The organism is Brachyspira innocens ATCC 29796 (assembly GCF_000384655.1).
GTDB classification, from domain to species: Bacteria; Spirochaetota; Brachyspiria; order Brachyspirales; family Brachyspiraceae; genus Brachyspira; species Brachyspira innocens.
This window is the reverse complement of record NZ_ARQI01000124.1, coordinates 1-87,693: the sequence shown is the minus strand read 5'-3', so window position 1 is coordinate 87,693 and position 87,693 is coordinate 1. Positions and strand designations below refer to the sequence as shown.

65 protein-coding genes and 2 pseudogenes are annotated in these 87,693 nt (G+C 29.5%); 42 read left to right on the top strand and 25 right to left on the bottom strand.

Features of this window, described 5'->3' with window-relative positions; translation table 11 throughout:
• Nucleotides 1-40: 40 nt before the first annotated feature.
• A complete protein-coding gene (locus tag F811_RS0112165) occupies nucleotides 41-1,243 on the bottom strand; it encodes a hypothetical protein (RefSeq protein ID WP_020005511.1) in 1,203 nt (400 codons plus the stop codon).
• Nucleotides 1,244-1,430: 187 nt separating this feature from the next.
• Here F811_RS0112165 and F811_RS0112160 point away from each other — a divergent pair, with 187 nt between their 5' ends.
• Nucleotides 1,431-3,680, top strand: a complete 2,250-nt coding sequence (locus F811_RS0112160; RefSeq protein ID WP_026364444.1) for a methyl-accepting chemotaxis protein — start codon at nucleotides 1,431-1,433, stop codon at nucleotides 3,678-3,680.
• Nucleotides 3,681-3,874: 194 nt separating this feature from the next.
• Complete coding sequence (locus F811_RS0112155; protein WP_020005509.1) at nucleotides 3,875-6,136, top strand: methyl-accepting chemotaxis protein; 2,262 nt, start codon at nucleotides 3,875-3,877, stop codon at nucleotides 6,134-6,136.
• Nucleotides 6,137-6,139: 3 nt separating this feature from the next.
• Here F811_RS0112155 and F811_RS0112150 read toward each other — a convergent pair whose 3' ends face one another.
• The gene (locus tag F811_RS0112150; RefSeq protein WP_026364443.1) at nucleotides 6,140-6,697 is read right to left on the bottom strand and encodes a DUF4416 family protein; all 558 of its coding nucleotides are present in this window, start codon (nucleotides 6,695-6,697) and stop codon (nucleotides 6,140-6,142) included.
• Nucleotides 6,698-6,834: 137 nt separating this feature from the next.
• On the opposite strand from F811_RS0112150, the gene deoD reads away from it, so the two are divergent.
• From deoD to F811_RS0112130, 4 genes are all read left to right on the top strand, one after another.
• Nucleotides 6,835-7,533: a purine-nucleoside phosphorylase gene (gene deoD, locus F811_RS0112145; protein ID WP_020005507.1), complete on the top strand. Its 699-nt coding sequence runs from the start codon at nucleotides 6,835-6,837 to the stop codon at nucleotides 7,531-7,533.
• Between the two features lie 307 nt (nucleotides 7,534-7,840).
• Nucleotides 7,841-8,884 carry a 3-deoxy-7-phosphoheptulonate synthase gene (gene aroF / locus F811_RS0112140; protein ID WP_020005506.1) on the top strand — a complete coding sequence of 348 codons (1,044 nt, stop codon included), beginning with the start codon at nucleotides 7,841-7,843 and terminating at the stop codon, nucleotides 8,882-8,884.
• A gap of 137 nt (nucleotides 8,885-9,021) precedes the next feature.
• Nucleotides 9,022-10,023 (top strand): NADP-dependent oxidoreductase, encoded by a 1,002-nt coding sequence (locus F811_RS0112135; protein WP_020005505.1) that lies wholly within the window; start codon nucleotides 9,022-9,024, stop codon nucleotides 10,021-10,023.
• 184 nt (nucleotides 10,024-10,207) lie between these two features.
• Nucleotides 10,208-11,314, top strand: a complete 1,107-nt coding sequence (locus tag F811_RS0112130; protein WP_211216982.1) for a SpoIID/LytB domain-containing protein — start codon at nucleotides 10,208-10,210, stop codon at nucleotides 11,312-11,314.
• A gap of 84 nt (nucleotides 11,315-11,398) precedes the next feature.
• On the opposite strand, the gene F811_RS0112125 is transcribed toward F811_RS0112130, so the two are convergent.
• Nucleotides 11,399-12,769: an aldehyde dehydrogenase family protein gene (locus tag F811_RS0112125; protein WP_020005503.1), complete on the bottom strand. Its 1,371-nt coding sequence runs from the start codon at nucleotides 12,767-12,769 to the stop codon at nucleotides 11,399-11,401.
• A 190-nt stretch (nucleotides 12,770-12,959) separates the two neighbouring features.
• Here F811_RS0112125 and F811_RS0112120 point away from each other — a divergent pair, with 190 nt between their 5' ends.
• Nucleotides 12,960-15,218 (top strand): transglycosylase SLT domain-containing protein, encoded by a 2,259-nt coding sequence (locus tag F811_RS0112120; RefSeq protein ID WP_020005502.1) that lies wholly within the window; start codon nucleotides 12,960-12,962, stop codon nucleotides 15,216-15,218.
• Between the two features lie 166 nt (nucleotides 15,219-15,384).
• Here F811_RS0112120 and F811_RS0112115 read toward each other — a convergent pair whose 3' ends face one another.
• From F811_RS0112115 to F811_RS15810, 3 genes are all read right to left on the bottom strand, one after another.
• Entirely contained in the window at nucleotides 15,385-15,810 is a 426-nt protein-coding gene (locus F811_RS0112115; protein WP_020005501.1) for a PepSY-like domain-containing protein, read from the bottom strand.
• A gap of 288 nt (nucleotides 15,811-16,098) precedes the next feature.
• Nucleotides 16,099-18,669, bottom strand: coding sequence for a YfhO family protein (locus F811_RS0112110; RefSeq protein WP_020005500.1), 2,571 nt, complete (start codon nucleotides 18,667-18,669; stop codon nucleotides 16,099-16,101).
• Between the two features lie 186 nt (nucleotides 18,670-18,855).
• A complete protein-coding gene (locus F811_RS15810; RefSeq protein ID WP_020005499.1) occupies nucleotides 18,856-19,488 on the bottom strand; it encodes a hypothetical protein in 633 nt (210 codons plus the stop codon).
• Nucleotides 19,489-19,731: 243 nt separating this feature from the next.
• Here F811_RS15810 and F811_RS0112100 point away from each other — a divergent pair, with 243 nt between their 5' ends.
• The 3 genes from F811_RS0112100 to serB all read left to right on the top strand — a co-directional run bounded on the left by F811_RS0112100 (nucleotide 19,732) and on the right by serB (nucleotide 23,354).
• Nucleotides 19,732-20,877 carry an aminotransferase class V-fold PLP-dependent enzyme gene (locus tag F811_RS0112100; RefSeq protein WP_026364442.1) on the top strand — a complete coding sequence of 382 codons (1,146 nt, stop codon included), beginning with the start codon at nucleotides 19,732-19,734 and terminating at the stop codon, nucleotides 20,875-20,877.
• 231 nt (nucleotides 20,878-21,108) lie between these two features.
• Complete coding sequence (gene serA / locus F811_RS0112095) at nucleotides 21,109-22,713, top strand: phosphoglycerate dehydrogenase (protein WP_020005497.1); 1,605 nt, start codon at nucleotides 21,109-21,111, stop codon at nucleotides 22,711-22,713.
• A gap of 20 nt (nucleotides 22,714-22,733) precedes the next feature.
• Nucleotides 22,734-23,354, top strand: a complete 621-nt coding sequence (gene serB, locus F811_RS0112090; protein ID WP_020005496.1) for a phosphoserine phosphatase SerB — start codon at nucleotides 22,734-22,736, stop codon at nucleotides 23,352-23,354.
• 214 nt (nucleotides 23,355-23,568) lie between these two features.
• Here serB and F811_RS0112085 read toward each other — a convergent pair whose 3' ends face one another.
• The 6 genes from F811_RS0112085 to F811_RS0112060 all read right to left on the bottom strand — a co-directional run bounded on the left by F811_RS0112085 (nucleotide 23,569) and on the right by F811_RS0112060 (nucleotide 32,476).
• The gene (locus F811_RS0112085; RefSeq protein WP_020005495.1) at nucleotides 23,569-24,912 is read right to left on the bottom strand and encodes a citrate/2-methylcitrate synthase; all 1,344 of its coding nucleotides are present in this window, start codon (nucleotides 24,910-24,912) and stop codon (nucleotides 23,569-23,571) included.
• Nucleotides 24,913-24,988: 76 nt separating this feature from the next.
• On the bottom strand, nucleotides 24,989-26,248 hold the full coding sequence (icd, locus tag F811_RS0112080) for an NADP-dependent isocitrate dehydrogenase (protein ID WP_020005494.1): 1,260 nt from the start codon (nucleotides 26,246-26,248) through the stop codon (nucleotides 24,989-24,991).
• Between the two features lie 97 nt (nucleotides 26,249-26,345).
• Nucleotides 26,346-27,275: an Rpn family recombination-promoting nuclease/putative transposase gene (locus F811_RS0112075; RefSeq protein WP_020005493.1), complete on the bottom strand. Its 930-nt coding sequence runs from the start codon at nucleotides 27,273-27,275 to the stop codon at nucleotides 26,346-26,348.
• A gap of 107 nt (nucleotides 27,276-27,382) precedes the next feature.
• Complete coding sequence (locus F811_RS0112070; protein ID WP_020005492.1) at nucleotides 27,383-28,480, bottom strand: ankyrin repeat domain-containing protein; 1,098 nt, start codon at nucleotides 28,478-28,480, stop codon at nucleotides 27,383-27,385.
• A gap of 275 nt (nucleotides 28,481-28,755) precedes the next feature.
• Nucleotides 28,756-29,841, bottom strand: a complete 1,086-nt coding sequence (locus tag F811_RS0112065; RefSeq protein ID WP_020005491.1) for an ankyrin repeat domain-containing protein — start codon at nucleotides 29,839-29,841, stop codon at nucleotides 28,756-28,758.
• Nucleotides 29,842-30,220: 379 nt separating this feature from the next.
• Entirely contained in the window at nucleotides 30,221-32,476 is a 2,256-nt protein-coding gene (locus tag F811_RS0112060) for an aconitate hydratase (protein ID WP_020005490.1), read from the bottom strand.
• 174 nt (nucleotides 32,477-32,650) lie between these two features.
• Between F811_RS0112060 and F811_RS0112055 the strand changes: the two genes are divergently transcribed.
• Nucleotides 32,651-33,184, top strand: coding sequence for a Spy/CpxP family protein refolding chaperone (locus F811_RS0112055; RefSeq protein WP_020005489.1), 534 nt, complete (start codon nucleotides 32,651-32,653; stop codon nucleotides 33,182-33,184).
• A gap of 94 nt (nucleotides 33,185-33,278) precedes the next feature.
• On the opposite strand, the gene F811_RS0112050 is transcribed toward F811_RS0112055, so the two are convergent.
• Both F811_RS0112050 and F811_RS0112045 read right to left on the bottom strand, forming a co-directional pair.
• Nucleotides 33,279-35,594 (bottom strand): ribonucleoside-diphosphate reductase subunit alpha, encoded by a 2,316-nt coding sequence (locus F811_RS0112050; RefSeq protein WP_020005488.1) that lies wholly within the window; start codon nucleotides 35,592-35,594, stop codon nucleotides 33,279-33,281.
• A gap of 42 nt (nucleotides 35,595-35,636) precedes the next feature.
• The gene (locus tag F811_RS0112045) at nucleotides 35,637-36,710 is read right to left on the bottom strand and encodes a ribonucleotide-diphosphate reductase subunit beta (protein WP_020005487.1); all 1,074 of its coding nucleotides are present in this window, start codon (nucleotides 36,708-36,710) and stop codon (nucleotides 35,637-35,639) included.
• A 401-nt stretch (nucleotides 36,711-37,111) separates the two neighbouring features.
• Here F811_RS0112045 and F811_RS0112040 point away from each other — a divergent pair, with 401 nt between their 5' ends.
• The 5 genes from F811_RS0112040 to epsC all read left to right on the top strand — a co-directional run bounded on the left by F811_RS0112040 (nucleotide 37,112) and on the right by epsC (nucleotide 43,154).
• Entirely contained in the window at nucleotides 37,112-38,551 is a 1,440-nt protein-coding gene (locus tag F811_RS0112040; protein ID WP_020005486.1) for an aminoacyl-histidine dipeptidase, read from the top strand.
• Nucleotides 38,552-38,627: 76 nt separating this feature from the next.
• Nucleotides 38,628-40,562 (top strand): OPT family oligopeptide transporter, encoded by a 1,935-nt coding sequence (locus tag F811_RS0112035; RefSeq protein ID WP_020005485.1) that lies wholly within the window; start codon nucleotides 38,628-38,630, stop codon nucleotides 40,560-40,562.
• A gap of 462 nt (nucleotides 40,563-41,024) precedes the next feature.
• A complete protein-coding gene (locus F811_RS0112030; RefSeq protein ID WP_020005484.1) occupies nucleotides 41,025-41,438 on the top strand; it encodes a hypothetical protein in 414 nt (137 codons plus the stop codon).
• Nucleotides 41,439-41,505: 67 nt separating this feature from the next.
• Nucleotides 41,506-42,420, top strand: coding sequence for a PLP-dependent cysteine synthase family protein (locus F811_RS0112025; protein ID WP_020005483.1), 915 nt, complete (start codon nucleotides 41,506-41,508; stop codon nucleotides 42,418-42,420).
• 11 nt (nucleotides 42,421-42,431) lie between these two features.
• Entirely contained in the window at nucleotides 42,432-43,154 is a 723-nt protein-coding gene (epsC, locus tag F811_RS0112020) for a serine O-acetyltransferase EpsC (protein WP_020005482.1), read from the top strand.
• A 76-nt stretch (nucleotides 43,155-43,230) separates the two neighbouring features.
• On the opposite strand, the gene F811_RS0112015 is transcribed toward epsC, so the two are convergent.
• A complete protein-coding gene (locus F811_RS0112015) occupies nucleotides 43,231-43,902 on the bottom strand; it encodes a hypothetical protein (RefSeq protein ID WP_020005481.1) in 672 nt (223 codons plus the stop codon).
• Nucleotides 43,903-44,075: 173 nt separating this feature from the next.
• Here F811_RS0112015 and F811_RS0112010 point away from each other — a divergent pair, with 173 nt between their 5' ends.
• The 3 genes from F811_RS0112010 (at nucleotide 44,076) to F811_RS0112000 (ending at nucleotide 47,752) form a co-directional block, all read left to right on the top strand.
• Entirely contained in the window at nucleotides 44,076-45,542 is a 1,467-nt protein-coding gene (locus F811_RS0112010; RefSeq protein ID WP_245555865.1) for a sialidase family protein, read from the top strand.
• 157 nt (nucleotides 45,543-45,699) lie between these two features.
• Complete coding sequence (locus F811_RS0112005) at nucleotides 45,700-46,722, top strand: sugar kinase (RefSeq protein ID WP_020005479.1); 1,023 nt, start codon at nucleotides 45,700-45,702, stop codon at nucleotides 46,720-46,722.
• A gap of 73 nt (nucleotides 46,723-46,795) precedes the next feature.
• Nucleotides 46,796-47,752, top strand: a complete 957-nt coding sequence (locus F811_RS0112000; RefSeq protein WP_020005478.1) for an ROK family protein — start codon at nucleotides 46,796-46,798, stop codon at nucleotides 47,750-47,752.
• Nucleotides 47,753-47,848: 96 nt separating this feature from the next.
• On the opposite strand, the gene clpB is transcribed toward F811_RS0112000, so the two are convergent.
• On the bottom strand, nucleotides 47,849-50,428 hold the full coding sequence (gene clpB / locus F811_RS0111995; protein WP_020005477.1) for an ATP-dependent chaperone ClpB: 2,580 nt from the start codon (nucleotides 50,426-50,428) through the stop codon (nucleotides 47,849-47,851).
• Between the two features lie 1,265 nt (nucleotides 50,429-51,693).
• Here clpB and F811_RS0111990 point away from each other — a divergent pair.
• The 15 genes and pseudogenes from F811_RS0111990 to F811_RS0111910 all read left to right on the top strand — a co-directional run bounded on the left by F811_RS0111990 (nucleotide 51,694) and on the right by F811_RS0111910 (nucleotide 69,434).
• Nucleotides 51,694-52,422 (top strand): gamma-glutamyl-gamma-aminobutyrate hydrolase family protein, encoded by a 729-nt coding sequence (locus F811_RS0111990; protein ID WP_020005476.1) that lies wholly within the window; start codon nucleotides 51,694-51,696, stop codon nucleotides 52,420-52,422.
• A gap of 21 nt (nucleotides 52,423-52,443) precedes the next feature.
• On the top strand, nucleotides 52,444-53,487 hold the full coding sequence (locus F811_RS16120) for an APC family permease (RefSeq protein ID WP_245555864.1): 1,044 nt from the start codon (nucleotides 52,444-52,446) through the stop codon (nucleotides 53,485-53,487).
• A gap of 47 nt (nucleotides 53,488-53,534) precedes the next feature.
• Nucleotides 53,535-53,729 (top strand): hypothetical protein, encoded by a 195-nt coding sequence (locus tag F811_RS17025; RefSeq protein ID WP_245555863.1) that lies wholly within the window; start codon nucleotides 53,535-53,537, stop codon nucleotides 53,727-53,729.
• Between the two features lie 175 nt (nucleotides 53,730-53,904).
• Complete coding sequence (locus F811_RS0111980; RefSeq protein ID WP_020005475.1) at nucleotides 53,905-54,300, top strand: GrdX family protein; 396 nt, start codon at nucleotides 53,905-53,907, stop codon at nucleotides 54,298-54,300.
• A 23-nt stretch (nucleotides 54,301-54,323) separates the two neighbouring features.
• Nucleotides 54,324-55,283, top strand: coding sequence for an NAD(P)/FAD-dependent oxidoreductase (locus F811_RS0111975; protein ID WP_020005474.1), 960 nt, complete (start codon nucleotides 54,324-54,326; stop codon nucleotides 55,281-55,283).
• A gap of 334 nt (nucleotides 55,284-55,617) precedes the next feature.
• Complete coding sequence (locus tag F811_RS0111970; RefSeq protein WP_020005473.1) at nucleotides 55,618-56,904, top strand: glycine/sarcosine/betaine reductase component B subunit; 1,287 nt, start codon at nucleotides 55,618-55,620, stop codon at nucleotides 56,902-56,904.
• Nucleotides 56,905-56,957: 53 nt separating this feature from the next.
• On the top strand, nucleotides 56,958-57,434 hold the full coding sequence (grdA, locus tag F811_RS0111960; RefSeq protein WP_083921320.1) for a glycine/sarcosine/betaine reductase complex selenoprotein A: 477 nt from the start codon (nucleotides 56,958-56,960) through the stop codon (nucleotides 57,432-57,434).
• A 151-nt stretch (nucleotides 57,435-57,585) separates the two neighbouring features.
• Complete coding sequence (gene grdB / locus F811_RS0111955) at nucleotides 57,586-58,884, top strand: glycine reductase complex selenoprotein B (RefSeq protein ID WP_083921319.1); 1,299 nt, start codon at nucleotides 57,586-57,588, stop codon at nucleotides 58,882-58,884.
• Between the two features lie 148 nt (nucleotides 58,885-59,032).
• Complete coding sequence (gene grdC / locus F811_RS0111945) at nucleotides 59,033-60,619, top strand: glycine/sarcosine/betaine reductase complex component C subunit beta (protein ID WP_020005470.1); 1,587 nt, start codon at nucleotides 59,033-59,035, stop codon at nucleotides 60,617-60,619.
• Between the two features lie 11 nt (nucleotides 60,620-60,630).
• Nucleotides 60,631-61,806 (top strand): glycine/sarcosine/betaine reductase complex component C subunit alpha, encoded by a 1,176-nt coding sequence (gene grdD, locus F811_RS0111940; RefSeq protein ID WP_020005469.1) that lies wholly within the window; start codon nucleotides 60,631-60,633, stop codon nucleotides 61,804-61,806.
• A 149-nt stretch (nucleotides 61,807-61,955) separates the two neighbouring features.
• The gene (locus F811_RS0111935) at nucleotides 61,956-63,356 is read left to right on the top strand and encodes an alanine/glycine:cation symporter family protein (RefSeq protein ID WP_020005468.1); all 1,401 of its coding nucleotides are present in this window, start codon (nucleotides 61,956-61,958) and stop codon (nucleotides 63,354-63,356) included.
• Nucleotides 63,357-63,555: 199 nt separating this feature from the next.
• Nucleotides 63,556-64,965, top strand: a complete 1,410-nt coding sequence (locus F811_RS0111930; protein ID WP_020005467.1) for an alanine/glycine:cation symporter family protein — start codon at nucleotides 63,556-63,558, stop codon at nucleotides 64,963-64,965.
• 239 nt (nucleotides 64,966-65,204) lie between these two features.
• Nucleotides 65,205-66,526: pseudogene (locus tag F811_RS16115) on the top strand (glycine/sarcosine/betaine reductase component B subunit).
• Between the two features lie 11 nt (nucleotides 66,527-66,537).
• Nucleotides 66,538-67,860: a betaine reductase selenoprotein B gene (gene grdH, locus F811_RS0111920; RefSeq protein ID WP_083921318.1), complete on the top strand. Its 1,323-nt coding sequence runs from the start codon at nucleotides 66,538-66,540 to the stop codon at nucleotides 67,858-67,860.
• Nucleotides 67,861-67,949: 89 nt separating this feature from the next.
• Nucleotides 67,950-69,434: a BCCT family transporter gene (locus F811_RS0111910; protein ID WP_020005464.1), complete on the top strand. Its 1,485-nt coding sequence runs from the start codon at nucleotides 67,950-67,952 to the stop codon at nucleotides 69,432-69,434.
• Between the two features lie 64 nt (nucleotides 69,435-69,498).
• On the opposite strand, the gene F811_RS0111905 is transcribed toward F811_RS0111910, so the two are convergent.
• The 3 genes from F811_RS0111905 to F811_RS0111895 are packed head-to-tail and all read right to left on the bottom strand — an operon-like array spanning nucleotide 69,499 to nucleotide 71,268.
• The gene (locus tag F811_RS0111905; RefSeq protein WP_020005463.1) at nucleotides 69,499-70,266 is read right to left on the bottom strand and encodes an ankyrin repeat domain-containing protein; all 768 of its coding nucleotides are present in this window, start codon (nucleotides 70,264-70,266) and stop codon (nucleotides 69,499-69,501) included.
• A 32-nt stretch (nucleotides 70,267-70,298) separates the two neighbouring features.
• Complete coding sequence (locus tag F811_RS0111900; protein WP_020005462.1) at nucleotides 70,299-70,661, bottom strand: methionine-R-sulfoxide reductase; 363 nt, start codon at nucleotides 70,659-70,661, stop codon at nucleotides 70,299-70,301.
• Nucleotides 70,662-70,695: 34 nt separating this feature from the next.
• The gene (locus F811_RS0111895) at nucleotides 70,696-71,268 is read right to left on the bottom strand and encodes a GNAT family N-acetyltransferase (RefSeq protein ID WP_020005461.1); all 573 of its coding nucleotides are present in this window, start codon (nucleotides 71,266-71,268) and stop codon (nucleotides 70,696-70,698) included.
• A gap of 351 nt (nucleotides 71,269-71,619) precedes the next feature.
• Between F811_RS0111895 and rpsB the strand changes: the two genes are divergently transcribed.
• Together rpsB and tsf are read left to right on the top strand one after the other, a co-directional pair.
• Complete coding sequence (gene rpsB, locus F811_RS0111890) at nucleotides 71,620-72,435, top strand: 30S ribosomal protein S2 (protein WP_013115136.1); 816 nt, start codon at nucleotides 71,620-71,622, stop codon at nucleotides 72,433-72,435.
• 44 nt (nucleotides 72,436-72,479) lie between these two features.
• The gene (gene tsf / locus F811_RS0111885) at nucleotides 72,480-73,334 is read left to right on the top strand and encodes a translation elongation factor Ts (RefSeq protein ID WP_020005460.1); all 855 of its coding nucleotides are present in this window, start codon (nucleotides 72,480-72,482) and stop codon (nucleotides 73,332-73,334) included.
• Nucleotides 73,335-73,495: 161 nt separating this feature from the next.
• Here tsf and F811_RS0111880 read toward each other — a convergent pair whose 3' ends face one another.
• Genes F811_RS0111880 through F811_RS0111870 form a run of 3 tightly spaced genes read right to left on the bottom strand, consistent with a single transcriptional unit; the run spans nucleotide 73,496 to nucleotide 78,089 of the window.
• Nucleotides 73,496-74,857: a tetratricopeptide repeat protein gene (locus F811_RS0111880; RefSeq protein WP_020005459.1), complete on the bottom strand. Its 1,362-nt coding sequence runs from the start codon at nucleotides 74,855-74,857 to the stop codon at nucleotides 73,496-73,498.
• Nucleotides 74,858-74,871: 14 nt separating this feature from the next.
• Nucleotides 74,872-75,909, bottom strand: coding sequence for a hypothetical protein (locus F811_RS0111875; RefSeq protein WP_020005458.1), 1,038 nt, complete (start codon nucleotides 75,907-75,909; stop codon nucleotides 74,872-74,874).
• An 8-nt stretch (nucleotides 75,910-75,917) separates the two neighbouring features.
• Nucleotides 75,918-78,089 carry an ATP-grasp domain-containing protein gene (locus tag F811_RS0111870; RefSeq protein WP_020005457.1) on the bottom strand — a complete coding sequence of 724 codons (2,172 nt, stop codon included), beginning with the start codon at nucleotides 78,087-78,089 and terminating at the stop codon, nucleotides 75,918-75,920.
• A gap of 199 nt (nucleotides 78,090-78,288) precedes the next feature.
• Between F811_RS0111870 and F811_RS0111865 the strand changes: the two genes are divergently transcribed.
• Together F811_RS0111865 and F811_RS0111860 are read left to right on the top strand one after the other, a co-directional pair.
• Nucleotides 78,289-78,639, top strand: a complete 351-nt coding sequence (locus F811_RS0111865; protein ID WP_020005456.1) for a tRNA-binding protein — start codon at nucleotides 78,289-78,291, stop codon at nucleotides 78,637-78,639.
• A 128-nt stretch (nucleotides 78,640-78,767) separates the two neighbouring features.
• On the top strand, nucleotides 78,768-79,025 hold the full coding sequence (locus tag F811_RS0111860; protein WP_020005455.1) for a PTS transporter subunit EIIB: 258 nt from the start codon (nucleotides 78,768-78,770) through the stop codon (nucleotides 79,023-79,025).
• Nucleotides 79,026-79,085: 60 nt separating this feature from the next.
• On the opposite strand, the gene F811_RS0111855 is transcribed toward F811_RS0111860, so the two are convergent.
• Nucleotides 79,086-80,780 (bottom strand): DNA repair helicase XPB, encoded by a 1,695-nt coding sequence (locus F811_RS0111855; protein ID WP_020005454.1) that lies wholly within the window; start codon nucleotides 80,778-80,780, stop codon nucleotides 79,086-79,088.
• A 71-nt stretch (nucleotides 80,781-80,851) separates the two neighbouring features.
• Nucleotides 80,852-81,544 (bottom strand): tetratricopeptide repeat protein, encoded by a 693-nt coding sequence (locus tag F811_RS0111850; protein ID WP_020005453.1) that lies wholly within the window; start codon nucleotides 81,542-81,544, stop codon nucleotides 80,852-80,854.
• A 187-nt stretch (nucleotides 81,545-81,731) separates the two neighbouring features.
• Here F811_RS0111850 and F811_RS0111845 point away from each other — a divergent pair, with 187 nt between their 5' ends.
• The 4 genes and pseudogenes from F811_RS0111845 (at nucleotide 81,732) to F811_RS0111830 (ending at nucleotide 87,316) form a co-directional block, all read left to right on the top strand.
• Nucleotides 81,732-82,757 (top strand): hypothetical protein, encoded by a 1,026-nt coding sequence (locus F811_RS0111845; RefSeq protein WP_020005452.1) that lies wholly within the window; start codon nucleotides 81,732-81,734, stop codon nucleotides 82,755-82,757.
• 130 nt (nucleotides 82,758-82,887) lie between these two features.
• The gene (locus tag F811_RS0111840; protein WP_020005451.1) at nucleotides 82,888-83,883 is read left to right on the top strand and encodes an NAD(P)-dependent oxidoreductase; all 996 of its coding nucleotides are present in this window, start codon (nucleotides 82,888-82,890) and stop codon (nucleotides 83,881-83,883) included.
• A 138-nt stretch (nucleotides 83,884-84,021) separates the two neighbouring features.
• Nucleotides 84,022-85,649 (top strand): annotated as a pseudogene (locus tag F811_RS16110) (peptide ABC transporter substrate-binding protein).
• Between the two features lie 323 nt (nucleotides 85,650-85,972).
• Complete coding sequence (locus F811_RS0111830; RefSeq protein WP_020005450.1) at nucleotides 85,973-87,316, top strand: LysM peptidoglycan-binding domain-containing protein; 1,344 nt, start codon at nucleotides 85,973-85,975, stop codon at nucleotides 87,314-87,316.
• Nucleotides 87,317-87,331: 15 nt separating this feature from the next.
• Here the strand turns inward: F811_RS0111830 and F811_RS0111825 are convergent.
• A partial coding sequence (locus tag F811_RS0111825) for a glycosyltransferase family 10 domain-containing protein (protein WP_020005449.1) occupies nucleotides 87,332-87,693 on the bottom strand: 362 nt, incomplete at its 5' end.

The window sequence follows — 87,693 nt, the reverse complement described above, 5'->3', positions numbered from 1 at the left end:
CTTTTTCATAATTCATAAACCTCTTTAAATTATTAAACTTTTATTTATTTTTTAAAAATACCATTACAATAGGAGCTATAAAAGAAAAAATAAATGAGTAAATACCATAAATATAAATGAAGTTATATATTTTATTATTTCCAATCACTGCCTCATTTATATTAATATTATTTTTAAATATCTTTATTATAGACTTTATATTTTGTACTATTATGTATATTAAATTAATAGCTATTATAGCATTAAGAACTGCAATAGAAATTTCATTTATTTTATTTTCAGAAATAATTACTCTGTATATGCTCGAACTTAATACTAATATATTAAATAAAAATGCTAGTATTGGAAATATTATATACATTGCCTTTGTTATAATCCCAGCCTTATAGTCCGCTCTTATAAAGTATAAAGTAAAAACAGATAAAATTAATAATACATTATAAATTATAAAAGACTTGGTATTGTAAAAAGGTCTTATAGGTTCATATAGTAATGCAAAAAATAAAGCAAATATTAAAAATGAATATAAAAATAATAACACTCTTGAAATATATATTGATAAAACAGTTTTAAATCTATTTTGCACAAAGAAAAATATAAAAGGTATTAGAGAAAGAACGAATACAATAGACATAAAAATAAGTTTTTCTATTAACGGTTCTAAATCACTTACTATATCAGCTCTAAAAATAAATTTATCATATAAAAAAACAATGAATACCCAAAATACAAATGCAATAATTGCTGCTATTGTAGAAAAGAAAATTATATCTCCTAGCTTAGTAAAACTATTATATGTGTTATTCTTTATATTAAAATTGTTATCAGCTAAAAGTATTATAATAAAAAACATTATATAAAATAATATACTTTTATTAATCATTATATTAGACATAAAAAATTCAAGCATATTAGGTACTTCATCTTTTAGTGGTGCTGAAGTAAATATGCTAAGCAAAAATACAAGTAGAAATGATAAAAATGTTATGAGTATTGTCTTTTTATTAACATTTTCAAAATTGCTGTTTATACTAAATAAAAATGAATAACAAAAAAAGTAAAACACTTGAAAATAAAAACTATTAAAAATCATATTATAAATTAATTTTTCAGCATCGTATTCAGTATCAAAGAATAATATATATACATTTGCAGGAATAGAAGAAATTATCATTAATACAAATACTAATACAAAATATATTATTTTTTTGCTGCTTGAATTCATTAACTTATTTTCAGACATTTTTTATAACCCCTTATAGGTATTTTGAAGATAGATTATAACTTAATAATTATAAATTGTAAAGTATATGAACAATATATTAATTTTATTGATAATTAAGTGTGAAATAATGTATTATAATTTCATATTTGATTTAATTATTTATATATGTTATAATGTAAGAAAATTTTATAATAAGGGTTTAAGAATGAAACTTCATAGTTTAACATTTAAAATACCGCTTATTATGGGACTTTCTATTACATTATCAATATTTGTAATAACTGTTATAATGTTTTTAATATCATTGAAGTCTGTTGATATAGCGGCTCAAAATGGATTTGAAACTACAGCCATTGCTTATGAAAGTACGGCTAATCTATGGATAGAACAACAACAATCAATAGTAGATGCCTTTTCTACAAATGATAGTATAGTCAATTACTTATTAAATAGAACAGAAGAAAATGCTTCAATTGCAGAGAATAGTTTGACTGCTTTCAAAAATTATAGAAAATCTTCTCTTCATTTTGTAATTTTAGATACTGAAGGTAATATTTTACTTGATTCTGAGGAAGGAAATTTAATACGTATTAACCAAGGTGTGGATCCAGATTTTAATCTTTATAAAAATAATGTAAAAGATGAAAAAATGTGGATTTCAAAGTCATCTATAACTGGAAAGCCTGTATTTAAAATGTATTCAGATATAAATGCTCCTGATGGAACTAAAATAGGGGTATTATCATATCATATTGACTGGGAAGACTTTATGAGACATTCTATATCTAATTATAAATTTGGTGATACAGGCAGTATTATGATAATTGATGAAGATAAAAATATAGTAGCCCATAAAGATGAAAGTAAAGTATTGACAAATATGAAAGATTCTGAAGTTTTAAAAGATATCACAGATTTAAAAACTGGAATAAAGCATTTTAAAAACGATGACGGCAAACTTTGTATGCTTTATTTCAATACTATAATTTATCCTCATTGGTATATAATAGTAACTATAACAGAAAGTGAGCTTTATAATCCAGTAAAATTTATGCTTATATTACCTATAGTAGTAGGAGTAATTTTAACCATATTATCTATTATAATAATTTGGTGTTTTTCTAAACATGTAATATCTCCTATAAATGAGGCTGTTAAAGAGGCTGAAAACATTGCAAACGGAGATTTAACTGCTGTTATATCAGAAAAATATTTGAATAGAAAAGATGAAATAGGAGAGATATTAAACAGTTTTAATAAGATGAAAAGAGTAATAAAAGATATTATTAAGGTTGTAAACTCAAATATATCTCAAACTAAAAGAACGGCTTATAGTTTATATTATTCTAATAAGGATTTGTCAGACAGAACAGTATCTCAGGCAGCAGATATAAATCAGACAAGTATTTTTATGAAAAATATTTCTTCAGCTATAGAAGAGTCTACTACTAATATAAGGTCTATAAGCGATAGTATGATTGATGCAAGAAATGATATATTGGATGCAGGCTCTATAATAGATGATACAGCAAGAAATACATCTTTAGTTTTTGAATCCAGTAAAAAAATTGGAGATATCATAAAGATAATAGAAGATATAGCCTTTCAAACTAATATACTGGCTTTAAATGCTTCAGTTGAGGCTGCACGTGCAGGAGATCATGGAAGAGGTTTTGCCGTTGTAGCTAGTGAAGTTAGAAATCTTGCACAGAGTACTTCAGAATCTGCTAAAAATATCACTGTTTTAATAGAAGATAGTAATGATAAAATAAAAAAAGCTACAGAATCAGCTACTATGTCTCAAAAGCTGTTTTCTAATATAGAGAAAAAAATTGATAATACTACTACAATTATGGAAAATATGGTTAATACTATGCATAAGCAGGAAGAAGATGTACGTAAAATCAATACTTCTATGCTTAATATAGATTCTAAAACCAAAGAAAATTCAAATCTTGTTGATATTATGAAAACTTCTTCTTCCGAATTAGAAAAACAGACTAATGATTTTTTTAGTGCTATGAGTTTCTTTAAAACAGGAGTTCATCGTTTGGAATGGATGGATAATTATAATACTAATAATTCTCATATAGATGAACAGCATATGAACCTTATTAATTTCATAAATGATATATATTCGGCTATATATGAAGATGATTTGGATAGGGTTAAAAATATTTTTAATATGACTTTAGATTATACCAAGTATCATTTTTCTGATGAAGAGAAATTTCAGAAAGAAAATGCCGATAAATATAAAAAGATAAAAGAACATTTTGAACAGCATAGAAATTTTGAGGCTTTGGTTGGCAGAAAAATTGAAGAATTAAATGCTTCTAGTGATTGGAAAAAAACAGCGTCTGATATGGCTGATATTTTGAGTAAATGGCTTATTCAGCATATTGGAGTATGGGATAAAGAATTTGTAAAAATTGCTGGAATATCTGATCATTAAAACATTTTTTCTTTAAAAACTTATAAATTTGAAAAAATATTACAATATGTTGTAAAAAATTCTTATATTTTAATAGATAATTTATAATATATTATTAAGAATAGTTACTTATAAGATTTTATTCTATATTGAATTTATTTCTTATAAATGTTATTATTTAATAAGTAATATATGATATGAATGGGGATAAAATGATGAAAATATATAGTTTAAGATTTAAAATACCTGTACTATTTATAACAGCTATAGTTCTGTCAATGTTTTTAAGTATAGGTACTGTATTATTTTTGAGTATGAAAGCTATAGATGAAACTATTGAGAGCGGTTTTGAATCAACATCTATTTCATATAAGAATCTTATTAATTTATGGCTAGATGACAATAATAGCTCTATGGCAAATTTTGTTACTACTGAAGCTCTGGTTAGCTTCCTTCAGAATAAAGAAGATCCAAATTTAAGACTTAGAGCGGAAGATGCATTAAAATATTTTAAAAGCTCAAGAAGTTCATTTATTAATTTTATTTTACTAGATTTAAATGGAAGAGCTATAATAGATTCTGAGAATGGAATATTAAATAATGTTTCTATGAATGTAAATGATGAAGGCTGGAAAAAGTTTGTATCTGGAGGGTATAATTCAGGCGGAGAGACAACTATTACTAAATCAGTAGCTACAGGCAATCCAACTTATAGAATATGGAGAGGTATTAAGGATAATACTGGAAGGGTAATTGGAATATTAGCTGGCAATGTTGATTGGGGTGATTTGATGGATAGATACATTTTAAATGCTAGAATAGGTGAAAGCGGAAGAATATCTATTATAGACAGCAATAAGATGGTATTAGCTCATCAGGATAAAAATAGAATATTGACTGTAGAAAATAATGCTCCTTATTATGATGAAGTTATCAAAAATGGTAATGGAATGCTTCATTATAAAGATACTAATAAACAGGGATATTTAATGTCTTATTATAATATAGACAATACTAACTGGTATATTATTATAAGCATATTAGAAAGCGAATTATACGCTTCATTGGGCAGAACAGTATTATTCGCTATATTATTCTCACTTGTTATAATTATAATTGTTGCTGTAATGATAACAGGATTTACAAGAAGATTAACTTCACCTTTAAAAGAAGCTTTAAGACTTGCTAATTTAATTTCTACAGGTGATTTAACTTTTGATATCAAGGAAAAATACCTTGCAAGAAAAGATGAAACAGCTGAACTTATAATGAGTTTTGACCATATGAAGACATCTATAAAAAATATTATTAATATAGCTAATTCTAATGTTGCTTTAACAAAAAGAACAGCATATTCACTATCTTATTCCAATAAAGACTTGGCTTCAAGAACATTAAGTCAGGCAGCTGATTTGGAAAAGACTGCTGAAGCTACAGAAGAGATTTCAAGCACTATAAAGAAAACAGCAGAAAATGCCGCTATAATTAATGATATGATGATAAATGCTAGAAATGCAGTTGAAGAAGCTGGAAGTATTATTGCTGAAACAGCTCAGAATACTAGTCAGGCATTTGAATATAGTCAAAAAATTAGCGGTTTGGTTAAATTTATTGAAGATATTGCTTTTCAGACTAATATATTAGCTCTTAATGCTTCAGTAGAGGCAGCAAGAGCTGGAGATCAAGGAAGAGGTTTTGCTGTTGTTGCTTCTGAAGTTAGAAACTTAGCACAAACTACTCAAAGTTCTGTTAATAATATTACTTCTTTCATTGGTGAAAGTAATGAAAAAGTTAAAAAGGCTACAGATTCTGCTAATATGTCAAGAACTCTATTTGAGGATATTGAAAGCAAGATAGAAGAGACTACTAAAGTTATTGCTGATATGGCCAATACTACTAAAGAGCAGTTAATAGGTATAGACAGTATTAATAATGCTATGTCTAATATGGATGCTCAAACTCAGGGAAATAGTTCATTAGTATCATCTATGAATGAGTCATCAAAAGAGCTTGAACAGCAGATGGAAGAATTAGCAGATGCTATGAGTTTCTTTAAAGTTGGTGCTATGAAATTGGAATGGCTTGATCAGTATTATACACATAATAAAACTATAGACAGTCAGCATGTTCAGATTATTGAATATGCCAACAAAGTTCATTCTGCTTTATATAATGGTGTGAAAGCAGATGTTGATGAGGCATTTAAAGGTGCTATTAATTATACTAAATACCATTTTGCAGAAGAACAGAAAATACAGGTGGCAAATAAAGATAAATACCATAAAATTAAAGAACATTTTGAAGAACATAGAAGATTTGAAAAGGCTATTGATGATCAGTATAAAGAATTTAAATCCAGCAGCGATTGGAAAAAGGTTGCAACTGATTTTTCAGAGCTTTTAGCAAAACTTTTAATAGAACATATTGGTGTATGGGATAAAGAGTTTGTAAGAATTGCTGGAATAAAAGATTCTTAAAAATTATTTCCAATTAGAACCAAAAGGAGAGCTTTCTATAAGTCTGTTATAGAATAGCTCTCTTATTTTATTTAAAAACTTTTTTGTTTCATCGCTTGAATAATCTGCATAAGTCCAAGGGAGTTCTGTGTATCCTTTTTTCTTTTTGTAGATAAGTGTCAAATCAGCAAATACACCGTCTTTTAAATATATTCTATGCGTGAAGTTTTTATTTGTAACTAAAATAAAGTTTTCTAATGTTAGTATAGCAGGATCTATATTTATTTTACGGTTGTTTTTATCATCAACATATTCTTTCTCTATATTGTCTGTAATTCTCTTTACATCGCTTATATAATCTCTTTCTATCATATTCTTAAATACTATAAATCTTTTACTTAAAGAATCTCCCATCTCTTCTTTATAATAAATAGAATGAGAAAATAAATACTTATCACTTATAACTTCAATTTCTCCAAAATTATTTATAAGTTTTTCTAATGTAAAATTATATATATTAATATCATTATACATTAATGCCGTAATGAGAACAGCCTTTGATTGTTTTAATACTTTACTCATAATAATTATATTACATTATTTTTATTTATATTTCTATAATCTATAATAAAAAATTGGACATCATTTTTACTTGATATAAAAAAGATTAATATTTATAATAAAAATAAATAATATAAAAATAAAAGGAGTAAAATACTATGGCTACACCTCATATAGGAGCAAATAAAGGCGATATAGCAGAAACTATACTTTTACCTGGAGATCCATTAAGGGCAAAATTTATAGCTGAAAATTTTTTGGAAAATGTTGTTCAGTATAACTCTATAAGAAATATGTTTGGTTTTACTGGTACTTATAAAGGAAAAAAAGTTTCTGTTCAAGGCACAGGTATGGGAATGCCTTCCTGCAGTATATATTCTTATGAGCTTATTCATTTTTACGGCTGTAAGAACTTAATACGTATTGGTACAGCTGGAGCTTTATCCGATAAACTTCATATAGGCGATTTGGTTATAGGAATGGGGGCATGCACTGATTCTAATTATGCTTCTCAGTATGAACTTCCGGGAACTTTTGCTCCTATAGCTAGTTATGAATTACTTAGAAAAGCTGTTAATAAAGCTGATGAAATGAAGATTAATTATCAGGTTGGAAATATAGTTTCATCTGATCTATTTTACGGAGCTAATAATGCAACTCCGAAATGGGCTAAAATGGGAGTATTGGCTGTTGAGATGGAAGCTGCTGCTTTATATATGAATGCTGCTTATGCTGGAGTGAATGCTCTTTGTATGGTTACTATTTCGGATTCTCTTGTTACAGGTGAAGCTACAACTGCTGAACAAAGAGAGAAAACTTTTACTAATATGATGGAAGTTGCCTTATCTTTAGCATAATATTAAATTAATAAGCATCTGTATTTTTGCAGATGCTTATTGTATATTTTATAAGTTCTAAAATTTATAAATGCTTGACTTTTTATGTTTTTTGTATATAATTTATTACTATGAAAGGTAATTTATTTTCACTTAATTTCAAAAGTATCTACACTTATTGCTTCTTCTATTATGGCGTTTAAGACGCCAGAGTATCTATTTTTCTAACCAAAACAAATTTATATATTTAAACTTTTTTATTAATACTTAATTTTTATATTTAAGTTCATCAATTTTTAATTAATTTTTTATTTAAGGAGAATTTATTATGATAGTGGTAATGAAACCAAATGCCAAAGAAGAACATATTAATAACATTATAGAAAGACTTAAAGAAGCAGGTCTTGGGATTAATAAAAGTGTAGGAGTAGACTATACAGTAATAGGAATGGTTGGGGACACTTCAAAGATAGACAGAGATTTAATTTCATCTTTGCCCGGTGTATCCAAAGTATTGAAAGTGCAGGAACCATTTAAAAGAGCAAACAGAGCATTCAAAAAAGAAGATACTATAGTTGATGTAAGCGGTGTAAAAATAGGGGAGGGAAAGCCTACGATTATTGCAGGACCTTGTTCTGTTGAAAGTGAAGAGCAAGTTATTAATATAGCTAAGAGTGTAAAGGCCTCTGGTGCTTCTATACTTAGAGGCGGTGCTTTCAAACCCAGAACTTCTCCTTATGCATTTCAGGGTTTAGCTTTGGACGGACTTAAAATATTAAAACTTGCTAAGGAAGAGGTTGGAATACCTATTGTAAGTGAGATTGTATCTATAAGGCATTTAGAAGATTTTGATAATACTGTTGACATGATTCAGATTGGTGCAAGAAACATGCAGAACTTTGAACTTTTAAAAGAAGTGGGAAAATTAAAAAAGCCTATACTTTTAAAAAGAGGTTTGTCAAGCACTATAGAAGAATGGCTTATGAGTGCAGAATATATACTCAATCAAGGTAATGAAAATGTTGTGTTATGCGAAAGAGGTATAAGAACATTTGAAACTTATACTAGAAATACATTTGATGTAAGTGCAATACCTGCAATAAAGCGTTTAAGTCATTTGCCTGTTATAGGAGATCCTTCGCATGCAAGCGGAAAATCATGGATGGCACTTCCTCTCACATTAGCTGCCATTTCTGCAGGTGCTGACGGTATGATTATAGAAGTGCATAATGATCCAGAGCATGCTTTATGCGATGGGGCACAATCTATAAAGCCTGATGTATTTGCTGATATTATGGAATCTGTTAATATGATATCTGATACTGTTCAAAAAATAAAAGAAAAACATAACGGCAAAATTTATACTAAATAATTACTTATAAATTATTATTATATTTTTTAAAAGATGAATGGATTTTATTCTGTTCATCTTTTTTATTGCATAATATTTTATATTGATTTATATAAAAAATATTATATAATCTTTCAAATTAAAATTTAGGAGATATTATGAGAGCAGCACAGATTGACAGATATTCAAAAGATATTGATATAAAGATTAGAGATATACCAATGCCAGAAATATCTGATGATGAAGTATTGGTTAATATAAAGGCAGCTGCAGTAAACCCTCTTGAAATATTAATATTAACAGGCAGTGTAAGACTTATACAGGATTATAAAATGCCTCTTACATTAGGAAATGAGTTTGCTGGTGTGGTTGAAAAAATAGGTAAGAATGTAAAAGATTTTAATATTGGAGATAAAGTTTATACACGTATGCCTATACAAAAAATAGGTGCTTTTGCTGATTATGCTGCAGTAGATAGTAAGTTTTTATCCTCTATGCCTAATAATTGCAGTTTTATTGAAGCGGCAGCAATACCTCTTACAGCACTTACAGCTTATCAGGCACTTAAAGAAGAATTAGAAGCTAAAACTGGTGAAACTGTTTTAATAACTGGAGGATCTGGAAGTTTCGGAGAGATGGCAGTTCCTATTTTTAAATATTTCGGGCTTAATGTTATTGTTTCTGGTAATGAGAGGTCAAAAGAGCATTTTATAATTTTGGGTGCTGATAAATATATTGATTACCGTAAAGAAAATTATTGGGAGTTAGTTTCAGAAGCTGATTATGTTATCGATACACTTGGTGCAAAAGAGTTTGACAAAGAGTTATCAGTATTAAAGAAAGGCGGACGTATTTTGAGTTTAAGAACTAGTCCTAATAAAAAATTTGCTGAAGTTAATCAATTTCCTTTCTTAAAAAGAACTTTATTTTCTTTGGCAGGCTCTAAATATGATAAAAAAGCTATGAAAGAAGGAAAAGAGTATAGATTTATGTTTGTAAGAGCTGATGGTAGAGAGCTTAAAGAAATTACAAAAATAGTAGAAGAGAAAAATATAAAGCCTAAAATATTTTCTAAAGTATTTAATATTGAAGATACAAAAGAAGCTATTAAAACTATGTCTAAAGGCGGTATAGAAGGTAAGATAATCATATCTATGTGATTGTTTTTAATAAAAATTAAATAGACTTGCATACGGTATAATTTAATAAAACTATGTAAAATTATATTGTAAAGCAAGTTTTTAAATATCCGATAATTTTAGCGAATAATTTTATTTACAGCAAGGAGGCGTTAAAATTATGGGAGTCAAAAAGTATTTCTTTTTATTGCTAGTATTATTGGCAATGAATAGTATATATGCATTTGCAAATCAAAATATTATCAGAGTACAATTAACAGATGTAAAAGCTCCATATACTATTAATATCAAAGGTCCTTATAAAGCGTACAATTACAAATATGAAAGTGAAATTATATCGGCTCTAACTAATGAAACTGTAATGGTTGTAGAAAACAGATTAGGTTTAAAAGTTAATGAAGTAGGAGTTTATAAAGAAGGTATAGTCTTTGAAACACAAGACGGATTTACTTTAAATGGAAAAGAATATTATGGTTCTTTAATGTTTATTCCATATAATGATACTATGATAGTGGTTAATGAGCTTAATATTGAAGACTATGTTAAAGGTGTTTTACCTCATGAGATGTCTCCAGATTGGCCTATGGAAGCATTAAAAGCTCAGGCAGTTGCAGCCCGTACTTATGCAATGTATCATATATTAAAAAATGCTAATAAACTTCCTTTTGATGTTGATAATACTACAAAATATCAGGTTTATAACGGCAAAGAAAAAATGAATTGGTCTGTTGAACAGGCTGTTGACAGAACAAGATATGAGATTGCTGTTTATAAAGGTAAAGTTATAGCTACATACTTTAGTGCTTTATGCGGCGGACATACTGACAGTGCTGAAAATGTATTCGGTGTAGCTGTGCCTTATTTGGAAGGTGTTTCTTGCCCTTATTGTAATGCTCAGATTAAACCTTGGACTAATGCTTTAAGCTATAATGAACTTAATAATGATTTAGCTAATTATTCTGTACATGCAAGTGAAAAATCTTCTATTGGTATTAGCACTGATCCTAAATCTGGAAAAGCTACTAATATAAAAATAGATGACAGTGATATTACTTCAAGAGATTTCAGAACTACACTTTCTCCTAAACTAGTACCATCACTTAATTTTACTATTAAAAAAGTAGACAATGGTATAATAATCACTGGTAAAGGAAGCGGACATGGTGTAGGTATGTGCCAATGGGGTGCTTACGGTATGGCTCAGGTTAAAAAAGACTACAAAGAAATTTTGAAATTCTATTATAATGGTATTGATATTGTTGATTATAATAGAGTTAATAAACAATTTGAACCTGATGTTTGGGGAAAATAAAATTTATAACTATATAAAATTAAAGGCTTGTATTAATTGATTTTAATGCAAGCCTTTTTTATTTTTATGAGTTATATAATAAAATTATTTCTTTACCAAATTATATAATAAATTAACTTCCTTAATTTTTGTAGAATAAGGAGGATATTTAGTTTTTACTTCAAAACCATATCCCTTAGTTAAAACGGTAGTTTCTTTTGAAAAGCATTTAAAACTATAATATCCATGATAATTACCCATTCCGCTGTTTCCAACTCCTCCAAATGGAGCATTAGAATTCAGTATATGACTTATAGTATCATTTACAGAACAGCCTCCATAACTTATTTTCTCTATAAAATAATAATTAAAATCAATATCTTCAGAGAATATATACATAGCAAGAGGATTAGGACATACTTTTTCTATTATATCTCTAGCTTCTTCTTTTGTTTTATAATAAAGTATTGGGAAAATGCTTCCGAATATTTCATCTTTTATAATATTAGTTTCTAAATCTTTAGGTTCTACTAATGTTATAGAAATAGACAAATTATTATCATCATATTCCCCGCCGTAAATAATTTTGCCGTCATTTAAATATGATTTTAATCTTTTATAGTGATTTTCATTTATTATTCTATGGAGCTTTTTTTCATCATTGAATAATTTTATTTCATCATTAAATGCTTTTAAAAATCTTTCTTTTAAGTCTTCTCTTATGAGAATATAATCTGGAGATACGCAAGTTTGTCCAGAGTTTATAAACTTACCCCATATAATTCTTTTTACAGCCTTATTAAAATTATCTCCTTTTATATCATCAATTATAACAGGTGATTTTCCTCCAAGCTCTAATGTTACAGGTGTAAGAAACTCTGAAGCATTAGACATAATAATCTTTCCAACTCTTGGAGAACCTGTAAAAAATATTTTATCATATTCTATTTTGCTTACATTTTCTGGGGGTATACTTTTATCTACAACAGCAATGTACTCTTCATCAAATGTATCTTTTATAGAATTATATATTACATCATAAACAGTAGGTGTTAATTGAGAAGGTGCTATTATAGCGGTATTCCCAGCTCCTATTGCTCCCACAAGCGGAAGAAAGGTTAATTGTATAGGATAATTCCAAGGCGATATTATTAATGATACTCCGAATGGTTTATTTATTATAGTGGTTTTGGAGTCTATAGTAACCATATTTCTTTTTGCGTTTTTATTATGCATCCATTTTTTTAGATTTTTTATGAATGTTTTAATCTCTTCCATTACAAAAAATAATTCTGTACCTATAGCCTCAAATTCTGACTTCTGCATATCTTTATACAGAGCATCTATAAAATCTCTTTCATATTTTATAAGCATTGATTGTAATTTTTTTAACTGTTTTATTCTAAAATCATATGATAAAGTTTTTGAACTTTTAAAAAATTGTTTTTGTTTATCTCTTAATTCTGTTAAATTCATTTTCCCTCCGTTTTTTGTTTGAATATATAAAAATATATAAAAAATAATAAGAAAATTACATACTTTTTTATAAAATTTTAATTAAATATATAATCATCATAGTAAGTCAAAATGTAAAATTTGTTTGCAAAAAATGAAAAAAATAATAAAATAATAATTACTATATAAAAACTATTTTTGATGAGGTTCAATGAAAAATCAAATTCTTCATATATTTAATAAAAGAGTATTATTATTTGCCGTTTTTTTTGAAGTTATTATTATAATAATGACTTCTATGTTAGATGCTAAGGCTATATCGTTAAAAGAAAATATTATATCAAAAAATAAGATTAATTATGGAACTGCTTTAGAACTCTATAATAGAGAGAAATATTTAGAGGCATACAGTCAATTTACAAATATAATGAATACAGAAGAAGATTTGCTTATAAAAGATTATATTATATATTACGGGGCTAAAAGTGCATTATATACTAATATGTATAATGAAGCTATAGATTTGTATTCATTACTTATGAAAGAGTATCCGCGTTCATCTTTGTATCCCTATGCAGAGCAGTATAAAGCATTGGCAGAGTTTTACAGAGATGATTATCCAGTAAGTAATTTTTTTAACAGCAAAGCACAAAAATGGATTAAAGAGTTTGTAGGTATAAGAGCATTAAGAGATACTGATGATACCAATAAGGCTAAGATGATAGCCTATGAGCTTTTAAGCAGATTTTTAAATAGAGAAGCTATTATATATTATAATAATAATTATGAAGATGATATAATGTCATTTGATAATGATTTGAAATATAAGGTTTCTACAGAGCTTTATGAGGCTGGGTATAGAAAAGCGTCTTTACGATATTTTGAATATTTTTATGATAATAATTTATATAAAGCCAATTCAACATACTATATGGCTAGAATAAAGCAGCAGGCAGGAGAGAGAGAAGATGCTGCAAAACTTTTTGATGAGTATTTGTCAAATGCCAATAATAAAACTCATAGAAGGTTAGGACTTTATTATTCCGCTGACAATTACAATAAATTAAAAAACTATGATAAATCGATTGAACTTTATAATACTTTTTTGAAAGAATATCCAAGAGATGATTATGTGCCTAGAATATATAATAATTTTGTGAATGTAAGTTTAAATAGAAATAATCTTGTTCAGGCAAAAACTTATTTAACAAATGTTATGAAAAAATTTCCTAAAAGCTGGCAGACAGAACTTGCTTTAAAATCATATTTAAGAAAATCATTTAAGCTAAAAAACAAAACAGAAACTTATTTTGCAACTAAAGCATTGGAGGATAGATATCCTAGTTTCAGGCATGATTTTGCTTTATCTTGGAATATGTGGACTGCTGAAGAGTTTGGAGATGATGAGAAAAGAGATGACTATATAATGAAAAGTCTTTTAAGCAGTAAAAGCCATTATTTTATTAAAGGAGCATTAAGCCTTGCAAGCGATGAAATGATTAGTAATGTAAAACTTAGCAATACTTATTATTTAAACGAAGCTAAAAAGTATTATACTGATTCTAATTTTACTAAATCTATGGAAATGCTTAATAAAGTGCAGTTTTTAACTTATGCTTCTACAGGGAAGGAAGATAAAACAGAAAAAGAAGCTAGAAGTATAGCTAAAAATATACTTATGCAAAGCAGATTTGTAAAAGAAATGTATTCTAAAATGAGCGAGAATGATTTGTTTAATGAACTTTCTCTTCAAACTAGAAGGGAAGTTAATAAGGCTATAGTTCTTTATTATTACGGAGATTATGATAATGCATATACAGAGTTTGATAAAGTATTTAAAAAAACTCAGATAACATATCCTTTATATTATTTTGCTGAAAAAATATTCATAAGCTCTGAAAATACAAAAAGGCTTATGCAGATATCGGCAAATATAGGCAAATATTTTGGATATCCATATTCAGATAATACAGATTTGCTCCCAGATGAGCTTAGAAGAAAAGTTTATCCTAGATATTTTGATGAGTATGTAGTACCAGAGGCTAAATATTATAAAATAGAGCCTGCATTTGTATACGGCATAATGAGAGAGGAGAGTTTATTTGATCCTAAGGCTAGGTCTTGGGTTGGTGCTATGGGGCTTATGCAGCTTATGCCTACAACAGCAGCAGCTGAGAACAAAAAAGCAAGATACAGATATGATCCTTTAGATTTAACAGACCCTAAACAAAATATTAATCTTGGAGTTTCGCATTTGGGCTGGCTTTTCAGCAGTCAGAAAGCAAGCAATTATATACTTGTAGCAGCGAGTTATAATGCAGGTTCTGGACGCGGAAGAAGATGGAAAGCTGAATATGGAACTAATAATATGTATCGTACTGGAAGATTTATTGATATAGAAGAAACTGAGTATTATGTAGAGCGTGTTATAAAAAGTTATGAGTTTTATAGTAAGTATTATAAGGATTAGAGTTATAATATTAATTATTGTATTATTTATATTATAAAAAACTTTAATCAAATAACAAAGCTATGTTATAAATATTAAAGTAGTTTGGCATCAAGTAGTTATATAAAATTACAGGGTATTAGCATTAAAACTAATACCCTGCATTGTATATGGGATGGAAAGTAAATCAATCGTCAAATTTTTGTCCTATAAGCTGACCGTCTGAAGATATATAAAGCTCCATCATATTATTAAGCTTTATTTCATAAGTTCCCCATTTTTTTTCAGCACTAATGATTACAGTATTTGGATATGTATTTCGTATTGTGTTTGCCACATTAGCAGGAAAAACATTATATGGTATTCCTACATATTCAGCTTCTATCTCCACCCAATCACCGTTATATAAGAAGTCTATTTTTATTCCATTTGATAGTTCTGTTTCATATTTACCATCATCATTTTCTACATACCATATCTGAGCATCTGGAAATGCCTGAGATATGAACTGCTTGGCCTTATTAGGAAGCGATTCAGGAGGAATAATCCAGTCAGCGAATAAACTACTAGAGGAGATTATTATAACTGTTAATATGATTTTTAGTATTTTCATAAATAACCTCCTCTTTTTATTTATACTTATATTATAACATATTTATAAATTTTGTCAATATTTTTTACAAATAATTTACTTCTTATTTACAAGCATTTTTATTTTTTAATAATTTATTACATGATTATCGTATATATTTGTAATAAATTAAAAAAATACCCCTAATATAAAATTATTAGAGGTATTTTTTATTATTGCTAATAAAAATTGTTCGCTAAAAATATATAGCAAATGAATTTGCTATATGCTCACAACTTTTATATTTTGCTTTCTAATATTTAAAAATTATTATTCTTGATTATTATATCTTTTTATATACAAAACTGTACTTATAATAGATATTACTATAAATATTATCCAGCATATTATTGTACTGTAGGCATATTTCATTGAAGGAGTAAATTCAAATACTATGTTGTTATCTCCAGCTTCTACATAAACCCCTCTAAATAGTAAATTAGCATTTAATAACTCTTTTTTCTCTCCATTAACAGTAACAGACCAATCATTATTATAACGTTCCTTTGATACAAGTACACCAGCATCTGGAGTTTTTACATTAAATACTATTTTATTGTCAGTTTCTTCAAGCATTTCCACACTATGAATAGAGTTGGGATTATTTAATGTTATATTGTTATTTGAATTATTTAATAATATTACTTCATTTGCCAAATTAAAATTAGGCATAGTTAATCTTCCCAAACCGTCATTAAAATCTTTTGCATTATAAGCATTATTAACAAATTCATATTTATTTCTGTATCCTTTAAGTTCATACAATACAGCAGCAGAGAATTGATCCTGATACTCTGTTATCTTTGTCAGATCATTTGAAAGCACAGACTGATCCAAATATGTAGGGCTTAAAATATATCTTACACCAAGCAAATCCATAAGTCTTGGCTGATATCCCACATAATCATTTATTCTGAAAGAGGCAAAAGTATCTGTTATATCTTTTGAAAGTCTGCTTGCAGCAGGAGGTTCTGTTAATGGGATATTGTAGTAAGGCATTGTATGAGTAGTGTATCTGTATAAATAGGGTATTAATATGGGCATTGTAGTTTTATTGCCGCCTTCTCTTAATATATGGTCAACTATTGGAGTAGATTTATACATTTGATTGTAATTAGATTTTACTATAAACATATTTCCGCTTTGAGTTAAATCCAAAAATAAAACAGCTATAAACATATAAGGCAGATATTTATAAAATAGATCTTCTTTATTAGCAATAATAACATATAAAAATACTATAATACTTCCTATTATAAGAAAACCTATATGTCCTAGATCATATACAGAAAATAGTATAAAACATATTAGAGGAACTATTACAGCAAATTTATCTTTTATAGTTATTTCTTTTAATGATATAGAAGTATTAACTAGTAAAAGTGCAGTTGTAGATATAAGTGCCAATCTTATAAAAGACATAAATATATTTTTTGAGATTAATGCTGCATTAGCCTCTTTCCAATCAGCAACAAAACTATTATATATTAATCCGTTAGTGAGTATGGTTATTAATGCCAATACTATAGAAAGAATTGCTATTATATACATTATTTTTTGAGCTATATTTATGTATTTGTAGTCATCTTCCAAATATTTAATGAGTTTATCTTCTTTTTTAGCCTCTATCGCTTTGAATATATAGTCGGCTGCAAATGATGCTATTATGGCAAATGGTATTGGTATAATTTCTATAAATTTATTTGGGTTTCTAGCATCTTGGAATATTGGTATTTGAAATAATGCTCCGTATATTATAGGAAAATATCTTCCGAAACTTGCTATTAAGAAAAATAATGCTGCTGCAATCCAGAAATATTTTTCTTTATATTTTTTCTTGCTTATAAAAACTGCAAATATTATAAATAGGAAAGTAATATATCCAATATTAGCAGCTGTAAGTGAGAAGTTAGAAGTTTTAGGCTCGCCTTCCATATTAGCTATTCTTCCCCAATAAGGGTGAGTTTCGCTTCCAGAATAGTATCCGAAGAATCCGGGCATGAAAAATCCTAATACTTCTTCAGGCGGGTATGACCATCTTGTAGCCCACTCCCATAATTGTTTTTTGTCAGTAACTCCAGCAGCTCCCATATCTTGAGTGTTTCTTGTAATCATTATTATTTGTATAGACATTAAAAAAGAAAATACTGCTACTAATGCAAACTTTATACATAAGAGAATTATTTTTTTTAAATCTTCTTTTAAAAAAACTATTAATTTTTTATCATTCTTTTTGTTATAAAGCAGGTATAAAAAATAACATGATAAAAATAAAGCGAAATACATAGCAACATCCAAAGCACCGCCCAAAAATGCTATACCTAAAAATGCACCTGTAAAAAAGAAGTGAATCCACTTTTCAGTGTTCATAGCCTTTGATAAAAAATATAATACAAAAGGAAAATAACAGTATGTTTCAAATTTACCTAAATGACCTGGAAGTATTAAAGTTATAATGGCATTAGAAAACATTAAAGCAACAGCACCGAATATCGCTGCTTTAATAGATAATTTTTTTTCTCTCAAAAATAAAAATAATCCGTATCCCATTATAGTTATATGAAATATAATTGTAACCTGCGGATATATTTCCATTGGAAGAAGTGCCATAAGTAAAGATTTTGGGTGTATTGGTACTGTATAAGAAGAAGCTATTGTAAAATAAGCATTGTTCCAAAAATATAAATTGCCGCTTAATATAGCATCTTTAATATTTTTTATATCCCAAAGAATAACATCTCCCATTTGAAGATAGGAAAAAGTTAAATTGCTGTAAAAAAATAGTATAGATAGTAATAAAAATATAATAGGGTATATAATTTCTTTTTTTAATGATTTCATTATTTATATATTCCTTATTTTGATGATGATTTTATTGAAAGTATTTTATAAATAATATATAAAAGATGATGTATTGTCAAGGAGTTTTGTATTAAAATATTTTTTATAAAAGTGAGTATTAAGAAATTAAAAAAGGTATTAACCTAAAAATTAAGCTAATACCTTTTGAGTTTTTTATTAAATAAATTATCCTACTATATTTGCTCCAAAATATCCCCAATCAGTCCATCTCTGATCTTTAATATCTATAGTAGTATTTATATCATTTTCATTCATATGCGGAAAATCACTCCAATTTGGCTCGTCATTATTTTCAGCAACAAAAGAAGTTATTTTTTGAGCATATTGTTCTGTGCAATTTTGAGGCTGTATTCCATCTAAAAAATATATATTATTTCCATTTGCAGGTATTTTTACAAGACAGTACACTTTTGCTTTAAGACCTGATGGAGAGTTTGGGTCACCTATATCATATAAATCTGTAGGATCACCTTCATAATAATATATTGCAGTATTATTTCCCAAATATTTATCAAATGTATATATTTTATTTCCATCTCCATTGTTAATTATGTCCCCATTAGAATCAAAGTAATAATTCATTTTTGATATTTTTTGATTTGCTGTTTTATCCAACCACTCTTTGTTATTATCTGTTGATGAAGTTCCGCCTTGTCCTGTACCGCTGTTATTTCCCTCTTCGTTGCTTCCCTGTTCTGTATTATTATTTGAGTTATTATAACTTGATCCTGTTTTATTTGCATTATTACATGATACAGCTGCTATTAATATAAATATAAAAATTAGTAATTTTTTCATTTATTTATCCTTTATCATATTAGTACCTTAAATGTAAAAAATACATGAGAAAAAGCAATTATTTTTTATTCTATTAATGTAAATTATCTAAAAATCTTCTTAATTTTTGGAATTAAATATAAAAAAATTTCGCTAATATTACTAGATGTAGTATTGTAAAAAAAAATATATACATTATAATGGTATAAATATTTTTCATACCATTATAATGTATTTTTAATTTTAAGGAGAAGTTTCACTATGATGAAGGATAAAACTTTTTTGATGATACCAGGTCCTACACCAGTACCTGAATCAGCATTAGTAGAAATGGGAAAACACCCTATGGCACACAGAAGCAAAGAATTTTCAAACATACTCAAAGAAGTGTATGAAGATTTAAAATATGTGTTCCAAACAAAGAATGATGTATTTTTATTTACAGCAAGCGGAACAGGTGCAATGTGTGCTGCTTTGGAAAACCTTATTAATGAAGGCGATAAAGTATTGTGTTTGTCTATTGGTAATTTTGGTTCAAGATGGGCTAAAATTGCATCAAGTAGGGGAGCTGTTGTAACAAAGATTGAAGTTGAGGCTGGTCAGGTTATAAAACCAGAAATGCTTGAAGAGGCTTTAAATAAAGATAAAGATATAAAAATAGTAACACTTACTCATAGCGAAACTTCAACTGGTGCTGCTAATGATGTTAAGACATTATGTTCTATAATAAAGAAACATGGTGCCGTATCTGTAGTTGACGGTATAACTAGTTTATGTGCTATGGAGTTTAAAACAGATGAATGGAATATTGATGTAGCTATATCAGGTTCTCAAAAAGGATTTATGGTAGCTCCTGGTCTTTCATTTTTAACAGCAAGCGAAGATGCTTTTAAAATGCATGAGAAATGTAAATATCCTAGTTTTTATTTTAATTGGTCAGAGCATAAAAAATCTTTAGCTAAAGATACTACTCCTTTTACACCTGCTGTTAATTTGATAGCTTCTCTTCATAGAGCTTTAAAAATGATAAAAGAAGAGGGTATTGAAAATGTTAATAAAAGACATAAAAAACTTTCACTTGCTTTAAGGGCTGCTGTTAAAACTATAGGGTTAAAACTTCTTGTTGAAGATGACAATAATGCAAGCTATGCTATAACTTCAATACTTCCTCCAGAAGGTATAAGTGTTCCAGATATAAGAAAAACTCTAAAAGAGGATTATGATATTATAGTAGCAAATGGACAGGGTGCTTTGGAAAATAAAATATTTAGAATAGGCAGTTTAGGATATGTATGCGAACGTGATTTGATAATGGCGGTTGGTGCTTTGGAGGCTAGTTTGCTTAAACTTGGTTATAAGTTTGAATTAGGAAGCGGAGTTAAAAAATTGATAGAAGAATTAAATAAATAAATATTTTGGATTGTTTTATATATTCTAATATAGTTAGGAATAATTATATTAGAATATTTTATTTTTTAGTAATAATAAAAAGCTAGTAAGTCTGTATTGATAATTTATTATCAAGTAGCTTATAGTCTTTTTCGAGCATAACAATAACAAAGAGAGCTGAAGCCATCTGACAAACTTGTTTGGCAGATAATTATAGGCGAAGGCGAGCATAACAACAATAGGAGACTATATATGAAGGTTTTAATAACTGATAAGGTAAATGAATGTGTAAAGGATATAATAGCTGATGTTTCTGAGGCTGTGTTTCTTCCTACAATGAGTGAAGATGAACTTGTAAGCATTATAGGTGAGTATGATGCTTTAATGGTGAGAAGTCAGACTAAAGTTACAAAAAAAATTATAGAAGCTGGAAAAAATTTAAAGATTATAGGACGTGCTGGAGTAGGGGTGGATAATATAGATGTAGAAGCTGCTACAGAGAAGGGTATAATAGTAGTAAACTCTCCAGATGGAAATACTATTGCTGCATCAGAACACACTATAGCTTTAATGCTTGCCGTATCAAGAAATATAGTTCCAGCTGCCGTATCAACTAAAGAAGCTAAATGGGAAAGAGACAAGTTTACAGGTAATGAGCTTTTCGGTAAAACTTTAGGGGTTATGGGATTTGGAAGAATTGGAAGAAAGGTTGTTCATATTGCTTTGGCTATTGGAATGAAAGTACTAGTTTATGATCCTTTTGCTACTGAAGAGATTGTACAAAAGACTGGAGCTATTTATGAGACTTCTTTAGATGATTTTTTACCTAAACTTGATTATTTATCACTTCATATACCTAAAACACCAGAAACTAATAATATAATAAATAAAGATAATATTAGTAAAATGAAAAATACTGCTATAATTATTAACTGTTCAAGAGGCGGACTTGTTAATGAAGAAGATTTGAAACAGGCATTGGAAAACGGAACTATAGCAGCAGCAGCAGTAGATGTTTTTGTAAATGAACCTAAAATAGAAACATGCCCTTTAACACAGTATAAAAATAATAATTTAATACTTACTCCTCATCTTGGTGCAAGTACAAAAGAGGCACAAATAAATGTAGCTTTGGATGTTGCCAAACAGATAAAACAGGTACTTTCTGGAGGATATACTGAATCAGCAGTTAATATACCTTCTCTTAATCCTGAAAAATTAGAACCAGTTAAAGATTATATGAAAATAGCAGAAAATGCAGGCGAGATGATAATGCAGCTTGCTAATGGCAAAATAAAATCATTAGAAATAACTGCTCAGGGTGATTTAATTAATTTAGATATTCAGCCTCTTGAAGTAGCTATACTAAAAGGTGCATTATCTTATATGTTCCAAGATGTTAACTATGTTAATGCTCCTTATCTTGCTAAGCAAAGAGGAATTGAAGTAAAAACTGTTAAATCAGAAGCTCCTTCTACATTTACAGGTATATTAAAAGTAAAATTAATTACTGATAAAGATGTAACAAGCGTATCAGTTTCATTAATAGCAAAAAATATTGCTAGAATAGTTAAACTTAATGATTATGATGTTATAATTAAGCCTCAGCCTCATATATTAGTTGTTCCTCATATAAACCAGCCTGCTATGATAGCGAAAGTTGCAACTGTACTTTCAGCTGATGGTATTAATATTGGTTCGATGAGCGTATCAGAAAATATCAAAGGAAGCAATATGTCCATAATGGCTATAAATGTTGATAGAAGTATAGGAAATGATGTTATAACAAAAATTTCTAATATAGAAGGCGTTCATGAGCCAAAATATGTAAGACTTACAGCAGAGTATACTTTATAAAATTATAAGGATAAATAAAAATGAAATTAGCAGTTTTTGATTTTGATTCTACTTTAATGGACGGGGAAACTTTAGATATTATTGCAAGAGAAACTAATTTTGCTGATAAAATTTCCGATATCACAGCAAAAGGAATGAGAGGTGAGATTGATTTTTTTGAAAGTCTTCAGATGAGAGTATCTTTGCTTAAAGGAATAAAATTAGAAACTGTTAATGAAATTTGCAGTTCTCTTCCTATAATGAACGGAGCTAAAGAAACTATTGATGAACTTCATAAAAAAGGGTATAAATGTGTATGCTTTTCTGGCGGGTTTAAAAATGCTACTGTTTTATTTGCTCAAAAACTTAATTTGGATGCTGAGTTTGCAAATATTTTTCATGTGAAAGACAATGTGCTTACAGGTAAAGTAGGCGGAGAGATGATGTTTTCTGACAGTAAAGGAAATATGCTTTTAACTCTTCAAAAACTTCTTGATGTTTCTTATGATGATACTTTAGTAGTTGGGGACGGAGCTAATGATTTGAGTATGTTTAAGTATGCTAAAAATAGGGCAGCTTTCTGTGCCAAAGAAGTTCTTAAAAAAGAAGCTAATATCATAATAGATAAAAAAGATTTAAGGCTTATATTAGATAATGTTTAATTAAAAATTAATTATCATATAAAAAGTTTATTAATAAAAGAGGCTTAAATATTTTAAGTCTCTTTTTTATTATTTTTTAATTATTTATAATACAGTGAATTAATTTGTTTTATTTATTGTGATTTTTATAATAAAAAATTAAAAGGAGCTCTATATAAAATAAAACTCCTTTTAATTTTTTATTATAAATTTTTTGTTATCTATATTTTATTAATTATCTTTTATCCATAGTAATAAACTCTTGAGGTTCTATAACATTTTTATATGCAGGTCTTATTATTCTTCTGTCATCAAAATTAAGCTCTTCTATTCGGTGTGCACACCAGCCTACTATTCTTGACATAGCGAATAATGGAGTGTAAATCTCTTTAGGTATTCCAAGCATATCGTATATAAAACCAGAATAAAGGTCTACATTGGCACAAACTCTCTTTTTATCTCCTTTTACTTTTATAAAACATTCAACAGCCCTTTCTTCTATTAATTCTAAAAATTGAAGTTCGCATTCTTTTTTCTTTTCTTTAGCAAGCTGACGTGCTAAATCTTTTAATATAACTGCCCTAGGATCTGATAAAGTATAAACAGCATGTCCCATACCGTATATAAGACCGCTTTTATCGTATGCTTCTTTATTAAGCATTTTTGTAAGATAATCATCTATTTCATTTATGTCTTCCCAATTATCTATAGCCTCTTTCAAATGAATAAACATATCCATAACTTTAGCATTAGCCCCTCCATGCAAATCTCCTTTAAGAGAGCCTATTCCTGCGGATATGCTTGAATAGGTATCGGTTCTTGATGAGCTTGTAACGCGTACTGTAAATGTAGAGTTGTTACCGCCGCCATGATCTGCATGAAGTATTAATAATAAATCAAGCATTCTTGCTTCTAAAGGTGTGAACTCTTGTTTAAGCATATATAAAAAGTTCTCAGCTATAGAGTATTTAGGTTTAGGAAGCGTAATATTCAAATATTTTTGGTTGACACTATATTTATACATATTGTAAGCATAAGCAATAACTGCTGGAAATCTTGCTATTAATTGTATAGATTGAAGCATTAAATTATCTAATGATAAATCTTCTGGATTAGGATCATGAATATACATTTCAAGAACACTTCTTGATAATATATTCATAATATTCTGACCTTCCAAATCTATTATATTCATAATAGTTTTTTTATCCAAATACATATTTTCCGCTATGAGTTCTCTAAAAGATTGAAGTCTTTCAGCATCTGGAAGTTTTCCAGAAAGAAGCAGATAACAAACTTCTTCATAACCGAAACGTTTATTTTTTAATATATCTTCGGCTATATCATTTATACTGTATCCCCTGTAATATAGTTTGCCGTCTATAGGATATACATTTCCATTTTCGTCTTTTTCATATCCTACAACATCGCCTACATTTGTAAGACCTACAAGTACACCCGTACCATCTTCATTTCTAAGCCCCTTTTTTACATTATATTTTTGAAAAAGTTCGCTATCAATTTTTATACGTTTGCTTGAATGGTCGTATAGTTTGTATAGTAGGTATTCTTTTTTCATAATAAACTCCTTTTATTATTAATTTTTAGTTTATAAAATATAATGTTTGTTCTTAATAAAAATAAAATTATAAAAATTATAATAGAGAAAGTATTTTTTCTCCAAACTCTTTAGTACCAAGCGATACTCCATCATTCATAAAGCTAGCCAAATCTTCAGTAGCATATCCGCTTTCAAAAGATCTTTCTAATGCATTTATTATTAACTCTGCTGCCTTATTCATATTAAGATACTCTAATGCCATAACAGAAGATAGTATCAATGAACAAGGATTGGCTTTATTTTTTCCAGCTATGTCAGGGGCTGTGCCATGAGTTGCTTCAAAAATAGCATGACCTGTTTTATAATTAATATTTCCGCCCGGTGCTATGCCAATTCCTCCAACCATTGCTGCTAATTGATCCGAAATATAATCACCGTTTAAGTTTAATGTAGCTATTACAGAAAAATCTTCAGGTTTTAATAATGTGTTTTGTAGAAAAGCGTCTGTAATATTATCTTTTATTATAATTTTTCCATTTTCTTTAGCTTCTTTTAATTTTGCTTTTGCTTTATCTTCGCCTAACTCTTTTTTTATCTCGGCATATTCTTCCATAGTGAAAGTCTCATTAGCAAATTCTTTTCTTGCAAGTTCGTATCCATATTTTTTGAATCCGCCTTCGGTAAACTTCATTATATTTCCTTTATGAACTAATGTTACAGAAGGAAGTTTGTTTTCAATAGCGTATTCTATAGCAGAGCGTATAAGTCTTTTTGAACCTTCTTCTGATACTGGTTTTACTCCGAAAGATGAAGTTTCTGGAAATCTTACCTTTGTTACTCCCATTTCATTTTTTAGGAAGTTATAAAATTTTTTAGCTTCTTCTGTGCCTGTTTTCCATTCTATACCCGCATATATATCTTCTGTATTTTCTCTGAATACCACCATATTAACTTTATTAGGCTCTTTTATAGGAGAAGAAGTGCCTTTAAACCATCTTACAGGTCTTAAACATACATATAAATCTAAAGTCTGTCTAAGTGTTACATTTAAAGAACGCATGCCCTCTCCAACAGGAGTAGTTAAAGGTCCTTTTATACCTATAAGATATTCTTTAAAAATATTTATAGTGTCATTAGGAAGAGGAGTGCCTAATTCTCTTTGTGCCTTATCTCCTGCAAGAACTTCCTTCCATTCAATAGATTTTTCTCCGTTATATGCTTTTTTCACAGCTTCATTTACTATCATTTGCGAAACAGGTGTGATTTCTGCTCCTACTCCGTCACCCTCTATAAAAGGTATTGTTACTTGATTTGGTACTATTAATTTACCGTTTTTCATTTCTAATTTGCTCATATAAAAATCCTATTACTTTTAATTAATTTGTTGTTATCAATGAAATTGATTTTATTATTTTATAACAACTAAGTATTTATATTTATTAATAAAAAATTTACAATTTTTCTATTTCTTCTACACTTAATCCTGTATATTTTGAAATAGTATTGAAATCTATTTTATCATTTTTCATATTTCTTGCTGTTGTTATTTGATTTTCTTTGATTCCTTCTTTTATACCTTCTTTTATACCTTCTTCTTTTCCCAATCTTCGTTCTTCTTCAAGCATTATTTGATTTCCGTATAGATATGCCTGTCTTTTATCATATTCATTCATCATTAGCCTGTCTTTTATGAAGTTGTTATATCTTTTTTGTACTTCTTCCATTATAGGTTTTTCTTTAACTAATTCAGACATAATTTCCTCCCTATTATCTTTCATAGTAAAAAATTTAAGCCAGCAATTCAAATCAGGCTTGAGTAAATTATATTTAAACTTTTTTAATTCTATTATATGTATCTGCAAATGATCTGTAAGAAGTCTTTTATTATTGGTATCATAAATCATATAGCAGGAATGTATATTATCATAATCATCTAAATTGAAATCAAGTAAATTAATACTTATTACTGGGGTAAGAGCATCATATTTTTCACCATGTTTTAATAATTTACTGTAATTAGAAGCCCAATAATATAGTATGCGTTCTGGAAACCTTGAATTGCCTTGTAATTGTATTTCTATAATAACAACAGTTCCATTCTGGGTGATGCATTTAACATCTGGGCGTCTGCGACATCTGTCCACCTTGCGTGCCACCTTCGGTGCTATACTTTCTTTGTCTTCAAAATTTTCTTTATAGTTAAGGCGACTGCCCGCCTTTGGCGACGGAGTTAAAATCTCAACACTTCTAAAAGTTTTCATACCAGAATCAAGCATTGTTGAATTAATAAAATCTAGTAGTATAAGGTTACTATCTTTAGATGAGAATAGATATCTCACAAAATAATCGTTTAATACATTAATATTTTTTGTTTCGCTCATAATTTCATTATTTCTCTAAAGCCTTTTATTGTTGTTATGCTCGCAATGAATAAATAAATTTATTTGCTGGCTACCCAAAGGGTACCTACTCGGTAGGCTCGCTTATATTATTTTTCTAAAGCTACAATATCATCATAGCCTTTTTCTCTAGCTATATCAAATACTGTCTTCTTTTCCTTATTTACAACTGTAGTGTCTGCTCCATTCTCTATTAAAAGTTTTACGAGTGATGTATTTCCATTGTCAATAGCCTGAAGCAGTAAAGGATAACCATCTTCTGAAGGTATAGGAGTATTTACATCGGCACCTTGCTCTATTAAATACTTTGCCATTTCTGTATCACTATTATAAAGAGTTCCAGCCAATAATGAGATATTTACATTTGGATAGTATTCTTCAAGTTCATATTTCATAGCAGGGTCAGTGCCTTTTGAAACTAAGTATTTTACTATATCTAAACAGCCTGACTGAACAGCATAATGAATTAAAGGATATCCGCCATAATTATCAACATAATTTATATCAGCTCCATATTCAGCAAGCATTTTAAATTTTTCTAAATAACATTTTGATTCTCCAACATATCCAATTGTTTCAAATAATATAGGAACAGGTTCTTCCCAGCCGTACTCAATATCTACTTTAGCACCTGCATCTAATAATTCTTTCATTATTTTTAAACTATTTTCATTTGTAGACATTACTGCTAAATGTAAAGCATCAATATTTCCTTCTCCTCTAAAATTAACATTTGCCCCTCTTTTTATAAACTCTTTTACAAGTTCTAAATCTCCCTTTGCAGAAGCTGTTTTTAATGGACTATCATTATCAACATAAGTCTGATCAGCATTAGCACCATAAGAAAGTAATTCAGTAACCATTTTTTTATCACCGTATTTTACTGCCATTATTAAACTTCTTTCCCCATGTTTTTCTTCCCAGCTTTTTAGAGACTCTGCATCTTTTACATTTTTAAGATCATTAAAAGCCTCCAAATCCCATTCTGGTACTTCACTAATTTCTTCAGTATCAGTATTAATTTCCTCAGTATTATTATCTTCAGCATATTCATCATTATTAGATATTTCTGTATTATTGGTATTAACGGCATTAGTGTTTGCAGTTACTTCTGTACTATCAGTTTTTTTAGAATTACAGCTTATTATACTGATTAATATTAAAGCCGTTATAATTATTTTTTTCATTTAATTACCCCTTAATCATTATTTTTTATTATAATATCACAACTAAATATAAAAGTAAATAAAATACTAATTTTGATAAACTTATTATTATATATAAAAAATCTAGCTTTAAAATCTCTATCAGCTTTTAGCTGATAGACGCTCAATTTTTTATTTTTAATATAGCTGACAACTAAAGTTATCAGCTGCTCGATTTTTTATTTATTGTTGTTATGCTCGAAAAAGCCTATGATCCCCTCGATAATGACTTATCGAGGCGGCTTTTTCTCACTTTATTATTTCTCTAAAGCTGCAATCTCATCATAGCCTTGTTCTTTAGCTAAATCAAAAATTGTTTTTCCGTCTTTATCAACAACAGAAGTATCTGCACCTTTCTCTATCAAAAGTTTAGTTAGTTCAATATTTTTAGCTCTAAGAGCAATAAATATTAAAGGTAAATCAGAAACACTATCAGTTTGAGTATTAATATCAGCACCTTGTTCTATTAAATATTCTGCTATTTCTGTAGTTTTATTTCCTACTGCAGCATTAAGTAATGAATAACTTTTACCTGAATATGAATAACCATTGGTATATGTCATAGCAGGGTCAGCACCTTGAGAAACTAAATATTTTACTATATCAATACATTCTTGAGAAATAGCATAAGCAATTACAGGACCGTACTCAAAATTTGAATAATTTATATCAGCTCCATGTTCAGTAAGAAGTTTAACTTTTTCTAAATTGCATCTTTTTATAGCAGGATATAATATATTATCTTCATTTTCTTCTTTAGTCCCATAAATAATATCAGTGTCTGCTCCTGCATTTAATAATTCATTCACTACTTCCAAATGATAATTTTTTTCAGACTCTACTGCATAATATAAAGCGTCTATATCTCCTTCATCTTCTCTAAAATTTACATCAGCACCTTGTTTGATAAGTTCTTTTACAAGTTTCAAATATCCATTTTCTGAAGCTAATTCTAAAGGAGTCCTACTGTCATTATCATCTTTCATATTTACATCAGCACCATAATATATTAATTCGATAGCTTTTTCTTCTGTAGGAAATTTATCAATGGCAAATACTAAAGAAGATTTACTCGGATTTTTTAATTGCCATTCATCGAAAGATTTTTTATCCTTTATAGAATCAATTTCATTAAATAATTTTTCTTCATCTTCTAACATTGTAGTTTTATATATACTCCACATATCATTAGAAGCATATCCCTGATAGATTTCTTCATTATTATTTAATTTATTTTCATTATTTACTTCTGAATTATTTGTTTTTTCGCTTTTACCAGAACCGCAGCTTATTATATTTATTATACCAATTAATATTAAAGCCGTTATAATTATTTTTTTCATAAAATGATCCCCAATTTTTATATTACTAATTATAGTAAAACATTTTTGCTTTGTCAATTTTTTAAATTAATAGATATGTTACAATTTTATACATACATATAATGATATGTTTATACAATAAATTTAAAATAATGTTTACAGTTTTAATGATTGGGGCTTTGCCCCAAACCCCACTTCTTTTGGACGCTGTCCGCCTGTGGCGTGACACAAAGAAGCAAAAAGACTGCATTTTTATATATTATTTATTTAGATAAAATCATATTATATATTTTATAATTAGATGTATACATTTATAAAATTTCAACAGCTCTAATATACAAATAACTTAAATCTTACATTTAAGATATGCCGTACATTTAATTAACTTTATAACTTAAACTTAATTTTTCATTAAAGTGTTCAAAGCCCCGCCGTTTTTAAACCATTCAATCTGTGCTTCATTATATGTATGCATAACCTCAAATGTATCTTCTCTTCCATCTTCATGAATAAGTTTAACAGTTAAGTTTTGTTTAGGCTTAAAATTATCAAGTCCTAATATAGTTATTTTGTCTTTTTCCTGTATTTTATTATAATCATCTTTATCTTTAAAAGTTATGGCAAGCATACCTTGTTTTTTTAAGTTTGTTTCATGTATCCTAGCAAAACTTTTAGCAAGAACTGCTTTAACATTCAAAAATCTAGGCTCCATTGCAGCATGTTCCCTGCTTGAACCTTCTCCGTAATTTTCTTCTGCTACTACTACAGATGATATATTTTTTTGTTTGTATTCTTTAGCTGTTTTTGAAACTTCTTCATAATCATTATTTAATTGATTGAATACAGAGTTTGTTTTATCATTAAAGAAATTAACGGCTCCCATTAACATATTGTCTGATATATTTTCTAAATGTCCTCTGAATTTTAGCCAAGGTCCAGCCATTGATATATGATCTGTAGTGCATTTACCTTTAACTTTTATTAAGAGAGGCATATTATTAAAATCATTAATATTGAATTTATCAAAAGGCTTTAATAATTGTAAGCGTTTAGAATCTTCATCTATTACAATTTCAATTTTTTGGTCTGGATTATTCTGTCTTTTTTTATTTTCTGTGTTTAATCCGTTTTTTGGTAAAGCTATTCCTATAGGGGCATCGAGTTTAACTTCTTTTCCTTCTTCATTTGTAAGTGTATCTTTAAGTGGATTAAATCTCAAATCGCCTGCTATACTCAAAGCCATTACAGTTTCTGGAGAAGCAACAAATGCATGAGTATTAGGATTACCGTCTGCACGTTTTGCAAAGTTTCTATTAAAAGATGTTACTATAGAGTTTGCTCTTGTGTTGTCTTTCTCCTGTCTGTTCCATTGTCCTATACAAGGTCCGCAGGCATTAGTCATTATAACAGCACCAATTTTTTTGAAGTCATCTATTATACCGTCTCTTAATGCAGCATTATATGACGCTTCAGAACCGGGATTAATAATTATTTTTGATTTTACTTTTAATTTTTTATCTATAACCTGACGTGCAATAGAAGCAGCTTTACTTAAATCATGATAAGAAGAATTAGTACAAGAACCTATTAATCCGACTTCCATAGCAGTAGGGTATTTATTTTCTTCTACCTTTTTAGCGAACTCACTTATTGTGCATGCAGCATCTGGGGTAAATGGTCCGTTTAAGTACGGTTCTAATTCGGATAAATTGATTTCTATTATTTTATCATAATATTTTTCTGGATTATCATATACTTCTTTATCAGCTTTTAAGTTGTCAATATTTTCTTCTGCTAATTTTGCCACCTCTTCACGTCCTGTAGCAATTAAATATTCTTTTATATTATTATCATAAGGAAATATTGAAGTAGTAGCTCCCACTTCCGCACCCATATTGCATATAGAAGCCTTTCCAGCAGCGGATAGGGTAGAAGCACCTTCTCCGAAATATTCTATAATAGAATTAGTGCCTCCCTTTACTGTTAAAATGCCTGCCAATTTTAATATAACATCTTTAGCACTAGCCCAGCCGTTTAAAGAACCTGTTAATTTTACGCCTATTATATTAGGTATTTTTAATTCCCATTCCATTCCAGTCATAACGTCCACAGCATCAGCTCCGCCAACACCTATAGCAAGCATTCCTAGTCCACCCGCATTAGGAGTATGAGAGTCTGTACCTATCATCATGCCTGCAGGAAAAGCGTAATTTTCTAATACTATTTGATGTATTATACCAGAACCTGCTTCCCAAAAACCAAGTCCGTATTTTTTTGCAACACTTTCCAAAAAATTATAAACTTCTTTATTTATATTAAGTGCATTTTTCAAATCTTCTTCAGCACCTTTGCATGCTTCTATCAAGTGATCGCAGTGTATTGTAGCAGGTACGGCAGAAGATGTTTTTCCAGCATTCATAAATTGAAGTAATGCCATTTGAGCTGTAGCGTCCTGCATTGCCACTCTGTCTGGTCTAAAATCTGCGTAATCTTCTCCCCTTTTAAAATCTTTTATATTTTTTTCATCGTATAGGTGAGCGTATAATATTTTTTCTGATAATGTTAATGCTCTGTTTAATTTTTGTTTTACATTATTAACTTTGTTAGAATAGTTTGAATAAAAATTTCTTATCATTTCAATATCGTAAATTTCCATGATTAATACCTTTTATAATAATATTGCTATAGAGTATTACTATATAACAATATTCATTTTTTATCAATAGCATTATAATTTTTTTATTTTTTTAGGAACTTTTATTTATACTGTTCGTCTAATAAAGCAAATAGAAACAATCAAATAAAAAAATTAAAAGTAGGAGATTAATCAATGAAAACAAAAATATTATTAACAACACTTATTATAACTTTAATGTCATCTATGGTTTTTGCTCAAGTGCCTCCTCCAGATCCTGCTGCTGGTGATAGGAGAAGATATGAAGCAGAACCAAGAGATAGAAGAGAAGCTGCACCAAGAGAGAGAGAAACTAGAGTTAGAGAACCAGCTCCAAGACCTAGAGCAGGAGGACCTAAAGGCGATATATACAGAATGTGCAGAAATGCTGGTATATATTTGTCAGATGAACAGCTTAACGAAATGAGTTCTATTGCTTATGAATATGAACTAAAAATTAATGATCTAGAATATCAAAAAAGAAATATAGATTATAAATTTAAAATTGAAAGAGAAAAAATAGATATAGACTTAAATGTAGTAAAAGATTTAATAAGTCAAAAGAAAGATCTAGAAAAAGAAATAGACTATCTTAGAATAGAAAAAGATGTTTCTATGCTTGATGTTCTAACAGATGAACAATTACAGCAATTAAACACATATAGAATGAGATATTACTATTATAGATAATTTTTATATAATTCCATAAAATATAATATACGAGGTTAAAAAAGAGGCGGTATTAACCGCCTCTCATTTTTTTAAATTTATATGATAAATATAATTATGTACATGACTCACAAACTTCTTCTAGCTCAAAGTTGGATTTAGGCGTTTTCATATAGTATAATGTTTTAAGCCCCAAATCCATAGCATATTGAATATCGTCCCAAAGCTCTTTGGCAGAATCAGGCTTTACATAATAAAGATTTAATGACTGAGACTGATCTATATATCTTTGTCTTACAGCAGCAAGCTCTATAATAGTTTTAGCAGGTATAGACCAGCATCTCTGATAATATTCTCTGTTCTTTTTTATATTAGGCACTAAACTAGGAAGAGTTTGTATACCTTCTTCTACAAAGAATAAATCTACTATAGGCTCTATTGATTCTGTAGCAGATACACTTTTACCTGATGTAGCAGTTGGTGCTATAGCCCCATGGAATGAAAAACGTACTCCGCTTGTTTTTATTTCTTCTGCAAGTTTATCCCATTTATCTTTATCTAAAGATACATTTAGTTTGTTGCTTTTATTTAATAATGACATATGAAAAGGAGTAAGTCCGTCTTTCCATTTTGATTCATTAAATGTTTTATAAGGTCCTCTTTCTTTTGCGAGTATATTTGAAGCTTGATATATATGATAGTATAAATCATCAAATACCTTATTTGTAAACTCCAAAGCCTCTCTGTCAGTGTATTTTAATTTATTAGAAGCAAGAAGATTTGCGTAGTTTATAACTCCTATACCAATAGGTCTGTTTTTCTTATTTGCTATTTCTCCCTCTTTAACTGGATAAAACTGTGTATCTATTATATTATCGCAGCCTCTTAAAAGAGTATAGCAGAATGATTTTTTCTTTTCTTCATCAAAGTTTACCCAAGACATTAAATTTATAGACACCAAATTACATATGCCTATTTCACCGCTCTTTTTTCTTTGTATAATTTCATATTCTCCTTCTTCATTTATAACATATTTTTCATCTATAAGTTTTGAAGGATATGATGGTATAACAATTTCCTGACAAAGGTTAGAAGCCCCTACAAATTTATTAACCATATTCTGTTCATTGATATTGTCTACAAAAGTAAGATATAAATTTCCTGTTTCCTGTCTTACTTTTAATATTTGAAAGAGTAAATCTTTAGCTTTAATTTTCTTTTTTCTTATAGAAGATTTACTTTCATAATACATATAAGCAACATTAAATTTTTCTCCATATTCTTCATTAAGAAGCGGAGTTTCTTTAGGGTCAAATAATGTTACATAGCCATCTTTATTAACACGTTCTCTGAATATATTACTTATTCTAATAGAGTAAACCAATTTTCTGGCTCTAGTGTCTTCAGTTCCTCCGCCATCTTTAAGCATAATAAGGTCTAATACATCTAAATGCCACCAAGGAAAAGTAATAACGCAAGCTCCCTTACGTACTCCTCCCTGATTAAATGATGATATAGTTTGTTCTACTCTTTTTATAAAAGGTATCGGTCCGTCAGAACGTCCCCTGTTAGTTTGTATAGTAGACCCTGAAGCACGTATATATGAAGCATCATAAGCAATACCGCCTGAAAACTTTGAGTATAATGCCATATTTCCGTCAGTCTGATTCAAACTCCAAGTATCATCATCTGGGGTATTTAATATACAGCTTGCCAACTGTGCTTTTATAGTCATACTGTTTGCTATTCTTGGTGTTGCAAATGTAACTTCATGTCTTGAAAGCATATCATAAGTTTTTTTTATGTATTTTAATCTTTCAGCTTTGCTTATTTCAAGTTTATCTTTATTTTCACCTTTATAATAATCATTATAAAAAGAAAACATAGCAGCAGCCATATATGTTATTTGAGGAAGTTCTAATTTTTTATTACCTATATTTTTACAGTATTTTTTATAAAATATTGCCAAACCTTTATATGTGAAAAGCAAATCTCTATTAGGATCTATCATAGAGTTAATTTTATCTAACTCTTTATCAGAAAATAGTTTTACTATATCTTTATCGTATATTTTGTATTTTATTCCTTTTTTTAGGAAATTTTTTATATGAGGGTATGATCCAATTTTTTTAAGCCCGCATGTTTCTTTATATATTTTCATTAAATATAGTTTTTCTGCTATAGTATCATATACAGGATAAAGCGGACTTATCATATTAACAGCAGTATTAATGAGTTCATCATACAATACTTCTATTTTCATTTTATCATTAATTTTAATATTCAGTCCTTCCAAAAGCTGATTGGTAAAAGCATCTATTCCTCCAGTAGCCCAATTAATAACTTTTCTTAATTTTTCTTCATTAAAGGGTTCTTCTCTTCCATCCCTTTTTATAATTATATGCTTCTTATCTTTTGTAAGTTCTATCATAATTTTTATCCCATTAGTTTTGCTTTTAACTATAAATTTATATTATAAATCGTTTTTTAATGCACCTTTTTGATACGATGTATTAGTAGTTTCCTGCAAAGCTGCATTTTGTTTGTTTATATCTCTATAGCTGTTAAACCAGTCTATTATATCAGATTTCTTCTCAGATAAATATTCGGTTTCTACATCTATATCTTTTAATCTTATACCAGCCCAATATTTAATAAAATGCTCACTTATAGATGAGTTAATTCCAGAAACTTCTTTGCCGTCAAATAGGTATTTAGCCCATTTTATCTCTTCATTAACTGTATACTCTGTTATTGCTCTTGCTGTATCATTAAACCAGCCATTTTTAAATAGGTGGGAAAATCCCTGATTAGCTTCTTTTCTTAATATTGTCATTAGATTTTTACCAGTAGGTACATGGACATTAAGCTCATCATGTGCTATTAGTTTAATAGTTTTTGTAAATCCTGCTATAGCATTATCATAACTGTTATTTATTGTAAAAGTTACAAGAAAAGAGAATGGGAATTTTATACCTTCAAGTAAATATATTCCTATTAATAGTTTTAATATAGCTTGTTTTTTTTCATCTAATGAGGCATTAGAGTTTTCAATATTACATAATTCATCAACATTTCCGAATAATTCAACTTCTTTTTCCATTCTATGCTTTACAAACTCATCATTATATACCAAATCTAATGTTTCGCTGGCCTGATGACCAAAAACTTCAGAAAGTCCGTATGAATAACTTTCTGCATGTATATTTTCTTCTATGGCTATTCTTGCATATAGTATAGACCATATTGAACTTGTAACTATTCTGTTTAATATAGATGAAAATCCGCTTGTAACACCGCTGTCCATTAAAGTCTGATATGCTATATTGAGTTTGAAAGCCCTTTGAGCATCTTCGGGAAGTGAAGAAAATCTAGTTTTATCAGATTTGTAGTCAACTTCTTTAGAAAACCAAGTATTACCTTCGCTTGCCTCTTTTAATTTTCTTGCTATTTCATGACTTACAGAATCAATTCTTATATAATGTCCGAAATCTCCAAAAAATATTTTCTCATTTTCTGGTTTTTTATCTATATCTACTACTTTCATAATTCCCTCATAACTTTTTATACATATTTAAAATTCGATGAGTTATTCTAATTTTCTTTTTTATATTTGTCAAGGAATTTTGACTGCTGTAAATATAAATTTATTTAACTTTTCATATATATTTATACAATTGTAATTATAATATTCATCATTATTATTGACTGCATATCTATATTGTTATAAAATAGAACAATTAAGTATTATTTATGAAGTATTTATATAATATAGGACTTTGAATAGTTTTATTAAAAGTATTAATAATATAAATTCGTAGTATAAGTAAATAAAAATATTTGTTATGATATATGGCTTTATGTATCATAATTTAACAATGGTATAAAATTATTGTTTTATACCATATATTAGATGTTAAAAATTATTAATAATTTTAAGGAGTTTTTATGTGTTTAAGTAATTTTGACAGTCTTGATTCTAAAGAGGTTTTCAGGTGGTTTTCTGAACTTAGTAAAATTCCTAGAGAATCTGGACATGAAAAAGAAGTAAGTGATTTTTTAGTAAAGTTTGCTAAGGACAGAGGACTTGAAGTTTATCAGGATAAAGAAAATAATGTAATTATGAAAAAGAAAGCTTCAAGCGGATTTGAAAATATTAAACCTGTTATAATACAGGGACATATGGATATGGTTTGTGAAAAAACAAAAGAATCCAAACATGATTTTAGAAAAGACCCTATAGAACTTATAGTTGAAGGTGATATTTTAAGAGCTAATGATACCACTTTGGGAGGCGATGACGGTATTGCTGTGGCTATGGGACTTGCTTTGTTCGATTCTAAAGATATACCGCATCCTGCTTTAGAATTATTGATTACAACTGCTGAAGAAACAGGTATGGATGGAGCTTCTGCTGTTACTGCTGAACATTTAGACGGTAAAACATTAATTAACATAGATGGAGAAGAAGAAGGTATATTTTTGGTAAGCTGTGCTGGAGGACTTAATACATTAGTATCTTTTGATATAAAAAAGGAAGCAAATAATAATGATGCATTAAAAATTGAAGTTTCTGGTCTTAAAGGCGGACATTCTGGTATAGAAATTAATAATCAAAGAGCTAATGCCATTAAAGTTTTGGGAAGACTTTTATATGCTGTGAAAGATGATATAAATATAGCCTGCATAGAAGGAGGTGCTAAACATAATGCTATAGCAAAACATGCTGATGCTGTTATTACTGCTAAAGATACTGGAAAAGTACAAAAAATTATAGAAGACCTTTCAAATAATATAAAAGCTGAATACAGAGTAGAAGATCCAGATATAAAAATAACAGTTTCAAAAGCTGATAATGTAAAAGAATGTTATAGTAAAGAATTGAGCAGCAATGTTATAGATTTTATTATGCTTTCCCCAGATGGTGTACTTTATATGAGCAGAGATATTGAAGGTTTAGTTCAGACAAGTGCTAATAATGGTATATTAAAAGAAGAAAATAATAAATTAACTTTTACAATATCAATAAGAAGTTCAATATCAAGTTCATCAAATGAAATAGCTTTAAGAGTAGAGGCAGCTGCCAAAAGAACAAATGCCAATTATCAAAGAGCAAGCGAATATCCTGCTTGGGAATATGATGCTAATTCTAAAGTAAAAGATATAGCTCTTAATGCATATAAAAAAATTACTGGAAAAGATGCAAAAATAGAGGCTATACATGCAGGTTTGGAATGCGGAATATTAAAAAAACCTTTAGCTGATGTTGATATGATTAGTATGGGACCTAATATATATGATGTTCATACTCCGAAAGAGCATTTAAGTATATCTTCAGTTGATAGAATGTGGAAAGTTTTAAAAGAGTTAATTATAAATATAAAATAATTATTTTTTATTTTAATTTATCTCCAAAATGATTATTTATGAAAATGACCGAAAAAATAATTTTTAAGGAAATATTATGTCAGACTTAAACAAAGAAGCTAGAAAATTATCAAAAGATGCTTATGGAGGTATAAAAGGGGAGGATTATATTCCATTTATTCCATCAACAGTAGTTATGCCAGAGATGACAGGCTATTCAATAATACTGGGTATTTTGTTTGCTATACTTTTTGCAGCAGCCAATACTTATTTGGGGCTTAAAGTAGGGCTTACAATATCTGCTGGTATACCTGGTGCTATACTTGCAACAGGATTATTTAAAGCCATTTTCAAAAGAAATAATATTCTTGAAGCAAACTTTACTGCATCATTGGCTGCTGTAGGAGAGTCTATAGCGGGAGGTATTATATTCATACTTCCAGCTTTAATATTATTTGGAATGGGTCTTTCTATGCTTACTGTTATTATAGTTACTATAATAGGCGGTTTTATGGGCTGTTATTTTATTACTCCTGTTAGAAAATATTTGATAGTAGAAGAGCATGGAAGTTTGATTTATCCTGAATCTATGGCACAGTCAGAAGTATTGGTTATAGGAAGCGAGGGTGGTAAAGGTTTTAAATATATGATAACAGGTATAGCAACTGGAATGCTTTATAAACTATTTTCAGGCGGATTTGGATTTTGGAAAGAGAGTGCTACCTATATAATAAAACCTTATGAAAAGACTATGCTTGGTATAGATACATTAGCCTCTCTTTTGGGAGTAGGTTTTATTATAGGGCTTGAAACATCATCTCTTATGTTTGCAGGAGGTATTGTGGCATGGCTTGGGCTTATACCCTTGATTAAATACTTTGGAAATTTTATCCCTACAGCAGTTTTTCCTTCATCTGTACCTATAACTGATATGTCAGCTCAGGAAGTTTGGGGAAGTTATATAAGATATATTGGGGCAGGTGCTGTTGCTATGGGAGGATTTATCTCTTTGGCTAGATCTATGCCTACAATTATTAGTTCTTTTAGAAAATCTTTAGCAGGTATGTTGGAAGGCGAACATGGTTCTTCTAAAAAAACAGATAGAATAAATCAGGATGCTCCTATTATATGGCTTATAGCGGCAGCTGTATTTGGATTTTTGGCTACTTGGCTTATACCTAGCATTGGAGGCGGAATAATAGGCGGTATATTGGCTGTAATATTTTGTTTTTTCTTTGCCGTTGTATCTGCAAGAATGGTTGGAGTTATAGGGGCTAGTAATAATCCAGTTTCTGGTATGACTATAGCTACGCTTTTAATAGTGGCAACAATATTTAAATTAACAGGTAATGTAGGTGATGACGGTATAAGAATGTCTCTTTTAGTATGCGGTATAGTATGTGTTTCTACTGCTGTTGCTGGCGGTGTTGCTCAGTCGTTAAAGGCTACATACATTATAGGCGGAACACCTAAAAAAATTCAATTTGGTATGTTTATAGCATTAGGTATTGCTTCTATAGGTGCTGGTGCCACTGTTATACTTATGCAAAACGCTTATGGTATAGGTTCTGATGCAGTTCCAGCTCCTCAGGCTACTTTAATGAAACTTATAGTTGAAGGTATAATGACAGCCCAGCTTCCTTGGACTTTGGTTATAATAGGGGCTGCTATTGCAATATTTTGTGCCATAGCAAAACTTCCTATACTTGCAGTTGCTTTAGGACTTTATTTGCCTATCACATTAAGTACTGCTATATTTATAGGCGGAATTGTAAGAAAGTTAGTAGAAATAAAATTTAAAGGCAATGAAGAAGATAAAAATGAGGCTTCAGAAAAAGGTATATTACTTGCTTCTGGATTGGTAGCTGGAGATGCTATAGTAGGTATATTTATAGGTATAATGGCAGCATTGAATATTTCTATAAATTTTGGAGCAAAAATAGTACCTCAAAGCAATTTAATAACATTTATTATATTTGCTTTATTCTGTGCTTGGGTATACAAATATACTACTTCTAAAGATAAAAAATAATTATAATACATAATTTATAAAAGTCATAATGCTTTACTTTTTGGTATTGCATTATGATTTTTTTATATATTTTTAATATTGTTAATAGTAATTTATTAGACTTGTTTCAAAAGTACTTGACAAGATTATGTATAAAATTTAATAATTTATAAATTATTAAAATAATGTTTTATATGTTTTATAATTTATTATTTTAATATATAAATATGCAGTCCTTCGCTGCCGAAGGCACGCAGAGCGGCGGGCTGTGCCTGCTTCTCGCCGCAGGCGTACTTCGTATGGGTCACCACCGAGTAGGTGCCTAGGCGGCAAAAGAAGTGGGGTGTGGGGCAAAGCCCCACTTGTAAAATAAAAACACTAAAAAATATAATAGTGTAATTATATATTGGTTTAGTTTTGAAACAAGTCTATAGTAATTTATTGTTTTTTTGATATAATATATATCATTAGAGAGAAAATTATATGGCTGAAAAAAAAGATAATATATTAGAAAGTTTTTTAAAAGAAAAAGATGAGCATAATTTTGTACTTTATGTTCCAGAAATAATTCATAATAATTGGAAAATTAATGATAATGGTAATGTCCTTCTTATATTGGAAACTAATAACCCTATAACCAAAATTTCTGCTTGGCTTTTAAAAAAGAAGATTAATAAAGATATAGAATTTGATGCTCTTTCAACCTCTGCTTGGCTTAGTATAGATGGAGAGAGATGTATATTTGAGATAGCAAGACTTCAGAAGGCAAAAACTGATGACAGTTTTAAAGATGCTCTTATAAGACTTATACGCTTTATGCATTATATACAAAATAGAGGTTGGATAAAGTATAAAAAAGTAAAAAGTAAAGAAGATGTTGATATAAGTAAAGTTTAGTTTATAGGTATTGTTTTTATTAAGATATTAATATATATTAGATGTATATGTTATTTTGGAGAGTAATATGGTATATAAAAGCATACTTGATTTAATAGGAAATACCCCTATATTGAGACTAAGTAATATAGAATCAAAATTTAATTTAAATAAAAATGTGGAATTATATGGAAAGGTTGAGAAGAGTAATCCAGCTGGTTCAATAAAGGATAGAGCTGTAAAGCAAATAATATTGGATTTATTTAAAGATGGAAAATTAAAAGAAGGTTCTACGATAATAGAGCCTACATCTGGTAATACTGGAATTGCGATGGCAGCAATTGGCAGGTATTTAAAACTTAATGTTATAATAGTTATGCCTTCGTCTATGTCGGAAGAGAGAAGAAAATTGATAAGAGATTATGGTGCTAAACTTGAATTGGTTGACGGCGGAATGGATGCAGCAGTTGAAAGGGCTAATCAATTAAATAAAAAAATACCAGATTCTGTTATACCAGGTCAGTTTGTTAATGAGTCTAATGTTATGGCACATTATTTAACTACAGCTCCTGAAATATTCAGAGATATGCTTGACGTTGATTATATTTTTGCAGGTATTGGTACTGGAGGCACTATAACTGGAATTGGGCAGTATGTGAGAGATAATAAAAAAGATACAAAAGTTATTGGAGTAGAGCCTGAATCTTCACCTCTTTTAACTAAAGGTCGTGCAGCACCTCATAAGATACAGGGTATAGGTGCTAATTTTGTACCTGAAATTTTGGATTTAACTGTGATATCAAGGATAATAGATGTATCAAATGATAATGCTATAAATACAGCTAGAGAAATTTGTTTTAATGAGGGATTATATGTAGGAATATCATCTGGAGCTAGTGTTTATGCCGCTATAGATTTATCTAAAGAATTAAAGGAAACGGATAAAAAAATAAAAATGCTTTGTATTTTGCCTGACACTGGTGAGAGATACTCTTGGAATTAAAGGATATATTTATGAAACTCAAAACTTTTAATGAACTTCCTAATCAAAAAGATATAAAAGAGATTGTTAAACTTATTAGAGATTATGCTTTTCCTAATTTTTTTAGAGAGAGTCCTAATAAAGATATTGTAAAAAAAAATATAGCAAAACTTTATATGAATATAGTTACTAATGATTCTTACTTGCTTGATTTTATAGAGCAGCTTGATGATATTACATTAAGTCTGCAGAAAGATTTAGAGTTTTTCTATCAGTCTGATCCTGCTTCAAAATCTTATGATGAAATAGTATTAACTTATCCCGGATTTAGGGCTATTTTTCATTATAGAATAGCACATATATTTTATAATCAAAATGAGTACTTAATAGCTAGAACAATATCAGAATTTGCACATTCAAAAACTGGCATAGATATTCACCCTGGAGCGACTATAGGCGATTACTTCTTTATAGATCATGGTACTGGAATTGTTATAGGAGAGACCACTGTTATAGGTCATCATGTTAAAATATATCAGGGCGTAACTTTGGGGGCATTATCTTTAACTAATGGCAGGAGTTTGGAAGGACTAAAAAGACACCCCACAGTTTGTGATTATGTTACAATATATGCTAATGCTTCTATATTTGGAGGCAATACCGTTATAGGAGAAAATGCTATAATTGGTGCTAACTGTATAGTATTAGAATCAGTTGAGGAAAATAAAAGGTTAACACTTAATAATGATATGTGAATATAAAAGTGTATTATAGTTTAATAAAGCCTGAATTTTAATAGAATTCGGGCTTTATTAGTATTAAATTTTATTGCTAGAATTTAGGCCCGTATCTGTATCCTAATTGAATACCTATATCTGCATTGCCGAATGTTTCATCTTTAACCACATTTAAATATTCACTTGTTTGTGCCCAGTAGCTTCCAAAGTCATATCCTACATAAAATCCTAGATTTATTGCTGAGTCTATACCTGCAAAAAAAGAATAATCAAAAGTTCCTCTAATATAAAGTCTGGCATAATGATCATGTTTTATTTCTATATTTCCAGCTTCTGGACTATAATATAAAGAGTTTGGGGTAAGTGTTATTTTATACCCTATATTTAATCCTATTGAACATGAATAAAAATCAAATTTAGGCATTATACCAAAATATATATCATTATCAGTAAATTGATAGTGCACTTTATTATCATATTTGGAATATCTAGTTTCAGTATAACTATATCCCATCACCCCTAATAAACTAATTCCCATTCTTTCTTTTATTTGAAACATATATCCTAGATTTAGCTCAATGCCGCCTTGAAAATTCACTTTGCCTTTAGGATTTCCTTTAACTTCTACATTATTATGAATTATGGTAATACCCATACCTATAGGAACATTAACTATTGCTTCAAACCCGCCTTTAACTTGTGTAAATGTTGTTTTACATATCATTATAAGCAATATTATTAATGTAAATATTCTTTTCTTTATCATATAAACTCCATTAAAATTATTAATATTAACTATATAATACTAATAATTTTAAAATTATAGTCAATAAAAAAATATTTTTAAAAAAAATACTTTACTTATTGTTCTTTTTTGTTATGTTTAAATCACTTATTTATGAAAAATACATGCTATATTTTATACAGGGCGGATTAAAAATGAAAAAGAAATATCTTATCTTATTGATTAGTATTGTTATTGGTATGTTAATATTCGGTGCAGTTTCATGTTCTAAAAGGTTAAATCCTTTTTTCCCAAATAATGTAAATAGTTCTGGCGGGAATTCTCAGGAAAATGATGGAGGTAATGATGTATTGCCTCCTACTGTACCTCCTGTTGCACCGCCCGTTATACCTCCTGTTGTACCGCCGGATATTGTTGAAGAAGATGAACCAGAATGGTTTTTAGCTCCTGAAGAACAAGTTAAGCCTTTTATGGAGCAAACTATAATTTTTAGAAGTGAGATAGAAAATAATAAACCTAATAAACCAAAAAAAATATATAGGATACCGGGAATAACAGTTTCAGAAAAAAATACAATAATAGCAGTTGCTGATTATAGAAAGGATAGTTATGAAGATGTTGGTTTTGCTGGTTCAAAAGCAATAGATATTGTTGTAAGGAGAAGTACAGACGGAGGTATAAATTGGGGAACAGAAATAACTATACCTCCTATAGCTTCTGATAATAAAACTGCTCATGGGGATTCTTTATTTTTTTCATGTGCTAATGGCGATTTAGTTGTTTTATGTGCTGCAGGTGGAGGTTATGCAAGGGAAATAGGCGGTCAATCTAAAATTATGATATCAAGGAGTACAGATGATGGTCTTAATTGGAGCGATTGGGAACTTGCTGAAGGAAATATTAATAATTTCGGACAGGGACTTTTAAAAGATTATGACAGAGGTTTTGCTGCTTCAGGTACTGGAGCAAGACTTGCTAATGGTACTTTAATGGGTGCCATGCTTGTAAATAAAGGAACTAAAAATAATACTGCCGCTGCTGCTGTTATAGTTTCTACTGATAATGGACATAGTTGGACAGTTAGAAGTATAGCTAAAAGAAAATTAGGTACACAAGATGAACCTAAAGTAGTTACTCAATTAAATGACGGAAGAATTTTATTATCTGTACGTTCTGGGAATTGGAAAGCTGCTGTAAAAAATAGGGTATGGTTTAGATCTATGGGAGATATAGGATCTTCTTGGGAAGAGATTACTCCTAATGGCAATTTTTATGACGGAGCTTGCAATGCTGAGGGTATTTTATTCACTTCTACAAAAGAAGGATATAATAAAAACAGACTTATACATTTGGCATTAGATTCAAATTCAGATAGGAGAAATTTAACAGCTTTCATAAGCTACGATGAGGGAGAGTCTTGGAAAAAATTAAGAGTATTAAATTCTGGAAGAGCTGGGTACTCTGCTTTGGCAAGATTAAGGGACGGAACAATAGTATCATTAGCTGAAGAACAGGGTGGACAAGGATTGCCAGAAACTAGTAAAGAGCTTTATAATATTGTATTTAGAAGGTTCAATTTAAGATGGCTTACTGATAATTTACCAGAAAGTGATAAAGATTTTTATACTGTTCCTGATAAAACTGTTTTTAGAAAATGGTAATTTATACTATATGAAACTATAAAAAGAAAGGAAGTTATTTCCTTTCTTTTTTATTTGCAGATTTTATTTATATAATTTCATTGAAATAATTATAAATATAATGTACTATTATGTTAATTAAATTATGTTAATTATGTGATTTATTAAAGGATTTTCTATGGCTTCAGTTATAACGTTCGGGGAAATAATGCTAAGGCTTTCACCTCCTTCTAATTTGAGATTTGTACAGACTGATTCTTATGATGCAAGATTTGGAGGAGGAGAGGCTAATGTATCTTTTGCTTTATCAAATTTTGGAGTTGATACTTCATTTGTAACCAAACTTCCTAAAAATGATATTTCTCAGGCTTGTATTAATGAATTAAGACGATATGGGGTTGATGTTTCAAATATAGTTTTCGGCGGAGATAGAATAGGTATATATTTTTTAGAGAAAGGTGCTAGTCAAAGAGGCTCTAAAGTTATATATGATAGGGCTAATTCTTCTATGTCAAAATGTACTAAAGATGATTTTGATTGGGATAAAATTTTTGAAAATGCAAAATGGTTTCATATTACAGGAATCACGCCTGCACTTGGTAAGAATGTTGCTGAAGTTTGTATTGAAGCCTGCAAAAAGGCTAAAGAAAAAAATTTGACTGTAAGTTTAGATTTGAATTTCAGAAAGAAATTATGGACATCAAAAGAGGCTAATGAGACTATGAGCAAATTAATGCCTTATGCTGATATATGTATAGCTAATGAAGAAGATGCTGAAAAAGTATTCGGTATAAAGGCAAAAGATAGTAACATAATAGAAGGCAAACTCTCTCATGAAGGATATAAAGAAGTAGCCAAAGAAATAGCAGATAGATTTAATATAAAAAAAGTTGGTATAACTTTAAGAGGCTCAATTTCTGCTAGTGAGAATCTATGGTCTTGTATGCTTTATAATGGCAGTGAATATTTTTTCTCAAAAGAGTATCTTATAAAAATAGTAGATAGGGTAGGGGGAGGAGATAGTTTTGCTGCTGGACTTATATATTCATTTTTAAATGCTAGAGATGACAGAGAAGCACTTGAGTTTGCAGCGGCTTCCAGCTGTTTAAAACATTCTATAGAGGGTGATTTTAATGTTGTAACTGTTGATGAGGTTATGACAGTTTATAATGGGGACGCTTCAGGACGAATACAGAGATAATTTTAATTTATTGTTGACAATTCGTATTATTGTACTAAAATAGTATAATAAATATAAATTAGGAGTATTAAACATGAAAGATGTAGTTATAGCCATAGATATAGGCGGCACTTCTATGAAAGGTGCTGTTATAGAAGAAAACGGAAATATCTTATATAAAGATAATTTTGACGTTGATCCAAAACATACTACAGAAGAGCATAAAAAAGTTATTTCTGAGTTTGTAGAAAAATTAAAAAGTAATATTCCTAATGATTATAAAGCTGTTGGTTTAGGAATAGATTGCCCAGGTGTTATGAACAGAGAAACTCTTCATATGGGAGGAGCAGAAAATATACCTGGTCTTAAAGGATTAAAGTTTGCAGACATAGGAGATAAATTTAATTTACCTACAAAAACAGCTAATGACGCTAGTATGGCTGCTTTAGGAGAGGCTAAATATGGAAGCGGTAAAGAAAAAGCGTATCAGTCTGTAATGTTTATTACTCTTGGTACAGGTGTAGGAGGCGGATTTGTACTTAATGGACAATTATTTACAGGTGCTTTGGGCGGAGCTGGAGAGATTGGACATGTATTTGTAGTTCCAGATGGTGATAAATGCAACTGCGGTTCAAGCGGCTGTATAGAGCGTTATGCTTCTGCTACAGGTTTTATTGCTATGGCTAAGCAAAAGATTCATAAAGGTGTTATTCCTACATCGCTTACTTATGAAGAATTAGATAAAGGTAAGGCGAAAGCTTTATTTGATGCTGCCAAAAAAGGCGATGAACTTGCTAAAGAAACTATTGCTGAGTGTTCTTATTATTTGGGTATGTCTATAGCACAGGCTTTGAATATGCTTGATTTGGATTTAGTTCTTATAGGCGGAGGGCTTTGTAAGGATTTTGATATGATGATAGAGCATATTAACAGAGGAGTAAGAAATTACGGACTTAGAATGATGGTTAATAATGTTGAAATTAAACCTGCTTCTTTGGGTAATGATGCGGGTGTTTTAGGCTGTGCTGCTTTATTTTTTAGAAATAATTAAATTTTGAGTAAAAATATTTAATAAAAAATATTTAAAATAAATTAAGGCTTACTAATTATTATTAGTAAGCCTTTTATTAAATTAAATAATTAAAAGTTATTTTTCAAATACTAAACTATCGCCTGATTTTACAACTTTTATAGTATCTCCTTCTAAATATTTGCCTGCAAGCATTTCTTTAGCTAGAGGATTTTCTATATAGTTTTGTATAGCTCTTTTCAATGGTCTTGCTCCAAATTGAGGATCATAACCAATATCAGCAATATAATCTATAGCTTCATCGCTTACATCTAAAGTTATTCTTCTGTCTTTAAGTCTGTTTGCAACTCTTGCTATTTGATTTCTTACTATCTCAGCAATGTATTTTTTGTCAAGTCTAGTAAATGTTATTATCTCATCTATTCTGTTTAAGAACTCTGGTCTAAATGACATTTTAAGTAGTTCCTGAATTTTTTCTTTTATGTCTTTTATATCATTAGCTTCAAGAATTAAATCAGAACCTAAATTACTAGTCATTATTATAATAGTATTTTTAAAATCTACTATTCTTCCTTGTCCGTCAGTAAGTCTTCCGTCATCTAATACCTGAAGAAGTACATTAAATACATCAGGGTGAGCTTTTTCTATCTCATCAAAAAGTATAACAGAATAAGGTCTTCTTCTTACAGCCTCTGTTAATTGTCCGCCTTCATCATAACCAACATATCCCGGAGGAGCTCCTATAAGTCTAGTAACAGAGAATTTCTCCATATACTCACTCATATCTATTCTTGTGAGTGCTTTCTCATCACTAAACAAGAAATCCGCAAGAGTTTTAGCAAGCTCAGTTTTACCAACTCCAGTAGGTCCTATGAATAAGAAACTTCCAAGAGGTTTATTTTCATCAGAAAGTCCAGCCCTATTTCTTCTAATAGCATCAGCAACAGAAGTTATAGCCTCATCTTGTCCTACAACTCTCTTATGTAATACTTCTTCAAGCTGTAAGTATTTTTGTTTTTCGCTAGCAAGCATTTTACTTACAGGTATTCCAGTCCATACGGATATAACTCTTGCTATATCATCTTCAGAAATCTCTTCTCTTAATAATCTTTTTTTATCTGAGTTTTTAGCATCTTCCATTGCTTTAGAAGCCTCATCAAGTTTTTTCTGAAGTTCTGGAATTTTACCGTATTTTATTTCGGCAGCTTTTGCTAGATTTCCTTCTCTCGTATACTGAGTTTCTTTTATATTAAGCTCTTCAAGTTCTTCTTTTAATTTTCTAGTTTCTTCAATTCTTCCTTTTTCATTATCCCACTGAAGCTTCATAGCATTACGCTCTTCAGAAAGCTCGGATAATTCTTTTTCAAGTTTTTGTAATCTTTCTTTAGAAGCAGGATCATTTTCTTTTGAAAGAGCCTGTTTTTCTATATTAAGCTGTAATATTTTTCTTTCCAATTTATCGAGTTCAGTAGGCTGACTGTCTATTTCTATTTTTAATTGGCTTGCAGCTTCATCTACCAAGTCAATAGCTTTGTCTGGCAGGTATCTGTTAGTTATGTATCTGTTTGACAATACAGCAGCAGCAACTAATGCATCATCTTTTATTCTTACACCATGATGAACTTCGTATTTATCTTTTAAGCCTCTAAGTATTGAAATAGTATCTTCAACGCTAGGTTCTTTACAATAAACTTGCTGGAATCTTCTTTCAAGTGCTTTATCTTTTTCTATATATTTTCTGTATTCATCTAAAGTAGTAGCACCTATTGCTCTTAATTCGCCTCTTGCTAATGCAGGTTTTAATAAATTAGAAGCGTCCATTGCTCCTTCAGTGGCACCTGCGCCTACTAAAGTATGAAGCTCATCTATAAACAATATTATGTTACCTTCTGATTTTTCTATTTCAGTAATAACAGCTTTTAATCTCTCTTCAAACTCTCCTCTGAATTTAGCACCAGCTACTAAAGCACCCAAATCCAAAGCTAATAATCTTTTATTTTTAAGTCCTTCAGGAACATCTTGAGAAACTATTCTTCTAGCAAGTCCTTCAACAATAGCTGTCTTACCAACACCAGGCTCACCTATAAGTACTGGATTATTTTTTGTTCTTCTTGATAATACCTGCATAACACGCCTTATCTCTTCATCACGTCCTATAACAGGGTCTATTTTTCCTTCTTTGGCTAATTCTGTTAAATCGCGGCAGTATTTATCTAGTGCCTGCATTTTTGCTTCTGGGTCTTGGCTATTAACTCTTTGACCGTTTCTTAATACTTTTAATGCACTCAAAACTTCTTTTTTAGATATTCCGCTTTTTCTTAGCATGTCTCCTGCTTTATTGTCAGCTTCAACAAGTGCTAAAAATATATGCTCTGTAGATACATACTGATCTTTTAAAGCATTGGCTTCTTTTTCTGCTTTTGCTAAGATTTTACCAGCATTAGATGATAAATGCAGCTGTACATTTTCACCAGTTACTTTTACATTTTCATCAACTAATCTCTGAGTTTTATCTATTAATGTATTTATAGGAACACCTATTCTTTCTACTAAAGGCTGAATAAGTCCGTCCTCTTGTTTTAATAATGCTAGAAGTAAATGTTCGCTTTTTATTTCATTATGATCTTCACCGTTAGCTATATTTGCAGCTTCATTTATAGCTTCTTGGGCTTTTATTGTATATTTATTATAATCCATATTCTAATTAATAGACGGCTTTTTTAATACCGCCTTACTCCTTTATAAATTAATTATTTAAGTTTTAATTAAATAATTTGTTTTTAGCATTTAACTGCTATGCTTATATGTATGCAAAAAATGTGCCAAATAAATACTGTACTATGTATTATTTTTATACTGTTTATTTTATTTTTATATATTCAATTTTGTATCAAAATAAATATGATTGTATAAAATTTATATATGTAAAAATCTATTACTGTATATAAATAATACATGTTTTTTTATGTTTTTTATTAATATTAAACTTATTTTAAAACCTGCCTACATACAATTTTTATAATTATATTATTTTAATAAATAATTTTTGAGGTTTTTATTGTTCTTTATCTTTATAAACTGCTTAAATATTGTTAAAATAATTCTTAAACAGCACCATTATATGTTTCAAATATATTGGTATATACCTAAACAAATATATTTTGTCAAAAATAAATTTGTTTTGAATATTTGCATGGATTTGAAGTTACAGAGTTACAGAGTTACCATTCTTATGATACACACCTCTTATTTTGGATAAGCCCGCAGAGCGAATGCTGTAAAAAGTGCATCAAAAATAATTATTAAAAAAATTATTTAAGTATATTATTAATTTTATATTTTATATAAATAATGAAAATTTAATATATCTCTTTTATAATAGCAGTTTTTGTTAATACCATACCTTACTTTATATTAACTATCATAATAATATTAACTACCATATCTTTATTATAGGGGGTATTTCCTATTTATTATTATTGTTATATATGAGAGGCAGTATTTTTAGAGTATATAAAAAATCGTAAAAAGTATTAATAAATATAATTAAATATAATTCTTGTTAACAAATAAAGATAAAATATAAGCTGATATTTTTACTATAAATAATATTTATTGAAATTAAAAAATAGATTTATTTCTTCTATTATATATTTATATATTATGAATATATGTAAAAACATGTAAAAAATAGAAGAAATATAAAAAGGATATTAAGTAAAATTATATTTAATAATATTTTGTGATATGTAATTTATTTTTTGGTATATTATAATTGTTTATTTGTAGTAATATCATTAAAAGTAATACTTTATAATGTTTTATAAGTAAATATATTTTACCTATAAAATATTATAAAATTATAAAAAATAAATAAAAAAGTATTATTTATGTTATTATTGCTTGAATATGAATAATATATTTATTATAATTAAACTATATATAAAAATATTGGAGTTAATATGAAACCTATAATAGGAATAAGCGGAAGTATTTTAAGTAATGATAATGATGGGGTATTTTCTGGATATGAGAGAGCTTATGTTAATGATGACTATGTTCTTTCGGTGTCTAAAGCAGGCGGAATTCCTTATATTGTACCTATGATAGACAATGATGAGGATATAAAGGAGCAAGTGTCGCATGTTGATGGGGTTTTGTTATCGGGTGGGTATGATGTTGATCCTATTTATTGGGGCGAAGAAATTCATTCCAAATTAGGTAGAATATTTCCAAGAAGAGATAATCATGAATTAAAGATAGTTAAATATGCTTTAGAAATGAATAAACCTATACTCGGTATATGTAGGGGCTGTCAGATTATTAATGTTGCTTTTGGAGGAAGTTTGTATCAGGATTTATCGCTTATAGATAATTGCTATATCAAACATTCTCAAAGTGCCAAACCTTATGAAGCTACACATAGTATGACAACTAAAGAGGGAAGCATTATCAGAGAGATAGTAGGTGAGAGTGTAAGGGTTAATTCTTTTCACCATTTGGCTATAAAAGATTTGGGTAAAGGATTAATTGCTACTGGATATTCCAAAGATGGTATAGTTGAAAGCATAGAATATATGGAAGACGGTAAATTTGTGCTTGGGGTGCAGTTTCATCCAGAGATGATGCATGCCCATCATGATTTTGCTTTAGATATTTTTAAAAAATTGGTTTCAAAGGCCAAGAAATAGTGTTAAATAAGGAGTTTTTATATGTCATCAAATAAATTAGGATTGTTTAGTATAGTATTATTAGGTATAAATGCAATAGTAGGTACTGGTATATTTTTGCTTCCAAATCAGGCATATGCTGAAGTTGGAGTAACTAGTATAGGTGTAATAGTTTTTGATGCTTTTTTGGTTATCAGTATAGCATTATGTTTTGCTGAAATGGGTGGAATGTATAAAAGCAATGGAGGTCCTTACGTTTATGCCAAAGATGCATTTGGAGATTTTGTAGGTTTTGAAGTTGGTATAATGAAATGGGCTATAATGATTATTGCTTGGGCAGCTATGGCTATGGGGTTCCCTACTGCTTTAGGTGCTGTTTGGACTCCTGCACAAAATCCAGTAGTTCAAAAAATTATAGCTATAAGTATACTTGTACTTCTTGGTATAATGAATATAATGGGTGTAAAAATATCAAAAATAATGAACAATATAGTAACTACTGGTAAATTAATACCTTTAATATTGTTTGTTACTATAGGTATTTTCTTTATAAAAGGCGAAAACTTTGTTAATCCAGTTTCTGAAAGCGGAGAAGTGGTATTAAAAGGTACTTTTGGAAGTGCGGCACTACTTATATTTTATGCTTTTACAGGCTTTGAATCAATAGGTGTTGCGGCAGGAGATATGGATAATGCCAAAAAGAATGTACCATTAGCTATATGTATAGTTTTAATATTGGTGGCTATAATATATATACTTATACAGGTAAATAGTATAGGTATATTGGGAGCTTCTCTTGCTACAACAAGCACTCCAGTTGCAACAGCAGCAGAAAAGTTTTTAGGAAAATGGGCTGGTGCTATGGTAACAGCAGGTACTTTAATATCTATAGGCGGTATAAATATAGCTTCTTCATTTTTAACTCCTCGTGCTGGCGTTGCTATGTCAGATGAACATCAGCTTCCAAGTATAATTTCAAAAAGAAACTCAAAAGATGTTCCTTATGTAGCAGTAATAATATCAGTAGTATTGACAGCTTTAGTAACATTAACAGGAAGTTTTACTACATTAGCAGCTATAAGGTAGTATCACGTTTTGCTCAATATATACCAACATGTTTGGCAGTTCCAGTAATGAGAAAAAAAGCACCTAATATGGAAAGAGGTTTTGTGCTTCCTTTTGGACCAGTTATTCCAATAGTTGCTACAGTTGTTAGTTTGTGGCTATTATCACAGTCAGACTTGAAAAAAATAATATTTGGTTTGGGTGGTTTGGTTATAGGAGCTATAGTATATTTTATAATGAAAATGTCAAATAAAAAATCATAAAAAATGTACTATTTACGGTATATAATATTGTTTTTAAGTGTTTAAAAACAGTTATGTACCGTAATATTATATATAGTAATATGTTGTTTTATTTTAATATTTTTTAAATAAAATTAAATATTGTTTAAATAATATCTTGACAAATATTTAAAATAATATAACATACGCATGTAATATGGACGTGAATATCAATAAAAAAAATATTTTGATAACAAATAATCCTAAATTTAATGAGGTAAATAGTAATAATATACAGATAATCTATTTGCCAGATTTGGATTTTATGGGTATACTTTATAAGGCTAGAGATTATATACATTTATGCTATAAGCTTTTAACTCACCCAATAGTGAGCAGTATAAAGCCTTATGAGACTCCGTATAAAAGTATAGCACTTTCTAATAATAACGGCGAACTTGATTTGGAGTCATTAGAATTGATAGAAAATTCTATAGCATTAACTATGAATTTTTTGGATAAGCCTAGAAGAAAACTTACTGAAACCATAGATGAGGATTTTAAGTTAATAGATTACAAACTTGTTTCGGGAGCTATAGAAAGTATTTTATAGTACGAATTTTAAGGAGATTATATATGAGTAATTTATATGATTGTATTATAATAGGCGGCGGTCCTTCTGGTTTGGCCGCTGGTATATATTCTGCTAGAGCCAGATTAAAAACAGTTCTTTTTGAAAAAGGAAGTTTCGGAGGTCAGATTAGCATAACTGATGAAATAGCTAATTACCCTGGTTTTTATGAAGAGTCAGAAGAGGGAAGACACCCTAAACATCTTATTAATAAAATGATAGAACAGGCTAAAAAATTTGGTGCTGAGATAGAACATAAAGAAGTTGCAGATGTTAAACTTGATGGAAAGATTAAAGAAGTAACTCTATCTGATGGAACTGTTTATCAATCAAAAGTAGTTATAATAGCTACAGGTGCTCAGCCTAGAAAATTAGGCTGTAAAGGTGAATTGGAATACACAGGTAAAGGAGTTTCTTACTGTGCTACTTGTGATGCTAATTTCTTTGAAGGTATGGAAGTTTTCTGCGTTGGAGGAGGCGATACAGCTGTAGAAGAAGCTATGTATTTATCTAAATTTGCTAGAAAAGTAACACTTATAGTAAGAAAAGATTATGTACGCTGTGCTAATTCTATCGAAGAAAAAGCTAAAGCAAATCCAAAAATTGAAATAAAATTCAGAACAGAACTTTTGGAACTTAAAGGTGACGGAATAGTTGAATCTGCTATATTCTTGAACAATGAAACAGGCGAGAAATATGAATATAAGGCAGATGAAGAAGACGGAACATTTGGAGTATTTATATTTGTTGGCTATGTTCCTTTGACAAAATTGTTTGAAGGTAAAGTTGCTATGCAGGACGGATATATCCTTACAGATGAAGAAATGAAAACAAATGTTGAGGGTGTATTTGCTTGCGGAGATTTAAGACCAAAAATGCTTAAACAGGTTATTACTGCAGCAGCAGACGGAGCAATAGCGGGTATTTCAGCAAACAAGTATATAGAAGAAAAATTTACTGAATAAATAAAAAAATAATTAAAAAATGTTGACAATAATAAAAAAATTGTTATATTTATATAGTGTAAATAAAAATATTAAAAAGGATATATGTTAATGAAATTTAATAGCTGAGTAAATAATTTATCTTGCGGTGCAATGAGTAATGTATTTTATAATTCTATTTCAGAATTACATAATTTGCGAACATTAAATTTCTCAGGGATTAAAATTCATGTATATCAGTTATTGTGTAATTTTAAGAGCGGAATATATTTTAAAAATATGTTTCTGCTCTTTTTTGTTGATATAATTTAATTTATATAAATTATATAAAAATAAAAAATATAAAGGAGACTATATGAAGTTAGAGATAGGCGAGATTTATATTAAAGATATAAAGCTTGACAAAATTTCAAAAGTCGAGAACGGAGTACTCTATGTAAATGAGGAAGAAGTTACAAAAATTGTGCTTGAGGACGATAAGTTAAAAAGCGTAAAAATTGATGTAGCTCGTCCTGGAGAATCAGTACGTATTACTCCAGTAAAAGATGTAATTGAACCTAGAGTAAAAGTTGACGGCAGAGGCGGTATATTTCCAGGTATGATATCTAAAGTAGATACAGTTGGAGAAGGTAAAACTCATGTTTTAAAAGGTGCAGCTGTTGTTACTTGCGGTAAAATAGTAGGTTTCCAAGAAGGTATTATAGATATGACAGGACCTGGAGCTGATTATACTCCATTCTCTAAACTTAATAATTTATGTTTGCTTATAGAGCCAATAGAGCCTATAGAAAAACATGATTATGAAGCAGCAGTAAGAGGAGCAGGTTTAAGAGTAGCATCTTATTTGGGAAAATTAGCTAAAGATTTAAAACCAGATAATACTTACAGCTATGAAACTAAACCTATATTTGAACAAGCTGCAATGTATCCTAATTTACCAAAAGTTGGCTATATATATATGCTTCAAACTCAAGGTTTATTACATGATACTTATGTTTATGGTGTAGACGCTAAAAAAATAGTTCCTACATTTATTTATCCAACAGAAGTAATGGACGGTGCTATAGTAAGCGGTAACTGTGTATCAGCTTGTGATAAAAATACAACTTATCACCACTTGAATAACCCAGTAATTAAAGCTTTATATGAAAAACATGGTAAAGATATTAACTTTATGGGTGTTATAATAACAAATGAAAATGTATTTTTAGCAGATAAAATGCGTTCATCAGATTGGTCATCAAAATTAGCTAAATACTTCGGATTAGATGCGGTAATTATCTCTGAAGAAGGATTCGGTAATCCAGATGCAGATTTAATAATGAACTGTAAAAAAGCAGAAGCATTCGGCATAAAAACTTGTATCATAACAGATGAGTATGCTGGAAGAGACGGAGCTTCACAGTCTTTGGCAGATTCTGATGTATCAGCAAATGCAGTAGTAACAGCAGGTAATGCTAATGTAGTTATTAATTTACCAAAAATGGATAAAGTAATAGGTATGTTAGATTATACAGATAAAATAGCAGGCGGATTTGACGGATCATTAAAACCAGATGGTTCTATTGAAGCAGAATTGCAGGTTATAACTGGTGCTACAAACGAATTAGGTTTTAATAAATTTAGTGCTACAGGACTATAAGTTTTGTAATGCTGATTTTTTAAAATATAAACAAAATTTTTAGGAGGAAAGCCATGAGTATTTTAAATGGTAAAAAAGTAATTATCATTGGCGATAGAGACGGCATTCCTGGAGAAGCTATCAAAGCATGCGTTGAAACAGTACAAGACGCAGAAGTTTTGTTTGCTGCTACGGAGTGTTTTGTTTGAACAGCCGCAGGAGCGATGGATTTAGAGAATCAAAAGAGAATTAAAGAATTTACAGAAAAATTTGGAGGAGAAAATATAGTAGTATTATTCGGTGCTGCAGAAGCAGAAGCTACAGGTTTAGCAGCTGAAACAGTAATGATAGGAGACCCTACTTATGCTGGTGCTTTAGCTGGAGTAGAATTAGGCTTAGCAGCTTACCATGCCGTAGAACCAGAATTCAAAGAAGCAGTAGATCCTGCTGTTTATGATGAACAGATTGGTATGGCAGAAATGACATTAAACGTAGATGAAATCATCGCAGAAATTAAAAAAATGCGTGATGAAAACTGCAAATATTTATAATACACTATATAAACTTATAATTTTTTGATAAAACAAATTCTCTAAAAATAAAAAATCCATTGTAATTAAAAACCAGTTTGGTTTTTTTAAAAAATCGGCAGCCTTATATTTAATATTTGGTTGCCTTATATTAAAAAATTAGGAGGCTTAAATGCCAGAATATAAAATAGTTCATTATATTAATCAGTTCTTCGCTAATATCGGCGGAGAGGAAAAGGCTGATATAGCTCCAGAGAAAAGAGACGGAGTTGTAGGTCCTGGTGCAGGATTACAAGGCGAGTTTAAGAAGCTAGGTATTGATGCACAAATAGTAGGCACTGTTATATGCGGTGACTCTTATTTCAATGAAAACCTAGATAAAGCTAAAGCAGAAGTTTTAGAAATGATAAAAAGCTTCAGCCCAGATTTAGTTATAGCAGGACCTGCTTTTAATGCAGGACGTTACGGTACAGCTTGCGGTACTGTTGCTAAAATGATACAAGATGAATTAAAAATTCCAGCTGTTACTGGTATGTATATTGAAAACCCTGGTGCAGATATGTTTAAGAAAGATGTTTATATCGTTTCTACTAAAGATTCTGCTGCAGGTATGAGAGCTGCTTTGCCAGTTATAGCTAAATTAGCTTCTAAACTTCTTAAAAAAGAAGAATTGGGAACTCCAGATGCTGAAGGCTATATACCAAGAGGAATACGTAAAGTATTATTCAGAGAAAAAAGCGGTGCTGAAAGAGCTGTTGATATGCTTATACAAAAAATTAAAGGTGAAGCATTTACTACAGAATATCCAATGCCAGACTTTGATAGAGTAACACCAGGTGAAGCTATTAAAGATATCACTAAAGCTAAAATAGCATTGGTTACAAGCGGCGGTATAGTACCATCAGGAAACCCAGACCATATAGAATCTTCTTCAGCTTCTAAATATGGAAGATACTCTATAGATGATATGGGAGAAACAGCACATGGCGGTTATGACCCTACTTATGCTAACCAAGACCCTAACAGAGTATTACCTGTTGATGTATTAAAAGATTTACAGAAAGAAGGTAAAATAGGAGAGCTTTATCCTTATTACTATACTACTACTGGTAATGGTACTTCAGTAAAAAGTTCTAAAGCATTTGCTACTGAATTTGCTCAAACTTTAGTTAAAGACGGAGTTCAGGCTGTTATATTAACATCAACCTGAGGAACTTGTACTCGTTGCGGTGCAACGATGGTTAAAGCAATAGAAGCTACTGGAATACCTGTAGTCCATATTTGTACTATTGTTCCTATATCTTTAACAGTTGGTGCTAACAGAATAGTTCCAGCAGTTGCTATACCTCACCCTCTAGGCAATCCTAATTTGTCTAAAGAAGATGAGAAAAAATTAAGACGTACATTAGTTGAAAGAGCATTAAAAGCTTTGACAACTCCTGTAGATACACAAACAGTTTTTGAAGATTAATTTGAAAATTGAAAATATTTATATATACTATTATATATAAATAAAAAATAATTTATTAAATAAAGGGGGAGTACAAATATTTAATTATACTTGTATGTCCCCCCTTATTTCATTATTAAATAAAAAATAAACATTGGAGATTAAAAAGATGAGTTATGCTGTATTAAAAGCTGCTGCTTATGCTATAGTACATGCACCTGATATGGTAGTCAATAACGGTACTACGCAAACAGTAGAAAGAGAAGTTAATCCTGATTCGGACTATTTAAAAAAACTTAAAGAACATCTTAGACCTTTTGAAGATGTTGTAAATTATGCCCCTAACCAAACTTATATTGGTAATCTTCACCCTGAAGAATTAAAAAAACTTGCATCTCAAGTTTCTGAAGAAGTAAAAAAAGCAGGAGGAAGCTGGATAGGTGTGCCTTGTAAAGGTGAAAGAAACGGTAAATTCGGTGAAATTTTCGCTGAAGATGAATTTATCTTTATGATGAAAATATCTGATGTATTTGAATTAGTATATTTAGAAGCTGAATTTGAGAAAAAAATGAGAGATGCTTATATTGCTTCAGAATCTAAATATAAAACAGAAGATGAAATTAAAAAAGATTTAGCTCAGGTAAAATGCGAAACTAAAATCGATGAAATAGAAAGATTAATAAAAGAAGAACATGCTGAAGGTTTATATTTCAATGAAAAATTAGTAGGCTGTATAAAAAGAGCACATGATGTTGATATTAACTTGAGTGCACATGTTATCTTTGAAAACTTAGCAGTTAAAGCTTCTGGTATTATGGCTTTAAAAGAACTTATTAGAAAGAAAAATATTGATCCTAAAACAATCGATTTGGTTATTGAATGTTCTGAAGAGGCTTGCGGTGATATGAACCAAAGAGGTGGCGGTAACTTCGCTAAAAGTATAGCTGAAGTTGCTGGAATACCTAACACTACAGGTTTTGATATTAGAGGATTCTGTGCCGCTCCTTCACATGCTTTAGTAACTGCTGCTTCTTTAGTAAAAGCTGGTTCTTATAAAAATGTAGTAATAGTTGCAGGAGGTGCTACTGCTAAATTGGGTATGAATGGTAAAAGCCATGTAACTAAAAATCTTCCTATTATCGAAGATATATTAGGTGCTTTTGCTGTACTTATCAGTGAGAATGACGGAGTACACCCTGTTATAAGAACAGATGTACTTGGAAGACACACCGTTGCTACTGGTTCTGCTCCTCAGGCAGTTATGACATCTTTGATAGTAAATCCTTTGGAAAAAGCAAACTTAAAAGTTACAGATATAGATAAATATACTGTAGAAATGCAAAACCCTGATGTAACTAAACCTGCTGGTGCTGGTGATGTTCCAGAAGCTAATTATAAAATGATAGCTGCCATCGGTGTAAAAAAAGGAGACCTAGAAAGAAGTCAAATAGCTGAATTTGTTGATAAACATGGTATGTCTGGTTGGGCTCCAACTCAAGGTCATATACCATCTGGAGTACCTTATTTGGGTTATGCTATTGAGGACATTATGTCTGGTAAAATTAATCGTGTAATGCTTATAGGTAAAGGTTCATTATTCTTAGGAAGAATGACTAATCTTTTTGACGGTATATCTGTTATTATCGAAAAAAACAGCGGTGATAAAGGTACAAGCGAAGGTGTTTCAAAAGAAGAAGTTAATAAACTTATTGCTAATGCTATGAGAGATTTCGCTAAAAGCATGTTAGGCGAGTAAGGAGGTATTAGATGAGTGATGCTTCTAATTCAGCTATAAAATCTATGATAGGTGAAACTTTCCTTTCACTTGCTAATGCTTTAGAAACAGGTCAATTCGGAAAAAAAGTACGTGTTGGTATTACAAATAGAGGTTCTGAGCATGGTGCAGAGGCAGTATCTCTTGGCGGTGTAATAGCTATGAGCAGAAACAAAAATGTTGAAGTTGTTTTAATTGGTGAGAAAAACTCTACAGGATTACAAACAATAGAAACTGACTGCGATGAGAAAGCTCATAAAATAATGGAAGAAATGCTCTCTAAAGGAGAATTGGATGCTTGTGTTACTATGCATTATCCTTTCCCTATAGGAGTATCTACTGTAGGAAGAGTTATATCTCAGGCTAATGGAAAAGAAACATATATAGCTACTACTACAGGTACTTCTGCTACTGTCAGAGATCAGGCTATGTTTAAAAATGCTATTTACGGAATAATAACAGCAAAAGTCTGCGGTATTAAAGAACCAACAGTTGGTATATTAAATATTGATTCTGCACGTACTGTAGAGAGAGCTTTAAAAGAATTAGCTTCTAACGGTTATAATATTAAATTCGGAGCTTCTAACCGTGCTGATGGCGGTGCCGTTTTGAGAGGAAATGACCTTATAACTGGTGCTGTTGATGTTGTTGTATGCGACTCTCTTACTGGAAACATACTTATAAAAATGTTCTCCTCATTCAACAGCGGCGGAAGCTATGAGGCTATAGGATATGGTTATGGTCCTGGTATAGGATTCGGATTTAAAACACCTATATTCATTATTTCAAGAGCTTCTGGTTCTAATGTTATTGCTGGTGCTATTGAATATGCTTATCAATGTATAAGCGGTAATTTAATAGATGTTATGAACAAAGAAGAAGAAGAAGTAAAAAAATATGGTTTTGATGCTATTTTAGATAGTTTAAAACCTAAAGCAAATGCTTCTTCAGGCGGAGAAAAAGCAAAACCTTCTGTAGCCAAAGAAGTTGTAACTGCACAAATCCCTGGTGTTGAAGTTATGGATTTGGATGCAGCTGTTGATTTGGTTATGGAAAATGGTATATATGCTGAGTCTGGTATGGGCTGTACTGGACCTATCATATTAGTGAGTGATAAGAACAAAGAAAATGCAGAGAATATTTTGAGAAAAGGCGGATTTATATCTTAGGTTAAGATTATCTGCTGTAAAGACTAATTACGATTATAGTAACTTTTTTTACTAAATTTGCAAATTATGGAAACATTAGATTTAAAAAATAATATCTAGTGTTTCCATTTTTTATTTTCATTAAAATATTAAAATCAGAGGAGTTTATTATGGAAGTTATATCAAACATAGTAGCTAAAGTAAACAGTATTTTGTGGGATTATTTGTTGATAATTCTGCTATGCGGAACAGGTATTTACTTCACTATCAGACTTAAGTTCGTGCAAATAGTTAAGTTTAAAGATGGCTGGAATAGAACTTTCGGCGGACTTTCTTTAAAAGGTAAGGCAGCAGACAAAGAAGGTATGAGTTCTTTCCAGTCTCTAGCAACAGCAATTGCTGCTCAAGTAGGTACTGGTAATTTAGCAGGTGCTGCAACAGCTTTGATAGCAGGAGGACCTGGTGCTATTTTCTGGATGTGGATGTCTGCATTCTTTGGTATGGCAACAATATTTGTTGAGGCATCTTTGGGTCAGAAATACAAAACTACAACAGAAGATGGTCATGTTATAGGGGGACCTGCTTATTATATAAGTGCTGCTTATAAAGGAGCTTTTGGTAAATTTTTAGCTGGTTTATTTGCTATATTTATTATACTAGCTTTGGGATTTATGGGAAATATGGTTCAGTCTAACTCTATAAGCGGAGCTTTTGTTAATGCTTTTCCTAGTGTTAAACCTATTTATGTTGGTATAGTATGTGCTGTAATTGCTGCATTTATATTTATAGGAGGATTAAGAAGAATAGCATCATTTACAGAAAAAATAGTTCCTATAATGGCTTTATTCTATATTATAGGTTCTGTAATAATTGTAATAATGAATATTAAAAATCTTCCTAGTTCTATAGCTTTAATATTCACAGGTGCTTTTAATCCTCAGGCTGTTATAGGCGGCGGATTAGGTATAGGAATTCAGCAGGCTATGCGTTTCGGTGTTGCTAGAGGTTTATTCTCTAATGAAGCTGGTATGGGTTCTACTCCTCATGCCCATGCTTTGGCTAAAGTTAAACATCCTTGCGAACAAGGTGTTGTTGCTATGATAGGTGTATTCTTTGATACATTTATAGTTGTAACTTTAACTGCATTAGTAATACTTACTTCTAACATATTACAAACTCAAATATATCCTTTAGCTTCTGCAGCTGATATACCAGAAATATTAAAAGGTGTAGGTTTGCCTCAGGAAGCATTTAGAATGGGTTTTGGATTCTTTGGAGTAGTATTTGTTGCCGTATGTTTGTTCTTCTTTGCTTTCACTACAATAGTAGGTTGGTATTTCTTTGGAGAACAAAATATTAAATACTTATTTGGTGTAAAAGCTACTAAAGTATATGCTGTTTTAGTTGTTTGTTTCGTTCTTTTAGGTTCAGCATTAAAAGTTGATTTAGTATGGTCTTTAGCAGATACTTTTAATGGATTAATGGTTATACCAAACCTATTAGGTCTTTTAGCTTTAGGCGGAGTTGCTTCTGCTTTATTTAAAGAATATAATGATTTAAATAAAAAATAATAAATATAGTTTCTTATTAATTCAAAAAATTATACTTTATTGATTTTAAGGTGTCTGACATATTTTTTATTGTCAGACACTTTAAATCTAATATTATATTTACATTCTATTTGCTAATAATTTTATTAGTAATATTTTTATCTTAATTTATTTATAAATGTAAGAATGGATATTTTTTGCATTTATTATGGGAGAATTGATGGATATTATTGAACAATTAGTCTCGAGAATTAATTCATTTTTATGGGATTATACATTACTTATATTTTTATGCGGTACAGGTTTATATTTTACTATACGTTTGAGATTTATACAGATAAGAGAGTTTAAAGACAGTTTCAAATCTACATTTGGCTCAGTATCATTAAAAGGGAATGCCGCCGATGAACATGGTATGAGTTCTTTTCAATCTTTAGCAACTTCAATAGCAGCTCAGGTTGGTACTGGAAATTTGGCTGGTGCTGCAACAGCTTTGGTAGCAGGAGGACCTGGTGCTATATTTTGGATGTGGGTATCTGCTTTTTTGGGAATGTCTACAATATTTGCAGAGGCTACTTTAGCACAGAAATTTAAAACATATAAAGACGGTCATATAATAGGCGGTCCTGCTTATTATATACAGGCTGCTTATAAAGGAACTTTAGGTAAAGTTATATCAGTTATATTTGCAGTACTTATTATTTTAGCTTTAGGTATAATGGGGAACATGGTGCAGTCTAATTCTATATCATCAGCATTTTCTAATTCTTTTCCAGTTAATACAAAAGTTATAGGCGTAATTGTGGCAGTTCTTTCTGGATTTATATTTTTAGGAGGGGTAAAAAGAATAGCATCTTTTACAGAAAAAATAGTTCCTATAATGGCTATATCTTATTTAGTTGGTGCTATTGTATTAATAATTCTTAATATAACAAAAGTTCCTCATGCATTTTATATGATATTCGTATCAGCATTTAATCCTCAGGCCGTTATAGGAGGCTCACTAGGTATAGGAATTCAGCAGGCTATGCGTTTTGGTATAGCTAGAGGATTATTTTCTAATGAAGCAGGTATGGGATCTACTCCGCATGCCCATGCTATTGCTAAAGTAGATCATCCTTGTGAGCAGGGTGTTGTTGCTATGATGGGAGTATTTTTTACTTTTATTGTATTAACATTAACTGCTCTAGTTATATTAACATCTGGAATATTAGAAGAACAAATTTATCATTTGAGTTCTCCAAGTTTAATCCCCGAAACTTTGAAAGGAATAGGATTAGCCCAGAAAGCATTTGAAATGAAATTCGGACATATTGGAGTAATATTTATAGCTTTATGTCTGCTGTTCTTTGCTTTTTCAACAATTATTGCTTGGTATTTTTTTGGAGAGCAGAATATAAAATATTTATTTGGAAAAAAGGCTGCTAAAGTATATGCATTAGTTGTTGTTGTATTTATATTTATCGGTTCCACACTTAAAGTGGATTTAGTATGGGCTTTGGCTGACTGCTTTAATGGATTAATGGTTATACCAAACCTTCTAGGTATATTAGCATTAAGTCCATTAGTTTCTTCGCTTGCAAAGGATTATAAAAAATTTAAAAAAGAAAAAGAGAATAAAAATAAATAATTTTAGTTTATTATGATTACGGACGAATTGTAAGATATTAGTATGAAAACAGATTTTTTTATATAAAAAAATATATTTACATATTTAGATTAATTGACAAAGCATATATTTGTTCTATAATATAAAATGTCATTTTATTAAATAAAGGTCGTGATAAAGTCTAATAATCATAATAATCAATTTTTTCATATTAAAAATATCTACTATTTTTTATAAATAAAATAAAAAAGGAGAGAATTATGGAATTACATATTGGAAACTTTTATGTAAAAGACATCAAATTTGGTGATAAGACCAAATTTGAAAACTCTACTTTAACAATCAATAAAGAAGAAGCTTTAAGTATTGTTAAAGAAGATAGTCATATTACCGAGGCTGATATTATTATTGTTAAGCCCGGTGATATGGTTAGAATAGTTCCTGTAAAGGAAGCTATAGAGCCAAGATGCCGTTTAGATGGTAAAACTATTTTTCCGGGGTTTTAGGTCCTATGTACAGAGCAGGTGACGGAGTTATGCATGCTCTTAAAAACTGCAGTGTATTGGCTGTAGGAAAACATTGGGGCGGATTCCAAGACGGATTAATAGATATGGGAGGAGAAGGTGCTAAATATACATATTATTCAGGTCTTTTAAATGTATGTTTGGTTGCTGATACCGATGAAGAGTTTGAGAAAAGAGAACAGCAAAAGAAAAACAAAGCACTTCGCTGGGCTGGTATGAGACTTGCTGAATATTTAGGAAATTGTGTAAAAGATCAAAAACCTGAAGAAGTAGAAACTTATTCTCTTCCAAGTATAACAGATGCTTCAAGAGATGCTAAATTACCTAAAGTAGCTTTAGTACTTCAGGCACAATCTCAGATGGAAAATGACGGATATAATGATTTAGTTTATGGCTGGGATACAAACAGAATGCTTCCAACTTTAATGCATCCTAATGAAATATTAGGCGGAGCTGTTATATCAGGTTCATTTATGCCTTGTTCTTCTAAATGGTCAACTTATGATTTTCAAAATTTCCCAATGATTAAGAAATTATTTTCAGAACATGGAAAAACTATTAACTTTTTAGGAGTTATTTTTTCCAATCTTAATGTTGCTTTAGACCAAAAAGAAAGAGCTGCATTATTCGTAGCACAAATAGCTAATAATATAGGTGCTGATGCTGCTATAGTAGCTGAAGAAGGATACGGTAACCCAGATGCAGACTTTATTGCATGTATAGTTGCTTTAGAAGATGCTAAAGTAAAAACTGTTGGTTTGACTAATGAATGTACTGGAAGAGACGGAGCTTCTCAGCCATTAGTAACATTAGATGAAAAAGCAGATGCTATAGTATCATGCGGAAATGTATCTGAGATGATAGAACTTCCTCCTATGCCTACAGTTATAGGAGAATTGGAATCATTGGCAAGAGACGGATTATCAGGCGGATGGAGCAACGATGCTGTGTTAGGTCCTTCAGTTAGAGAAGATGGTTCTATTATTATGGAAAATAATGCTATGTTCTGCGGTGATATGGTTGTAGGCTGGTCTACAAAAACTATGGCAGAGTTTTAAGGAGCTTATAAATGAAAAAAGGTATTTTATATATAAATCAATTTTTTGCCGGAGTAGGCGGAGAAGATATGGCTGATTATAAGCCAGAAATTAGAGCGGAATTAGTAGGACCTGCTATGGCATTTTCTAAGCATCTTAAAGGAGAGGTAGAAATTACTCATACTATTATATGCGGTGATAATTTCATTGGAAGTAATCCAGATGAAGCTTTGAATACTATAATTGGATTTTTAAAAGATAAAGAGTTTGATATATTCTTTGCAGGTCCAGCTTTCAGAGCAGGACGTTATGGTGTTGCATGCGGTAAAGTGTGTAAGGCCGTAAAAGAACAATTCAAAGTTCCTGTAATCACTTCTATGAATGATGAAAACCCTGGCGTTGATATGTTCAAAAAAGATATGTACATATTTAAAGGCGGTGCTTCTGCTGCTGCTATGCCTAAAGATACTTTAGCTATGAGTAAGTTTGCAATTAAACTCTTAAAAGGTGAAGAGACTTTACCTGCTTCAGAAGAGGGCTATTTCGGAAGAGGTGTTAGAAAACAAATTTGGACAAAAGATAATGTTCCAGCTACTGAAAGAGTTATGGATATGCTTCTTAAAAAGATTAAAGGAGAGGCATTTACTTCTGAACTTATTATACCTAAAAAAGAATTAGTACCTATAGCAAAAGCTGTAACAAAAGAAGAATTAAAGAAATTGGAAGTAGCTATAGTAACAAGCGGTGGTATAGTTCCAGTAGGAAACCCAGACAGAATACAGTCTGCATCTGCTACTAAATGGGGTAAATATGATATATCTAATTTAGATGATTTGGTAGAAGGCGAGTATATGACTATACATGCTGGTTTCGATCCTGCTGCTGCTAATGAAGACCCAGACAGAATTGTTCCGCTTGATGTTTTAAGAGCTTATCAGAAAGAAGGAAAAATAGGCGGAGTATATAAATATTTCTATTCTACAGTTGGTACTGGTACTACTCAGGCCGAAGCTGCACGTATGGGAAGAGAAATTGCTGATGAATTAGTGGAAGCTGGAATAAAAGTTGCTTTACTTGTTTCTACTTGAGGAACTTGTACTCGTTGCGGTGCAACGATGACAAAAGAAATAGAAAAAGCTGGAATAACTATAGTTCAGATTGCCAACTTGATACCTGTTGCAAAAAGTGTTGGTGCTAACAGAATGGTTCCTGCTATATCTATACCATATCCTTTGGGAGATCCTGCCACTACTAAAGAAGAGCAATGGGCTTTACGTTATCACAGAGTTAGTGTTGCTCTTGATGCTTTATGTACAGATATAAAAGAACAAACTGTATTTGAAGTAAAAATATAATTTTTAAATAAATTTCATTAATCATATGCAGTGCATTAATAATTATATTGATGTACTGCATTCAAAAAAATCATTAGGAAGGTATATTTATGAGCGACAAGAAACAAATTAATTATACTTTTATAATTTCTATTATAGTTACTCTATTAGTTGTTATATGGGGTATGGCTTCTCCAAAAACTTTTGAAACAGTTGCAAATACTATGTTCGGTTTTTTAGTAGATAAATTCGGATGGTTCTATACTATTACAATGATGAGTTTTGTAGTGTTTGCTGTATGGATAGGTTTTTTCAGCAAATATAAAAATGTAAGATTAGGAGCTCAGGACTCTAAACCTGAATATAGTTTTTTAACTTGGTTTGCTATGTTATTCTCAGCTGGTATGGGTATAGGATTAGTATTCTGGGGAGCAGCTGAACCTATGAATTATTTTGTAGCACCTCTAGGAGCCGAACCCGGAACTCCTGAAGCTGCACAATTTGCTATGCAGAAATCTTTTTTGCATTGGGGATTTCACCCTTGGGCTAATTATGCTATTTTAGCTTTGGCATTGGCTTTAATGCAGTTTAGATATAATAAACCCGGAATGGTAAGCAGTGTATTTATTCCTCTTATAGGGGAGAAAAGGGTAAACGGACCTATTGGAAAAATTATAGATATATTTTCAATATTTGCTACTGTTGCAGGTATTGCTACTTCTTTAGGTCTTGGTACTTATCAAATTAACAGCGGTTTGAAATTCTTATTTAATGTTCCAGAAACAGTTTCTGTACAGTTAAGTATAGTTATAATAATTACTATAATATATATTTTTTCTACCGTTACAGGATTAGACAGCGGTATTAAGCATTTGTCTAATATTAATGTTTATATATTTACTTTTGTTATTATAGCTTGTTTTTTAATAGGTCCTAGTATTAAAATATTGGATACTATGATAGAAGCTACTGGAGATTATTTACAGACATTTATAGGAAGCAGTTTAGAAACTGGAGCTTTCTTTAATAAAAAATGGTATGGTTCTTGGACTATATTTTATTTTACTTGGTTTATAGCTTGGGCACCTTTTGTAGGTACTTTTATAGCACGTATATCAAAAGGACGTACTATAAAAGAGTTTATTATTGGTGTATTAATAGCTCCTTCTTTGGCTTCTTTTATATGGTTTGTTATAGCTGGTACTATGGGTATAGAGCAGGGATTAGAATTTGCTAAAGAGGCTATAAAATCTACTCCTACCACATTATTCAGCGTATTGAGTAATTATACATTCGGAAACATTATTTCTATGATATGTGTTTGTCTGCTTGTAACTTTCTTTGTTACTTCTGCAAATTCTTCCACATTTGTATTGGCTATGTTTAGCTCTAATGGGGATTTGAATCCTACAGGTCCTAAAAAGATTTTATGGGGTATATTGCAGTCTGGATTAACTTTAGCTTTAATGATAGGTACATCTAACGGACTTCAAATGCTTCAAACTGCTTCCATAGCTGTGGCATTCCCATTTGCATTTATTATGATATTTGCTATGATATCAATAGTAAAGGTTTTACAAAAAGATTATATTTAATCAATATATTTTTATATAAATAATATAATTTATAAGAGAGAGTTTATTTTTTATAAGCTCTCTTTTATTTTATATATTCCTTTAATATTTTTACACACTCTTTATTATCAAGCATTTCTGCCCACATTAATGCAGTAGTTCCATAATTATCTTTTTCATATAAATCGCTTCCATTTTCTAATAATAGTTTTAATACATCAATACTATCGCATTCTGCAGCAAGCATTAAACAGTTATTTCCATCGCTGTTTTTGGCATTTATATCTGCCCCGTTTTTTATCAAAACTTTCATGTTATTATAGAGATTATTATATGCAGCCCACATAGCACAATTGCTTTTATCTTCGTCCATTTCATTAACATCTGCTCCATTATCTATTAATAGCTGTATAACTTCTGGATTATCTTTTTTTGCTGCCCATATAATAGGTTTTTCTCCGTATGTATTTTTTATATTTATATCAGCGTTATTATCTAATAATATTTTAACAGCATCTATTTTTCCATTTCCAGACGCCCACATAATAGGTGTTATGCCTTTTTTATCTTGTATGTTTATATCAGCATCATTTTTTATCAGTATATTTATTATATCTATTTTATCATTTTCTATAGCAAACATTATAGCCGATTTACCGTTAATATCTTTTTTGTTGATATTAATTCCTTTTTTTATTATCTCTTCTGCTATATCTGTAAATCCGAAATAAGAGGATAACATTAAAGCATTAGTATCTTTATAAAATACTGCATTATTTATATTTAATGTTTCATTAATTGAGTTATTTATATCAAGGCTTTTTATTAAATTTATAATATTTTCATTTTCCATAATAATATCCTAAATAATATACTAGTATAATTTTATTTTTTAGGTTTAAATATTAATGATATAGAGTTTACGCAATGTCTTGTATTTTTTTTAGTAAGATGTTCTCCCTGAAATACATGGCCTAAATGTCCGCCGCAATTACTGCAGGTTATCTCTATTCTGTATCCGTCTTCATCTAATGATCTTCTTACAGCCCCTTTTATCTCATCATCAAAACTAGGCCAGCCGCAATGTGATTTAAATTTATCTTCTGAACGGTATAATTCGGCACCGCATTGTTTGCAGCAGTATACTCCTTCTTCAAAAAAGTCGTTATATTTTCCTGTAAACGGATATTCAGTGCCTTTAAAAATTATTACATTTTTTTCTTCTTGTGTTAGCTCTCTTTTTTCCATAGTATATTTTTACCTCCTTTTATATTTATTTAAATTATAAAAAATTGTTTATAATATTTATTAATTTTTCATTTGGAATTTCTTTTATATTTATAACATCTTTAGGTTTATCAAGACTTTTAGAGACTTCTTTTTCAAATAGTCCTACATTGTACCAATTGCCATTTTTGTATCCTACATTATGATAAGTACCTATAAGATTAAATCCCAAAGAATAATGAAGTTTTTCGCTTTTTTCATTAGGCAGAGTAACTTTAGAATATACATTTCTTATTCCCTGATATTTCAAAATCTCTATAATTATAAAACATAATTTTTTACCTATGCCTTTAGAAGTGCTTGAATTATCTATATATACTGAAAGCTCAGTATTCCAGTTATATGCTTCTCTTTCCATAAACTTATTAGCATAAGCATATCCTATTATTTTACCGTTTTCATCTTCGCATACTAGGTACGGATATTTTTTAGTTATATTTTCTATTCTTTTTTTGAACTCTTCTTCAGTTGGGAGTTTGTACTCAAAAGTAATAGGTGTGTCAATATACTGAGAGTATATTTTTAGTATTGATAAAGTATCTTCTGCATTAGCTAATCTTATTTTCATTTTTATTTCTTTTTTAATTTATTTTAAGTTATTGTATAATTATATATTTAATTGTATTTTTTGGAATATCAGTTAACTTTTTATTATAAAATATTTGGTTATAAAATCATTGACTTTTTTTTATAGTATGATACTATATATCAAGCCGATTATATTGGTAAACTTTTCCATAATAGCAAAACGATCTTAATTTATTAAATATCTTTTTAATAATTAAAAAAGACGTTGTTACTTTAATTTTAAGTAATCAAAGCATTATGATTTTTAATAATACTAATGTTTTTATAATGTATGAAATTTATGGATAGGGTGCCGTAGTCGGTACTCTATTTTATTTTAAAGGATATGATTATGTCATTACCAGTTATGAAAGACCTTTTAGAGGCAGGCGTACATTTCGGACACCCAACTAGAAAATGGGATCCTAGAATGAAACCATTTATTTTCCAAGAGAGAAATGATATCTATATCATTGACCTTATGAAAACTTTAACTTATGTTAAAAAAGCATATGATGCAGTTAAAGAAATGGCTAGAAACGGCGGAAATGTTCTTTTTGTAGGAACTAAAAAACAAGCTTCACAAAGCATAAAAGAAGCTGCTGAAAAATGTGATATGTACTATGTTAATAACAGATGGCTTGGCGGTATGCTTACAAATTTTGCTACTATCAAAAAAAGTATTGCTAGACTTAAAAGAATAGAAAAAGAAGAAGTTGATGGTACATTTGATAAACTTCCTAAAAAAGAGGTTATTTTACTTCTTAAAGAAAAAGAAAGATTAGAAAAAAACTTTGCTGGTATTAAAGATATGGAAAACTTACCAGATATGCTTTTTGTAATAGATCCTATGCAGGAAGCTATTGCTGTAAGCGAAGCTAGAAAATTAGGAATACCTGTAGTTGCTGTAGTAGACACTAACTGTAACCCAGAAGTAATTGATCACCCAATACCTGGTAATGATGATGCTATCAGAGCTATAAGTTTATTTGCTGGAGTTGTTGCTTCTGCTGTTATAGAAGGACAAAATGAAGCAGGTAAAGAAACATTAGCTAAACATGACTCTTCAAGCGAAGTACCAGAAGAAGAAGTTTATGATAATAGTGCTACTGAAGCTGCTGAAGCTATTGCTGAACAATACGGTGTTTCTCAAGAAGATGATGAGTAATTAAACTAAAAATAATAAAATTAAATATATAAGGATAATTTTCAATGGCAAATATTAATATGGATATTATTAAGGAGCTTAGAGAACGTACAGGCGTAGGTATTATGGACTGTAAAAAAGCTCTTCAAGAGACTGACGGTGATATGGACAAGGCTATTCGCCTTCTTAAAGAAAAAGGTGCGGCTGTTGCTGCTAAAAAAAATGAACGTACAGTTAAAGAAGGTTCTATAGGTTTTTGTGTTAATGATGATAAAAACAAACTTGCATGCATAGAACTTCAATGCGAAACTGATTTTGTTGCTAAAAATGAATTATTCATCAATTTAGCTAAAGAAATTGCTAATACTGCTATGGGATTTGATGATGTATCAGTAGATTCTCTTTTAAATGCTAAAGGTTCTAATGGCGACACTATTCAAGGTATGATAAATGAAGGCATACAAAAATGGGGAGAAAAAACAGTACTTGCCGAAGCTAAAGTTATGAAAACAGATGGTTTCTTCGGTACTTATTGCCACTTCAATAATAAACTTGTTGCTATAGTAGAATTTGATGTTAAACCAAAAGGTAGATGTATAGAAATAGCAGATCAAATAGCTATGCATGTTGCTAGTGAAAAACCTTTGGCTTTGAATAGGGAAGGAATTGACCCTAACGCTGTTAAAGAACAAAAAGAAATATTTGAAAAACAAGTTAGAGATGCTGGCAAACCAGAAAACATGATAGAAAAAATAGTTGATGGTAAAATGAGTTCTTGGTATTCTGAAAGCGTTCTTATAGACCAAAAATTATTCACTGACAACAAAATCTCTATTAAAAGTTTGATAGATGAAATCTCTAAAGAAGCAGGTTCTACTGCCACTATTAAAAACTTTGTAATTGTTTCATTAGGTTTATAATTTAATAATTACTTAAAATAAAAATTAAGCGGATTGTTATTTTTAATAGCAGTCTGCTTTTTTATTATAATATATGCAATATAAAAATAAAGGCTATGACTTATAAAAAATCACAGCCTTTTATTAAATAAAAGAGTATAAATATAAATGAGTTAATCTTATTAGTCGCTGAATGATATTACACCTTCAATAATCGCTTCGAATCTGTCTGGTTCGATAATCATTACAGTATCATCTACTTTCAAGTTAGGTGCGAAGTCTCCTATACTTATTAAGAAAGAGTGAGCACTTTTGTACTGTCTAGCATATTCCATAAACTGATCCACTGTATCCTGACGCATAGGATATCCAGAAGTGTCCAAAGCAAATGTACTTTTGTATGACTGACCTTCAGAACCAAATTTCTTAATGGTAACAAAGAATACCAAAGTATCAGATTTTTTAGTATGATCTGTAACTACATATCCATTTAATGTTAATATTCTGTAGAAGTATTTTTCCAAATATTCTATAATATCCATTTCTAAAGCAGTTCTGAATGCATTGTTTGCTATGATAGAACTGTATGTTTTTAATTTCTGGTCTACATCCAAATATATATTTCTTACTGATTTAATTATTTCCCATTGTTTAACAGCCGCTTCAAACTGTTTGTTTTTTACCAAAGTTTCAGCATATCTGTATCTTTCATCAACAACTTTTTCATTAGGTATATTTTCTTTAGTAAGTACCTGTCCGTAATATTCTCTTGCTTTTGTATAGTTTCCAAGCTCATAGTATGAATTAGCAAGGTTTAAAGATATGGTGTCTTTATCAGATACTTCATTACTCTCATATGCTATTTCTAATTCTTTAATCGCATTTTGGAAATCTCTGCTTGAAGATAATATTTCTCCTAATAATAAGTGGTATTGAGCATTAGTACTGTCTAAAGCAATAGCTTTTTCTATTTGCTGCTGAGCTGCATGATAAGAACGTATTTTATAAAAACATTCAGCAAGCATATACAATAACTGCGGATTACTGTCATTTTGAGCTGCAGCTAAAGAAAGGTATTTCTGAGCCTGCACCCATTCTCCGTATTGATAGCAAACAGAACCAGCTTTGAATAAAGAGTCATAATCATTGTCTCTTATTTTTGTAATCATATCATATTCATCTATAGCTTTTTTTGTATTTCCTGTCTGCTCATATATTCTAGCTAAAAATTCTCTTACAGTTAATTCAGTTAATTCTTTAGTAAAATATGCCCCGTCTATCATATTTTGTAATGCTGCCATAGCAAGTATGTACTGCTGCTGTTTATAATACATATTAGCAGTCATCCATAATATATTTGCGTCTTTTTTATATTTAGGATCTAGAGTATTAATTTCTCTCATAGCTACATCATAATTTTGTTCATTGTAGGCCTGAACTATTTTTTTTAGTTTAATAGGGTATGAGCCGCTTTTAATAACGTACTGAGTGGCAAAACCTAATAAAACAATTAAAACTAATATTACGATTAATGAAGCTTCCACGATTCTAATCCCTTTTATTCATAATATATAACTGGACTTCCAGTTTCTTCTGATTCATTTAAAGCATCTTTAATTTTTCTCATCATACTGTCTTTTACAACGTATACAGACATTTTATTTGATCTATTACTAGAAAAATCAAAGCCGCTTACAGCCATAGATACATTAATATCTACGCTTTCACCATTATATTCAAAATTATAATTTTTCAAGGCTTTAAAATATCTTTTAGTAGCCTTCCAAGCCTCGTCCTCATTTGCAAAAATTACAGAGTATATAATATTATCATAAAGTAAACATTGATTTTCACCTATTCTGGCATTTTTCTTTATTGCCTTTATTAGCTCATCTTGAAGCTTTCTATAAGCAGAGTTTCCATATTCATCTATAATAGAATTACTATTTGATATTTTAAATGCTATAATACCTATGGCATGTTTATATCTTTGAGAGAATGCTATTATATTTTTTATAGTACTAGAAAATATTTCATACTCTGATTTATTAATTTTTATAACTTCATAATTTTCTGTTTTATACTCATCTTCATCATCATCTATTATTTCATCTTCAATAGTGTATCCCAAATTATATAATATAGTTTTATACATAAATATAATAAATTTCTTTATGCAGTATGATAATTGTATTGATATAAAAAATAAACCTACAGCTAATATTGTACTGTAAAATGTGTAATCTTTTTTATATAAAAGTTTTTGTATTTCTGGTACATAGCTAAGAGATAGTATAAGTATTACAGAAGTAACTATAAAGAAAAGTAAGTTTTCTATGGTTTTTGATAAACTAGTATATTTTTTAGTAGGCTGCATCATTACTATAATAAAAGCGTATAATATAGAAATGCCTATCCATATCCATACCCAAACATCAAGAGCGTAAAGCAAATACACAAAGAAATTTTGAGGGTTTGATGATATTAAAAGTATGTAAATAGGAATAATAACAGCACTGTATATTAAAGTGCATATCATAGCAGCAAAAAAGCCGTATATATATGATTTAGATAAGTTTATTTGTTTATCTTCCATAATAGTACCTAGTTCTTTCGCCATATTGCATTGTTATATTTTAAGGCAGTTTGTCCGAATATTTTCATTATTTTTTCTAATTCCAATTTATTAGAATATAGTGCATATTCAAGACCTTTTTCGCCTTTACTTACAGCAGCAATAAAGCTTTCTTCTGTTATACAAACAGCATTAGCTCCTAACATAAAATATTTAAAAGTATCAGCTCCATATCTAGGAGATTCTGCGAGCAATGTTAACTGCATTTTATGATTATTATACAAATTACATGCTACTCTATTTATAGTATCGGCAACTTTTTCCATACCTTTTAATGCATACTTATTATTATTTGAAAAATATATACTATTTGCACGTGAAGAATTGGCATTATGAATGTCATTTTCATTTGATATTCCTTTAATTATTATAGGAATATCTATTTCTTTTATAATTTTTGATAATTCTTTTTCACTTTTTACATATATTTTATTATGAGAAGTGATATTATAGCAGTATGAGAGATCTATTCCAACGGCACAAGCACCATTTTTTTCTGCAGCTCTTAATCTTTGTAAAATAACTTCCTGAGGATTATTACCATCTATCATAATAATTCCTCTTTTGTTTCCTTTTATAGTTCTTATTGAAAGCTCAAATAATTCCTCATTATTAAAATCATTTAATATAGCCAATACCTCACAATTAGAAGCTGCATCTAGTACTATTTCATAATATTCTCTTATATCCATTATTCCATCTATTACTTCAGGCAAATTATATATAGTGTCTAGTATAATTGGCTGAGATAGATGCATATTAAATATATTAGTTTCTAAATTAACTTGTTTTTCTTCATGAATTATACTAGGATTAAAGGAGTAATGAGAAAGACCTGTTTTTTCATCGGTATCGCCTTTAAATAGATAATTAGCACTTTGTTTTGAAGCTAATTTTTCATGTGCTATTCTATTTATTTCTTCAGCTGTAATACTTTTTTCATCTGTAAGTTTAAAATGTACAAGGTTCATAGCTTTATTTGCTATTGCTATTGCTTCATCTCTAGTATTTCCTACAGCAATAATATTACCAGCTTTTTCCAAATTATTTGTAGGGGTAACAAGTATATCCCCAGCTTTTGTTTTTATAAATACTTCTTTTATACCTTCAACTTTTTTAGCATTTTCAACGCCTTCAATAGATTCTATAATGCCAGTACCGGGTAGAAATGCTTTTTCAATAGAAACTTTATTCCATTTAGGTTTTAAATCGCTTGGAGGATTACCCAATGCTATTTCTATGGCATTTTTTATCAAGTTTACACCAGTAGAAAGAGGGTAGGTATAAGCACTCATAAATCCGCCTGAAAGTCTTGCAGCAATTTCTCCTACCATAGCACCATTTTTTGTAACTTTTATATCACCTTTAGCTGCACCTATTTTTAAATTTAATGCTTTTATACCAGCTTTCATTACATTAATAGCATCATCTAACTTTTCTTTTTCCAAAGCAGAAGGCATAATATGTCCAGTCTCTATGAAAAATGGCGGAAACTCTATTATTCTGTCGGCTACTCCAGTAACATATATTTCATCATTATATATAAGCATATCTATAGATAGTTCTGGACCGTCCATAAACTCTTCTATTATAACTTCGCCTGATGGAGATGCACTTTTTGCTCTATTAAATGCTGCAAGTATATCATTTTCATTTGATACCTTCATTACACCGCGAGCTCCCATATTATCAGCAGGTTTTACTACGACAGGGGTATTTAAATGTCTGTATGCATCTATTGCCTCATCATAATTCCATACTGGAAAGAAATTAGGCTGCGGTACATTATTTTTTTTAAATCTTTCACGCATTCTTATTTTATTTGAAGCAGCATATGCATCTTCAAATCGGTTTCCAGGAAGCCCCAAAGCATTGGCAACGGCAGCTACAGTTGTAGAAGCATCTGTACCTACAGTGATAACCCCATTAATTTCCATTTTTTGGCTCAAATCTCTTGCCGCTCTTACACTTCCGTCTACATCTCTGGTAGAAACTACCATAGGATAATCTGCTATTTTCATTCCATGTGCATCTTTATTATAATCAAATACTATTGTGTAAAGTCCCATTTCCTGAGCTATTTGTATGGCAGGTACCTGTAATAGTCCTGCTCCTATTATTATTATGCGTTTACCTTTCATTTTAGTATTGCCTTTTTATTCATTTTAAAATATTCCATTTTATATAGTGCTATTAATATCGAAATTTTAATACCAAACTAAAGAATTTTAAATTTTTTTATTATGCTAAAAATATTATTTTCTTATTATTAATATTACTAATTGACAATTTTTTATATGCAAATAGAATATTAGTAAATAATTTTTTGGAGATTATAAAATGGAAAATAATATTAAAGATGAAACTTCATTTGATAACTTTTTAGCACTTGATATCAGAACAGGTACTATAATAGAAGCCGAAGATTTTCCTAAAGCTAAAAGACCAGCATATAAATTAAAAATTGATTTTGGTCAATTAGGTATAAAGGTATCATCAGCACAGATAACAAAATTATACAAAAAAGAGGATTTAATAGGAAGGAGAATAATTGCAGTTGTGAATTTTCCTAAAAAACAAATAGCTAATTTTTTCTCTGAATGTTTAGTTTTAGGTGCTGTAAAAGATAATGGAGAAGTGGTATTATTAACTACTAAAGAAGACTGTGAGAATGGTACTCAAATAGGATAAATATTTTTTTTAGTATAGCTAAGTTTATAACTTTAAATAATAAAAATGATTATTATTTTATTATTTATTTGAAAAATATTCATAAATATATATAATTTAATTAAATATTATAATCATAGAGGTTTTTTATGGAACTAAATTACAAAAAAACAGCAGAGGATATAATTTCTAATGTTGGAAAAGATAATATAGAATCGGCTTCTTTTTGTGCTACAAGATTAAGATTAATAGTAAAAAATAGAGAACAGATTAAAGATGAAAATGTAGAAAAGATAGACGGTGTAACAGGTGTTTTTTATAATGCAGGTCAGTATCAAATAGTATTGGGCAAAAATGTTAAGCCAGTTTATGATGAAATGATAAAACTAGGGGTTACAGCTCTATAAATATTTATAATTCTGCATAAAGGGTTTTTTAATTAAAGTTTAATAATATATTATTAAACTTTAATTATTAAATTCAAGCTCTTCAAAAGAATCTTTATCAAGCAACTCATAATGATAACCCTGCTCTGTAAGGAATAATTGTCTTTTATGAGCAAAGTCTTCCTCTTTTGTATCTGTAGTAATAATAGAGAAGAAATAACTTTTATTTTCACCTTTTTTTGGTCTCAATACTCTTCCAAGCCTTTGAGCTTCTTCCTGCCTTGAACCGAAAGTTCCAGATATTTGTATTAATACATTAGCATCGGGTAAATCAACGGCCAAATTAGCAACCTTGCTTACTATCAAAGTTGTAATTTCACCTGTTTTAAATTTTTTATATATAATATCTCTTTCACTTTGAGGGGTTTTTCCAGTAATAATAGTATATCCAGTTCTTTTTTTCATCTCATTTAACTGATCCAAATACTGACCTATTATAAGTATATTTTTACCCTGAAGTTTTTCTATAATCTTTTTTACTACTGTATATTTAAGAACATTCTCACTTGCTATTCTAAATTTTACTTTATCACTTGATACAACATAATCAGACCTATGGCTTTCATCTAAAGGTATTCTTATATCATAGCAGTATGCTTCAGCAATAAACTTTTTCTCCTCAAGCTCTCTCCAAGGTATATCAAACTTTTTAGGACCTATCAGACAGAAAACATCTTTTTCAAGTCCATCTTCACGTACTAGAGTAGCAGTAAGGCCTAATCTTCTCATACTTTGAATTTCACTTGTAAGTTTTATAATAGGTGCTGGAAGCAAGTGAACTTCATCGTATATTATAAGTCCCCAATTATGCTGGAAAAATAATTCAAAATGCACAAAAGGAGATTCTTTATTTTTTCTGTATGTAAGAATTTTATAAGTAGCTATTGTTATAGGCTTAATTTCTTTATTTAGTCCGTTATATTCACCTATATCTTCAGGAGGTATATCAGTTTTATCAAGTATTTCATCTCGCCATTGTCTGCATGCTGTGACACCAGTAACTATAATAAGTGTTCTAGTTTGTGTTTTATACATTGCCGCAATACCTACAACAGTTTTACCAGTACCGCATGGAAGTGCTATTACCCCAGCACCGCCTTCTGGCTTGCCGTCTGCATAAAATGCTTCAACAGAGTTTTTCTGATAATCTCTTAAAGCAAAATCCTCACCATTAGAAGGTAATTTTGTTCTCATATTAAAATGATAAGGCTCTCCAGTTTTATAACCTGCTAAATCCTGTACTGGATATCCTATATTTATAAGTGCTAATTTTATATGACCTCTGTATGTGGCATCTATCTCTAATTTGTTATTATTAATTTCTGCTTTTATATATTTGGTCATAAGTTTATAGTGAAGTATTTCATCTATTATGTTTTTGTCTTCACTTATAAGATAATATTTTTCATTTTCTTTGATAATTTTTATTCTTCCATACTTTTCAATACTTGTTTCTATTTGTTTTATTATGTTTTTTGGGATTTCATAAGAGGTATATTTCTTTAAAAATCCGATTATTTGTTCTGAAGTGTAGTTTAAACTTGCAGCATTCCATAATGATACTAATGTTATTCTATAAGTATGTATATATTCAGGACTTTTAACAAGTTCGGCAAATACAAGCATAAAATTTCTGATTTCTTCAAAATGTTTTGTGCTGACATCCAAAAGAATAGTACCATCGCCCTGAACTATGAGAGGAGCATTTTTGTTCAATTTTTTTTCCTTTAATTAAAGTATGGATATATTTGTATATATTTATTTAATAAATTTATTAACATTAGGTATTAATAAACATTATTTTCTATTAATGAAATAGTTTCTCTAAATATATTAAGATATTCTATATTATTAGTATTCTGACTAACCCATGATTTTAACACATTTAATGCTTTAGTTTTATCATTTTGTGCTAAATAAACATCAGATAATGTTAAAGTAGCCTGAGGTATCAAATAGCTTTTGGAATATGCTTTTGTAAAATTTTCTAAAGTAGAGGCGGCCTGAGTATAATTGGTTAATTCTATCTGAGTATTTGCCAAATTATACATTGCACTATCCTGTAAATAAAAACCTCTTGCATTTGCCACTTCCTGATAGTACTTTTCAGCTTCTGTGAAATTTTCTATATCGTAGTAAACACAGCCTAAAGCATATGCACTTCTTAATTTTAAGTTTTTGCCTTTAGCAGCTGAGTATACTTTCTGAAATCTTGAAGTAATATCAATAATTAATGCAGGAGCATTTAATTGTTCCTCTGGCAACTGAGCATTTTGATATACATTATACAATGCCAAAGCAGATTCAAACTCAGTGTTTCTTGCAGAGTCCTGACTTTCTATATTAGCTTTATATATTAAAATGCCAGCTATTATTACTATTAACAGCACAAAGCCTGATATGAATATTATTCTATTATTATATACGTATGTGAATATTAACTCAGCATTTTTTTGTATTTTATTTGTATTTTCAGACATAAAAATCCTCTTAAAATTAATTGTTTCAATAAAAGCTATTTTTAATAATCCATTATAATAATTAAACTTAAAAAAATCAAGTGTTTATTTCATAATTATTTTATATATTATTTTCTATAATATGGTTGAAATTTTATTATTGTTTATTTATAATTACTGTTAAAATTTGTATATAGGTGATTGATATATGTCTCCTCAAAAAATAGATTCTAAAGAAGTATTAGCTATAAAAATATTAGCAGAATACAGCGATTTAAAAAAATATATATATATGGTATTTTTTATAGATAAGTATGACAGTAAAATTATGGACATTGCATTTGTTATATCTAATGACAATAAACTTCTTAAATTTTTAAACTCGTATACAGATTTATTAGCCCTTTATAAACATATAAAAATATACAATAAACTCAATAATGAAAATAATGCATCATTTGATAAATTTCAAAAAATTATAAGCGATATTTTTAATGATAATAAAAACATTAATAATATTATAATATATCAAAGCAATAATAATACTATTTCTATTATTGATATATTTGCAAGCAGTATGAATAAATTTATGGATTTTCATATAGGTACTTTTGATATAGCTCATAAAGTACTTAGTTTTGAAGATGTTTCTAATGCTTTGGATAATGTAGCCAAAGAATTGGAAAATACAGCTGCTATGCATACTGCTTATGCTCCTGATTCATCTGAAGAAAATACTGAAGCATCTAAACAGCCGGAAGCACCTAGCTATAAGTTAATCAATGCTTCATTTATAGTTGACCCAATAGGAGGAACATCTATAAATGATATAAATATAGGTGATAAGGTTATGGTAAGCATTAATTCTAATACTGTTGAAGAAAATATAATATATCTTGAACTTAAAGGTAAGAAGGATAAATATTCAAAATATATAGTGCCTGCTGAAGTTTTGGAAAAGCATGTTGAAGAAAAGTCTATTAAGATACTATTAAAATTAATAGATGGATATTGTTGTTTAATAGAAGAATTAGAACCTATCAAATTAAAAATGTTTAATCCTACGAGAGATGTATATGTTGAAGGTGAGGATAATGATGCTGATAAGAAACCTTCATTAATAAGCAGACTTTTTTCAAAAATGAATACATTTAAAATTGTAATGATTGGAATGGGAGCTGTTATACTCATTCTTTTTGCTGCTATAATATATGTATTCTTTTTCCAAGTTTAAAATTTATTGTATTAAATTTTTTTATATATTTTATAGTTTTTCTATAGATTATTATTTTTTAATAATCTATTGTTAAAAAAATTATTTATTTTGTATTATTATCATAATATTATGTACGAAGGAAATAATTGTGAAAATAGCTGTATATTCTCTTTTAAATGATGAATTAGAATTTTTTCAATTAATGGAAAAAAAATATAATACAAAATTTACATTCTATAAACATTATTTAAATATTGATACTGTTAAAGAAACTCAAGGTTTTGATAGTATAGTTATTAATGCAAGAGATGAAATAAATAATAAGGTTCTTGACAGATTAAAAGAATTTGGTATTAAATATATGAGTACAAGATCTGCAGGTTATGATAATATTGATATTGATTACGCTAATAAAATAGGAATAAAAATAGCAAATGTTCCTTCATACTCTCCTAATTCTGTAAGCGAGTTTACTATACTTTCTCTTCTTGCTCTTATTAAAAATTATAATAATTTGATTATAAACGGATACAATAGAAATTTTATAAGAAACGGGCTTGTAGCAAAAGAAGTGAGAAATTTAAATATTGGAGTTATAGGAACAGGAAGGATAGGCACTCTAACTATAAAACATCTTAAAGGTTTTTGTCCGAAAAATATATTTGTGTATTCAAGAACAGAGAAAGATGAAATAAAAAATTATGCTGAGTATGTAAGTTTAGATGAACTATATAAAGAGAGCGATGTTATAATATATCATATACCATTAAGCAAAGAAACTAAAGATATGGTATGTAAGGATTCTATAAATAAAATGAAAAAAGGCGTTTATATTATCAATGTAAGCAGGGGAGGGATAGTTAATAATGAAGATTTGCTTGATGGTTTAAAGAGCGGACATATTGGAGGAGCAGCTTTGGATGTGTATACTAATGAAATAGAATATGCCAATAAAGATATAAAAGATATAGTTTTAAAAGATAATATTATAGAAGAATTGTTTAAAATGAATAATGTTATAATAACTCCTCACTATGCATTTTATACTGATGAGGCACTGCTTAATATGGTAACTATTTCTATTGATAATATATTTGAATTTATGAATACAGGAAAATGCATAAACAAAATAATAAAGTCTTAATTTATTTAATAACTTTTTATTTTTTTAATTGACTAAGTTTATAAAATTATATAAAATATTTTTACATAGTTTTGATTGATTATTATTTAAGGTAGTTAATTAAAATTATAGAAATAGTTTAATTTTATGGAGTTTATTATGAAAGCTAAAAGGGTATTTTTATCATCTGTTATTAGCATTGGCTTAGTGATATTGCTGATGCTCTCTTCGATATCATGTTCTAAAGGCAAAAATGAAAATGACGGAATTATAGTTAATCTTAGTGTTGAACCAAAGACTATAGACCCGAGCTTGAATGCACAGATATACGGAGTAATTTATATTTCTCATGTATTTGAAGGTTTGACTGTAAGAGATAGAAATAATAAAATAGCACCAGGTGTTGCTGAAGATTGGGAAATAAGTCCAGATGGAAAAACTTATACATTTTACCTTAGAACTAATTCTACTTGGTCAGATGGGAAACCAGTTGTAGCTGAAGACTTTGTTTACAGCTGGCAGAGACAAGTTGACCCAAAAGTTGCAAGCGAATATAGTTATCAGCATGAACCAGTAAAAAATGCTATGGCTATTACAAGAGGAGAGATGCCTGTAGATTCTTTGGGTGTTAAAGCACTTGATGATCATACTTTGGTTGTGGAATTGGAAGCTCCTACTGCTTATTTCTTGGAGGTAGCAGCATTTCCTACATTTTCCCCTTTGAGAAAAGATATAATAGAACAATACGGCGACAGCTGGACTTTGAAGCCTGAAACTTATATAGGAAATGGTCCATATGTTATGTCTGAACGCAATATTGATGAAAATATTATAATGGTAAAAAATCCTAATTATTGGAATGCTGACAGTATAGTTGCTGAAAAAATAACATTTGTATTTATGCAAAATGGTGCAGCTGCTGTAGCTGGTATAAAAGACGGATCTTTGCATATGGCTTATGAACCTCCTCAGCAGGATATTCCTACACTTTTGGAGGAAGGATTAATACAGATTAAGCCTCTTATAGCTACTTATTATTATCCTATAAATGTAACTAATGAATATTTAAAAGATCCTAGAGTAAGAAAGGCATTATCTTTGGCTATAGACAGAAACTATATAGTAGAAAATGTTACTAAAGGCGGACAAAAACCTGCAAGCGGCTGGGTGCCTTATGCAGTTAATGATGTTGACGGCGATTTTAGAATAAATGGCGGCGATTTGTATGATGTATCAAAAGAAGGGTATTCCAATAACGTAGAAATTGCTAAACAGCTTTTGGCTGAAGCAGGATATCCTAATGGAGAAGGTTTTCCAGTAATAGAGTTTAAAACTGATCCAGGTAATCATGTAGGTATTTTTGAAGCAGTACAGCAAATGTGGAAAGAACATCTTAATATAGATTCTACTATTACTCAAATAGATAATGCATTATTAGGTCAGACTTTACTTGAAAAAAACTTTATGATAGGAAGACTATATTGGTCTGCTGATTACAGTGATCCTATGTCTATGATGAGTTTGTTTACTAGCTACAATACTCAAAATAATGGCGGATACAGCAATCAAAGATATGATGAGCTTATAGGTGAGGCTATGTCTACTGATGATAATAATATAAGAATGAAAGCTATGCATGAGGCTGAAAAATACTTATACAGGAAGATATGGGAGCTATACCTCTTTATTTCTTTACAGAACCTTTGCTTGTTAATCCTAAATTAAAAGATGTTGTGTATAATCCATTAGGTTTCCATAAGTTTTTCTATGCATATTTAGAAAAATAATGTAAAGTTATGTGAAATTAGCAGGCGGTATATTTAATTTATACTGCCTGTTTTTTTATATTAATTTTACATTATATATTATTTTTTTATGTATGATTATAATTTATTCACTAAATATTTACAAAATCAATATATAAATATATACTTTTTTAAATAAAATCTAAACTTATTTAGCATGATATCCGATTTTTTAAATGTTAAAAAAGTTGCAAATCTTTAAATAATAATGTTAAATATACTAATTAAAAAAATAAATAATTTTGGGGCTGTTTATTATTAAAAAAATAAAGAAGACTATAATAGTTATTTTTCTTGTAATAATAATGTTGTTTGTTAACTCTTGTGATACATTTGATATGTACATAAGAAAAGCACTTGAAGGAGTTAATCTTTACGAGCTTAGCGTGTTTGGGGAATCTTTAGGGCGAGATATAAAAGTAGTTGAGCTTAGAGGTTTTGATGTAAATGATTTTAGAAATGACAGAGTTTCTTATTATATAAATAGATATCAGGGAAGCTGGAAACCTTATATGCAGAAAATTATAGACAGAGCCCAAATATATTTGCCTTATATTAAAGAAGTATTTGCAGAGAAAGGTGTTCCAGAAGATTTGGTATATTTGCCCATAATAGAAAGCGATTTTAATCCTCAGGCAGTTTCGCATGCAGGGGCAGCTGGTCTTTGGCAGTTTATGCCTATGACTGGGGCTATATATAATCTTAAAGTAAATTATTGGTCTGATGACAGATTTGACCCTGAGCGTTCTACAAAGGCTGCTGCTGATCATTTAGTGAGGCTTGATAAAAATTTCAAATCTTGGGTAATTGCATTAATAGCTTATAATGCAGGAGGCGGAAGAATATCAAAAGCTATACGTGAAGTAAAGAGTAATGATTTTGAAGATTTGCTTGAGGCAGGGGTGCTTCCAAAAGAGACTGAAGAGTATATACCAAAATATGTTGCCGCTGTTATTATTGCAAAGAACCCTGAAAGATTTGGTTTTAAAGTTAATAAGCCTAAAGTTGTTTTTCCTCAAGGTGATTTAGTTTATGTAGATGATGCGGCTGATTTATCTGTTATAGCTAAGATGATAGAAGTTGATACTGAAGATTTAAAGGCTTTAAATCCTCATTTGGCAAGAGGGGTAACACCTCCTGGTATGGTGAGATATCCTTTAAGAGTTCCTGAAGGACTTGGTGATAAATTTAATGAAACATTTGCTAAAATACCCGCAAGTGAGAGAGTTACTTTTAGACGTCATGAAGTAAAAATGAATGAAACACTTTCTCATCTTTCTAAATTTTATGGTGTTCCTATAAATGCCATTGTAGAAATAAATAAATTAAAATCAAAAAGTCTTAATATAGGTCAGCAGGTTATGATACCTATTCAGGGTCTTGATAATGCAAAGCAGGTTGATTTAGCTCAGTATGAAGAGGAACAAGAGAGAATAAGAGAAGGTAAATTTGTTTATTTTGAATCTTTGCCTCCTCCTGATTATGAATATAAAGATATAATGTATCATGTTAGGTCTGGAGATACTCTTTGGATAATTGCAAGAAGATTTAATATAGATATATCCGAAATAAAGGCTTGGAACAGGCTTAATAGTAATGTACTTTCTATTGGTATGGAGATATTTTTAAGAATACCAACAAATAAATAAAATAATCAGAAATATTTATTTTAATCTTTCATTAATAAGAGTTTCAAGTTTGCTTATTATTTTTACTCTTCTCTCCCAAATATAATCTACCATAGAGTCATATATTTTTATTTGTTTTTGAAAAGAATCAAATAATTTATCATCTTTATGGAGTTTTTCTATTTCTTTTATAAGTTCTTCATTATCTTCATCTTTTTTAAAAAATAGCAGTGCATTTTTATTAACTAAATCTAGTTCTATGTTTTCATCACCATTATATATAGGTATGCATCCTGCTTTAAAAGCATCAAAAAGTTTTTCAGTTATATATCCGTCACTAATAGTATTTTCTGGACATATATTGAATTTAAAATCTTTTAAATATTCTATTTTATCAT

Coding starts and splice junctions, on each gene's coding strand:
- F811_RS0112165 (WP_020005511.1), bottom strand. CDS start 1,243: ATGTCTGAAAATAAGTTAATGAATTCAAGCAGCAAAAAAATAATATAT.
- F811_RS0112160 (WP_026364444.1), top strand. CDS start 1,431: ATGAAACTTCATAGTTTAACATTTAAAATACCGCTTATTATGGGACTT.
- F811_RS0112155 (WP_020005509.1), top strand. CDS start 3,875: ATGAAAATATATAGTTTAAGATTTAAAATACCTGTACTATTTATAACA.
- F811_RS0112150 (WP_026364443.1), bottom strand. CDS start 6,697: ATGAGTAAAGTATTAAAACAATCAAAGGCTGTTCTCATTACGGCATTA.
- deoD (WP_020005507.1), top strand. CDS start 6,835: ATGGCTACACCTCATATAGGAGCAAATAAAGGCGATATAGCAGAAACT.
- aroF (WP_020005506.1), top strand. CDS start 7,841: ATGATAGTGGTAATGAAACCAAATGCCAAAGAAGAACATATTAATAAC.
- F811_RS0112135 (WP_020005505.1), top strand. CDS start 9,022: ATGAGAGCAGCACAGATTGACAGATATTCAAAAGATATTGATATAAAG.
- F811_RS0112130 (WP_211216982.1), top strand. CDS start 10,208: ATGAATAGTATATATGCATTTGCAAATCAAAATATTATCAGAGTACAA.
- F811_RS0112125 (WP_020005503.1), bottom strand. CDS start 12,769: ATGAATTTAACAGAATTAAGAGATAAACAAAAACAATTTTTTAAAAGT.
- F811_RS0112120 (WP_020005502.1), top strand. CDS start 12,960: ATGAAAAATCAAATTCTTCATATATTTAATAAAAGAGTATTATTATTT.
- F811_RS0112115 (WP_020005501.1), bottom strand. CDS start 15,810: ATGAAAATACTAAAAATCATATTAACAGTTATAATAATCTCCTCTAGT.
- F811_RS0112110 (WP_020005500.1), bottom strand. CDS start 18,669: ATGAAATCATTAAAAAAAGAAATTATATACCCTATTATATTTTTATTA.
- F811_RS15810 (WP_020005499.1), bottom strand. CDS start 19,488: ATGAAAAAATTACTAATTTTTATATTTATATTAATAGCAGCTGTATCA.
- F811_RS0112100 (WP_026364442.1), top strand. CDS start 19,732: ATGAAGGATAAAACTTTTTTGATGATACCAGGTCCTACACCAGTACCT.
- serA (WP_020005497.1), top strand. CDS start 21,109: ATGAAGGTTTTAATAACTGATAAGGTAAATGAATGTGTAAAGGATATA.
- serB (WP_020005496.1), top strand. CDS start 22,734: ATGAAATTAGCAGTTTTTGATTTTGATTCTACTTTAATGGACGGGGAA.
- F811_RS0112085 (WP_020005495.1), bottom strand. CDS start 24,912: ATGAAAAAAGAATACCTACTATACAAACTATACGACCATTCAAGCAAA.
- icd (WP_020005494.1), bottom strand. CDS start 26,248: ATGAGCAAATTAGAAATGAAAAACGGTAAATTAATAGTACCAAATCAA.
- F811_RS0112075 (WP_020005493.1), bottom strand. CDS start 27,275: ATGAGCGAAACAAAAAATATTAATGTATTAAACGATTATTTTGTGAGA.
- F811_RS0112070 (WP_020005492.1), bottom strand. CDS start 28,480: ATGAAAAAAATAATTATAACGGCTTTAATATTAATCAGTATAATAAGC.
- F811_RS0112065 (WP_020005491.1), bottom strand. CDS start 29,841: ATGAAAAAAATAATTATAACGGCTTTAATATTAATTGGTATAATAAAT.
- F811_RS0112060 (WP_020005490.1), bottom strand. CDS start 32,476: ATGGAAATTTACGATATTGAAATGATAAGAAATTTTTATTCAAACTAT.
- F811_RS0112055 (WP_020005489.1), top strand. CDS start 32,651: ATGAAAACAAAAATATTATTAACAACACTTATTATAACTTTAATGTCA.
- F811_RS0112050 (WP_020005488.1), bottom strand. CDS start 35,594: ATGATAGAACTTACAAAAGATAAGAAGCATATAATTATAAAAAGGGAT.
- F811_RS0112045 (WP_020005487.1), bottom strand. CDS start 36,710: ATGAAAGTAGTAGATATAGATAAAAAACCAGAAAATGAGAAAATATTT.
- F811_RS0112040 (WP_020005486.1), top strand. CDS start 37,112: ATGTGTTTAAGTAATTTTGACAGTCTTGATTCTAAAGAGGTTTTCAGG.
- F811_RS0112035 (WP_020005485.1), top strand. CDS start 38,628: ATGTCAGACTTAAACAAAGAAGCTAGAAAATTATCAAAAGATGCTTAT.
- F811_RS0112030 (WP_020005484.1), top strand. CDS start 41,025: ATGGCTGAAAAAAAAGATAATATATTAGAAAGTTTTTTAAAAGAAAAA.
- F811_RS0112025 (WP_020005483.1), top strand. CDS start 41,506: ATGGTATATAAAAGCATACTTGATTTAATAGGAAATACCCCTATATTG.
- epsC (WP_020005482.1), top strand. CDS start 42,432: ATGAAACTCAAAACTTTTAATGAACTTCCTAATCAAAAAGATATAAAA.
- F811_RS0112015 (WP_020005481.1), bottom strand. CDS start 43,902: ATGATAAAGAAAAGAATATTTACATTAATAATATTGCTTATAATGATA.
- F811_RS0112010 (WP_245555865.1), top strand. CDS start 44,076: ATGAAAAAGAAATATCTTATCTTATTGATTAGTATTGTTATTGGTATG.
- F811_RS0112005 (WP_020005479.1), top strand. CDS start 45,700: ATGGCTTCAGTTATAACGTTCGGGGAAATAATGCTAAGGCTTTCACCT.
- F811_RS0112000 (WP_020005478.1), top strand. CDS start 46,796: ATGAAAGATGTAGTTATAGCCATAGATATAGGCGGCACTTCTATGAAA.
- clpB (WP_020005477.1), bottom strand. CDS start 50,428: ATGGATTATAATAAATATACAATAAAAGCCCAAGAAGCTATAAATGAA.
- F811_RS0111990 (WP_020005476.1), top strand. CDS start 51,694: ATGAAACCTATAATAGGAATAAGCGGAAGTATTTTAAGTAATGATAAT.
- F811_RS16120 (WP_245555864.1), top strand. CDS start 52,444: ATGTCATCAAATAAATTAGGATTGTTTAGTATAGTATTATTAGGTATA.
- F811_RS17025 (WP_245555863.1), top strand. CDS start 53,535: ATGAGAAAAAAAGCACCTAATATGGAAAGAGGTTTTGTGCTTCCTTTT.
- F811_RS0111980 (WP_020005475.1), top strand. CDS start 53,905: ATGGACGTGAATATCAATAAAAAAAATATTTTGATAACAAATAATCCT.
- F811_RS0111975 (WP_020005474.1), top strand. CDS start 54,324: ATGAGTAATTTATATGATTGTATTATAATAGGCGGCGGTCCTTCTGGT.
- F811_RS0111970 (WP_020005473.1), top strand. CDS start 55,618: ATGAAGTTAGAGATAGGCGAGATTTATATTAAAGATATAAAGCTTGAC.
- grdC (WP_020005470.1), top strand. CDS start 59,033: ATGAGTTATGCTGTATTAAAAGCTGCTGCTTATGCTATAGTACATGCA.
- grdD (WP_020005469.1), top strand. CDS start 60,631: ATGAGTGATGCTTCTAATTCAGCTATAAAATCTATGATAGGTGAAACT.
- F811_RS0111935 (WP_020005468.1), top strand. CDS start 61,956: ATGGAAGTTATATCAAACATAGTAGCTAAAGTAAACAGTATTTTGTGG.
- F811_RS0111930 (WP_020005467.1), top strand. CDS start 63,556: ATGGATATTATTGAACAATTAGTCTCGAGAATTAATTCATTTTTATGG.
- F811_RS0111910 (WP_020005464.1), top strand. CDS start 67,950: ATGAGCGACAAGAAACAAATTAATTATACTTTTATAATTTCTATTATA.
- F811_RS0111905 (WP_020005463.1), bottom strand. CDS start 70,266: ATGGAAAATGAAAATATTATAAATTTAATAAAAAGCCTTGATATAAAT.
- F811_RS0111900 (WP_020005462.1), bottom strand. CDS start 70,661: ATGGAAAAAAGAGAGCTAACACAAGAAGAAAAAAATGTAATAATTTTT.
- F811_RS0111895 (WP_020005461.1), bottom strand. CDS start 71,268: ATGAAAATAAGATTAGCTAATGCAGAAGATACTTTATCAATACTAAAA.
- rpsB (WP_013115136.1), top strand. CDS start 71,620: ATGTCATTACCAGTTATGAAAGACCTTTTAGAGGCAGGCGTACATTTC.
- tsf (WP_020005460.1), top strand. CDS start 72,480: ATGGCAAATATTAATATGGATATTATTAAGGAGCTTAGAGAACGTACA.
- F811_RS0111875 (WP_020005458.1), bottom strand. CDS start 75,909: ATGGAAGATAAACAAATAAACTTATCTAAATCATATATATACGGCTTT.
- F811_RS0111870 (WP_020005457.1), bottom strand. CDS start 78,089: ATGAAAGGTAAACGCATAATAATAATAGGAGCAGGACTATTACAGGTA.
- F811_RS0111865 (WP_020005456.1), top strand. CDS start 78,289: ATGGAAAATAATATTAAAGATGAAACTTCATTTGATAACTTTTTAGCA.
- F811_RS0111860 (WP_020005455.1), top strand. CDS start 78,768: ATGGAACTAAATTACAAAAAAACAGCAGAGGATATAATTTCTAATGTT.
- F811_RS0111850 (WP_020005453.1), bottom strand. CDS start 81,544: ATGTCTGAAAATACAAATAAAATACAAAAAAATGCTGAGTTAATATTC.
- F811_RS0111845 (WP_020005452.1), top strand. CDS start 81,732: ATGTCTCCTCAAAAAATAGATTCTAAAGAAGTATTAGCTATAAAAATA.
- F811_RS0111830 (WP_020005450.1), top strand. CDS start 85,973: ATGTTGTTTGTTAACTCTTGTGATACATTTGATATGTACATAAGAAAA.